Annotated in this window: 101 protein-coding genes, 1 tRNA gene and 1 pseudogene (2 of these 103 running past the window's edge); 68 read left to right on the top strand and 35 right to left on the bottom strand. The window is 71.1% G+C overall.

What is annotated here, in order from left to right; all coding sequences use genetic code 11:
- A protein-coding gene (locus ACQPWZ_RS08790; RefSeq protein WP_327684823.1) for a tetratricopeptide repeat protein crosses the window boundary here: on the top strand, positions 1-319 show its 3' portion. It extends 50 nt beyond the left edge of the window; 319 of the gene's 369 nt are visible here — the last part of the coding sequence; its start codon lies beyond the left edge, outside the window; its stop codon occupies positions 317-319.
- Between the two features lie 26 nt (positions 320-345).
- Here the strand turns inward: ACQPWZ_RS08790 and ACQPWZ_RS08785 are convergent, their stop codons facing one another.
- The gene (locus tag ACQPWZ_RS08785) at positions 346-603 is read right to left on the bottom strand and encodes a DUF6343 family protein (protein WP_433573789.1); all 258 of its coding nucleotides are present in this window, start codon (positions 601-603) and stop codon (positions 346-348) included.
- 293 nt (positions 604-896) lie between these two features.
- Between ACQPWZ_RS08785 and ACQPWZ_RS08780 the strand changes: the two genes are divergently transcribed.
- The 5 genes from ACQPWZ_RS08780 (at position 897) to ACQPWZ_RS08760 (ending at position 8,045) form a co-directional block, all read left to right on the top strand.
- The gene (locus ACQPWZ_RS08780; protein ID WP_433571047.1) at positions 897-1,811 is read left to right on the top strand and encodes an acyltransferase domain-containing protein; all 915 of its coding nucleotides are present in this window, start codon (positions 897-899) and stop codon (positions 1,809-1,811) included.
- Between the two features lie 137 nt (positions 1,812-1,948).
- A complete protein-coding gene (locus tag ACQPWZ_RS08775; protein ID WP_433571046.1) occupies positions 1,949-2,398 on the top strand; it encodes a DoxX family protein in 450 nt (149 codons plus the stop codon).
- Positions 2,399-2,626: 228 nt separating this feature from the next.
- Positions 2,627-3,733, top strand: coding sequence for an SPFH domain-containing protein (locus tag ACQPWZ_RS08770; protein WP_433571045.1), 1,107 nt, complete (start codon positions 2,627-2,629; stop codon positions 3,731-3,733).
- Positions 3,734-3,858: 125 nt separating this feature from the next.
- Positions 3,859-6,777, top strand: a complete 2,919-nt coding sequence (locus ACQPWZ_RS08765; RefSeq protein WP_433571044.1) for an SNF2-related protein — start codon at positions 3,859-3,861, stop codon at positions 6,775-6,777.
- Positions 6,774-8,045, top strand: a complete 1,272-nt coding sequence (locus ACQPWZ_RS08760) for an SWIM zinc finger family protein (protein ID WP_433571043.1) — start codon at positions 6,774-6,776, stop codon at positions 8,043-8,045. The genes ACQPWZ_RS08765 and ACQPWZ_RS08760 overlap by 4 nt, the downstream gene beginning before the upstream one ends.
- A 109-nt stretch (positions 8,046-8,154) precedes the next feature.
- Here ACQPWZ_RS08760 and helR read toward each other — a convergent pair whose 3' ends face one another.
- Positions 8,155-10,293 carry an RNA polymerase recycling motor ATPase HelR gene (helR, locus tag ACQPWZ_RS08755; protein ID WP_433571042.1) on the bottom strand — a complete coding sequence of 713 codons (2,139 nt, stop codon included), beginning with the start codon at positions 10,291-10,293 and terminating at the stop codon, positions 8,155-8,157.
- A 346-nt stretch (positions 10,294-10,639) separates the two neighbouring features.
- Between helR and ACQPWZ_RS08750 the strand changes: the two genes are divergently transcribed.
- Positions 10,640-11,824 carry a cytochrome P450 family protein gene (locus ACQPWZ_RS08750; protein ID WP_433571041.1) on the top strand — a complete coding sequence of 395 codons (1,185 nt, stop codon included), beginning with the start codon at positions 10,640-10,642 and terminating at the stop codon, positions 11,822-11,824.
- Positions 11,825-11,907: 83 nt separating this feature from the next.
- Here the strand turns inward: ACQPWZ_RS08750 and ACQPWZ_RS08745 are convergent, their stop codons facing one another.
- Positions 11,908-12,429, bottom strand: a complete 522-nt coding sequence (locus ACQPWZ_RS08745; protein ID WP_433571040.1) for a DUF3574 domain-containing protein — start codon at positions 12,427-12,429, stop codon at positions 11,908-11,910.
- Positions 12,430-12,626: 197 nt separating this feature from the next.
- Between ACQPWZ_RS08745 and ACQPWZ_RS08740 the strand changes: the two genes are divergently transcribed.
- Positions 12,627-13,964 carry an amidohydrolase gene (locus ACQPWZ_RS08740; protein WP_383236814.1) on the top strand — a complete coding sequence of 446 codons (1,338 nt, stop codon included), beginning with the start codon at positions 12,627-12,629 and terminating at the stop codon, positions 13,962-13,964.
- Positions 13,965-14,134: 170 nt separating this feature from the next.
- Positions 14,135-14,779: a chaplin gene (locus ACQPWZ_RS08735; protein WP_433571039.1), complete on the top strand. Its 645-nt coding sequence runs from the start codon at positions 14,135-14,137 to the stop codon at positions 14,777-14,779.
- A gap of 19 nt (positions 14,780-14,798) precedes the next feature.
- Here ACQPWZ_RS08735 and ACQPWZ_RS08730 read toward each other — a convergent pair.
- Positions 14,799-15,456: pseudogene (locus tag ACQPWZ_RS08730) on the bottom strand (DUF2293 domain-containing protein).
- 35 nt (positions 15,457-15,491) lie between these two features.
- Here ACQPWZ_RS08730 and ACQPWZ_RS08725 point away from each other — a divergent pair.
- The 3 genes from ACQPWZ_RS08725 to ACQPWZ_RS08715 all read left to right on the top strand — a co-directional run bounded on the left by ACQPWZ_RS08725 (position 15,492) and on the right by ACQPWZ_RS08715 (position 18,485).
- Positions 15,492-16,451, top strand: a complete 960-nt coding sequence (locus tag ACQPWZ_RS08725; RefSeq protein ID WP_433571038.1) for a D-2-hydroxyacid dehydrogenase family protein — start codon at positions 15,492-15,494, stop codon at positions 16,449-16,451.
- Between the two features lie 138 nt (positions 16,452-16,589).
- Positions 16,590-17,321, top strand: coding sequence for a hypothetical protein (locus tag ACQPWZ_RS08720; RefSeq protein ID WP_340472493.1), 732 nt, complete (start codon positions 16,590-16,592; stop codon positions 17,319-17,321).
- A 525-nt stretch (positions 17,322-17,846) separates the two neighbouring features.
- A complete protein-coding gene (locus ACQPWZ_RS08715) occupies positions 17,847-18,485 on the top strand; it encodes a uridine kinase (RefSeq protein WP_433571037.1) in 639 nt (212 codons plus the stop codon).
- Here the strand turns inward: ACQPWZ_RS08715 and ACQPWZ_RS08710 are convergent.
- From ACQPWZ_RS08710 to ACQPWZ_RS08690, 5 genes are all read right to left on the bottom strand, one after another.
- Positions 18,458-19,372: a carbohydrate kinase family protein gene (locus tag ACQPWZ_RS08710; protein WP_433571036.1), complete on the bottom strand. Its 915-nt coding sequence runs from the start codon at positions 19,370-19,372 to the stop codon at positions 18,458-18,460. The two genes, ACQPWZ_RS08715 and ACQPWZ_RS08710, sit on opposite strands and share 28 nt — an antisense overlap.
- A 35-nt stretch (positions 19,373-19,407) precedes the next feature.
- On the bottom strand, positions 19,408-20,310 hold the full coding sequence (locus ACQPWZ_RS08705) for a pseudouridine-5'-phosphate glycosidase (RefSeq protein ID WP_433571035.1): 903 nt from the start codon (positions 20,308-20,310) through the stop codon (positions 19,408-19,410).
- A 104-nt stretch (positions 20,311-20,414) separates the two neighbouring features.
- Positions 20,415-21,638, bottom strand: coding sequence for an MFS transporter (locus ACQPWZ_RS08700; protein WP_340477790.1), 1,224 nt, complete (start codon positions 21,636-21,638; stop codon positions 20,415-20,417).
- A gap of 171 nt (positions 21,639-21,809) precedes the next feature.
- Positions 21,810-22,340, bottom strand: a complete 531-nt coding sequence (locus ACQPWZ_RS08695; protein WP_340472490.1) for a methylated-DNA--[protein]-cysteine S-methyltransferase — start codon at positions 22,338-22,340, stop codon at positions 21,810-21,812.
- A 57-nt stretch (positions 22,341-22,397) separates the two neighbouring features.
- Entirely contained in the window at positions 22,398-23,288 is an 891-nt protein-coding gene (locus tag ACQPWZ_RS08690; protein ID WP_433571034.1) for a glycerophosphodiester phosphodiesterase, read from the bottom strand.
- A 260-nt stretch (positions 23,289-23,548) separates the two neighbouring features.
- Here ACQPWZ_RS08690 and ACQPWZ_RS08685 point away from each other — a divergent pair, with 260 nt between their 5' ends.
- From ACQPWZ_RS08685 to ACQPWZ_RS08665, 5 genes are all read left to right on the top strand, one after another.
- Positions 23,549-24,418 (top strand): MHYT domain-containing protein, encoded by an 870-nt coding sequence (locus ACQPWZ_RS08685; RefSeq protein WP_433573788.1) that lies wholly within the window; start codon positions 23,549-23,551, stop codon positions 24,416-24,418.
- Between the two features lie 107 nt (positions 24,419-24,525).
- A complete protein-coding gene (uvrB, locus tag ACQPWZ_RS08680) occupies positions 24,526-26,646 on the top strand; it encodes an excinuclease ABC subunit UvrB (protein WP_433571033.1) in 2,121 nt (706 codons plus the stop codon).
- Positions 26,647-26,825: 179 nt separating this feature from the next.
- Complete coding sequence (locus ACQPWZ_RS08675) at positions 26,826-27,404, top strand: TerD family protein (RefSeq protein ID WP_096629140.1); 579 nt, start codon at positions 26,826-26,828, stop codon at positions 27,402-27,404.
- A 106-nt stretch (positions 27,405-27,510) separates the two neighbouring features.
- Positions 27,511-29,466 carry a TerD family protein gene (locus ACQPWZ_RS08670; protein WP_433571032.1) on the top strand — a complete coding sequence of 652 codons (1,956 nt, stop codon included), beginning with the start codon at positions 27,511-27,513 and terminating at the stop codon, positions 29,464-29,466.
- Positions 29,467-29,689: 223 nt separating this feature from the next.
- Positions 29,690-30,697, top strand: a complete 1,008-nt coding sequence (locus ACQPWZ_RS08665) for a TerC/Alx family metal homeostasis membrane protein (RefSeq protein ID WP_433571031.1) — start codon at positions 29,690-29,692, stop codon at positions 30,695-30,697.
- 80 nt (positions 30,698-30,777) lie between these two features.
- Here ACQPWZ_RS08665 and ACQPWZ_RS08660 read toward each other — a convergent pair whose 3' ends face one another.
- The 3 genes from ACQPWZ_RS08660 to ACQPWZ_RS08650 form a co-directional block, all read right to left on the bottom strand.
- Positions 30,778-31,824, bottom strand: coding sequence for a S66 family peptidase (locus tag ACQPWZ_RS08660; protein ID WP_433571030.1), 1,047 nt, complete (start codon positions 31,822-31,824; stop codon positions 30,778-30,780).
- A gap of 147 nt (positions 31,825-31,971) precedes the next feature.
- Positions 31,972-32,628, bottom strand: a complete 657-nt coding sequence (locus tag ACQPWZ_RS08655; protein ID WP_327684844.1) for an MBL fold metallo-hydrolase — start codon at positions 32,626-32,628, stop codon at positions 31,972-31,974.
- Between the two features lie 10 nt (positions 32,629-32,638).
- Positions 32,639-33,331 carry a maleylpyruvate isomerase family mycothiol-dependent enzyme gene (locus ACQPWZ_RS08650; protein WP_356699389.1) on the bottom strand — a complete coding sequence of 231 codons (693 nt, stop codon included), beginning with the start codon at positions 33,329-33,331 and terminating at the stop codon, positions 32,639-32,641.
- 196 nt (positions 33,332-33,527) lie between these two features.
- On the opposite strand from ACQPWZ_RS08650, the gene uvrA reads away from it, so the two are divergent.
- A complete protein-coding gene (gene uvrA, locus ACQPWZ_RS08645) occupies positions 33,528-36,563 on the top strand; it encodes an excinuclease ABC subunit UvrA (RefSeq protein ID WP_340472482.1) in 3,036 nt (1,011 codons plus the stop codon).
- 112 nt (positions 36,564-36,675) lie between these two features.
- Here the strand turns inward: uvrA and ACQPWZ_RS08640 are convergent, their stop codons facing one another.
- A complete protein-coding gene (locus ACQPWZ_RS08640; RefSeq protein ID WP_433571029.1) occupies positions 36,676-37,578 on the bottom strand; it encodes a carbohydrate kinase family protein in 903 nt (300 codons plus the stop codon).
- 126 nt (positions 37,579-37,704) lie between these two features.
- Here ACQPWZ_RS08640 and ACQPWZ_RS08635 point away from each other — a divergent pair, with 126 nt between their 5' ends.
- The gene (locus ACQPWZ_RS08635; protein ID WP_433571028.1) at positions 37,705-38,136 is read left to right on the top strand and encodes a Rieske (2Fe-2S) protein; all 432 of its coding nucleotides are present in this window, start codon (positions 37,705-37,707) and stop codon (positions 38,134-38,136) included.
- Positions 38,137-38,185: 49 nt separating this feature from the next.
- Here the strand turns inward: ACQPWZ_RS08635 and ACQPWZ_RS08630 are convergent, their stop codons facing one another.
- Positions 38,186-39,127 (bottom strand): hypothetical protein, encoded by a 942-nt coding sequence (locus ACQPWZ_RS08630; RefSeq protein WP_340472479.1) that lies wholly within the window; start codon positions 39,125-39,127, stop codon positions 38,186-38,188.
- A 403-nt stretch (positions 39,128-39,530) separates the two neighbouring features.
- Here ACQPWZ_RS08630 and uvrC point away from each other — a divergent pair, with 403 nt between their 5' ends.
- The 14 genes from uvrC (at position 39,531) to ACQPWZ_RS08560 (ending at position 56,968) form a co-directional block, all read left to right on the top strand.
- Entirely contained in the window at positions 39,531-41,504 is a 1,974-nt protein-coding gene (gene uvrC, locus ACQPWZ_RS08625; protein ID WP_433571027.1) for an excinuclease ABC subunit UvrC, read from the top strand.
- Positions 41,501-42,436 carry an RNase adapter RapZ gene (gene rapZ, locus ACQPWZ_RS08620; protein WP_313947011.1) on the top strand — a complete coding sequence of 312 codons (936 nt, stop codon included), beginning with the start codon at positions 41,501-41,503 and terminating at the stop codon, positions 42,434-42,436. Before uvrC ends, rapZ begins: the two co-directional genes overlap by 4 nt.
- Positions 42,433-43,497 carry a gluconeogenesis factor YvcK family protein gene (locus ACQPWZ_RS08615; protein ID WP_340472477.1) on the top strand — a complete coding sequence of 355 codons (1,065 nt, stop codon included), beginning with the start codon at positions 42,433-42,435 and terminating at the stop codon, positions 43,495-43,497. Before rapZ ends, ACQPWZ_RS08615 begins: the two co-directional genes overlap by 4 nt.
- Complete coding sequence (gene whiA / locus ACQPWZ_RS08610) at positions 43,488-44,477, top strand: DNA-binding protein WhiA (protein ID WP_313947013.1); 990 nt, start codon at positions 43,488-43,490, stop codon at positions 44,475-44,477. The genes ACQPWZ_RS08615 and whiA overlap by 10 nt, the downstream gene beginning before the upstream one ends.
- 163 nt (positions 44,478-44,640) lie before the next feature.
- Positions 44,641-47,586, top strand: coding sequence for a M14 family zinc carboxypeptidase (locus ACQPWZ_RS08605; protein ID WP_433571026.1), 2,946 nt, complete (start codon positions 44,641-44,643; stop codon positions 47,584-47,586).
- A 203-nt stretch (positions 47,587-47,789) separates the two neighbouring features.
- Entirely contained in the window at positions 47,790-48,800 is a 1,011-nt protein-coding gene (gap, locus tag ACQPWZ_RS08600) for a type I glyceraldehyde-3-phosphate dehydrogenase (protein ID WP_433571025.1), read from the top strand.
- A gap of 112 nt (positions 48,801-48,912) precedes the next feature.
- Entirely contained in the window at positions 48,913-50,124 is a 1,212-nt protein-coding gene (locus tag ACQPWZ_RS08595) for a phosphoglycerate kinase (protein ID WP_383239965.1), read from the top strand.
- Positions 50,125-50,131: 7 nt separating this feature from the next.
- Positions 50,132-50,908 carry a triose-phosphate isomerase gene (tpiA, locus tag ACQPWZ_RS08590; RefSeq protein ID WP_340472474.1) on the top strand — a complete coding sequence of 259 codons (777 nt, stop codon included), beginning with the start codon at positions 50,132-50,134 and terminating at the stop codon, positions 50,906-50,908.
- Between the two features lie 119 nt (positions 50,909-51,027).
- Positions 51,028-51,258 carry a preprotein translocase subunit SecG gene (gene secG / locus ACQPWZ_RS08585; protein WP_313949056.1) on the top strand — a complete coding sequence of 77 codons (231 nt, stop codon included), beginning with the start codon at positions 51,028-51,030 and terminating at the stop codon, positions 51,256-51,258.
- A gap of 134 nt (positions 51,259-51,392) precedes the next feature.
- A complete protein-coding gene (locus ACQPWZ_RS08580) occupies positions 51,393-51,728 on the top strand; it encodes an RNA polymerase-binding protein RbpA (RefSeq protein ID WP_003957010.1) in 336 nt (111 codons plus the stop codon).
- A 125-nt stretch (positions 51,729-51,853) separates the two neighbouring features.
- Complete coding sequence (locus tag ACQPWZ_RS08575) at positions 51,854-53,065, top strand: MFS transporter (RefSeq protein ID WP_433571024.1); 1,212 nt, start codon at positions 51,854-51,856, stop codon at positions 53,063-53,065.
- Positions 53,066-53,122: 57 nt separating this feature from the next.
- Positions 53,123-54,775: a glucose-6-phosphate isomerase gene (gene pgi, locus ACQPWZ_RS08570; protein ID WP_433573787.1), complete on the top strand. Its 1,653-nt coding sequence runs from the start codon at positions 53,123-53,125 to the stop codon at positions 54,773-54,775.
- Positions 54,776-54,779: 4 nt separating this feature from the next.
- Positions 54,780-55,283, top strand: a complete 504-nt coding sequence (locus ACQPWZ_RS08565; protein ID WP_433571023.1) for a PH domain-containing protein — start codon at positions 54,780-54,782, stop codon at positions 55,281-55,283.
- 182 nt (positions 55,284-55,465) lie between these two features.
- Entirely contained in the window at positions 55,466-56,968 is a 1,503-nt protein-coding gene (locus ACQPWZ_RS08560; protein ID WP_433573786.1) for a PH domain-containing protein, read from the top strand.
- Between the two features lie 135 nt (positions 56,969-57,103).
- Here the strand turns inward: ACQPWZ_RS08560 and pgl are convergent, their stop codons facing one another.
- The 5 genes from pgl to tkt are packed head-to-tail and all read right to left on the bottom strand — an operon-like array spanning position 57,104 to position 63,659.
- Entirely contained in the window at positions 57,104-57,886 is a 783-nt protein-coding gene (gene pgl, locus ACQPWZ_RS08555; RefSeq protein WP_433571022.1) for a 6-phosphogluconolactonase, read from the bottom strand.
- On the bottom strand, positions 57,883-58,884 hold the full coding sequence (opcA, locus tag ACQPWZ_RS08550) for a glucose-6-phosphate dehydrogenase assembly protein OpcA (protein WP_383239950.1): 1,002 nt from the start codon (positions 58,882-58,884) through the stop codon (positions 57,883-57,885). Before opcA ends, pgl begins: the two co-directional genes overlap by 4 nt.
- Positions 58,881-60,413 carry a glucose-6-phosphate dehydrogenase gene (gene zwf / locus ACQPWZ_RS08545; RefSeq protein ID WP_340472470.1) on the bottom strand — a complete coding sequence of 511 codons (1,533 nt, stop codon included), beginning with the start codon at positions 60,411-60,413 and terminating at the stop codon, positions 58,881-58,883. Before zwf ends, opcA begins: the two co-directional genes overlap by 4 nt.
- Positions 60,414-60,418: 5 nt before the next feature.
- On the bottom strand, positions 60,419-61,537 hold the full coding sequence (gene tal / locus ACQPWZ_RS08540; protein ID WP_340472469.1) for a transaldolase: 1,119 nt from the start codon (positions 61,535-61,537) through the stop codon (positions 60,419-60,421).
- 34 nt (positions 61,538-61,571) lie between these two features.
- Complete coding sequence (gene tkt, locus ACQPWZ_RS08535; protein ID WP_433571021.1) at positions 61,572-63,659, bottom strand: transketolase; 2,088 nt, start codon at positions 63,657-63,659, stop codon at positions 61,572-61,574.
- Positions 63,660-64,000: 341 nt separating this feature from the next.
- Here tkt and ACQPWZ_RS08530 point away from each other — a divergent pair, with 341 nt between their 5' ends.
- The 3 genes from ACQPWZ_RS08530 (at position 64,001) to ACQPWZ_RS08520 (ending at position 66,588) form a co-directional block, all read left to right on the top strand.
- Entirely contained in the window at positions 64,001-64,975 is a 975-nt protein-coding gene (locus tag ACQPWZ_RS08530) for a heme o synthase (RefSeq protein ID WP_383235522.1), read from the top strand.
- A 126-nt stretch (positions 64,976-65,101) separates the two neighbouring features.
- Entirely contained in the window at positions 65,102-65,434 is a 333-nt protein-coding gene (locus ACQPWZ_RS08525) for a hypothetical protein (RefSeq protein WP_340472466.1), read from the top strand.
- A 65-nt stretch (positions 65,435-65,499) separates the two neighbouring features.
- Positions 65,500-66,588, top strand: a complete 1,089-nt coding sequence (locus tag ACQPWZ_RS08520; RefSeq protein WP_340472465.1) for an amidohydrolase family protein — start codon at positions 65,500-65,502, stop codon at positions 66,586-66,588.
- Between the two features lie 62 nt (positions 66,589-66,650).
- On the opposite strand, the gene ACQPWZ_RS08515 is transcribed toward ACQPWZ_RS08520, so the two are convergent.
- The 4 genes from ACQPWZ_RS08515 to ACQPWZ_RS08500 form a co-directional block, all read right to left on the bottom strand.
- Positions 66,651-67,619, bottom strand: a complete 969-nt coding sequence (locus tag ACQPWZ_RS08515) for a COX15/CtaA family protein (protein ID WP_340472464.1) — start codon at positions 67,617-67,619, stop codon at positions 66,651-66,653.
- A gap of 172 nt (positions 67,620-67,791) precedes the next feature.
- Positions 67,792-68,994 (bottom strand): hypothetical protein, encoded by a 1,203-nt coding sequence (locus ACQPWZ_RS08510; RefSeq protein ID WP_433571020.1) that lies wholly within the window; start codon positions 68,992-68,994, stop codon positions 67,792-67,794.
- A 98-nt stretch (positions 68,995-69,092) separates the two neighbouring features.
- Positions 69,093-69,860: an ABC transporter permease gene (locus ACQPWZ_RS08505; RefSeq protein ID WP_433571019.1), complete on the bottom strand. Its 768-nt coding sequence runs from the start codon at positions 69,858-69,860 to the stop codon at positions 69,093-69,095.
- The gene (locus ACQPWZ_RS08500; RefSeq protein ID WP_433571018.1) at positions 69,860-70,783 is read right to left on the bottom strand and encodes an ABC transporter ATP-binding protein; all 924 of its coding nucleotides are present in this window, start codon (positions 70,781-70,783) and stop codon (positions 69,860-69,862) included. The genes ACQPWZ_RS08505 and ACQPWZ_RS08500 overlap by 1 nt, the downstream gene beginning before the upstream one ends.
- 314 nt (positions 70,784-71,097) lie before the next feature.
- Between ACQPWZ_RS08500 and ACQPWZ_RS08495 the strand changes: the two genes are divergently transcribed.
- From ACQPWZ_RS08495 to dapD, 12 genes are all read left to right on the top strand, one after another.
- Positions 71,098-71,844 (top strand): helix-turn-helix transcriptional regulator, encoded by a 747-nt coding sequence (locus ACQPWZ_RS08495; RefSeq protein ID WP_340472459.1) that lies wholly within the window; start codon positions 71,098-71,100, stop codon positions 71,842-71,844.
- Positions 71,841-73,262 (top strand): Fe-S cluster assembly protein SufB, encoded by a 1,422-nt coding sequence (gene sufB, locus ACQPWZ_RS08490; RefSeq protein WP_327684869.1) that lies wholly within the window; start codon positions 71,841-71,843, stop codon positions 73,260-73,262. The genes ACQPWZ_RS08495 and sufB overlap by 4 nt, the downstream gene beginning before the upstream one ends.
- A gap of 68 nt (positions 73,263-73,330) precedes the next feature.
- Positions 73,331-74,512 carry a Fe-S cluster assembly protein SufD gene (gene sufD / locus ACQPWZ_RS08485; protein WP_340472458.1) on the top strand — a complete coding sequence of 394 codons (1,182 nt, stop codon included), beginning with the start codon at positions 73,331-73,333 and terminating at the stop codon, positions 74,510-74,512.
- Entirely contained in the window at positions 74,512-74,829 is a 318-nt protein-coding gene (locus ACQPWZ_RS08480; protein WP_313947035.1) for a bifunctional 3-phenylpropionate/cinnamic acid dioxygenase ferredoxin subunit, read from the top strand. Before sufD ends, ACQPWZ_RS08480 begins: the two co-directional genes overlap by 1 nt.
- A gap of 7 nt (positions 74,830-74,836) precedes the next feature.
- A complete protein-coding gene (gene sufC, locus ACQPWZ_RS08475) occupies positions 74,837-75,601 on the top strand; it encodes a Fe-S cluster assembly ATPase SufC (protein WP_327684871.1) in 765 nt (254 codons plus the stop codon).
- Positions 75,598-76,854, top strand: a complete 1,257-nt coding sequence (locus ACQPWZ_RS08470; protein WP_340472457.1) for a cysteine desulfurase — start codon at positions 75,598-75,600, stop codon at positions 76,852-76,854. The genes sufC and ACQPWZ_RS08470 overlap by 4 nt, the downstream gene beginning before the upstream one ends.
- 11 nt (positions 76,855-76,865) lie before the next feature.
- A complete protein-coding gene (sufU, locus tag ACQPWZ_RS08465) occupies positions 76,866-77,330 on the top strand; it encodes a Fe-S cluster assembly sulfur transfer protein SufU (protein WP_313947038.1) in 465 nt (154 codons plus the stop codon).
- Positions 77,327-77,665: a metal-sulfur cluster assembly factor gene (locus ACQPWZ_RS08460; RefSeq protein WP_313947039.1), complete on the top strand. Its 339-nt coding sequence runs from the start codon at positions 77,327-77,329 to the stop codon at positions 77,663-77,665. Before sufU ends, ACQPWZ_RS08460 begins: the two co-directional genes overlap by 4 nt.
- Before the next feature lie 70 nt (positions 77,666-77,735).
- Positions 77,736-78,113: a DMT family transporter gene (locus ACQPWZ_RS08455; RefSeq protein ID WP_433573785.1), complete on the top strand. Its 378-nt coding sequence runs from the start codon at positions 77,736-77,738 to the stop codon at positions 78,111-78,113.
- Positions 78,113-78,649 (top strand): TetR/AcrR family transcriptional regulator, encoded by a 537-nt coding sequence (locus tag ACQPWZ_RS08450; protein WP_340472455.1) that lies wholly within the window; start codon positions 78,113-78,115, stop codon positions 78,647-78,649. The genes ACQPWZ_RS08455 and ACQPWZ_RS08450 overlap by 1 nt, the downstream gene beginning before the upstream one ends.
- Before the next feature lie 144 nt (positions 78,650-78,793).
- A complete protein-coding gene (locus ACQPWZ_RS08445) occupies positions 78,794-79,951 on the top strand; it encodes an MFS transporter (protein ID WP_340472454.1) in 1,158 nt (385 codons plus the stop codon).
- A gap of 43 nt (positions 79,952-79,994) precedes the next feature.
- Positions 79,995-80,984, top strand: coding sequence for a 2,3,4,5-tetrahydropyridine-2,6-dicarboxylate N-succinyltransferase (gene dapD / locus ACQPWZ_RS08440; RefSeq protein WP_340472453.1), 990 nt, complete (start codon positions 79,995-79,997; stop codon positions 80,982-80,984).
- 20 nt (positions 80,985-81,004) lie between these two features.
- Here the strand turns inward: dapD and dapA are convergent, their stop codons facing one another.
- The gene (gene dapA / locus ACQPWZ_RS08435; RefSeq protein WP_433571017.1) at positions 81,005-81,892 is read right to left on the bottom strand and encodes a 4-hydroxy-tetrahydrodipicolinate synthase; all 888 of its coding nucleotides are present in this window, start codon (positions 81,890-81,892) and stop codon (positions 81,005-81,007) included.
- A gap of 139 nt (positions 81,893-82,031) precedes the next feature.
- Here dapA and ACQPWZ_RS08430 point away from each other — a divergent pair, with 139 nt between their 5' ends.
- The gene (locus ACQPWZ_RS08430; RefSeq protein WP_433571016.1) at positions 82,032-82,727 is read left to right on the top strand and encodes a DUF4232 domain-containing protein; all 696 of its coding nucleotides are present in this window, start codon (positions 82,032-82,034) and stop codon (positions 82,725-82,727) included.
- 77 nt (positions 82,728-82,804) lie between these two features.
- The gene (locus ACQPWZ_RS08425) at positions 82,805-83,518 is read left to right on the top strand and encodes an antibiotic biosynthesis monooxygenase (protein ID WP_433571015.1); all 714 of its coding nucleotides are present in this window, start codon (positions 82,805-82,807) and stop codon (positions 83,516-83,518) included.
- Between the two features lie 63 nt (positions 83,519-83,581).
- Here the strand turns inward: ACQPWZ_RS08425 and ACQPWZ_RS08420 are convergent, their stop codons facing one another.
- On the bottom strand, positions 83,582-85,420 hold the full coding sequence (locus tag ACQPWZ_RS08420) for an endonuclease/exonuclease/phosphatase family protein (RefSeq protein ID WP_433571014.1): 1,839 nt from the start codon (positions 85,418-85,420) through the stop codon (positions 83,582-83,584).
- Positions 85,421-85,726: 306 nt separating this feature from the next.
- Here ACQPWZ_RS08420 and ACQPWZ_RS08415 point away from each other — a divergent pair, with 306 nt between their 5' ends.
- Positions 85,727-87,181 carry a hypothetical protein gene (locus ACQPWZ_RS08415; RefSeq protein WP_433571013.1) on the top strand — a complete coding sequence of 485 codons (1,455 nt, stop codon included), beginning with the start codon at positions 85,727-85,729 and terminating at the stop codon, positions 87,179-87,181.
- Positions 87,182-87,278: 97 nt separating this feature from the next.
- Here the strand turns inward: ACQPWZ_RS08415 and ACQPWZ_RS08410 are convergent, their stop codons facing one another.
- Complete coding sequence (locus ACQPWZ_RS08410) at positions 87,279-88,046, bottom strand: SDR family NAD(P)-dependent oxidoreductase (protein WP_340472447.1); 768 nt, start codon at positions 88,044-88,046, stop codon at positions 87,279-87,281.
- A 156-nt stretch (positions 88,047-88,202) separates the two neighbouring features.
- Here ACQPWZ_RS08410 and ACQPWZ_RS08405 point away from each other — a divergent pair.
- The 5 genes from ACQPWZ_RS08405 (at position 88,203) to ACQPWZ_RS08385 (ending at position 92,159) form a co-directional block, all read left to right on the top strand.
- Positions 88,203-88,278 (top strand) — tRNA-Asn (locus ACQPWZ_RS08405).
- A gap of 237 nt (positions 88,279-88,515) precedes the next feature.
- Positions 88,516-90,102 carry a TROVE domain-containing protein gene (locus ACQPWZ_RS08400; RefSeq protein WP_433571012.1) on the top strand — a complete coding sequence of 529 codons (1,587 nt, stop codon included), beginning with the start codon at positions 88,516-88,518 and terminating at the stop codon, positions 90,100-90,102.
- Between the two features lie 45 nt (positions 90,103-90,147).
- Positions 90,148-90,867, top strand: a complete 720-nt coding sequence (locus ACQPWZ_RS08395) for a GntR family transcriptional regulator (protein WP_433571011.1) — start codon at positions 90,148-90,150, stop codon at positions 90,865-90,867.
- Between the two features lie 16 nt (positions 90,868-90,883).
- A complete protein-coding gene (locus tag ACQPWZ_RS08390) occupies positions 90,884-91,900 on the top strand; it encodes a 1-aminocyclopropane-1-carboxylate deaminase (RefSeq protein WP_433571010.1) in 1,017 nt (338 codons plus the stop codon).
- Between the two features lie 28 nt (positions 91,901-91,928).
- Positions 91,929-92,159, top strand: coding sequence for a hypothetical protein (locus tag ACQPWZ_RS08385; protein ID WP_313947053.1), 231 nt, complete (start codon positions 91,929-91,931; stop codon positions 92,157-92,159).
- Positions 92,160-92,217: 58 nt separating this feature from the next.
- Here ACQPWZ_RS08385 and ACQPWZ_RS08380 read toward each other — a convergent pair whose 3' ends face one another.
- From ACQPWZ_RS08380 to ACQPWZ_RS08370, 3 genes are all read right to left on the bottom strand, one after another.
- Positions 92,218-93,432: a TerD family protein gene (locus tag ACQPWZ_RS08380; RefSeq protein WP_340472443.1), complete on the bottom strand. Its 1,215-nt coding sequence runs from the start codon at positions 93,430-93,432 to the stop codon at positions 92,218-92,220.
- 45 nt (positions 93,433-93,477) lie between these two features.
- Entirely contained in the window at positions 93,478-93,696 is a 219-nt protein-coding gene (locus ACQPWZ_RS08375) for a hypothetical protein (protein ID WP_327684886.1), read from the bottom strand.
- Between the two features lie 78 nt (positions 93,697-93,774).
- Positions 93,775-94,599 carry an NAD-dependent epimerase/dehydratase family protein gene (locus tag ACQPWZ_RS08370; protein WP_433571009.1) on the bottom strand — a complete coding sequence of 275 codons (825 nt, stop codon included), beginning with the start codon at positions 94,597-94,599 and terminating at the stop codon, positions 93,775-93,777.
- 240 nt (positions 94,600-94,839) lie between these two features.
- Here ACQPWZ_RS08370 and ACQPWZ_RS08365 point away from each other — a divergent pair, with 240 nt between their 5' ends.
- Both ACQPWZ_RS08365 and ACQPWZ_RS08360 read left to right on the top strand, forming a co-directional pair.
- Positions 94,840-95,784, top strand: a complete 945-nt coding sequence (locus ACQPWZ_RS08365) for a 5-dehydro-4-deoxyglucarate dehydratase (protein ID WP_340472441.1) — start codon at positions 94,840-94,842, stop codon at positions 95,782-95,784.
- Positions 95,781-96,944 (top strand): hypothetical protein, encoded by a 1,164-nt coding sequence (locus ACQPWZ_RS08360; RefSeq protein WP_433571008.1) that lies wholly within the window; start codon positions 95,781-95,783, stop codon positions 96,942-96,944. Before ACQPWZ_RS08365 ends, ACQPWZ_RS08360 begins: the two co-directional genes overlap by 4 nt.
- 15 nt (positions 96,945-96,959) lie before the next feature.
- Here the strand turns inward: ACQPWZ_RS08360 and ACQPWZ_RS08355 are convergent, their stop codons facing one another.
- A complete protein-coding gene (locus ACQPWZ_RS08355) occupies positions 96,960-98,165 on the bottom strand; it encodes an MFS transporter (RefSeq protein ID WP_433571007.1) in 1,206 nt (401 codons plus the stop codon).
- 208 nt (positions 98,166-98,373) lie between these two features.
- Here ACQPWZ_RS08355 and ACQPWZ_RS08350 point away from each other — a divergent pair, with 208 nt between their 5' ends.
- The 6 genes from ACQPWZ_RS08350 (at position 98,374) to ACQPWZ_RS08325 (ending at position 105,200) form a co-directional block, all read left to right on the top strand.
- Entirely contained in the window at positions 98,374-99,048 is a 675-nt protein-coding gene (locus ACQPWZ_RS08350; RefSeq protein ID WP_433571006.1) for a GntR family transcriptional regulator, read from the top strand.
- 16 nt (positions 99,049-99,064) lie between these two features.
- Positions 99,065-99,976 (top strand): dihydrodipicolinate synthase family protein, encoded by a 912-nt coding sequence (locus ACQPWZ_RS08345; RefSeq protein WP_433571005.1) that lies wholly within the window; start codon positions 99,065-99,067, stop codon positions 99,974-99,976.
- Positions 99,973-101,697: an L-arabinonate dehydratase gene (araD, locus tag ACQPWZ_RS08340; protein ID WP_433571004.1), complete on the top strand. Its 1,725-nt coding sequence runs from the start codon at positions 99,973-99,975 to the stop codon at positions 101,695-101,697. Before ACQPWZ_RS08345 ends, araD begins: the two co-directional genes overlap by 4 nt.
- 68 nt (positions 101,698-101,765) lie before the next feature.
- A complete protein-coding gene (locus tag ACQPWZ_RS08335) occupies positions 101,766-103,094 on the top strand; it encodes a S28 family serine protease (protein WP_433571003.1) in 1,329 nt (442 codons plus the stop codon).
- Positions 103,095-103,164: 70 nt separating this feature from the next.
- Positions 103,165-104,571 (top strand): NCS2 family permease, encoded by a 1,407-nt coding sequence (locus ACQPWZ_RS08330; protein ID WP_433571002.1) that lies wholly within the window; start codon positions 103,165-103,167, stop codon positions 104,569-104,571.
- A 116-nt stretch (positions 104,572-104,687) separates the two neighbouring features.
- Positions 104,688-105,200: an RICIN domain-containing protein gene (locus ACQPWZ_RS08325; protein ID WP_433571001.1), complete on the top strand. Its 513-nt coding sequence runs from the start codon at positions 104,688-104,690 to the stop codon at positions 105,198-105,200.
- A 65-nt stretch (positions 105,201-105,265) separates the two neighbouring features.
- Here the strand turns inward: ACQPWZ_RS08325 and ACQPWZ_RS08320 are convergent, their stop codons facing one another.
- The 5 genes from ACQPWZ_RS08320 to ACQPWZ_RS08300 all read right to left on the bottom strand — a co-directional run bounded on the left by ACQPWZ_RS08320 (position 105,266) and on the right by ACQPWZ_RS08300 (position 110,647).
- Complete coding sequence (locus ACQPWZ_RS08320; RefSeq protein WP_340472432.1) at positions 105,266-106,714, bottom strand: peptidoglycan D,D-transpeptidase FtsI family protein; 1,449 nt, start codon at positions 106,712-106,714, stop codon at positions 105,266-105,268.
- A 103-nt stretch (positions 106,715-106,817) separates the two neighbouring features.
- Positions 106,818-107,435: a response regulator gene (locus ACQPWZ_RS08315; RefSeq protein WP_433573784.1), complete on the bottom strand. Its 618-nt coding sequence runs from the start codon at positions 107,433-107,435 to the stop codon at positions 106,818-106,820.
- A gap of 35 nt (positions 107,436-107,470) precedes the next feature.
- Positions 107,471-108,742, bottom strand: coding sequence for a sensor histidine kinase (locus ACQPWZ_RS08310; RefSeq protein ID WP_433571000.1), 1,272 nt, complete (start codon positions 108,740-108,742; stop codon positions 107,471-107,473).
- Entirely contained in the window at positions 108,739-109,719 is a 981-nt protein-coding gene (locus tag ACQPWZ_RS08305) for a hypothetical protein (protein WP_433570999.1), read from the bottom strand. Before ACQPWZ_RS08305 ends, ACQPWZ_RS08310 begins: the two co-directional genes overlap by 4 nt.
- Positions 109,720-109,876: 157 nt before the next feature.
- Entirely contained in the window at positions 109,877-110,647 is a 771-nt protein-coding gene (locus ACQPWZ_RS08300; protein ID WP_313947072.1) for an IclR family transcriptional regulator, read from the bottom strand.
- A 129-nt stretch (positions 110,648-110,776) separates the two neighbouring features.
- Between ACQPWZ_RS08300 and ACQPWZ_RS08295 the strand changes: the two genes are divergently transcribed.
- The 4 genes from ACQPWZ_RS08295 to ACQPWZ_RS08280 all read left to right on the top strand — a co-directional run.
- Positions 110,777-112,315 carry an aldehyde dehydrogenase (NADP(+)) gene (locus tag ACQPWZ_RS08295; protein WP_356699489.1) on the top strand — a complete coding sequence of 513 codons (1,539 nt, stop codon included), beginning with the start codon at positions 110,777-110,779 and terminating at the stop codon, positions 112,313-112,315.
- 4 nt (positions 112,316-112,319) lie between these two features.
- On the top strand, positions 112,320-112,934 hold the full coding sequence (locus ACQPWZ_RS08290) for a DUF1349 domain-containing protein (RefSeq protein WP_313947074.1): 615 nt from the start codon (positions 112,320-112,322) through the stop codon (positions 112,932-112,934).
- A gap of 44 nt (positions 112,935-112,978) precedes the next feature.
- A complete protein-coding gene (locus ACQPWZ_RS08285; RefSeq protein ID WP_433570998.1) occupies positions 112,979-113,455 on the top strand; it encodes an N-acetyltransferase family protein in 477 nt (158 codons plus the stop codon).
- A 72-nt stretch (positions 113,456-113,527) separates the two neighbouring features.
- Positions 113,528-113,541, top strand: partial view of a DsbA family oxidoreductase gene (locus ACQPWZ_RS08280; RefSeq protein WP_433570997.1) — the 5' end (the start) only. It continues 703 nt past the right edge of the window; the window shows 14 of its 717 coding nt (coding positions 1-14); its start codon is at positions 113,528-113,530; its stop codon lies off the right edge, out of view.

The raw sequence follows: 113,541 nt of genomic DNA, 5'->3' as shown, positions 1-113,541 counted from the left end.
GCAGTTGCTCGCCGCCAGGGATCCGCGTGGAGCCCTGAAGCTGCTGGACTCGGTGATCGCAGCCCACCCCGAGAACACGGCGGCCCGCCTGCTGCGCGCCCGCGCCTTCTTCGCCGCCGCCCAACTGCGCCCTGCCGAGCTCGAGTTCGAGCTGGTCCTGGAGCGCGAACCGGACAACGCCTTCGCCCACTTCGCCCTGGCCCGCACCTTCGAGCGTGCCGGCCGCCCCGAACAGGCCATGCGCCACTTCCGCCTGGCCGCGGCGCTGGACCCGAAGCCGGAGTATCTGCGGGCGGCCCGCTTCGACGCGGACGCGTGACCGTCCGCCTGTCGACTCCGCGGCGGTCAGCCGCGGTCCGGTTCGTACGGGGGGACGTCGCGGCCCGGCTGGTAGTGCGGGCCCTGACGGATGTGGCGTACGACCAGGACCAGATCCACCATCACGATCACCAGCAGTGCTCCGCACGCCGCCGCCCAGCCGGGGCGGGAGGCGAGAGCGAAAGCGACCGTCCCGCCGGCCGTCCAGAGCAGGCCCCACACACTCAGCCAGAGCCGCATCCGCAGGGGACTGCGCGCAGTCGTCGGTTCACTCCCGGTACGCATAGCCATCCCCTCTCCCCTTCCAGCATGCACCCACGGCGATCCGCCGGATACGACGGCGAGGGCCGTCCGGCTGCCCGCATCCTGGGACATACGGACCTCCTGAGGGGCACCTGCAGCAGGAGAGGCACTGACGTCCCGAGACGTGCGGACGTCCCGAGACGTACGGACGTTCCGGGACGTACGGACGTTCCGGGACCTGCGGACGTCACGAGGCGTGCGGACGTCCTGAAAGGTGCGGATCCGGGGTCGCCCGGGCCCGTGCGCACGACCGACCAGAGGGGGAGGAGTCGCCGGTGACAGGCGCTCTGGTGGAACTGCCGGCGGCGGAGGAGCTGGCGGGCGAACTGCTGGACCTGGCCGTCCCGCACGAGGACATCAACGAACTGCTCGCCCTGCGCGGCCGTATGACGAGCGACCCCGGCCTGTGGCGGATGCTGGAGGCGGGTGTCCGGGACATGGTCGACGGCATGGGGAGGTTCGACGGTGGCGGAGAGTTGCCACGGCCCGAGGACTCCGGCCCGCTCGGCCGTTGCTTTCCCGTTTACGTGTTCGTCGCGACCCTGCCGTACATCCGGGCCTATCACCGCAAACGCTCCGTCCCGGAGGCCGTCTCCCGGCACACCCTCGCCGACCTCGGCCGCCAGATGGCCATCCACCGCAGGAGGCACGGCATCGGGGGGCTGCCGATACCGGGCTGGCTCGGGCTGCACTTCCGCGGTGAGCTCTACCAGTTGGGGCGGCTGCAGTTCGAACGCAGCCGGCTCGGCCGGCGTACCGGTGAGGCGGTGCGCGCGGCCGGACTGCCCCTCGGACCCGGTGACCCGGTTCTCGGCCTGCACATCCCCGACTTCCTCGGGCCGCTCACGCCCGCGGCCTGCGACCGCTCGCTCGCTCTCGCCAGGGACTTCTTTCCGCGGCACTTCCCCGAGGAGACGTACCGGGTCGCCGACTGCCACTCGTGGCTGCTCGATCCGCAGCTCGCCGACTGCCTGCCGCAGGACTCGCACATCCGGCGCTTCCAGGACCGCTTCCGGACGGCGTACGAGGAGAAGGAGGCCGACGACAGCGGGCCGGTCGGCTTCGTGTTCGGCGATCCCGACCTGGCGGCCGCCGATCTGCCCCGCCGCACCACGCTGGAGCGTGCGATCGGCGATCATCTGCGGGCGGGCCGCCACTGGTACGGCGGACACGGCTGGTTCGAGCTGTGAGCAAGGGGCGCGTTCCGGCCGCGAGTTGAAGAAATCTGAACAGATCTGAAAAGAGGGCCCCGCGAGCGATGAGTTCGCGGGGCCTGCCCGGTCTACCTCCCGAAAGCACCGCAGAGCCTGTACCGGAGGAGACCATCATGTCCGCGACGACCGCTGCCACCACCACGAACACCGCCGCCGGCACCGCGAACGGAACGCGACTGAGCCGCCGCGCGAACATCGCCACGCTCACGCTCCAGATCGTCCTCGCCCTCTTCATGGCCGTCCCGAGCGCGGGCCCCAAGCTCGTCGGTCACTCCTCCGCGGCGGAGTCCTTCGACAAGATCGGGTTCGGCGACTGGTTCATGTACGTCACGGGCGGCCTGGAACTGGCCGGCGCGATCGCCCTGGTCATCCCCATCCTGTCCGGGGTGTCCGCCATGGCGTTCATGGGCCTGATGATCGGCGCGTTCATCACCCAGGTGACCGTGTTCGACGGTCGGTACGCGATCACCCCCGTCATCCTGTTCTTCGTCTTCGCCGGCATCGCCTGGGCGCGCCGCCACAACACGGCGGAGCTGGTCGCGCTGATCCGCAAGCGCATCTGACGGCGCCGGGCGTCCGCGCTCCGCCGGTCTAGATCTCCACCGCAGTCAGGAAGGGCCGTACCCGCCGAGGGTGCGGTCCTCCTGCGTTCCGGGGCCTGCGTCGGCGTGCGTGCCGTACCGGGGCGTCCGCCGGTGTGTGGCGGAGGAGGTGCCTGACGCTCGACCGGCGGAGCATTTCGGGCATACCGTGGTAGTGGACATCCGGCTCGGACGGTAGGGGGTGCCCTGATGGTCGAGGAGCTGGTGATTGCGGGCGTGTCGGTCGCGTCGGCAGCCGTGGTGTACACGGTGGCCGCCGCGCGGGTGGTCAAGCAGTACGAGCGGGGTGTGGTCTTCCGTCTCGGCCGTCTTCGTGGAATCGAGCGTGGTCCGGGATTCACCATGATCATTCCCGGAGTCGACCGGCTCCGTAAGGTCAATATGCAGATCGTGACGATGCCGGTGCCCTCGCAGGACGGCATCACCCGGGACAATGTGACGGTCCGGGTCGACGCGGTGATCTACTTCAAGGTGATCGACCCGTCCGACGCGGTGGTGCAGGTCGAGGACTACCGGTTCGCGGTCTCGCAGATGGCGCAGACATCGCTGCGCTCGATCATCGGCAAGAGCGATCTCGACGACCTTCTGTCGAACCGGGAGAAGCTGAACCAGGGGCTGGAGCTGATGATCGACAGCCCGGCGATGGGCTGGGGTGTGCAGATCGACCGGGTGGAGATCAAGGACGTGTCGCTGCCCGAGGCGATGAAGCGGTCGATGGCGCGGCAGGCGGAGGCCGATCGTGAGCGCCGCGCGCGGGTGATCAACGCGGACGCGGAGCTCCAGGCCTCGAAGAAGCTCGCCGAGGCGGCGGGCGAGATGTCGAAGCAGCCGGCGGCGCTGCAACTGCGGCTGCTCCAGACCGTGGTGGCGGTCGCCGCGGAGAAGAACTCCACGCTGGTGCTGCCCTTCCCGGTGGAACTGCTGCGCTTCCTCGAACGCGCCCAGCAGCCGGCGCCGGTGGCCCAGACGAGCGCTGCGGCACAGCCCGAACCGGGTCAACAGACGGTGGCTCCACCGGCGCCGGGACCGGCGGTGGAGGGCGCGGCAGTGGAGACGGTGTCCGAGCCGGAGCCGGAGCCGGAGCCGGAGCCGGAGTCGGAGCCGGTGCGGGTGTCCGAACCGGAGCCGGAATCGCCTGCCGCTCCGGAGGCCGGACCCCAGGCGGTACCGGAGCCCGGGCCGGGGGAGTCATCCGCCGACCCGACCGCCGGGGACGCGGCAGGCAGCGAGCCGGACGGCGTCACGCAGAACGCCGAGGGCCCGCCCTCCGTACGTCCGCTGCCGCCGGCTGCCTGATCGCCGCGGCCGGACCTGTCCGGCCCTGCGGACCTGCACCGCCGTCGGCAGTCATTGTCAGACCCCGCCCGTAAGGTCGTAGATCCAGTACTCCACTGCACGACCGACGGGTGGGAGGTGACCCGATGACGTCCGAGACGACGCCTGCGTTGCACGGCTGTGCCGCCGTGTTCCTTCCGGCAGCGCTCCCGCGCGAGGGCCGGGTCGCCTTCTGGGACCCGGACGGCGACCGGCTGCGTGACGCGGCCGCCGAGATCACCGTCGTCGGCCCCGGACCGGGCCCCGGACCCGGGCCTCGTCCTGACGTCCCGCACGGCCCGGACCTCCCGGACGGGCGCGTGGCGGTGCGTACCGTGCCCGCCGTGCTGCTGTCCGTCGCCGAGGCCGTACCGCTGCTGGCGCAGGCTCGCCATCGTCCCGGTGCGCATCCCGCCACCGCCTGCTGGGGTGCGGCCGCGCTGCACGCCCTGCATCTGGTGGCGCGCGGCCGGCTGCTGCCGGGGCTGACCCCGACCGAGCACGACGCCTGGCGCGCGGGGCCGCTGGACGCGGACGACATCGCCCAGCTGCGCGCCATCGCCGCCGCCATGCCGTACGAGGCACACGCCGTCCCCGTGCCCGGCCCGCAGCCCGTGGATCTGCCCGAACCGGAGACCCTGGTGCGGGCCTTCTTCGACGCGGTGGCCGACGCCTTTCCCCGTTCCCCCGCCGCGGCCTTCGCGGCGGGAGCGCCGTTCGCGGCCGAGGAGCCCCAGCATCTGCCGGGGGCGCGGGAATGGGCCGCGGAGGCAGCGGCGGGCATGGACGCCGGTGTGCGGGTGTCCCTGCGGCTGGACCTGTCGGCCTTCGAACTCTTCGACATCGCGGACGCGCAGGAGGACGCCGAGCGCAGTGCGGGCGCGGCTCTCGTGCAGGTGCACAGCCTTGCCGACCCGACGCTCGTCATCGGCGCGGCCCGGCTGTGGGCGGGCGACGGCGACCAGCACTTCGGCCCCCGTGCCCGGATCGACGCGGTGCTCGCGCTGCGCCGTGCCGCCCGGGTCTGGCCGCCGCTCGCCGGACTGCTGGAGCGGGACGTCCCGGACGTGCTGCCGCTCGCCGAGAGCGAGTTGTACGACCTGCTCGGACCGGGTGCGGCACGGCTCGCCGCCGCGGGCGTCGCCGTCCACTGGCCTCGGGACCTCGTGCGCTCCCTGTCGGCCGCCGCCGTCGTACGGCCCGCGCCGGGTTCGGCGACGGACGGCACCCCCTTCTTCGACAGTGAGGAACTGCTCGCGTTCAACTGGCAGTTGGCCCTCGACGGCGATCCGCTGACCGAGAAGGAGATGGACGCGCTGGCCGAGTCGCACCGCCCGGTCGTGCGGCTGCGGGACCAGTTCGTCGTGGTCGACCCGGACCTGGTGCGCAAGGCGCGGAAGCGGGAACTGGGGCTGCTCCAGCCCGTCGATGCGCTGGCCGTGGCACTGACCGGCACCGCGGACGTCGACGGCGAGACGGTGGAGGCGGTGCCCACCGGCGCCCTGGCGGCCCTGCGTGACCGGCTCACGGCCGGCGCCGCACCGGTCCCGCCCCCCGAGGGACTCACCGCCACCCTGCGCGACTACCAACTGCGCGGTCTGGCCTGGCTGGACCTGATGACCTCGCTCGGTCTCGGCGGCTGCCTCGCCGACGACATGGGCCTCGGCAAGACGGTCACGCTGATCGCGCTCCATCTGCGGCGTGAGCGTTCCGCCCCGACGCTCGTGGTCTGCCCCGCATCGCTCCTCGGGAACTGGCAGCGGGAGATCGCCCGGTTCGCCCCCGGCGTGCCGGTCCGCCGCTTCCACGGCGCAGACCGGACCCTCCCGGAATCCGGCGGCGGCTTCGTCCTCACGACCTACGGCACGATGCGCAGCAGCGCGGAACACCTGGCCGGACACACCTGGGGCATGGTGGTCGCCGACGAGGCCCAGCACGTCAAGAACCCCTTCTCCGCCACGGCGAAAGCCCTGCGCACCATCCCGTCACCCGCCAGGGTCGCGCTGACCGGCACCCCGGTGGAGAACAACCTCTCGGAGCTGTGGGCGCTGCTGGACTGGACGACGCCCGGACTCCTCGGCCCACTCAAGGCGTTCCGCTCCCGGCACGCGCGCATCGTCGAGCACGGCGAGGACGAGGAAGCCGTCGAGCGGCTCTCGCGGCTGGTGCGGCCCTTCCTGCTGCGGCGCAAGAAGTCCGATCCCGGCATCGTGCCCGAACTGCCGCCCAAGACCGAGTCCGACCACCCCGTGGCGCTCACCCGCGAGCAGGCGTCGCTGTACGAAGCGGTCGTCCGGGAGACGATGGCCGCGATCGAGGGCGCCGAGGGCATCGCGCGCCGCGGTCTGGTGATGAAGCTCCTCACCGACCTCAAACAGATCTGCAACCACCCGGCGCAGTTCCTCAAGGAACGCGCACCCAAGGAGCAGCGCGGCGCCCCGGGCGACCACGTGCGGCGCGGCGGCGCGCCGGGCGCGGGCGCCGTGCGGCTGGCCGGCCGCTCCGGCAAACTCGCCCTGCTGGACGAGCTGTTGGAGACGATCCTGTCCGAGGACGGCTCGGTGCTGGTCTTCACGCAGTACGTCGCGATGGCCCGGCTGCTCGCCGACCATCTCGCCGCGCGGGCGATCCCGACCCAGCTCCTTCACGGAGGGACGCCGGTGGCGGAGCGCGAGCGCATGGTGGACCGCTTCCAGTCCGGCGGCGCACCCGTGTTCATCCTGTCGCTGAAGGCGGCCGGCACCGGACTGAACCTGACGCGCGCCGGCCATGTCATCCACTACGACCGCTGGTGGAACCCGGCGGTCGAGGAGCAGGCGACCGACCGGGCCTACCGCATCGGCCAGACCCAGCCGGTCCAGGTCCACCGGCTGATCGCGGAAGGCACCGTGGAGGACAGGATCGCCGACATGCTCGCCGCCAAACGGGCCCTGGCGGACGCGGTCCTCGGCTCGGGCGAGGCCGCCCTGACCGAGCTGACCGACCGGGAGCTGGCCGACCTCGTCTCCCTGCGGAGGCCCTCATGACCCCGCGCAACCGCTCCACGGGACCCGCCCGCCACGACGACCGCCGGCGCACATTCCCCGCGCTCCAGCCCCTGACGGGTGAGGACTTCGCCGCAAGCTGGTGGGGGAACGCCTGGGTGGACGCGCTGGAGGACACCGCCCTGGACCGGGCCAGGCTGGTCAGGGGCCGGGCGTATGCGAGCCGCGGCCACGTCGACGCGATCACGGTGACCCCCGGCCGTGTCATGGCGTACGTCCACGGCAGCAGACCCCGCCCGTACCGCACGGAGATCCGTCTGCGGACGCTCACCGACGACGACTGGGACGACTTCCTCGCGGCCGCGGCCTCCCGGCCCGACCACATCGCGGCCCTGCTCGACAAGGATGTTCCGCACGCGCTGGCGGAGGTGGCGGACCTGCTGCCGACGCCGGGCGATCTGATCCCCGACTGCTCCTGCCCGGACGACGGTTACCCCTGCAAGCACGCCGCCGCGCTCTGCTACCAGACGGCACGGCTGCTCGACGAGGACCCCTTCGTCCTGTTCCTCATGCGCGGCCTGGGCGAGAGGGAGATCCTCGCCGCCCTCGCGCACCGCAACGCCACCCGGTCCGCCGCCGAGCGGAGCACCGCCGCGACGGCCGCACCCGTGCCGACGGTCCCGGCCCGCGAAGCCGTCGCGGCTCGTACGCTCCCGGTCCTGCCGCCGCCGTTCCCCGTGCCCCTCCATCCGGGGCGTCCGCCGGCGTACCCCGAAGGACCCGGCGCAGCCGGGCGCGGGCTCGACTCGCTCGCCCTCGATCTGCTCGCCACCGAGGCTGCCGCCCGGGCGCACACGATCCTCGCCACCGGCACCGACCCCATCGCCGGACTCACCATCTGGCAGGACGCGATCCGGCTGGCCGCCGCTCACCCGGGCTCGGGGCTGACCGCGTCCACCCGCGCGCTGTACCGGGACCTCGCCGCCGCCACCGGTCGTACGCCCATCGATCTGGCACGGGCGGTGGCCGCCTGGAGGCAGGGCGGCCGGGCGGCCCTCGATGTGCTGGAGAAACCGTGGGACCCGCCCGCCGGTCCCTTCGACCGCGCCCGGCCCGCGCTCGCCGCCGCCGACTTCCCGCACTTCCGTCCCTGGCGCAATCACCTCTCGACGAGCTCGCTCCAGCTGCGCTTCGGCCGCGACGGCCTCTGGTACGGCTACGAGTCCGACACGGACCGCGAGGACTGGTGGCCCCGCGGCACGCCCGACGCCGACCCGGTGGGCGCGCTCACCGCCCTGCTGGGCAGATGACGGCCGCCGGTGCCGTACGGGGCGGCCCGGTTGACGGACCCGCGCCGGCCGGACCGGCTCGCTGACCGGCCCGGGGCGTACGGCATGGGGGCGTACGGGCGGACCCGTGTCAGGAGCTCGTGAGGATCACGAGCTGCTGCGTCGCCCGGGTCATCGCGACATAGCGGTCGACCGCCCCCTCGATGCCCCGGCCGTACGCCTCCGGGTCGACGAGGACGACCAGGTCGAACTCGAGGCCCTTCGACAGCTCCGGGGTCAGCGACCGGACGCGGGACGTCGCCCGGAACGTGGGATCGCCGATGACGCAGGCGATTCCGTCGTCATGGGCGGCGAGCCAGGTGTCGAGGACCGCGTTCAGATCCGCAGCCGATCCGTGCAGGACGGGGACGCCGCTGCTGCGGATGGAGGTCGGCACATTGGCGTCCGGCAGAGCGGCCCGGATGACCGGCTCGGCCTCCGTCATGATCTCTTCCGGCGTCCGGTAGTTGATGCTCAGGGAGGCCTGGGTGATCCGGTCGAGCCCGATCCGTTCGAGCCGTTCCTGCCACGACTCGGTGAAGCCGTGCCGGGCCTGGGCGCGGTCGCCGACGATGGTGAAGCTCCGGGACGGGCACCGGAGCAGCAGCATCTGCCACTCCGCGTCGGTGAGTTCTTGGGCCTCGTCGACGACGACGTGCGCGAACGGGCCGGCGAGCAGGTCCGGTTCGGCGCCCGGCAGTCCGCTCTCGTCGATCAGGGTGTCCTGGAGATCCTTCCCGTGCAGCATCCCCATCGCGCCCTGGCTCTCGTCGATCTCGGTGTCCCGCAGCAGGATGTCGATGACGTCGGCCCGGCGCTCTCGTTCGGCGGCGACGGCGGCCTCGTGCCGGCGTGTGCGCCGTGCCGTCTCCGGGTCGCCGAGCCGCTGCCGGGCCGCGTCCAGGAGCGGCAGGTCGGACACCGTCCAGGCCTGGGCGTCCTCGCGCTGGAGCGTGCGCACCTCGTCGCGGTCGAGCCAGGGAGCGCACATCCGCAGATAGGCGGGCACCGACCACAGGTCCCCGACGAGGTCGGCCGCTTCGAGCAGCGGCCACGCGCGGTCGAAGGCCGTCAGCAGCTCCCGGTTCTGCCGCAGCGACTTGCGGAGCAGGTCGTCGGGGGCGTCGCCGTCGTGGTTGTCCACCAGGATTGTGACCAGTTCCTCCCAGATCTGGTCGCGCGCCTCGTTGTGCGGAGTACCGGGCGCCGACTCGAACGCGGATGCCCAGTCGTCGGCGCTCAGCCGGATGTCGGACCAGTGGGTCGTGACGGTCATCCCCGTCGTGGGCGGCTCCTCGTAGAACCTGACGGCCGACTCGATCGCCTTCACCAGGTTCGCGGACGACTTGAGACGGGCCACCTCCGGATCGGCCTCGGCCGCCGCCGTGGCGCCCTCGGTGACGAGGTCCCGCAGGGTGCAGGTCTGCACGCCCTCCTCGCCGAGGCTGGGGAGCACGTCGGCGACATACCCCAGATAGGGCTGGTGCGGACCGACGAACAGGACGCCGCCGCGGCGGTGACCGAGACGAGGATCGGAGTAGAGGAGGTAGGCGGAGCGGTGGAGCGCGACGACGGTCTTTCCCGTCCCCGGACCGCCGTCGACGACGAGAGCGCCGCGGGAGCCTGCGCGGATGATGGCGTCCTGGTCGGCCTGGATGGTGCCGAGCACGTCCCGCATACGCGTCGACCGGTTGCTGCCGAGGCTCGCGATGAAGGCGGACTGGTCGTCCAGGGCGGCGTGCCCGACGAACCCGTCCGGGGTGAACACCTCGTCCCAGTAGTCGCTGATCCGGCCGCGGGTCCAGCGGTACCGGCGGCGGCTCGCCAGACCCATCGGGTTCGCGTGGGTGGCTCCGAAGAAGGGTTCGGCGGCGGGGGAGCGCCAGTCGAGCAGCAGACGGCGGCCCTCGCTGTCGGTGAGGCCGAGCCGTCCGACGTACAGGGGCTCATCGCCGTCCTCGGTGACCATGTGCCCGAGGCACAGGTCCAGGCCGAAGCGGCGCAGCGCGCGGAGGCGTGCGGTCAGGCGGTGCACCTCGATGTCCCGGTCCATGGCCTGCCGGCCGATGCCGCCGGGTGTCCGGCGCTCCGCGTCGAGCCGGTCGGACAGCTCGGCGATCGACTCGTCGAGGCACCGCGCGATGGCCGCGAAGTGCTGCTCGTCGTCCGAGATCAGCGCCGGGTCGTTCTTGGAGGAGAGACGGTCAGGAAGGTCGAACGCACTACGCATTCAGTGGCACCCATTTCCGCAGGATCTGGCATCGGCGGACGATTCTGCGGTACGACGGGGGCCTTGCCGCAAGCCCCCCGGTGCGCTATAAGTTAAGAGTGGCAAGGAGTGGGTGTACTCCTTGCCTTCCGTCATCTTCGGCGACGGACACGTCGACGGACGGCTCATGACCGTCCGAGCAGTGGTCCGAGCGGTGGTCCGAGCAGCGCGCCCCTGCGGTGTCACGCCGGACCCTGCCGACCGTACGTCTCGCGACGCATCCCGGGTACGTCCTGCCCCACACGCGGCAGGAGTACGGCCCGCAACCCCCGACGATCCGTCAGAACGCCTTGTCTAGGCTGGCGTCATGACCATGGACGATCCGGCGAGCGAGCTGCTGACCGACCCCTACGCCGTCTACGCCCGCCTGCGGGAGACCGCCCCCGTACAACGGATCACCGGGCCCGACGGCTCGCCCGCCTGGATCGTCACGCGCTACGAGGACGTACGGCAGGCACTCGCCGATCCCCGGCTCTCCCTCGACAAGCGGCATGCCCTGCCCGGCAGTTACCGGGGCTTCGCCCTGCCGCCCGCCCTGGACGCGAACCTGCTCAACATGGATCCGCCGGACCACACACGCATCCGGCGCTTCGTGACCCAGGCGTTCACCGCGCGCCGGATCGAGGAACTGCGCACCCCGGTCCGGCGCATCGCCGACGACCTGCTCGACGCCGTCGCCCCGCACGGCCGGGCGGACCTGGTCGCCGCCTACGCCGCTCCGCTGCCGATCGCCGTCATCTGCGAACTCCTCGGAGTCCCGCCGCACTCCCGCCGCGACTTCCGCGACTGGACCGACGCCCTGGTGGCCCCCGACCCCGCACAGCCCGGCCGGGCCAAAGAAGCCATCGGCAGCATGCTCGGCTTCTTCCACGAACTGCTCGCCCACAAGCGCGCCGAACCGGCGGACGACCTGCTCTCCGCGCTGATCGCCGTACGGGAGGCGGGTGAAGACCGGCTCAGCGAGGACGAGTTGATGTCGCTCGCCTTTCTCATCCTCTTCGCCGGCTACGAGAACACCGTCCAGCTGATCGGCAACGCGACACTCGCCCTGCTCCGGCACCCTGCCCAACTCGCGGCGCTGCGGGCCGATCCGACGCGGATCGGCCCCGCCGTCGAGGAACTCGCCCGGTACGACGGCCCGGCGCTGCTGGCCATCCGCCGCTTCCCGGTCGAGGAGGTGACCATCGGCGGGGTGACCGTTCCGGCGGGCGAGACCGTACTGCTGTCGCTGGCGTCCGCCGACCGCGACCCCGCCCGCTTCCCGGAGCCGGACCGGCTCGACCTGAGCCGTGACACCGCGGGGCATCTCGCGCTCGGCCACGGCATCCACTACTGCCTCGGAGCACCGCTCGCCCGCCTCGAAACCGGCGTCGCGCTCAGCGCGCTGCTGGAGCGTTTCCCCCGGCTGGCGCTCGACACCGCCGAGAGCGAGCTGCGCCGGCGGCCGTCCCCCCGTGCCCGGGGGCTCATCGCACTGCCCGTCCGCTTCTGAGGGTTCCGAGGTTTCTGATGCGGAGGGTTCTGCGGGCTCTGAGGGCTCTGAGGGTTATGCGGGAAGGCCTTCCGGGGGCGGGTTCAGAAGTCGGCGAGGGTCGGCTCGTCGAGGCGGGCCACCGACTCCTGTCCGTACGCGGCCCGGTACGCCTCGCGGATCCGCTCGATCAGTGGCCCGCGGGCACGGGCCTGCGACGCCGGGTACAGCAGGGTCAGCTCGTACGAACGCTCCTTCTCGATGGTGCCGTTGGCATCACGCCACTGCCCGCGGCCGTCCTGGACGGTCAGGCCGTCCGGGAAGCCCGGGGTGACGCTGCGGTCGACGAAGGCCATGAACTGTTCGTCGGTGACATCGGGCCCGCCGTCGGGACGCTCCGTGCCGAAGAAGAGCCGGGTCTCGACGTAGGCACTCCCGGCCGCCGCGGCCGGTACCTCCGTCGCCGCGGCGGGTACCTCCGTCACCGTGCCCGGTACTGCCGTCACCGCCGCCGCCTTCGGCTCCGGGCCGTCGAGCGCTGCGGTGGCGGAGGGTGCCGCCAGGGTCAGCACGGCGGTGACGGCACCGGCGGCGGCCAGCAGTGAGCGCTGCTTCGGGGTGGGCACTGGGTGGATCCTTCCGTCCGGCGTCCGCACGGCGGTCTGCCGGGCGCGCCCTCACTGTGGCAAGGTCCGTGCCGGTGTGCCCGGCAGGCCGCGCAGGTCGGCCGGACACCACCCGCACGGGGACGCCTGCCGTTTGGAAGGCGCCTCCCGGGCACAGAGGTCAGCGGCCGGAGGCCGGAAGCCGGAGGGAGAACCGGATGGTTGATCTTGTCATCGACGGGTGCACCGCCCTGGTGCACGACGACAGCGGGCAGATCCACTTCGCGGAGGACGCCGCCGTGGTGGTGCGCGGGGGAGTGATCGACGCCGTCACCTCCACGCGCGAGGCCGCCTCGATCGAGGCCGTGGAGCGGATCGACGGGCGCGGGCAGCTGGCGATGCCCGGCCTGATCAACTGCCACACCCACTCACCCATGGTCGCCCTGCGGGGGATCGCCGAGGACATGCCCGTCGAGGAGTGGTTCAACGACTGGATCTGGCCGATCGAGTCCAACCTCACCGACCGCGTCGTCGAACTCGGCGCGAGGCTGGCGTGCGCCGAGATGATCCGCGGCGGGGTGACCACCTTCGCCGATCACTACTTCTCGATGGACCGGGTGGCGGCCGCGGTGGCCGACAGCGGACTGCGGGCCAATCTCGGCTTGGCCTTCTTCTCCAGCCAGGGTGCCGAAGGACGCGAGCGCTCCCTGGACTTCGCGCTGCGGATGCGGGGCGCGGCGGACGGCCGGATCACCACCTCGCTCGCGCCGCACGCGCCGTACACCGTGGACGACGACGATCTCGTGGCCACCGCCGCTCTCGCACGCCGGCACGGGCTGCTCGTCCACCTCCACGCCGCCGAGAACCGGGCACAGACCGACAACAGCCTGGAGCGGTACGGCCGTACGCCCATCGGTGTGCTCCAGCGCACGGGGCTGCTCGACGTGGACGTTCTCATCGCTCACGGGACCGGGATCACCACGAAGGACCTGGACGTCCTGCGGGAGGGCACGGGACGCATCGGGGTCGCCAGCGCGCCGAAGGGGTACCTCAAGTTCGCATGGGACACCACGCCCGTCCGCGGTCTGGTGGCCGCCGGTGTCGCCGTCGGACTCGCGACGGACGGGGCCGCGTCGAACAACACCCTGGACGTGTGGGAGAGCATGGCGCTGACCGCCCTCGTGCAGAAGTCGGCGGAGAACGACCCCGCCTGGCTCACCTCCCGGCAGGCACTCGGCCACGCCACCACACAGAGCGCCCGGGCCGTCGGGCTCGGGGACGAGATCGGCTCGCTGGCACCCGGTCGCCGGGCGGATGTGATCCTCGTCGACCTCAGCGGGCCGCACACCCAGCCGTTGCACGATGTGGCCGCGGCCCTGGTGCATTCCGCGCGCTCCGCCGACGTCACCACCACGGTCGTCGACGGCCGGATCCTCATGCGGGACCGCCGGCTGCTCACCCTCGACGTGCCGGAGATCGTCGCCGAACTGAACGCGGAACTGCCCGCGTTGACCGAGCGGCGAAAGGGCAAGCGGATCCAGGACTACGACGGCTAGGTGAGGTGTCAGGCACGGCAGAGACAGCGATACCGCTTACCCCGCCCAGTTCGAAATGCCGCCCACTCGATGGAGTGAATGGCATGGGCGACGTAACCCGAATGGCGTCAGGGCGTCGTTGTTCCCGGTGCGGGCGACTGCCCGCGAACTTCTCCGGAAGGCAGGGAACCATGAGGCACCTTCACCGAAAGGGTCTGGCCACCGTGATGCTCACGGGTGGCGCGCTCGCGCTGACGGGACACGCGCACGCCGACGCCGGGGCGGACGGTGCCGCGGCCGGTTCGCCCGGTGTGCTGGCCGGCAACACGGTGCAGCTTCCGGTGCACGTCCCGGTCAATGTGTGCGGCAACACGATCAACGTCGTCGGGCTGCTCAACCCGGCCGTCGGCAACTCCTGCGAGAACACCTCGCAGGACGACGGCCGGCACGCCGGACACGGCTCGAAGGGAGCCACCGCCGAGGGCGGCAGAAAGGATTCCCCGGGCGTCCTGTCCGGCAACGGCATTCAGCTTCCGGTCGATGTGCCGGTCAACGTCACCGGGAACTCCGTGAACGTGGTGGGTATCGGCAACGCCTCCGTGGGCAACTCCTCGTCCAACAACCCCGGGCAGCCGCCCGCCCAGCCGCGCCCCGTCACCCCGCCCAGGCCCGCCCCGCCCAAGCCGGTCGAACGCGCCGCCGCACCGGTACCCGAGACGGACGTCGAGCTCGCGCAGACCGGCTCCGGACCGATCGGCTACGCGGTGCCCACGAGCGCCGCGCTGCTGCTCGGCGGCGCGATGCTCTACCGGCGCGCACGCCGCGGCGGGGCCTGAGACCACCCCGCTCCGACGCCTACCGGCCGGGGGGCTGCCGCCAGGACGCCAGCACCGTCTCGATCGCGGCGGACACCCGTGCCCGTGCCTCCTTGCGGGCGGTTCCGGCGGTCAGCAACGCGTCGTACCCGGTGTCGATGCCGTACGGAGGCCCGCACCGCGGCCGTCACCGCGCCTGTCTCCAGGGACCGGCCCGCGGCGGTGCGGCCCACCCGGCCGCTGCCGCGTGCCGCGGAGTGTCTGGCGATGTCCTGCGCGCGGGCGGGCGGACAGCGGGGGAACAACCGCAGGATCTCGGCGGCCAGTTCGGCCGTGAAGCGTACGTCCTCGCCGGCACGGCGGGCCGCGTCCCGCTCCCGGCGGCGTGCCCGGGCCTCCGCGTCCGCGAGGCAGGCCGACTCGGCACGGGCCAGTGCCGCTTCCTCGACGAGCAGGCCCTGCCGCTCGTACCGTCTGCGACGGCGGTTGAAGCGGACCACGACCGCGGAGAGCGAACTCGCCTCGCGGGCGCGGCGGGTGAGTGCCGCGGATCCCCGCGGCAGGTAGACCAGGTGCGCGAGATCCGCGCAGACCAGGCAGAGCGGCGCGTTGAACTCCCGGATGTGCATGGTCAGCGGCCCCTGACGGCACTCCGCACAGTGCCGTCCCTTCCGTGGTTCGATCACCACCACGTCCATGTCCGCACCGTACCCACCGGGTACGCTCCGCTCCCATGACGCTGCACTGTGCCGTGCTCGACGACTACCAGACGGTCGCGCTCTCCCTGGCCGACTGGTCGGCCGTCGCGGGCGACGTCGAGGTCCGTTCCCACGCCCGCCATCTGGCCACCGAGGACGAGGTCGCTCAGGCCGTCGGCGACTGCGAGATCCTCGTCGCGATGCGCGAACGGACCCCTTTCACCGCCTCGTTGTTCGCCCGCCTGCCCCGGCTGCGGCTGCTGATCACCTCCGGCATGCGCAACGCGTCCATCGACCTGGAAGCAGCCGCCCGGCACGGCGTCACCGTCTGCGGCACCGCCAGCAGCTCCGAGCCTCCCGCCGAACTCACCTGGGCGCTGATCCTCGGTCTCGCCCGCCATGTCGTCGAGGAGAACGTGGCCCTGCGCGGCAACGGGCCCTGGCAGTCGACCGTCGGCGCCGACCTGCACGGCCGCCGGCTCGCCCTCCTCGGGCTGGGAAAGATCGGCGTCAAGGTCGCCCGCGTGGGACAGGCCTTCGGCATGGACGTCATGGCCTGGAGCGAGAATCTCACCGACGAACGGGCCGCGGAGCACGGCGTCGTCCGCGCGGCCTCGCTCGACGAACTCCTCGAAGCAGGCGACTTCGTCTCCGTCCATCTCCAGCTCGGCGACCGCACCCGCGGGCTGATCGGGGAGAGCGAGCTGCGGCGCATGCGGACCACGGCGTATCTCGTCAACACCTCACGCGCGGCGATCGTCGACCAGTCCGCGCTGGTGCGGGCGCTGCACGAGGGCTGGATCGCCGGAGCGGGATCGGACGTGTTCGCGGCCGAGCCGCTGCCGGCCGACGATCCGCTGCGTGACGCACCGAACTTCCTCGGCCTGCCGCACCTCGGCTATGTCACCCGGCGCAACTACGAGGGCTACTTCAACCAGGCGGTCGAGGACATCGCGGCGTATCTCGCGGGCAGCCCGGTGCGCCGGCTCACCTGACACCCGGCGCCGTCGCGCCGATGAACTCCGAGAGCGTTTCGCGTGCCTGCTCGGAGCGCTCCGCCCGGTAAGTGCCTGCTCCCGGTGGCTCCGAATAAGGGTTCGAGCGCGTCGGAGGGTCTTGGTAACGTGATCGACGTGGCGAAACTCAATCAGATCATCGCAGTGGAGAAGGGCGTCAAGTCCAAGACGCACCAGGACCTGACGGCTGCCCACCACGGGCTCCAGAAGCCCGCGTTGCTCGCCGGCATCTCGCGTACGTACCAGCCCAAGGACGAAGAGGGCGAGCAGCTTCCTCCCGAGTCGACGCGGGTCCAGGTCAAGGCCGAGGACGTGCTGCGCGACACGGCGAAGACGCTGACGCGGCTGTTCGACGTGACCGCCACCAAGGACTGGGCGAACTGCACCGCGCGCGCCGATGTGACGGTGGACGGGCGGGCGTTGGTGAGCGATGTGCCGGTGGCGTACCTCCTGTTCCTGGAGAAGCAGCTGACGGACATCAACACCTTCGTGCGCAAGCTGCCGGTGCTGGACGCGTCGGAGTCATGGACGCAGGACCCGTCGACGGACGCGTGGAAGACCGAGGCAGTCCGCACGCTGCGGACCAAGAAGGTTCCCCGCAACCATGTGAAGGCCGAGGCGACCGAGAAGCACCCGGCCCAGGTCGAGGTGTACTACGAGGACATCCCGGTCGGTTACTGGACGACGGTGAAGTTCTCCGGCGCTCTGCCGGCCCGGCGGGTGAACGAACTGCTGGAGCGCGTCGAGAAGTTGCAGCAGGCCGTGAAGTTCGCGCGCGAGGAGGCCAACGGCGCGGAGGTCACCGACGAGCGCGTGGGTGACGCGGTGTTCGGCTACCTGTTCGGGTAGCCTTCAAGACTCCCCGTCCGCTGCTGAGCGGGCGGGGTGCGCGAGGAGCGCAAGCTGAAACTGAAGTTTGTCGTGAACGAGGCGGTTCCAGTGGAGGTTCGAATCCTCCCCGCGGCATGTCACGCGCCGCGGTAGCCCAAGCCTGGCAGAGGCAGCCGCCGTCAATCTCAGACTATTGCTCCAGATTCAGTATTCGCCGCCGATCGCCGGATCGACCGGGCCCGGGCCCAGTACGCCGAGATGCCGGTTCAAGTCCGGCCCGCACAGCTCGATGTGCGGTGGTCCAAAGGCAGGACGCGACGACATCATGACTGACCGGGGTCCTCAAGTGTGCCGGCGTGCCACATGGGCGGCATCACAGGGCTCGGGGGCCGGCTACGCCTCCGGGCCCGCTCCTTTTTCGGCCCGACCCGCGTACGTCGGGCACCGCCACCGCCCTCCGGTCGGGCACCGCCACCGCCCACAGTCGGGCAGCGCACCCCCTCCTTCGGGCATCGCCACCGTGTCCGCCGCATCATGGGACCCGTGCGACTCGAAGCGATCACCTGGGAGCGGCTGACCGAGGCCGTGGCGGACACGGTCACCGCGGTCAAGGCCGAGGACGGCAGCCCGTGGCTGCGCGTCGCCGTGGACGGCGCCGGCGGGGCGCCCGGCGGGGAGTTCGCCCGGCGCGTCGAGGACGCGCTGCGGCTGCGCGGCCGGAGCGCTCTCGTCGTCGGGACCCAGGGCTTCCTGCGACCCGCGTCGCTGCGCCTGGAGTACGGGCGCCAGGACCCCGACTCGTACTACAGCGGCTGGTTCGACACCGGCGCCCTGTGGCGGGAGGTCTTCGGGCCGCTGGAGGCCGGGGGCAGCGGGCTCGTCCTGCCCGATCTGTGGGACCCGGCGACCGACCGGGCGACCCGCAGTCCGCGTGTCCGACTCCCGCCCGGGGGAGTGCTGTTGCTGCATGGTCCCTTTCTGCTCGGCCACTGGTTCCCGTTCGACCTGACCGTCCACCTCCAGCTGTCGCCCGGTGCGCTGCGGAGGCGGACACCGGAGAGCGAACAGTGGACCCTGCCCGCCTTCCAGCGGTACGAGGACGAGGTGGGGCCCGCCGGGGCCGCCGATGTGCTGGTCCGTGTCGACGACCCGCGTCATCCCGCGTGGGGCGGGACGGGCTGAGCCGGCCGGCCGCCGATCAGCGTCACCGCCTCCGCGCCGGCCCGGCAGCCCTCGGCCGCCGCACTCGCCGGGTCCGCCCCGGCGAGCCGCGCCGCCAGGAACGCCCCCGTGAAGGCGTCGCCCGCGCCCGTCGAGTCGACCGCAGTGGCCCGGGGCGCCGGAACGCGGGCCGTGACCGCACCGGACTCGGCCACCAGCGCGCCCCCGGCGCCCAGAGTGACGACGGTCAGCGGAACCCGGCGGCTGAGCCGTGCCGCCGCGTCCGCCGGATCGGTCAGACCGGTGAGAAGGCACGCCTCGTCCGTATTGGGGACGAGGACGTCCACGTCGTCGAGTTCCGCCAGCACCTCCGGTGCGCCGGCACCACGGATGAAGCCCGCCGAGGCCGGGTCCAGGCTCACCGGGACGCCCCGGGCACGCGCCGAGGCCATGGCGAGACGCGCGAGCTCTCGGCTGACCTCGGCGAAGAGCAGATAGCCGGAGATGTGCAGATGCCCGACGCCGTCCAGCAGCGACGGCCACCAGTCGGCGGGTGAGATGCGCAGCACCGCGCCGCTGTCGGTGAGGAACGTCCGCTCCGCGCTCGCGTCGACCAGCGCGATGACTGTGGCGGTCGGCGCCCCGTCGTCGGGGACGAGCAGCGGGCGGACCCCGGCGGACCGCAGCCGTTCCTCGTGCCAGCCGGCCTCCGCGCGGCCGACCCGGCCGAGGAGACGTACGTCGGCGCAGCCCCGGCGCGCTGCCCAGCAGGCCACGTTCGCTCCGGCGCCGCCGGGCAGGATGAGGATCTCGGCCGCCGTGTCCGTGCCATGGGTGAGCGCAGCCGTATGACGTGCGACGACATCGGTGACGACATCCCCGATGACGAGCAGCGCGCCCGCGGGCACGGCTCCCCCTTCGAACGGAGCGGGAAGCTCCGCCCTCACAGGGCCGCCGCGATCCGCGCCGCCAGCCGCACATTCCCGCGCACCGCCGCGATGTTGGCCTCCAGCGACGCGCCTTCCGTCCGCTGCATCAGGAACTCCAGCAGGAACGGTGTCACCGCCTGACCCACGATGCCCCGCTCCGTGCACTCGTCCAGCGCCTCGCGGAGCACGCGGTCGTGCAGCGCCGGATCCAGCTGGTCCGACTCCGCGACCGGATGGGCGACGATCAGCGCCGACTCCGGCCCGCCGAGCGCTTCCCGGGCGCGGATCACCTCGGCGACCTCACCGGGGGAGTGGACCGTCCAGTCGACCGGCTCCCCGGAGGAGGTGAGATAGAAGCCGGGGAAACGATCCGTCCCGTATCCGAGGATCCCGACTCCCAGGGTCTCCAGCCGTTGCAGCGTCGCGGGAACGTCGAGCACCGACTTCACGCCCGCGCACACCACCGCGATCGGCGTCTGGGCCAGCACCCGCAGATCCGCGGACTCGTCCTGGGAGTGCGTCCACTCGCGGTGCACCCCGCCGAGCCCGCCCGTCGCGAAGACCCGGATACCGGCCCGCGCGGCCAGAAAGGCCGTCGCCGACACCGTCGTCGCTCCCGAGGCTCCCGAGGCCAGCGCCGGTGCGAGGTCCCGGTGCCCGAGCTTGCGCACGTCGTCGTCTCCGGCGATGCGGTCCAACTGCCGCTTGTCCAGGCCGATGTGGACCCGTCCGTCCAGGACGGCGATCGTGGCGGGGACGGCCCCCTCGGCCCGTACGAGCCCTTCCAGCTCCTCGGCGACGGCCAGATTGCGCGGACGCGGCAGCCCGTGCGCGATGATCGTCGACTCCAGGGCCACGACGGGCCGGTGGGCGGCGAGTGCTTCCCGTACTTCATCGGTCATCTCGGTGAGCTGCATGTCCCATCCCTGGCACAGCGGCGGGCCGCCCAAACCCCGGAGCCCTCGTCCCGGACCTGGAGCCATGGACGGGACCCCGACCGGAAGTCCCGGGCCCGGGTGCGTCAGCGGATCGACCTGCGGATCGTCAGGGCCGCCATCGGGAGCAGCAGACAGGCTCCGACCAGGTTCAGCCAGCCGTAGCTCGCCTGGGCGACGATCAGGCCGGCCGCCGCGCCGCCGAGCCCGGCGGTGGCGCTCATCGCCAGGTCGGAGAGGCCCTGGGCGGCGGCCCGGGCCGGCTGCGGCACCGAGTCGGTCAGCAGCGCAGAACCGGAGACCACGCCCGCCGACCAGCCGAGTCCCAGCAGGAAGAGCCCCACGGCGGTCTGGACGTGGCTCGCCCCCGCTGTGCCGGCGAGCAGCGCGGCCACCGACATCAGTCCGACGGCGAGTCCGATCACCGCGAGCCGGCCGACCCGGTCCGCCAGCCAGCCCATCACCGGCGAGAACGCGTACATGCCCGCGATATGGCCGCTGATGACGAGCCCGATCAGTTCTATGCCGGCGCCGTGGTGGCTGAGCGCCACGGGTGTCATCGACATGATCGACACCATGGCCGTGTGCGAGAGCGCGACGGTCACCAGCGCGAGCCGGGCCATGGGGGAGTCGCGCACGGCCTGCACCCCGGCACGCAGGGAGCGGCCCTCGGGGGACCGGTCGGCGGGCGACAGCGCACGGGCGGTCAGCAGCGGGTCGGGCCGCAGCAGCACCAGGACCATGACGGCCGATATCAGGAACACCCCGGCGGCCCAGACGAACGGACCGGCCGTGGCCGGTATGCCGGCACCGGCGACGCTACGCCCCGCGGGCGCCGCGATGTTGGGGCCGAGGACCGCACCGATCGTGGTCGCCCACACCACATTCGAGATGGCCCGGCCACGCCGCTCGGGCACGGCCAGATCCGCGGCGGCGAACCGCGCCTGGAGATTGGCCGACGAGGAGGCGCCGAACGCGGCCATGCCCACCAGCAGCACCACGAAGTTGTCCATGACGGCGCCGAGCACGACGACTCCCGCGCCGAGAGCGCCGATCAGATACGCGAGGACCAGCCCCGGCCGCCGTCCCCTGGCCGTCATCAGCGCGGCCAGCGGCACGGACATCAGCGCCGTCCCTGCGACGGTCGCGGTCGGCGCGAGCCCGGCCAGCGCCTCGGTGCCGCTCACCTGCTGCGCCAGCACGACGGCGAGCGCGATGCCGGTGGCGACTCCGAGCCCGCCGAGGATCTGACTGGCGACGAGCACGGCGGTGATACGCCGCCGCACAGCCGCCAGCTCGGTCTCTGACATCGGGGCGACGGCCGGAGCCTTGTCGAGCGAGGTCACGACGCGTACGCCGTTCCACCGCCGGGACAGAGGGAGGGTGCGTCAGCGCGGAGAGTCACTGGCGCAGTCTGGCAGCTCGCACGGCAGTGCGAAACCGCATTCGCGCCCCGGCGCGCACGGCCGGATCCGCCCGCCTCAGAACAGCGGCTCCGGCAGAACCCCCTCCAGGGCCAGCAGCTTCCGCTTCGTCTCCAGACCGCCACCGAAGCCCCCCAGCTTGCCGTCGGTCTCCACCACGCGGTGGCAGGGCACCACCACCGGCAGCGGATTGGACCCCATGGCCGCCCCCACGGCCTGGGCGGCTCCCGGCTGGCCCACCCGGGACGCCAGGTCGCCGTAGCCGACGACCGTGCCGAAGGGGACGCCGGCGGCGAGCTCGCGCAGCACCTCACGGTTGAAGCCGCCCGACAGCGACCAGTCGAGCGGCAGTGTGAACTCCCGCAGGCCGCCCGCGAAGTACTCCGTCAACTGGCGCACCGGCTCCGCCAGTCTGCCGGTCGCGTCCTCGACCGGCTCGGCGCCCAGGCGCCCGGCCAGCTGCCCGAGCGCCCGGTCGCGTATGCCCGCGTCCGCGTGGAAGACGACGCTCACCAGGCCCTGCTCGGTCGCGGCGACCAGCAGGGGCCCGATGTCCGTGTTCACGACGGTCCACTCGAAGCTCTTCATGCGGACCACCGTACGACCGGGCACTGACAGTGCCCTCCGGCTGCGGCGCGGAGTGGCTCAGCCCACCGCGTCCGCCACCACGTCGGGCTTGTTGGTGATGATGCCGTCGACGCCGTACCCGGCGACCCGTTCCGCGTTCGCAGCGTCGTCCACGGTCCAGGTGTTCACCTGGAGCCGCTTGCCGTGCGCGCCCTTGAGCCGGTGGACCGCGGTCACGTAGTCGGCGGTGAGGGTGCTGTACGTCGGGTTGATCTGGTCGGTGAACGCCGCGTACGACGGCAGATCGGTGACCGCGGGCGTGCCCAGGAAACCGGTGGTGACGTCGGGGCGCTGCCGGTGCACCTCCCGCACACTGGCCGCGCCGAAGCTCTGGATCACGAGGCGGCAGCGGACGTGCCCGCGGTCGAGCCATCCCTCCTGGCGCAGCACGCGCAGGGTGTCCTTCTCGATGCCGGGGTAGAGCTCGGGCTTCTTGATCTCGAGCAGCAGCTTCTGGCCGTTGTCCTCGACGCGGTTCAGGTACTGCTTCAGGGTCGGCACCCGGGCGCCCGACCACTTCGGGCCGAACCAGCTGCCCGCGTCCAGCGTGGCGATCTCGGCGGCCGTGAAGTCCTTGACCTTCCAGGGCGACCGTGCGGGGAACCGCTGCTCGACGTCCGTGGTGCGGGCCAGCGAGTCGTCGTGGACCACCACGAGTTCGCCGTCCTTGGTGCGCTGGACGTCGTTCTCGACCCAGGCGAAGCCCATGCCGGCGGCGAGGTCCACGGCCGCGAGGGTGTTCTCCGGGGCGTACGCGGAAGCACCTCGGTGGGCGAAGACGATCGGTTCGCCGTGCCGGCTCGCGGTGTCGGCGGGGCTCGGGTCGGCGGCGGCCGCCGAAGGGGACAGCAGGGCCGCGCCGACTCCCAGGACGGCGGCGGCAGTTGCGGCGACGGGACGTGCGTACACCTTGACTCCTCACGGTGTCGGTCACGGACGGGCCGAGAGTGACACCCGCCGGTCAACGCGGAACAGGCGAAGTATGGCCAGAACGTGAACGGATCCACCCAGAACACATCGCGTGTCCGCTCGTGTGTCGACAAATCTCCGCACACCTGTTTGCCAACCGTGGCCGGAGTCATACCCTCGGCCCCTGACGGGACGTTCCCTCAGGATCGCGGGGGATGCAGGATCGCAGAATCACGCCGGGAGCGAAGGGCGTCAGAGGTATGCAGGGAACAGTCGACGGCTTCAGCTACGGACTCGTCACGCCCGTGGCCGCTTTTGTGATGGCGTGGCTGGGCGGTGCCCTCGGGCTCCGCTGCACAGCACGGTCCGTCCGCAACAGGAAGTCGTTCAAGGCCGGCTGGCTGGCACTGGGCGCGACCGCGATCGGCTCCGGCATCTGGAGCATGCATTTCATCGCGATGATGGGCTTCAGCGTGGACGAGGCGCCGATCGCCTACGACCGGCCGGTCGTCTTCGCCGGCCTCGGCGTCGCCGTCCTCATGACCGGCATCGGGATCTTCCTCGTCGGCTACCGCGGAGCCACGCCGATGGCCCTGATGACCGGCGGCACGATCACCGGCCTCGGCATCGCCTCCATGCACTACCTCGGCATGGCGGGGATGCGGCTCCAGGGGGCTCTGGCGTACGACACCGTGACCGTCGCCGCATCCGTGGTGATCGCCGTCGCCGCGGCCACGATCGCCCTGTGGGCGGCGGTCTCCGTCCACGGCCTCCTGGCCGGTCTCGGCGCCGGCCTGGTCATGGGCGTGGCCGTGAGCGGCATGCACTACACCGGCATGGCGGCCGTCAGCGTCCATCTGCACGGAGTCGCGGGCGCCGCGGGCACGGGCGACGACCCCGCCGCGCTGCTCCTTCCCATGCTGATCGGCCCCGTGGTCTTCCTCGTGCTGGCGGGGGTGGTCGTGATGTTCGACCCGCTCCTGATGCTGGGAGAGCCCGACCGGCAGGCGCCCGGCAGCATGGACCTGCGCCCCGGGGTGCCGGCCCAGCGCACGGGGAGCCCGTCCGGGTACCGGTCGCCCGGCTGGGCGGTCGAGAGGGGCGAGCGGCACCGGTCCGACAGCTGGTGACCCGAGGCGGCCACCGCGGCGAATCCCGGGGCCGTCGTCCGGAGCCGGCCTGATCCACACGACGGACCCGAGCCCGGTTGTCAGTGGGGGGTCGTACCGTTGGATCCATGCGGCCCGTTTCCAAGATCGAACGTACGGTGGCGCCCTTCGAGGTCGTCAGTCCCTTTCAGCCCAGTGGCGACCAGCCCGCGGCCATCGCCGACCTGGAGCGCCGTATCCGCGCAGGTGAGGACGATGTCGTGCTGCTCGGCGCGACCGGCACCGGCAAGTCGGCGACGACCGCCTGGATGATCGAGAAGCTCCAGCGCCCCACCCTGGTGATGGCGCCGAACAAGACGCTGGCCGCCCAGCTGGCGAACGAGTTCCGCGAGCTCCTGCCGAACAACGCCGTCGAGTACTTCGTCTCGTACTACGACTACTACCAGCCCGAGGCCTACGTCCCGCAGTCGGACACCTACATCGAGAAGGACTCCTCGATCAACGAAGAGGTCGAGCGGCTGCGCCATTCCGCGACCAATTCGCTGCTCACCCGGCGTGACGTGATCGTCGTCGCCTCCGTCTCGTGCATCTACGGCCTCGGCACCCCGCAGGAGTACGTCGACCGCATGGTGCAGCTCAAGGTCGGCGACGAGATCGACCGCGACCAGCTGCTGCGCCGTTTCGTCGACATCCAGTACACGCGCAACGACGCGGCGTTCCAGCGCGGCACCTTCCGCGTCCGCGGCGACACCATCGAGATCTTCCCGGTCTACGAGGAGCTCGCGGTCCGCATCGAGATGTTCGGCGACGAGATCGAGGCGCTCTCCACCCTCCACCCGCTCACGGGCGAGATCATCAGCGAGGACCAGTCGCTCTACGTGTTCCCGGCGACCCACTACGTCGCGGGCCCCGAGCGTATGGAGAAGGCGGTCAACGGCATCGAGGCGGAGCTGGAGCAGCGGCTGGCCGAGCTGGACAAGCAGGGCAAGCTCCTGGAGTCGCAGCGGCTGCGGATGCGCACCACCTACGACCTCGAGATGATGCGCCAGATCGGCTCCTGCTCGGGCATCGAGAACTACTCGATGCACTTCGACGACCGCGGACCCGGCTCGCCGCCCAACACCCTCCTCGACTACTTCCCTGAGGACTTCCTCCTCGTCATCGACGAGTCGCACGTCACCGTTCCGCAGATCGGCGCGATGTACGAGGGCGACGCGTCCCGCAAGCGGACGCTGGTCGACCACGGCTTCCGGTTGCCCTCCGCGCTCGACAACCGCCCGCTGAAGTGGGAGGAGTTCAAGAAGCGGACCGGCCAGACCGTGTATCTGTCGGCGACCCCCGGTGCGTACGAACTCTCCCGCGGCGACGGATTCGTGGAGCAGATCATCCGCCCCACCGGACTCGTCGACCCGGAGGTCGTCGTCAAGCCGACCGAGGGCCAGATCGACGACCTGGTGCACGAGATCCGGCTGCGCACGGAGAAGAACGAACGAGTCCTCGTCACCACCCTCACCAAGAAGATGGCCGAGGACCTCACCGACTACTTCCTCGAACTGGGCATCCAGGTCCGCTATCTGCACAGCGACGTCGACACCCTGCGCCGCGTCGAGCTGCTGCGCGAGCTGCGCGCCGGTGAGTACGACGTGCTGGTCGGCATCAACCTCCTGCGGGAGGGCCTCGACCTCCCCGAGGTGTCCCTGGTGGCGATCCTCGACGCCGACAAGGAAGGCTTCCTGCGCTCCGGCACCTCGCTGATCCAGACCATCGGCCGCGCGGCGCGCAACGTCTCCGGCCAGGTCCACATGTACGCGGACAAGGTCACCCCGGCGATGGAGAAGGCCATCGAGGAGACCAACCGCCGCCGGGAGAAGCAGATCGCGTACAACACGGAGCGGGGCATCGACCCTCAGCCGCTGCGCAAGAAGATCAACGACATCGTCGCCACCATCGCGCGCGAGGAGGTCGACACCGAGCAGTTGCTCGGCACCGGCTACCGGCAGGCGAAGGCGGAGAAGCCGGGCAAGGGCGCCAAGGCCCCCGTCCCCGCGCTCGGCGGCAAGGCGGGCAGGAAGGGCGAGGTGCTGAGCGACCGGCCCGCCGCCGAACTGGCCGGAATCATCGAGGAGATGACCGACCGGATGCGAGCGGCCGCCGCGGACCTGCAGTTCGAGGTGGCGGCCCGGCTGCGCGACGAGGTCGGCGAGTTGAAGAAGGAGCTCCGTCAGATGAAGGAGGCGGGTGTGGCCTGAGTCCGTCCGACGGGCGGGTCACCACGCCGCTCACCAGGTGTGCGGCAGCCCCCGCGCACCTGGTGTGTTGCAAGACCGACACAAAATCGAGCCATTTGTGCTGCACCGTTGACGCAACTGCGTAGGGTGCTGGGAAGCCGCGCGTTGGGCGGCGGAATTCAGGGAGAAGGGGACAGCGCGTGACGGTCAACATGACCAAGGGTCAGGCCATCAGCCTGCAGAAGAGCGACGGGGGCACCCTCACGGCTGTACGGATGGGGCTCGGCTGGCAGGCGGCGCCCCGGCGCGGTCTGTTCGGCTCGCGCACCAGGGAGATCGATCTGGATGCCTCGGCGGTGCTGTTCGCCGACAAGCAGCCGGTGGACGTGGTCTTCTTCCGTCACCTGGTCAGCGACGACGGTTCGGTGAAGCACACCGGTGACAACCTGGTCGGCGGGGCGGGTTCGGGCGGCGACGACGAGGCGATCCTCGTCGATCTTCAGCGAGTGCCGGTCCACATCGACCAGATCGTCTTCACGGTGAACTCCTTCACCGGCCAGACGTTCCAGGAGGTGCAGAACGCCTTCTGCCGCATCGTCGACGAGACGAACGGCCAGGAGCTCGCCCGCTACACGCTCGACGGCGGTGGCCAGTACACCGCCCAGATCATGGCGAAGGTGCACCGCGCGGGCTCGGGCTGGCAGATGACTGCCCTCGGCAACCCCGCCAACGGCCGCACCTTCCAGGACCTGATGCCGTCGATCCTGCCGCACCTGTAAGCACGGCTCGCACGGACGACGCAGCTCCCGGAGGCATGAGGCCGCCGGGAGCTGCACCGATTGGCACCACCGCGCAGCACCGACCACAGCACGAGGGGACAAGGCGATGACGGCCGAGCTGGTCCGGGGGCAGAACCATCCATTGCCCGACGCCCGCCTGGAGATACGGGTGTCGGCCGGACACCCGGTCGTGGCCTGCGCGACCTGCGCCGACGAGCGGGGTGCCGTCCGGGACGACTGGATCGCCCACCCCGGAGCGCCCACCGTCCACGGCGTCGAGGTGCCCCGCCAGGCCACCGAGTCGCCCCGCTTCGCCGTCGATCTGTCGGCGGTGCCGGCGGCCGTCCACCGGCTCAACATCCTGCTCGCGCTCCCCGAAGGCACCGGCGGCCCGGCCCAGTTCGGCGCCACGGCCGCCCCGTTCCTCGCCGTCGTCGCCGAGGACGGCAGCGAGGTGGCCAGCTTCACCATCACCGGACTGGACACCGAGACGGCGCTCGTCGCCGTCGAGGTCTACCGCCGCCAGGGCGCCTGGAAGGTGCGCGCCATGGGCCAGGGGTACGCGGGCGGGCTCGCCCAGCTCCTCGGCGACCAGGGACTCGCGACGGCCCGTGAGACGGCCGCCGAGATCCAGGCCACGGCCGCCCCGCGCACACCGCGGACCGCGCCCGCGCCACTGAACACCCGCGGCGCCGACGGCGCCTACGGCCGCCCGGCCTCCGGCCAGACCTCCGCGGTGGACCCGACGGTCGCGGACGGCCTCGGCGCCGGCGGCGGACAGGCCCCGGCACCGGCCGAACCCCAGCAGCCCACCACACCCGACGCCCCGCCGGGATCCGGCGGCCCCATCGACTACGCGCACCCGCGCCGCCGCTCGGCCCCGCCCCCGCCGCCCCCGACCGCGCCGGCCGCCGAGCCCGGACAGCCCGCCCGGCCCGTCGCCGGCGACGCCACCGGCTGGTCCATGGAGGAGCGGCTCTACAACCAGATCTGGGGGATGTTCGAGGACCTGGCCCGCGCGGTCGCCGCCTACCGCAGCGCGGTCGAGTTCGCCGAGAACCGCCTCGACCAGGAACTGGACCGGGCCCTGTCCGACCCGCGCAGCCGTATCGGCGGTGCCGGGGACACCGCCCGTGCGGCGGCCCGCGCCAAGTGCGAGGAGCTGACGGCCCAGGCGCGCCAGGCGCTCGACCGGGACCTGGCCCAGCTGTCGGCCGAGTCCGACGTCGTCGAGCCGGCCCTGCCGCCGGCCTTCGCGCGCTGGGACAACCCGGTCTGGCACGCCTACCAGGTGCCCATGGAGATCCCGATGGCCCTGCGCCTCGGTGATCTCCAGCTGCCCGAGACGCCGGAGCTGCGCATCCCGTTCCTGATCAGGCTGCCGCTGGAGCGCGGCCTGTGGGTGGACAGCGGACGCACCGGCTCCGAGGCCGCGATGATGCTGGACGAGGGCCAGCTGCGGAAGCTCGCCGTGGACTGCGCGGTCTCGCACGCGGCCCGGCTGCTCGGCGTCTATCCGCCCGGTGAGTTCACCGTCCATGTCATCGACCCGGCCCGTACGGCAGCGGCATCGCTCGCCCCGCTGGTCGAGTCGGGCGCGCTCGCGGGCCCGCCCGCGACCGGCGCGCAGGGTGTGAGCGACACGCTCGCCAAGCTCACCCAGCGGGTGGACCTGGTGACGATGGCGGTGCGCGGAGGCGCGGCCGATGCCCTCCCGCCCGACCTGGACACCGGCGAGCAGCTGCTGATCGTCAACGACTTCCCGCACGGCTTCGACGACCGGGCCGTCACCCAGTTGCGCTACCTCGCCGACGAGGGTCCGGCGGTCGGTGTGCACCTGATGATGGTCGCGGACCGCGAGGACGCGAGCGCCTACGGACCGGTGCTGGACCCGTTGTGGCGCTCCCTCCTGCGGATCACGCCCGTGCCGGACGACCACCTCGCCGACCCCTGGGTCCGGCACGCCTGGACGTACCAGCCGCTGACGGTCCCGCCGGGCAGCGCGGTGCTGCGTCAGGTGCTGGACGCGGTGACCGCCGCCCGCCGCAACTGGGGCCGCTGACCTGCTGATTTGAACCGTCCTTTACCCCGCGCTTTACCTTTCCTTGGGGATTCCTGTACTCTCCTTTTGAACGGAGGGGAGTACTCCCGACTGCGGCGTGCCCGTCAATACGGACCGATTCACAGGTCCCGGGGCGCCGGCCGGAGCGGCAAGGACCGCTCGGGTGGAGGAGACCTCCGGCAGCGACGACGCTGATCAGTAGCCGTACGAAGCCGGAGGCGCAGTGGACGTTTCATTGAACATCTGGTTGCTGACCATTCTTGGTCTGTCAGCCCTCATCGCGGTGGACTTCTTCATCGGGCGCAAGCCCCATGACGTGTCCATCAAGGAAGCCGGAATCTGGACGGTCGTCTGGATCGTCCTGGCCGCGCTGTTCGGCCTCGGCCTGCTGATGGCCGGCGAGAGTCAGGCGTCCGGCGAGTTCTTCGCGGGCTTCATCACCGAGAAATCGCTCAGCGTCGACAACCTCTTCGTCTTCGTCCTGATCATGGCGAAGTTCTCGGTGCCCTCACACCTCCAGCAGCGGGTGCTGCTCATCGGTGTGCTGATCGCCCTGGTGCTGCGAGCGATCTTCATCGCCGCCGGTGCCGCGATCATCGCCAGCTTCTCCTGGGTCTTCTACATCTTCGGTGCGTTCCTGATCTACACCGCCTGGAAGCTCATCCAGGAGGCGCGGGCCGACGACGAGGACGAGGAGTTCGAGGAGAACCGCCTCCTGAAGTCCATCGAGAAGAAGTTCGGCGTCGCCGACAAGTACCACGGCACGAAGCTCTTCATCCGCAACAACGGCAAGCGCGTCCTGACCCCCCTGATGGTGGTCATGCTGGCCATCGGCACCACGGACGTGCTGTTCGCGCTGGACTCGATCCCGGCGATCTTCGGCCTCACCCAGGACCCGTACATCGTCTTCGCCGCCAACGCCTTCGCCCTGATGGGTCTGCGGCAGCTGTACTTCCTGATCGGCGGACTGCTCAGGAAGCTGGTCCACCTCAGCTACGGCCTGTCGGTGATCCTCGGCTTCATCGGCGTGAAACTGGTGTTGCACGCACTGCACGAGAGCGGGGTGCATGTCCCCGAGATCTCGATCCCGGTCTCGCTGGCGGTCATCTGCGGCGTGCTGATCATCACTACGATCACCAGCCTCATCGCCTCCAAGAGGCAGTCCGAGCGTGAGGCGGCCCAGACGCCGGAGTCGCCGGAGTCGCCGGAGAAGGACAGCATCGAGGCCTGACGGACCTCATGAACGGTGGGCGGGGACAGCGGCTGCTGTCCCCGCCCACCGGCGTTCCGGCGGTCCCGGCCTTCGCTGAGTCAGTACGTCACCGTGATACGACGTGCGGGCCCGTCCACCCGCACCAGCCCGCCGTAGGGAACGATCAACTGCGGATCGGTGTGTCCGAGGTCGACGTCGAAGACGGCCATCACGTCCGGCGCGTACACCGCCAGGGCTCGCAGCACCGCCTCGCGCTGGTCGCGCGCGTACCGGGCCCGTTCCGCGTGGTCGCCGGGCCGGTCGAAGGACCAGGTCTTGGCCCGGCCCATCAGCAGCGCGTCGAAGCGCTCCAGCAGCCCCCGCTCGCCCATGGCGCGCAGGATCCGGAACACCTCCTCGGCCGACGGCAGTTCCTCGTCGGTCTCCAGGAGCAGCACTCCGCCGTCGTACGCCGAGAGGTCCTGACTGATCTCGCGGTCCGCCATCAACAGCCAGGACAGCACCGAGAGATTTCCGCCCCACGAACGCCCCTCGACGACGCGCTCGGGTCCGTGCCACAGCCAGCCGTCGCCCGGATCCGTCTCCGGCTCGGCCTCGAACGTCGCCGGGTCCGCCCAGTCGCGGTCGACGACCCGGAACCGGTCGGCGGCGCGGAGTTCGTAGGGACCCGAGGTGAACAGGGCGGCCCGCAGGGAGTCGGCGGTCAGGGGCGCCATGGCTCCCGGGCGGCCGAGCTCGACCATCACGCTGCCGCCGTGGTAGCTGACGATGCCGGTGTTCCAGAGGTAGCAGTGCAGGGCCGTGTTGTCGCTGTAGCCGAAGAACGGCTTCGGGTTCGCGCGGATCAACTCCCGGTCCAGATACGGCAGCACGGTGATCTGGTCGTCTCCGCCGATGCTCGCGATGACGGCCGTGACGCCGGGATCCGCGAAGGCGGCATGGATGTCGCGGGCCCGCTCCCGCGGCGACGAGCCCATCCGGCGGGTCGTCGGATACTCGACCGGGACGAGCCCGAAGTCCTCACGGAGCCGGGCGAGACCGAGCTCGAACGGCAGCGGCAGCAGTCCCGGAAGCCCGCTGGACGGCGAGAGGACCGCGACCCGGTCGCCGGGACGGGGCTTGGGAGGGTGGACGGGCTGCGTCATGGCCGGAGGCTAACCGTGCGCCGCCGCCGGGCGACAACGGTTTCTCCCCGGCGGACCGTCCGCACGCGGGCCCACACGCACATCAGACCGGATGCGAACCCGTCCCCGGCGCCGCCCGGGCGCCGGGACTCCCGTACAGCCGCGCGGTCACCAGCCGCGCCGGCGCCACTCCGCCAGGTGCGGCCGCTCGTCGCCGAGCGTCGTGTCCTTGCCGTGACCCGGGTACACCCACGTCTCGTCCGGCAGCTGACCGAAGAGTTTCTCCTCGACACCGTCGATCAGGCTCTGGAACGCCACCGGGTCCTTGCGGGTGTTGCCCACGCCGCCGGGGAAGAGGCAGTCGCCGGTGAAGATGTGCGGGTGGCCGTGCGGGTCGTCGTAGACCAGGACGATCGACCCCGGGGTGTGGCCCACCAGATGCCGGGCTGTCAGCTCGACCCGGCCGACGCGGATGACGTCGCCGTCCTCGACCTGCACGTCCGTGGCGACGGGAATGCCCTCGGCGTCGAAGCGCCCCGCGTAGGTGCGCGCACCCGTCGCCCCGACCACATCGGCGAGTGCCTGCCAGTGGTCGCCGTGGCGGTGCGTGGTGACCACCGAGGCGATGGAGTCGTCGCCGATCAGCCGGAGCAGCGTCTCCGGCTCGTTCGCCGCGTCGATCAGCAACTGCTCGTCCGTGGCGCGGCAGCGCAGCAGAAAGGCGTTGTTGTCCATCGGACCGACGGCGACCTTGGAGATCATCAGGTCCGTCAGTTCGTGAACGTCCGCAGCGCCGCCGACCTTCACCACTCCGCTGTACGTCATGGAGATCAGCCTATAGCGGGGGCAGCGCGGGCAGCAGGGCTCCCGCGGTGTCCAGGGCGGCCCCGTCCCGGCGGCCGGCGAGCCAGCCCACGAGCGCGGCCGCGGGGCCGGAGACGGTGACCGGGGCGCCGTCGGTACCGCCGGTGTGCCACTCGCCGCCGGAGCCGTCCGTCGCGGCGATCCGGGTCGGGGGCACGTCCGGCCGGCCGGAGAACCGCTGCGCGAGGAAGTCGATCTCCCGGGCGGTGAACTCCTGGGGCAGATCCTCCAGCTCGTAGCCCACGCCGAGGTCCACATGGTGCAGTTCGACCTCGACGAGCCGCCGGAAGGGGACCCGGGCGGCGGCGTCGGTGACGCCGTTGCGCAGCTGGACCGTGCGCCGCCAGTCCGCGGGGAGCGCGCCCACGGCCTCCAGGCGGGCCGCGCTGTCGCGCAGGTCGGCGAGCTGCACGTCCAGCGGACGCCGCGCGTCCCGCTCGATGTCGGCCTCGCGCGCCTCGGCGCTCGCGTACATCGGCCGGCCCTCGAGAATATTTACGATCGCGTCGGCGTTACGGGATACATGAGCAAGGACATGTCCGCGGCTCCAGCCCGGTAGCCGTGACGGACCGGCGAGGACGGCGTTGTCCATGGAGTCGACTGCGCTGAGCAGCCGCTCGGTGGCTTCACGTACAGATGCCAGGTCGCGCAGGGGATCGATCATGAGGCCGACGATAGCCCCGCCACACGTTCGGGTGAAGGTGGCAGAGCGCGGTCTGAAATCGAATGCACGTGCTATAGCCTGGTCCGAGGCATCCTTGCTTGTCTGGCATTCATCGATCTGGCGCCCTCCGTAGGCTGGAACAGTCTGGGACGGGGGCCGGTGCCCCCGCTTCTCTGAAGAAAGGTGCGGACCCGGCGTGGCCGACCGTCTCATCGTTCGTGGCGCTCGCGAGCACAATCTCAAGAACGTTTCGCTCGACCTCCCCCGTGACTCCCTCATCGTCTTCACGGGGCTCTCCGGGTCGGGCAAGTCCTCGCTCGCCTTCGACACGATCTTCGCCGAGGGCCAGCGCCGGTACGTGGAATCCCTGTCGTCGTACGCCCGCCAGTTCCTCGGTCAGATGGACAAGCCGGACGTCGACTTCATCGAGGGCCTCTCCCCGGCCGTCTCCATCGACCAGAAGTCGACCTCGCGCAACCCGCGCTCGACGGTCGGCACCATCACCGAGGTCTACGACTACCTCCGCCTGCTGTTCGCGCGGATCGGCAAGCCGCACTGTCCCGAGTGCGGCCGGCCCATCACGCGCCAGTCGCCGCAGGCCATCGTCGACAGGGTGCTCGAGCTTCCCGAGGGCAGCCGCTTCCAGGTGCTCTCGCCGCTGGTGCGCGAGCGCAAGGGCGAGTTCGTCGACCTCTTCTCCGATCTCCAGACCAAGGGATACAGCCGGGCCCGGGTCGACGGGCAGACGATCCAGCTCGCCGAGCCGCCGACGCTGAAGAAGCAGGAGAAGCACACCATCGAGGTGGTCATCGACCGCCTCACGGTCAAGGACAGCGCCAAGCGCCGGCTGACCGACTCCGTGGAGACCGCGCTCGGCCTCTCCGGCGGCATGGTCGTGCTCGACTTCGTCGACCTCCCGGAGGACGACCCCGAGCGTGAGCGGATGTACTCGGAGCATCTGTACTGCCCGTACGACGACCTGTCCTTCGAGGAGCTCGAGCCCCGCTCGTTCTCCTTCAACTCCCCCTTCGGCGCCTGCCCCGACTGCACCGGCATCGGCACGCGCATGGAGGTCGACCCCGAGCTGATCGTCCCGGACGAGGAGAAGTCCCTCGACGAGGGGGCGATCCACCCCTGGTCGCACGGCCACACCAAGGAGTACTTCGGCCGGCTGATCGGCGGGCTCGCCCAGGCGCTCGGGTTCACCACCGACATGCCCTGGGGCGGCCTGCCGCAGCGTGCCAAGAAGGCACTGCTCTACGGCCACAAGACCCAGGTCGAGGTCCGCTACCGCAACAGGTACGGCAGGGAGCGCGCGTACACCACGCCCGCGTTCGAAGGCGCGGTGCAGTTCGTCAAGCGGCGGCACCAGGAGGCCGAGAGCGACTCCAGCAGGGAGCGCTTCGAGGGCTACATGCGCGAAGTCCCCTGTCCCACCTGCCAGGGCACCCGGCTGAAGCCGATCGTCCTCGCGGTGACGGTGATGGAGAAGTCCATCGCCGACGTCTCCGCGATGTCGATCAGCGAGTGCGCCGAGTTCCTCGGCCGTCTGACGCTGAACGCCCGGGACAAGAAGATCGCCGAGCGCGTGCTCAAGGAGGTCAACGAGCGGCTGAGGTTCCTGGTCGACGTCGGTCTGGACTACCTCTCGCTGAACCGCGCGGCCGGCACTCTCTCCGGCGGCGAGGCCCAGCGCATCCGGCTCGCCACCCAGATCGGCTCCGGACTCGTCGGCGTGCTGTACGTCCTGGACGAGCCGTCCATCGGTCTGCACCAGCGCGACAACCACCGGCTCATCGAGACGCTCGTCCGGCTCCGTGACATGGGCAACACCCTCATCGTCGTCGAGCACGACGAGGACACCATCAAGGTGGCCGACTGGGTCGTCGACATCGGTCCGGGCGCCGGCGAGCACGGCGGCAAGGTCGTGCACTCGGGCTCGCTCAAGGATCTGCTCACCAACAAGGCGTCGATCACCGGTCAGTACCTCGCCGGGAAGCGGTCCATCCCGACCCCCGACATCCGCCGGCCCATGGACCCGGGACGGCAGCTCACCGTCCACGGCGCCCGTGAGAACAACCTGCGGGACATCGACGTCTCCTTCCCGCTCGGTGTCCTGACCGCCGTCACCGGTGTCTCCGGCTCCGGCAAGTCGACCCTGGTCAACGACATCCTCTACACGCACCTGGCGCGTGAGCTGAACGGCGCCAAGTCGGTGCCCGGACGGCACACCCGCGTCGACGGCGACGACCTCGTCGACAAGGTCGTGCATGTCGACCAGTCGCCCATCGGCCGCACCCCGCGGTCGAACCCGGCGACGTACACCGGTGTCTTCGACCATGTCCGCAGGCTCTTCGCCGAGACGATGGAGGCCAAGGTCCGGGGCTATCTCCCCGGCCGGTTCTCCTTCAACGTCAAGGGCGGCCGCTGCGAGAACTGCTCGGGCGACGGCACCATCAAGATCGAGATGAACTTCCTTCCGGACGTGTACGTCCCGTGCGAGGTCTGCCACGGGGCGCGCTACAACCGGGAGACCCTGGAGGTCCACTACAAGGGCAAGTCCATCGCAGAGGTGCTGGACATGCCGATCGAGGAGGCCCTGGACTTCTTCGAGGCCGTCCCGACGATCTCCCGTCATCTGCGCACGCTCAACGAGGTCGGTCTCGGTTACGTCCGCCTCGGCCAGTCCGCGCCGACGCTCTCCGGCGGTGAGGCCCAGCGGGTGAAGCTGGCGTCCGAGCTCCAGAAGCGCTCGACCGGCAGCACGGTGTACGTGCTCGACGAGCCGACGACCGGTCTGCACTTCGAGGACATCAGCAAGCTGATCAACGTGCTGTCCGGGCTGGTCGACAAGGGCAACACGGTCATCGTCATCGAGCACAACCTCGATGTGATCAAGACAGCGGACTGGGTCGTCGACATGGGACCGGAGGGCGGCAGCGGCGGCGGCCTCGTCATCGCGGAGGGCACTCCGGAGCAGATCGCCGGGGTCCCGACCAGCCACACCGGCAAGTTCCTGCGGGACATCCTGGACACGGAGCGGATCAGCGACGCGGTGGTGCCGCAGGCGCGGTCGGGCACCAGGAAGGCCGCGGCGAAGAAGCCCGCGACCACGGCCGCCGCGAATTCGGTCGCCACCGTGAAGGCACCCGTCGCCAAGAACACCGCGAAGAAGGCGGTGGCCAAGAAGACGGCGGCGAAGAAGACGGCGGCCCGCGCCCGCAAGGCCTGAGCACCGTAGGCGTCATCGGTCTCCCCCCGAGCCCATCGGGGGGAGACCGATGTCGTTCGGCCCGCGTCCGGGCCCGCTGGACCGCTCTGCCACCGGCCCGCCGGACGGCTCGTCAGTCGTCCTGGCGCAGTTCCCAGGCGTAGGGAGGCTCCGCCCCCGTACGGGAGCAGGTCACCGCCGCCGCTCGTGCCGCGAAGTCCAGCACCTCACGCCAGCCCTCCGCGTCCAGCCGGGCCATGCCGTCGGCCGACAGGGCGTCCCGGGCCGCGAGGCCGTGGAGCAGGGCCGCGTTCACCGTGTCGCCCGCGCCGATGGTGTCGGCGACGCGCACCTGTGTCGCGGGCACGGAGACCTCCGTCCCGGTCCGCGTCCGTACGCTCATGCCCTCGTCGCCCCGCGTCAGGACCACCGCCGCCGGGCCCTCGGGCACACCGCCCAGCCAGCGGGCGTCGTCCTCCGAGAGCTTCAGCAGCGACACCGACGGCAGCCAGCCCGCGAACCGCGCTCGGTAGGCGTCCGCGTCCGGGATCAGCCCCGGTCTGATGTTCGGATCGAGCAGCGTGAACAGCCCGCGCTCCGCCTCCCGCCGCAGCAGCGCCTCGTACGCGCTCGCGCCCGGCTCCAGTACCAGCGAGCACGTGCCGAAGGCCACCGCCCGTGCCGTGTCCGGCAGCCGGGGCGGCAGTTCGAACAGCCGGTCTGCGCTGCCCTCGGCGTAGAAGCCGTAGCCGGCGGAGCCGTCCGCGCCGAGGGACGCGACCGCCAGCGTCGTCGGCTCCGGGCCGCGCGCCACCAGCCCGGTGTCGACGCCCGCGTCCCGCAGCCCGGTCAGCAGCGCCTCCCCGAAGCCGTCCGTGGACATCCGGGAGCAGAAGGCGGCGCGCGCGCCGAGCCGCCCCAGCGCCACGGCGGTGTTGTACGGTCCGCCGCCCAGGCGTGGCAGCAGCGTCGGCAGGGGCTCGCCGTCCCCGTGCGGGACCAGGTCGATCAGGGATTCACCGGCGACGACGATCACGGCCCAGAACGTAACTCATAACCGCGGCCCCGGGGAGGCATCCCGCTCGCGGGGCCGCAGGAACACGCCGGTATTGTCGGGTCTGTCGCAGGCCCTGCGACCGATGCTCTGACCTGTGGAGTCTGCATGTCCGGCCACCCCTCAGCCGCCCGCCGCACCGTGCTGAAAGGCGCCGCCCTCGCCGGGGCCGCCGGCCTCGGGGTCGCCGCCTGCTCCACCGAGTCCAAGCTCGGCCATGCGGAGAACCCCACACCGACCCAGCCCGTCGACCTCGGCGCGGCCGACGCCGTCCCGGTCGGTGGCGCCAAGCTCTACCGCGAGCAACGCCTGATCGTGAGCAGCCCGTCCGCGGGCCAGTACCGGGCGTTCAGCGCCCAGTGCACACACGCCGGCTGCGTCCTCGACAAGGTCGAAGGCACCGTGGGCAACTGCCCGTGCCACGGCAGCCGCTTCGACGTGACCACCGGCAAGGCGCTCCAGGGCCCGGCGACCGTGCCGCTGCCCGAGGTGCCGGTCACGGCGCAGGGCGGAAAGCTCGTCGCGGGGCCGAGCGCGTAAGGCGTCCGGTTTCCCCGGCCACCGGCCGGGGACGACGACCGGCCCGGGCTCACTCCCAGTCCCAGTCGATCCCGAGAATCCCGGGCCGCACACCCTGCTCGACCAGATGCACCGTACGGTGCCTGCCGCTGAGCGTCAGAGCCGTCCGGGCGCCCCGTGGAGCACCCGTGGTGGCCTGGGCGAACCGGCGGCACCGGGCCGGCAGGGCCCCCTCGTCGAACCGCACCTGAAGGACGTACTGCCCGCCCGCGAAGGTGAAGCCGCGGACGTACTCGCTGCTGGGGCCGCCGGTGCCGTCCTCGAAGCCGTAGCCGAAGAGATAGGTCTCACCCGCCCGCAGCCGGGCGTCGAAGAGCAGTTCCGCGACGGTGATCCCGGTCTCGCGATGCCAGCGGACCCGGCCCGTACGGCAGTTCTCCAGCGCGCTCACCCGGACCAGCGCCGGGTCGCAGCCGGGGTCCCCGTGGTGGATGGCCAGATAGCGGTCGACGCCGTCGCGGTGGGCGCGGACGACATGTTGTGAATCGCGGCCCACCAGTTCCCGCCCGGCCCCGATCCGCACGCGCTCGTGGTGTCCCACGGTGTGCAGCCCGGTGTCCGTCGGCGTCTCCATGTCGGTGAGCAGCCGCTCCACGACGCCGGACACCTCGGCCAGGGAGCGGTAGGAGCGTCCGGCGGGACGCTCGACGTCGAGGCCCGCCCCGCGCTCGCCGACACCGAGCAGCCGGGTCAGTGAGTTGCCGGGCAGCTCCAGCACCTCCTCCAGCGCGCGGACCGCCCGCAGCGACTCCGGACGCTGCGGCCGGCGGGCGCCCTGCTGCCAGTAACTGAGGCTGGTCACCCCGACCTTGATGCCGCGATGGGCGAGATGGTGCTGCACCCGCTGGAGCGGCAGTCCGCGCACCGCGAGCGCGGCCCGCAGCGCCAGATGGAACGGCCCGGTGTGCAGCACCTGTGCCAGATCGGCGGTATCGAGGTCGGGGCGACCCATGGAACCTCCAGCGGCTTCGGGGGTACGGCTGCGCGGCCTGCGACGGCCCGGGTGAACGGTCAGGACGGAAGCGGGGGCGCTGTGAGTGGGCGGTCCGGCCGTCCGGCCGGGGCGGGGGAGGTGTTCACATCCCGGTTGCGGCGTTCACAGCCCCGTGTCCACCGCATTGAAGCGGGTTGACCTGCCCGCGACAAGGATTCCTGCACAACCGCGGCGCCCGGACGCGCTCTGTCCCCCGACGCGCACTCGCCGTGGCGGGCTGCTCTCGTACGGCGGGCCGGAGACCGTCCCCGGCCGAGCCGCACCGGACGCCGTCGCGGCACCTTGGGACCGGCTGGAGCCGACTGCTCCACGCCCGCCCGCGCGCCCCGCGCTGTCACCCCCCGCCAGTAGGGTGGTCGGCATGGCAGACCCCTCCAGCTACCGTCCCAAGCCGGGAGAGATCCCCGACTCGCCGGGGGTCTACCGGTTCCGCGACGATCACCGCCGGGTGATCTACGTGGGGAAGGCGAAAAGCCTCCGCCAGCGCCTCGCCAGCTACTTCCAGGACCTGGCCAATCTGCACCCGCGCACGGCGACGATGGTCACCACAGCGGCCTCCGTCGAGTGGACCGTCGTCTCCACCGAGGTCGAGGCGCTCCAGCTGGAGTACTCCTGGATCAAGGAGTACGACCCGCGGTTCAACGTCAAGTACCGGGACGACAAGAGCTATCCCTACCTCGCCGTCACCCTGAACGAGGAGTTCCCGCGCGTCCAGGTGATGCGCGGCGCCAAGCGCAAGGGCGTGCGGTACTTCGGTCCGTACGGCCACGCCTGGGCGATCCGCGAGACCGTCGACCTGATGCTGCGCGTCTTCCCCGTGCGCACCTGCTCCGCCGGGGTCTTCAAGAACCATCAGCAAAAGGGCCGGCCCTGTCTGCTCGGCTACATCGGCAAGTGCTCCGCGCCCTGCGTCGGCCGGGTCTCACCCGAGGAGCACCGCGAACTGGCCGACGAGTTCTGCGACTTCATGGCCGGCCGCACCGGCACGTACATCCGCCGCCTGGAGCGGCAGATGACGGATGCGGCCGAGGAGATGGAGTACGAGCGGGCGGCCCGGCTGCGGGACGACATAGGGGCTCTCCGGCGCGCCCTGGAGAAGAACGCCGTCGTGCTCGCGGACGCCACCGACGCCGATGTGATCGCGGTCGCCGAGGACGAGCTGGAAGCGGCCGTGCAGATCTTCCACGTCCGCGGCGGCCGGGTGCGCGGTCAGCGCGGCTGGGTCACCGACAAGGTCGAGGCCGTCGACACCGCCGGGCTCGTCGAGCACGCGCTCCAGCAGCTGTACGGCGAGGAGAGCGGCGATGCGGTGCCCAAGGAGGTCCTCGTCCCCGCCCTTCCCGACGACTCGGACGCGGTCAGTCAGTGGCTCGGCCAGCGCCGGGGGTCGAACGTCTCCCTGCGCATCCCCCAGCGCGGGGACAAGAAGGACCTGATGGCGACGGTCCAGCGCAATGCACTCCAGGCGCTGGGCCTGCACAAGACGAAGCGCGCCAGCGACCTCACGACGCGCTCGCGCGCGCTGGAGGAGATCGCGGAGGCCCTCGGGCTGGACTCGGCGCCGCTGCGGATCGAGTGCTTCGACATCTCCCACCTCCAGGGCGAGGACGTCGTGGCCTCCATGGTGGTCTTCGAGGACGGCCTGGCACGCAAGAGCGAGTACCGCCGCTTCCAGATCAAGACCTTCGAGGGCCAGGACGACGTCCGGTCCATGCACGAGGTGATCAGCCGGCGCTTCCGCCGCTATCTCGCGGAGAAGGACAGGACCGGCGAGTGGATCGGCGAGGACGCGCCGGCCGAGGACGACGGGAAGCCCAAGCGGTTCGCGTACCCGCCGCAGCTCGTCGTCGTCGACGGCGGAAAGCCGCAGGTGGCCGCGGCCCAGCGCGCGCTCGACGAGCTGGGCATCGACGACGTCGCGGTCTGTGGACTGGCCAAGCGGCTGGAAGAGGTCTGGCTGCCGCGTGAGGACGACCCGGTGATCCTGCCGCGCTCCAGCGAGGGCCTGTACCTCCTCCAGCGCGTCCGGGACACCGCCCACGACTTCGCCATCCGCTACCAGCGCTCCAAGCGGACCAAGCGCATCAGGACCAGCCCGCTGGACGCGGTGCACGGTCTGGGCGATACCCGCAAACAGGCGCTGATCAAGCATTTCGGGTCGGTCAAGCGGCTGCGGCAGGCGACAATCGAGCAGATCTGCGAGGTTCCCGGCATGGGCCGCAAGACGGCGGAATCCGTGGTGGTGGCCCTTGCCCAGGCGGCTCCGGCCGTCCCTGCCGTGAATACGGCAACAGGAGAGATCATGGAAGAGAACGACGGGGGCGGTACGACATGACCGAGCACGACGGAGACGGAGCAGACGTGAGTACGGGCACCACGATCGAGCCCGGCGGTGCCGCGGACGCGGCCATCCCCGAGCTGGTGATCATCTCCGGTATGTCCGGCGCCGGGCGCAGCACGGCGGCCAAGTGTCTGGAGGACCTCGGCTGGTTCGTCGTCGACAACCTCCCACCCGCCCTGATCCCCACCATGGTGGAGCTCGGGGCCCGCTCGCAGGGCAACGTGGCCCGGATCGCGGTCGTCGTCGACGTCCGCGGCCGGCGGTTCTTCGACAACCTCCGCGAGTCCCTCGCCGACCTCGATTCCAAGCAGGTCACGCGCCGGATCGTGTTCCTGGAGTCCTCCGACGACGCCCTGGTCCGCCGCTTCGAGTCGGTCCGCAGGCCGCACCCCCTCCAGGGCGACGGCAGGATCGTCGACGGCATCGCGGCCGAGCGCGATCTGCTGCGTGAGCTGCGCGGCGACGCCGACCTGGTGATCGACACCTCCAGCCTGAACGTGCACGAGCTGCGGGCCAAGATGGACGCCCAGTTCGCCGGCGACGAGGAGCCCGAGCTGCGGGCCACCGTCATGTCGTTCGGCTTCAAGTACGGGCTGCCGGTGGACGCGGACCTCGTGGTCGACATGCGGTTCCTGCCGAACCCGCACTGGGTCCCGGAGCTCCGCCCCTTCACCGGCCTGAACGAAGAGGTGTCGAACTACGTCTTCAACCAGCCCGGCGCCAAGGAGTTCCTCGACCGCTACACCGAGCTGCTCCAGCTGATCGCCGCCGGCTACCGCCGTGAGGGCAAGCGGTACGTGACCATCGCCGTCGGCTGCACGGGCGGCAAGCACCGCTCCGTCGCCACGTCCGAGAAGCTCGCCGCCCGGCTCTCCTCCGCGGGCGTCGAGACGGTCGTCGTCCACCGTGACATGGGGCGCGAGTGAGCGGACAGGCCATCCGTCTGCGTCGGCTGCGCAGGACCGCGCACACGCTCGCGGGGCGGAACCGCGGCGCCCAGCCCAAGGTCGTCGCCCTCGGCGGCGGCATGGGCCTCTCCGCGTCGCTCACGGCCCTGCGCCGTATCACCGGCGACCTCACCGCGGTCGTCACCGTGGCCGACGACGGCGGCTCCAGCGGCCGGCTCCGGGAGGAGCTGGGCGTGCTGCCGCCCGGCGATCTGCGCAAGGCGCTGGCGGCCCTGTGCGGCGACGACGAATGGGGCCAGACCTGGGCCCGGGTGATCCAGCACCGCTTCCAGTCCAAGGGCGATCTGCACGAGCACGCGGTCGGCAATCTGCTGATGGTGGCGCTGTGGGAACAGCTCGGCGACCACGTCCAGGCACTCGACCTCGTCGGCAAGCTGCTCGGCGCGCACGGCCGGGTGCTCCCCATGTCCGCCGTGCCGCTGGAGCTCCAGGCTCTGGTCAAGGGCCACGATCCGGCGCGCCCGGACGACGTGGAGACGGTCCGGGGGCAGGCGACCGTGGCGCTCACGCCGGGAGAGGTGCAGTCCGTGCACCTCGTGCCGCACGACCCGCCGGCCGTCCCGGAGGCCGTCGCCGCCGTACGGGACGCCGACTGGGTGGTTCTCGGGCCCGGATCCTGGTTCTCGTCGGTGATTCCGCACCTCCTGGTGCCCGAACTGCTGGACGCGCTGGTCGAGACGAAGGCCCGCCGGGTCCTTTCCTTGAACCTCGCGCCCCAACCCGGCGAAACAGAAGGCTTCTCACCGCAGCGTCATTTGGAGGTTTTGGGACGACACGCGCCTAAACTCGCCCTCGACGTGGTGCTGGCCGACGAGGCCGCCGTGCCCGACCGAGAGTCCCTCGCCGATGCCGCAAAGAGCCTCGGCGCCGCGGTCGAGCTGGCCCCTGTGGCCCTCGCTGGGGGTACCGCCCAGGGCGGAGCCCCTGGGGGAGGCGTTCCGAAGCATGATCCGGAGCTGTTGGCCGCCGCGTACGACCGTATTTTTCGGATGCATGGAAGGATCGGCCCATGGCGATGACGGCAGCGGTGAAGGACGAAATCTCCCGGCTTCCCGTCACCCGGACCTGCTGCAGAAAGGCGGAGGTCTCGGCGATCCTGCGGTTCGCGGGCGGGCTGCACCTGGTGAGCGGCCGCATCGTGATCGAGGCGGAGCTGGACACCGGCATCGCCGCGCGCCGGCTGAAGCGGGACATCCTGGAGATCTTCGGACACAGCTCCGAGCTGATGGTGATGGCGCCCGGGGGACTGCGCCGCGGCTCGCGCTATGTCGTACGCGTGGTGGCGGGCGGCGACCAGCTCGCCCGCCAGACGGGGCTGGTCGACGGCCGCGGGAGGCCGATCCGGGGCCTGCCGCCGCAGGTCGTCTCCGGTGCCACCTGTGACGCCGAGGCCGCCTGGCGCGGGGCGTTCCTGGCGCACGGCTCGCTGACCGAGCCCGGCCGCTCCTCGTCGCTGGAGGTCACCTGCCCCGGCCCCGAGGCGGCGCTCGCGCTGGTCGGCGCGGCCCGTCGGCTCTCCATCGCCGCGAAGGCGCGGGAGGTACGTGGTGTGGACCGCGTCGTCGTCCGTGACGGTGATGCGATCGGCGCGCTGTTGACGCGTCTGGGTGCGCACGAGTCGGTGCTCGCGTGGGAGGAGCGGCGTATGCGGCGCGAGGTCCGCGCCACCGCCAACCGCCTCGCCAACTTCGACGACGCCAACCTCCGCCGCTCGGCCCGGGCGGCCGTCGCCGCGGGCGCCCGGGTGCAGCGCGCGCTGGAGATCCTCGGCGAGGAGGTGCCCGAGCACCTCGCCGCCGCCGGCCGGCTGCGCATGGAACACAAGCAGGCCTCCCTGGAGGAGCTGGGCGCGCTCGCCGACCCGCCGCTGACGAAGGACGCGGTCGCGGGCCGGATCCGCCGGCTGCTGGCGATGGCCGACAAGCGCGCACAGGACCTCGGCATCCCCGGCACCGAGTCCACCCTCTCCGAGGAACTGGCCGACGGTCTCGTCGGCTGACAGACCGCTTTCCCGCCTCTCCCGACGCTGCCGGTGCCCCCACGGGCACCGGCAGCTTCTGTTGTTCACTCGTGTGCCGGGCGCGGCCTTCTTGACATGGCCATGGGGTGTGATGAGTCTGGCGTCTGTTCACTTTCCTGGCAGACACCAGCAAGGGGGGCTTATGAGACGCAGAGCGAGATCGATCCTCGCCGCGGCTTCACTGCTGACCGCAACACTTGCGGCGGCTCCGATCGCCCGGGCCGAACCCGGCGGAGGGAACGGCGACGGGCTGTCCGTATGGCACGCGAAAGTCACCAAGGCCCAGGTTCCGCTGATCCTCGCGGCCGGCGCCGACGGACACGAACTGACGGAGCAGGTGCCCGACAAGGGCACGGCGACCGTCGAGCTCTATCTCACCAAGCGTCAGGCCGGTGAACTGCGCGAGCAGGGCGTCGGCATCACCGAACACACCGTCTCCCCGGCGGCGAGGAACCGGGTCGCCGCCGCCGGCGACGGCGTCTTCCGCCCGTACAGCGGCGAGAAGGGCCTCCAGCGCGAGATCCTCGCCACCGCGCAGGCCAACCCCGGCCTCACCAAGGTCATCAGCATCGGCAAGACGGTCAAGGGCCAGGACATCCTCGCCCTCAAGCTCAGCAAGGGCGCGGCGAAGTCGGCGGACGGCTCCAAGCCCGCGACGCTGTACATGTCCAACCAGCACGCGCGCGAGTGGATCACCCCGGAGATGACCCGTCGGCTGATGCACTACTACCTCGCCAACTACGGCAAGGACCCCCGCGTCACCAAGATCGTGAACAGCAGCGAGCTGTGGTTCGTGCTGTCCGCCAACCCCGACGGCTACGACTACTCCTTCACCGGCACCCAGCAGCGGCAGTGGCGCAAGAATCTCCGCGACAACAACGGCGACGGCGCGGTCAACACGGGCGACGGCGTCGACCTCAACCGGAACTTCACCTACAAGTGGGGCTACGACAACGAGGGTTCGTCCCCCGACCCGTTCGACGAGACCTTCCGGGGCACCGGCCCGGCCTCCGAGCCGGAGACCAAGGCCATCGACCGGTTCCAGAAGCGCATCGGCTTCTCCTACGGCATCAACTACCACTCCGCGGCCGAACTGCTGCTGTACGGAGTGGGCTGGCAGGTCGCCACACCGACTCCGGACGACGTCCTCTACCGGTCGCTCGCCGGCACACCCGAGAACTCGGCGATCCCCGGCTACCGTCCGCAGGTCTCCTCCGAGCTCTACACCACCAACGGTGAGGCCGACGGGCACGCGGCCAACGTCAACGGGATGATGATGTACACCCCGGAGATGTCGACCTGCGCCACCGTCTCCAGGATCGATCCCCAGGACCCCTGGAACGCGGCCGACTGCGCCTCCGTCTTCACCTTCCCCGACGACGAGAAGCTGATCCAGCAGGAGTTCGCCAAGAACGTCCCGTTCGCGCTCTCCGTCGCCGAGACGTCCCTGCACCCGGACCAGCCGTCCTCCTCGCTGGGTCTGAAGGCCGCGGACTTCACCCCCGACCCCTTCACCGTCTCCTACGCGCGCGGCGGCGACCAGGAGGTCTCCGTCGTGGCCCGCAAATCGGTGCGCGACAAGGAGCTCCGCTACCGCGTCAACGGCGGCCGGGTCCACGACCAGGCGCTGAAGCCCTGGAAGGGCGGCGAGACGTACGGCGGCGAGGACAACATCCTCTTCGACGAGTACCGCGCCAAGGTCCGGGACGGCGACGTCGGCGACACGGTCGAGGTCTGGTTCACCGGCGAGACCCGGGCCGGAAAGTCCACCGCGAGTGAGCACTTCACGTACCGGATCGCCGGGCGGCCGCGCGGCGACACGCTCGTGATCGCCGAGGAGGGCGGCACCGCCGCCGCGAAGAACACGACCGCGTACACCAAGGCACTCGCCGACAACGGCGAGCGCAGCGCGGTCTGGGACGTCGCCACCCAGGGCGTGCCGCACCGGCTCGGCGTGCTCGGCCACTTCGACACGGCCCTCTGGTACACCGGATCCGCCGCACCCTCCTGGCCCACCACCCAGGCCGTACGCGACTTCGTCAACGAGGGCGGCAAGCTCATCACCACCGGTGAACGGGCCGGCGGCAACGCCGACCTCGGCGGGGCGCTCAGCGACGACTTCGCGCAGTACTACCTCGGTGCGTCGGGACGGGCCTCGCTCGCCGGGGCGGCGGACTTCCTGGGCACGGGACGCCTCTCCGGCGCCAAGGGCGAACTCGGCGACGCGCCCGGCAACCCGCTGGACGCGGCGGGTGCGTACACGATCACCTCGGACAGCCTGCCGCCCGCGCAGTTCCCGCAGTTCCGCAGCGCGGCCGCGGGCGATTACCCGGGCGTGAAGATGCCGTTCTCGCCGTACGAGGGACAGTGGTACGCGGCGGCGAGCCACCGCAACTCCTCCTGGATGCGGCTGTCGCAGGCGGTCGATCTGACCGGCACCAGCGCCGCGGACAAGCCGGCGCTGAATCTGCGGATCAGCTTCAACACCGAACCCGGCTACGACAACGCCGTCGTCGAGGTCCACACGGTCGGCCAGGACGACTGGACCACACTGCCGGACGTGAACGGCGGCACGCGCACGACCGTGCCGACCCAGTGCGACCAGGGGTTCTACGTCAACCAGCACCCGTTCCTGCGGCACTACCTCACCGTCGGCTCCGGCGGCTGCACGGCGACCGGCACCAGCGGCGCGTGGCACTCGTTCACCGGTGCCTCCGACGGCTGGAAGGCCGCCGCGTTCGATCTGAGCGCCTACGCGGGCAAGCAGATCGAGGTCTCCGTCTCGTACATCACCGACCCCAGTGACGGCGGCCGCGGCATCTTCGTCGACGACACCAGGCTGGTCACCGGCGCCGGGCAGGGCGCCGAGGGATTCGAGACCTCGCTCGGGCCGTGGACGACGGGTCCGGCGCCGGAGGGCAGCCCGGCGCTGCGCGGGACCTGGGAGCGCAGCCAGGACCTGTTCCCGTCGGCGGCGGCGGTCACCACGCGGGACACCGTGCTGATCGGATTCGGTCTGGAACACGTCCCCGGCGCGAGCGACCGCAAGAAGATCGTCGGTCGCGCTCTCGGCGCGCTCGGGCACTGACCCCGGGTGACGGAGACCGCGGCTCCGGCCGCGGTTCCGGCGGCCCGTGCACCCTACTGAGGGGTACGGGCCGCCGTCGCCACACAGGGGCCCTTCCGATGTCACTCCGCGGCCTCCAGAGAGGTAGGGTCGGAGGCGGTCGGGGACATCCCATACAACTCGCCGGCGTCGAAAACCGGCGTACCTAACGAGGAGATCGGTTCGTGACGATCCGCGTAGGCATCAACGGCTTTGGCCGCATCGGTCGTAACTACTTCCGCGCGCTGCTGGAGCAGGGTGCAGACATCGAGATCGTGGCTGTCAACGACCTGGGTGACACTGCGACCACGGCCCACTTGCTGAAGTACGACACGATCCTGGGCCGCCTCAAGGCCGAGGTGACCCACACCGCCGACACCATCACGGTCGACGGCCAGACGATCAAGGTGCTCTCCGAGCGCAACCCCGCCGACATCCCGTGGGGCGAGCTGGGCGTCGACATCGTCGTCGAGTCGACCGGCATCTTCACGAAGAAGGCGGACGCCGCGAAGCACATCGCGGGCGGCGCCAAGAAGGTCCTCATCTCGGCTCCGGCCAAGGACGAGGACATCACCATCGTGATGGGCGTCAATCAGGACAAGTACGACGCGGACAAGCACCACGTCATCTCCAACGCCTCCTGCACCACCAACTGTGTGGCGCCGATGGCCAAGGTTCTCGACGAGAACTTCGGCATCGTCAAGGGCCTGATGACCACGGTCCACGCGTACACCAACGACCAGCGCATCCTGGACTTCCCGCACTCGGACCTGCGTCGCGCCCGCGCCGCCGCCGAGAACATCATTCCGACCACGACGGGTGCCGCGAAGGCCACCGCTCTGGTTCTTCCGCAGCTCAAGGGCAAGCTCGACGGCATCGCGATGCGCGTGCCGGTCCCGACCGGTTCGGCCACCGACCTGGTCGTGACGCTGCAGCGCGAGGTCACCAAGGACGAGGTCAACGCCGCGTTCAAGAAGGCGTCCGACGACGGCGACCTCAAGGGCTTCCTGACCTACACCGAGGACCCGATCGTCTCCTCGGACATCGTCGGCGACCCGGCCTCCTGCACCTTCGACTCCTCCCTGACCATGGTCCAGGAGGGCAACACGGTGAAGATCCTCGGCTGGTACGACAACGAGTGGGGCTACTCCAACCGCCTCGTGGACCTCACGGTCTTCGTCGGCGGCCGGCTCTGACAGGTCCGACCGGCAACGAGAGCACCCCGATGTGAGCGACAGGGCTCGGGCACGCGCAATGTGGCGCGGTTCGAGCCCTGTCGCACGTCCCGCCGTCCCAGGAGTTCTGACCATGAAGACGATCGACCAGCTTCTTGCAGAAGGGGTCACGGGTCAGCGCGTTTTCGTCCGCGCCGACCTGAACGTGCCGCTCGACGGCACGACCATCACCGACGACGGCCGTATCCGGGCCGTCCAGCCGACCGTCGCCAAGCTCGCCGAGGCAGGCGCCCGCGTCGTCGTCGCCTCCCACCTCGGCCGCCCCAAGGGTGCCCCGGACCCGGCCTTCTCGCTGGCCCCCGCGGCCGCCCGGCTCGGTGAACTGCTCGGCACCGACGTCGCCTTCGCGACCGACACCGTCGGCGAGTCGGCCCGCTCCGTCGTCGCCGCCCTGGCGGACGGTCAGGTCGCGGTGATCGAGAACCTCCGCTTCAACCCCGGTGAGACGAGCAAGGACGATGCCGAGCGCGGCGCCTTCGCCGACGAGCTCGCCGCCCTGGCCGATGTGTACGTCGGCGACGGTTTCGGCGCCGTGCACCGCAAGCACGCCTCCGTGTACGACCTGCCGGCCCGCCTGCCGCACGCGGCCGGCCAGTTGATCGCCACCGAGGTCGGCGTCCTCAAGAAGCTCACGCAGGACGTGGCACGCCCGTACGTCGTCGTGCTCGGCGGCGCCAAGGTCTCCGACAAGCTCGGTGTCATCGACCATCTGCTGGAGAAGGCCGACCGCATCCTCATCGGCGGCGGCATGGCGTACACCTTCCTCAAGGCCCAGGGCCACGAGGTCGGCATCTCGCTGCTCCAGGAGGACCAGATCCCGGCGGTCAAGGAGTACCTGACGCGCGCCGAGGCGAAGGGCGTGGAGTTCGTGCTCCCCGTCGACGTCCTGGTCGCCCCGGAATTCCCGGACCTCAAGACCAAGGCCCCGGCCCATCCCACCGTCGTCGCCGCGGACGCGATCCCGGCCGACGAGGAGGGTCTGGACATCGGTCCCGAGACCCGCAAGCTGTACGCATCGAAGCTCGCCGACGCGGCCACCGTTTTCTGGAACGGTCCGATGGGCGTCTTCGAGCACCCCGACTACGCCGAGGGCACCAAGGCCGTCGCCCAGGCGCTCGTCGAGTCCCCGGCCTTCAGCGTGGTCGGCGGCGGGGACTCCGCCGCGGCCGTGCGGATCCTGGGCTTCGACGAGAAGGCATTCGGCCACATCTCGACCGGTGGCGGCGCAAGCCTCGAGTACCTCGAGGGCAAGACGCTTCCCGGCCTCGCCGCACTGGAGGACTGATCCACTCATGACCACCCGTACCCCGCTGATGGCGGGCAACTGGAAGATGAACCTCAACCACCTCGAGGCCATCGCCCACGTCCAGAAGCTCGCCTTCGCGCTGTCCGACAAGGACTACGACGCCGTGGAGGTGTCGGTCCTGCCGCCCTTCACCGACCTGCGGTCCGTCCAGACCCTGGTCGACGGTGACAAGCTGAAGATCAAGTACGGCGCCCAGGACCTCTCGGCGCACGACTTTGGCGCGTACACCGGCGAGATCTCGGGCCTGATGCTGGCCAAGCTGAAGTGCACCTATGTCGCGGTTGGCCACTCCGAGCGCCGGCAGTACCACGCCGAGACGGACGAGATCTGCAACGCCAAGGTGAAGGCCGCCTTCCGGCACGGTCTGACCCCGATCCTCTGCGTCGGCGAGGGCCTGGACGTCCGCAAGGCCGGCCAGCAGGTCGAGTACACGCTGAACCAGCTCGAAGGCGGTCTGAAGGACGTCCCGGCCGAGCAGGCCGAGTCCATCGTGATCGCGTACGAGCCGGTGTGGGCCATCGGAACCGGTGAGGTCGCCACCCCGGAGGACGCCCAGGAGGTCTGCGGGGCGATCCGCGGGCGGCTGGCCGAGCTGTACTCGCAGGAGCTGGCCGACCAGGTACGCATCCAGTACGGCGGCTCCGTGAAGTCCGGAAACGTCGCCGCGATCATGGCGCAGCCCGATGTGGACGGCGCTCTGGTCGGTGGCGCCGCGCTGGACGCCGACGAGTTCGTCAAGATCGTCCGGTTCCGCGACCAGTGAGTATGCGGTAGCGCGGATCCGTCGTACCCTTGCGGGGGCCTGAGGCTGTGGAGCCCGGGCCCCCGCTCGTCCGTAGATGTCCCGAGAGAATTGCCAGGAAGTAGGGTCCAGCCGTGGTTATGGGGTTCTCGATCGCCCTGATCGCTTTCAGCCTGCTGCTGATGCTGCTCGTGCTGATGCACAAGGGAAAGGGCGGCGGCCTCTCCGACATGTTCGGCGGCGGTATGCAGTCGTCCGTCGGTGGCTCCTCGGTCGCCGAGCGCAACCTCGACCGCATCACCGTGGTGGTCGGTCTGCTGTGGTTCGCGTGCATTGTCGTACTTGGTCTGCTGATGAAGCTGGACAGCTGACCCGCGCCTTCCGCGTCCCGGGCTGGGGTGTAACTCCCACCACTGGACGAGCGTTGGGCCTTACGTAGACTGGGGCACCGCGGCGCAGCCGCTGTGAGAGGCTGTGCAGCACCATCACGCAGGGAGTTACGACCGTGGCAAGTGGCAACGCGATCCGGGGAAGCCGGGTCGGAGCGGGGCCGATGGGCGAGGCCGAGCGTGGCGAGTCCGCGCCACGCCTGCGCATCTCCTTCTGGTGCTCGAACGGGCACGAGACGCAGCCGAGCTTCGCCAGCGACGCACAGGTCCCTGACACTTGGGACTGCCCGCGCTGCGGGTTCCCGGCCGGTCAGGACCGGGACAATCCGCCGGACCCGCCGCGGACCGAGCCGTACAAGACGCACCTCGCGTATGTACGCGAGCGGCGCAGCGACGCGGACGGCGAGGCGATCCTCGCCGAAGCGCTTGCCAAACTGCGGGGCGAGATCTAGAACTTGCGTCCGGCCGGACACCTCACGGTGCCCGGCCGGTCTGCTTTTCCCGCCCCTTCTCGTCGGCCACCGACTGTCAGTGGCACCCCGTAGCGTTCCGGATCACGGGACGGGAAGGGGATGTTGTGACGACGACCGAAGCGGTGGCGGCGCGGAGCGTCTCCTGGCGCGGGGGATTCGGACGGCTGTGGACGGCCGCCGTCGTCTCGAAGTTCGGCGACGCACTGCGACTTGCCGCCATGCCGCTGCTCGCCGCCTCGCTGACCGACGATCCGCTGCTGATCGCCTCGGTGACCGCCTGCGGATATCTGCCCTGGCTGCTCTTCGGGCTGCTGGGCGGCGCGGTCGCCGACCGGGTGGACCAGCAGCGGGCCATGTGGGCCGTGGACCTGCTGCGCGGCCTGCTGATGGCGGGCTTCGCCCTGGCGGTCCGGCAGGGACTCGCATCGATCGCCCTGCTGCTGGCGCTCGCCTTCGCCCTCACCACCCTCCAGACGCTCTTCGACAACGCCGCGACCGCTCTGCTGCCGGCCCTGGTCCCCGAGGGCGCGCTCGCCGGGGCCAACGCCCGGCTGATGACCGCACAGCAGATCGTCGGAGCCTTTCTGGCCGCGCCCGTGGTGCCGGTGCTCCTCCTCGCCGGCGCGGCCGTGCCGTACGCGGCGGACGCCGTCACCTATCTCGTGGCCGCGGCCCTGATCGCCTCCCTGCGCCTGCGGGCGCCGGAGCGGGCGCCGAGGCCCGCCGGAAGCACCCTGCGGGCAGAGATCGGGGAAGGGCTGTGCCGGTTGTGGAGCGACCCGGCGCTGCGCCGCCTGTGCGTGGCCACCACCCTCTGCAACATAGGCATGGGCGCGCTCATCGCCACCCTCGTCGTCCATGTCACCGGCTGGCTGGACGCGGGGAGCGGGGCGTACGCGGCGGTGCTGACCGCCGTGGGCGCGGGCAGCGTGACGGGTGGGCTGGTGGCCCGCCGGCTCGCGGAGCGCGTCGGACGCATCCGCAGCGTGTTCATCGCCGGGACCGTGCAGGCCGGTTGTCTGCTGATCACCGGGACGGTCCGCGAGTTGTGGGTGACGGTCGCCGCGATGGCGGTCTTCGGCGTGATGAGCATGGTGTGGAACGTCAATCAGGCGACGCTGGTGCAGGAGCGCAGCCCGGCGGACATGCTCGGCCGGATCAGCTCCGCGTTCCGCACCCTCGGCGTCGCCGGAGCCCCGCTCGGCGCGCTCGCCGGCGGCGCGGCGGCTGCCGCCTGGGGAGGCAACGCTCCGGCACTGCTCGCGGCGGCGCTGTTCGTGCCTGCTGTCGCCTTGCTGGCCGGTCTGATCAACTAGGTTGGAAAGGCAGCGGGGCATGCAGGCAGGTACAAGAGAAGTGGGCTGATGTCCAGAATGAACGCAGACGGCCGTACCAGGCTCAACAAGACGCCCGAATGGGCTGCTCTCGGCAAGCACCGCGAGCAGTTCGGACAGACGCAGCTGCGGGAGCTGTTCGCGGCCGACGCGCAGCGCGGCAGCAGGTACACCCTGCAAGTCGGCAACCTCCACCTCGACTACTCCAAGCACCTGGTGACCGACGAGACGCTGACGCTGCTGCGTGAGCTGGCGGCGGCGACCGACGTCACCGGGCTGCGGGACGAGATGTTCCGCGGCGAAAAGATCAACACCACCGAGGACCGCGCCGTCCTGCACACGGCACTGCGGGCCCCGCGGGACGCCGTCATCGAGGTCGACGGCGAGAACGTGGTGCCGGCCGTGCACGCGGTGCTCGACACGATGGCCGCGTTCGCGGACCGGATCCGCTCGGGCGAGTGGACCGGTCACACCGGCAAGCGCATCAAGAACGTCGTGAACATCGGCATCGGCGGATCCGACCTCGGCCCCGCCATGGCGTACGAGGCGCTGCGCGCCTACACCGCCCGCGATCTGACGTTCCATTTCGTCTCCAACGTCGACGGCGCCGATCTGCACGAGGCCGTCCGTGAGCTGGACGCGTCCGAGACGCTGTTCATCATCGCGTCCAAGACCTTCACCACGATCGAGACCATCACCAACGGCACCTCCGCGCGCGACTGGCTGCTCACCGAGCTGAAGGCCGGTCAGGAAGCGGTGGCCAAGCACTTCGTGGCCCTGTCGACCAACGCCGAGAAGGTCTCCGACTTCGGCATCGACACGGCCAACATGTTCGAGTTCTGGGACTGGGTCGGCGGGCGCTACTCGTTCGACTCCGCCATCGGCCTCTCGCTGATGATCGCGATCGGCCCGGACCGCTTCCGCGAGATGCTCGACGGGTTCCACCTTGTCGACGAGCACTTCCGGACGGCCCCCGCGGAGTCCAACGCGCCGATGCTGCTCGGCCTGCTGGGGGTCTGGTACGGCGACTTCTTCGACGCCCAGTCGCACGCGGTACTGCCGTACTCCCACTATCTGAGCAAGTTCACCGCCTATCTCCAGCAGCTGGACATGGAGTCCAACGGCAAGTCGGTGGACCGCGAGGGCAACCGGGTGGAGTGGCAGACCGGTCCGGTGGTGTGGGGCACGCCCGGCACCAACGGACAGCACGCCTACTACCAGTTGATCCACCAGGGGACGAAGCTCATCCCGGCGGACTTCATCGGCTTCGCCAACCCGGTCGACGACCTGCTGCCCGGTCTCGTCGCCCAGCACGACCTGCTGATGGCCAACTTCTTCGCGCAGACGCAGGCGCTCGCCTTCGGCAAGACGCCCGACGAGGTGCGGGCGGAGGGCGTGCCCGAGGAGCTGGTGCCGCACAAGACGTTCCCCGGCAACCGCCCCACGACCACGATCCTCGCCGACGAGCTCACCCCGTCGGTCCTCGGCCAGCTGATCGCGCTGTACGAGCACAAGGTGTTCGTCCAGGGAGCGATCTGGAACATCGACTCCTTCGACCAGTGGGGCGTCGAGCTGGGCAAGGTTCTCGCGAAGAGGATCGAGCCGGTGCTCACGGAGGGCACGGGCGGCGGGGATCTGGACGGCTCGACCGCCGCGCTGGTGGCCACCTACCGCTCCCTGCGCGGTCGTTGAGCCGATGGCCGCCGGGGAGGGGACGGTTCGGCTGAGGCCGCCGAACAACACGCTCAATGACCGGGTCGTCGGCTGGTGGCGGGTGCAGTGGCTGCTGCTGACGGGCGTCCCGGTCGTGGTGCTTGCCGTGCTGGGCGCCTTGATCGGGCCCGCCCGGACCTGGCTGCTGGCCGTCGCCGGAGGACTGGCGGTGCTCGGACTGCTGTGCACCGCCTTCTTCCCGTCCTGGTGGTTCCGGGGCCACCGGTGGGAGGTCACGGACGAGGCGGTCTACGTCCGCAGCGGTGCCTTCTGGCAGGAGTGGCGGATCGCGCCGATGTCCCGGATCCAGACCGTGGACACCCTGCGCGGGCCCCTCGAACGCGCCTTCCGGCTGGCGACGGTCATCGTCACCACGGCCTCCTCCAAGGGTGCGATCAAGATCGAGGGGCTCGACCACGAGGTCGCGGCCGAACTCGCCGAGCAGCTCACGCACATCACCCAGGCGACGCCCGGGGACGCGACGTGAGCACCGCGGAGGAGCCGGCCGCGGGGGAGGCCGCTCTGCCCGGCGCGGCGGCGTACGGCGCCGGCGCGGGCGGGCAGACGGCGGGCCGGCAGACGGCCGGCGAGAGCACCGCGGACGGGCAGGCGTCAGGCGAGGAGTGGCGCCGGCTCGACAAGCGGGCCCTGGTGGTGAGGGCCGCGGTGATGTCCGGTGTCGCGGGAGGCATCTGCCTGCCCGTCCTGCTGGGGCTCTCCGGCGGGGACTGGCTCCGCGGAGAGGCCCGCAGCGCCACCGGCATAGCCCTGCTGCTGCTCGGCGGGGTCCTGCTGGTGCTCGCCGGGGCGGGCGCGGAGTATCTGCGCTGGCGCAAGACCCGCTACCGGATAGGCACCGAGCGCGCCGAACTGCGCACCGGAGTACTGCTGGTCAAACGGCGCTCGCTGGCCCGGGAACGGATCCGCAGCGTCGACCTGACGGCCAACCCCCTGCTGCGGATCCTCGACCTGGTGAAGGTGCGCATCGGCACCGGCGAGCACACCGGCGGTGAGTCGACGCTGGAGCTCAACCCCGTCACCAAGGCGGAGGGCGAGCGGCTGCGCCGGGAACTCCTCGGCCGCACCGCCACTGCCGCACCCGGCGAACACCGCGAAGGGCAGCTCGCGTCCGTCGACCTGGCGTGGATCCGCTACGCGCCGGTGTCCTTCGTCGCCCCGCTGCTCGGCGGCGCGGCGGCCGGCGGTGTGATGCAGGTCAGCGAGTGGTTCGGGGCGCAGGGCGAGGTCATCGACTGGGTGGGCGAGCGCTTCTCGCACACCTCCGTCCTCATGATGATCGTGGTGCTGCTGCTGGCGGCCGTCGCCGCCGGCGTCGTCGGCTCGCTCGGCCTGTGGATCGAGATGTGGTGGAACTACCGGCTGGAGCGCGAGCCCGGCGGCACCCTGCGGGTGCGCCGCGGACTGTTCACCGCGCGCTCGATCTCCATGGAGGAGCGCCGGCTGCGCGGGGTCGAGCTGGTCGAACCGCTCGGCGTACGGCTGTTCGGCGCGGCCCGGGTGGACGCGGTCGCCACCGGTATCGCCCACGACGAGCAGGACAAGCACGCCGACCTCAAGGTGCTGCTGCCACCGGTGCCCCGGGCGGTGGCGGACGACGTGGCCGGTCAGGTCCTGCGGGAGGCGCGGACCCCGACGGACGCCCCGCTCACCGCCCACCCACGGGCGGCACGCACCCGCAGACTGCGCTGGGCGCTAGCGACCGCGGTCCTTCCGCTCGCCCTGCTCGCCGCGCTGGGCCTGTGGTTCAGCGATGTCCTGCTGTACATCGCGGCGGGCTGCGCGGTCCTCGCGCTCCCGGCGGCGGTGCTCCTCGCCCTCGACGCCTACCGCAGCCTGGGCCACGGGATCAGCGGCGGCTATATCGTCGCCCGCTCGGGCACGGTCCGGCGGGCGACGGTCGCGTTGCAGCGCGGGGGAGTCATCGGCTGGGTGGTGAAACAGTCCGTGTTCCAGCGGCGGGCCGGGGTGCTGACCCTCACCGCGACGACGGCCGCCGGAGCGGGCGCCTACGCGGTCCTCGACGCCGACGCGAGCGAGGGGCTCGGCTTCGCGGCGGACGCCGTCCCGGGGCTGCTGGAACCGTTCCTGCTGCGGGACGGGGACGCGCGGGCAGGCGACGCCCCGGACGGCGGCGCGACCATCCCCGGATGACGGCTCCCGGTCGTGCACCGTGGGCCCCACACCCGCACCCGCCCCCCTACGCCGACCGCCGCCGGCCCGGAGGAACGGGGCCGGCGGCGGTTCGGAACAGAAGGCTCCGCAGAGCCCGTCACCTCAGGGGCGATGTCAGGGCGACGCCGGCGGGTACAGATCGCGCGGCAGCTCCGAGGCCGCCGCTCCGTCCAGCAGCCACAGTGTCCTGCTGCGGCCGTACGCACCGGCCGCGGGCGCCTGAACCTCGCCCGCGCCCGACAGAGCGATCTGCACCGCCTTGGCCTTGTCCTCGCCGGCCGCCAGCAGCCACACCTCACGGGCCGCCCGGATCGCCGGGAGGGTGAGCGTGATGCGGGTCGGCGGCGGCTTCGGCGCACCGTGCACGCCCACCACCGTGCGTTCCGTCTCCCGCACCGCCGGATGCTCCGGGAAGAGCGAGGCGACATGGGTGTCGGGGCCGACGCCCAGCATCAGGACGTCGAACCGGGGGACCGGACCGTGGTCCTCCGGACCCGCCGCGGCGGCGAGCGTGGTGGCGTACGCGGCGGCCGCGGCCTCCACGTCGCTGCCGTACGCGCCGTCCGACGGGGCCATCGCATGCACGCGGGCCGGATCCACAGGAACCCTGTCCAGCAGGGCCGCGTGGGCCTGCGTGACATTGCGCTCCGGGTCGCCGTCGGGGAGGAACCGCTCGTCCCCCCACCACAGGTCCAGCCGCCCCCAGTCGATCGCGTCGCGGGCCGGCGAGGTCCCGAGGGCGGCCAGCAGCGCATTGCCGTTGCGACCGCCTGTCAGGACCACCGACGCGGAACCGCGCGCGGCCTGGGCGTCCACGATCTTCGTGATCAGCCGGGCCGCCGCGGCCTGCGCCATCAGCTCCTTGTCGCGGTGGACGACGAGCTGCGGCGCACTCACTTCGCTGCCGCCTTCTTCGCGGGAGCCTTCTTCGCCGGGGTGGCCCCGGACTTCTCGGCCGCGATGTCCCCGCCGTCCGAGAGCCGGTGCACACCGAACCGCAGCGCCGAGGCGTAGATCTCGTCGGGGTCCAGCCGGCGAAGCTCCTCCGCGATCAGCTCGGCGGTCTCGCGCCGCTTCAGGGCCACCGCGCGATCCGGCTGCCCCTTGATGGACAGGGTGGCAAGCGAGCCGTCGGCGCGGTCCAGCACGACCGGACCGCAGGAGGTCTCCAGCCGTACGGCCGTGAGCCCGGGGCCCGCCGATCCGGAGCGCTTGACCGGTACCTTCAGCCGGTCCGCCAGCCACATGGCGAGCAGCTCGCAGCTCGGGTTGAACTCCTCGCCCTCCACCTCGACCGCGGTGACGTCGCAGGCCACCTGGTCCAGAGCGGCGGCCAGCATCGAGCGCCAGGGGGTGATCCTGGCCCAGGACAGGTCGGTGTCGCCGGGGGTGTAGGCGGCGGCGCGCGCCACGAGCTCCTTCACGGGCTCCTCGGCCGCGTAGGAGTCCGTGACCCGTCGCTGTGCGAGCGCGCCGAGCGGCTCCTTGGCCGGGTCGAGCGGCGCGTTCACCGGCCACCAGACGACGACCGGGGCGTCGGGCAGCAGGAGCGGCAGCACCACGGACTGGGCGTGGTCGATGACCTCGCCGTACAGCCGCAGGACCACTGTCTCGCCGGTGCCGGCGTCCGTGCCCACCCGCACCTCGGCGTCCAGGCGTGCCTTCGCCCGGTCGCGCGGGGAGCGCGAGACCCGCTTGATGACGACGAGCTTGCGCGAGGGGTGCTCGCGCGATGCCTCGCTGGCCGCCTTCAGCGCGTCGTAGGCGTTCTCCTCGTCGGTGACGATGACGAGGGTGAGGACCATGCCGACGGCCGGTGTGCCGATCGCCCGGCGTGCCTGCACCAGTGCTTTGTTGATCTTGCCTGATGTGGTGTCCGTGAGGTCGATCTTCATGGCCGACGCCAGCTCCGTCCGTCTCGTGCGAGCATTTCGTCCGCCTCGTCCGGCCCCCAGGTCCCAGCCTGGTACTGAGCGGGCTTGCCGTGCTTGGCCCAGTACTCCGTGACGGGGTCGAGGATCATCCAGGAGCGCTCGACCTCCTCGACCCTCGGGAAGAGGTTGGAGTCGCCGAGCAGCACGTCGAGGAGGAGGCGTTCGTACGCCTCGGGGCTGGACTCGGTGAAGGACTCGCCGTAGGCGAAGTCCATCGAGACGTCCCGTACCTCCATCGAGGTGCCCGGCACCTTCGAGCCGAACCGCAGGGTCACGCCCTCGTCCGGCTGGACGCGGATGACCAGGGCGTTCTGGCCCAGCTCCTCCGTCGCCGTGTGGTCGAAGGGCGAGTGCGGGGCGCGCTGGAAGACGACGGCGATCTCGGTGACACGCCGGCCGAGCCGCTTGCCTGTCCGCAGGTAGAACGGCACGCCGGCCCAGCGGCGGTTGTCGATCTCGAGCTTGACCGCCGCGTAGGTGTCGGTCTTCGACTTGGAGTCGATCCCGTCTTCCTGGAGGTAGCCGACGACCTTCTCGCCGCCCTGCCAGCCCTCCGCGTACTGCCCGCGGACCGTACCGGTGCCGAGGTCCTTGGGCAGCTTCACCGCGCCCAGCACCTTGGTCTTCTCGGCGGCCAGGGCGTCCGCCTCGAAGGAGGCGGGCTCCTCCATCGCGGTCAGCGCGAGGAGTTGGAGGAGGTGGTTCTGGATGACGTCACGGGCTGCGCCGATGCCGTCGTAGTAGCCGGCGCGGCCGCCGATGCCGATGTCCTCGGCCATGGTGATCTGCACATGGTCGACGTACGACCGGTTCCAGATCGGCTCGAAGAGCGTGTTGGCGAAGCGCAGGGCCAGGATGTTCTGGACCGTCTCCTTGCCGAGGTAGTGGTCGATCCGGAAGACCTCGTTGGCCGGGAAGACCTCGTGCACCACCTGGTTGAGCTCCTTGGCGGAGACCAGGTCGTGGCCGAACGGCTTCTCGATGACGGCGCGGCGCCAGGAGCCCTCCTTCTGGTCGGCGAGCCCGTGCTTCTTGAGCTGCTGGACGACCTTGGGGAAGAACTTCGGCGGGACGGACAGATAGAAGGCGAAGTTGCCGCCGGTGCCCTGCTTCTTGTCCAGGTCCTCTATGGTCGCCTTCAGCTGCTCGAAGGCGTCGTCGTCGTCGAAGTCGCCCTGGACGAAGCGCATCCCCTGGATGAGCTGCTGCCAGACCTCCTCACGGAAGGGGGTGCGGGCGTGCGCCTTGACGGCGTCGTGCACCTCCTGGGCGAAGTCCTCGTCGTGCCACTCGCGCCGGGCGAACCCGACGAGGGAGAAGCCCGGCGGGAGCAGTCCCCGGTTGGCCAGGTCGTAGACGGCGGGCATCAGCTTTTTACGGGACAAATCGCCCGTGACACCGAAAATGACCAGGCCCGACGGCCCCGCGATACGCGGGAGCCGTCGGTCTGCGGGGTCACGAAGCGGATTGGCTTCGTACGTACCGGACAAGGTGGTCAGCCCTCCGAAGGGGCGAGGCGCTTGAGTTCGGCCTCGGTCGACTTGAGCAGGTCGTTCCAGGACGCCTCGAACTTCTCGACGCCCTCGTCCTCGAGCAGCTGCACGACGTCGTCGTACTTGATGCCGAGCTTCTCGACAGCCTCGATGTCGGCGCGCGCGTCGTCGTAGGTGCCGCGCACCGTGTCACCGGTGATCTGGCCGTGGTCGGCCACGGCCTCCATGGTCGCCTCCGGCATGGTGTTCACCGTGCCCGGCGCGACCAGCTCGTCGACGTACAGCGTGTCCTTGTACGCCTTGTCCTTGACGCCGGTCGAGGCCCACAGCGGACGCTGCTTGTTGGCCTGCGCCTTGTCGAGCGCGGCCCAGCGGTCGGAGGAGAAGACCTCCTCGAACGCCTCGTAGGCCAGCCGCGCGTTGGCCAGGGCGGCCTTGCCGCGCGCCTGCTCGGCCTCCGGGGTGCCCAGCGCGTCCAGCCGCTTGTCGATCTCGGTGTCCACCCGGGACACGAAGAACGACGCCACCGAATGGATCTTCGACAGGTCGAGTCCGCGCTCCTTGGCCTGCTCCAGGCCGGAGATGTACGCGTCCATGACCTCGCGGTAGCGCTCCAGCGAGAAGATCAGCGTCACATTGACGCTGATGCCGCGGCCGATGGTCTCGGTGATCGCCGGCAGGCCCGCCTTGGTGGCCGGGATCTTGATGAGCGTGTTGGGCCGGTCCACCAGCCAGGCGAGCTGCCTGGCCTCGGCGACGGTGGCCCGGGTGTTGTGCGCCAGGCGCGGGTCGACCTCGATGGAGACCCGGCCGTCCTGGCCCTGCGTCGCGTCGTAGACCGGACGCAGGATGTCGGCGGCGTCACGGACGTCGGCCGTCGTGATCATGCGCAGGGCTTCCTCGACGGTCACCTTGCGGGCCGCGAGGTCGGCGAGCTGCTGGTCGTAGCCGTCGCCCTGCGAGATCGCCTTCTGGAAGATCGACGGGTTGGTGGTGACGCCCACCACGTGCTGCTGGTCGATCAGTTCGGCGAGATTGCCGGACGTGATCCGCTTGCGTGACAGGTCGTCGAGCCAGATCGCGACGCCTTCGTCGGAGAGGCGCTTGAGTGCGTCTGTCATGAGAGTTGCATCTCCTACTTGTCGTGTACCGGCGTCAGCGTGCGGCGGCTTCGAGAGATTCCCGCGCGGCCCTGGCGACATTGTCGGCAGTGAAGCCGAACTCGCGGAAGAGAACCTTGCCGTCCGCCGAAGCGCCGAAGTGCTCCAGCGAAACGATGCGGCCGGCATCACCGACGAAGCGGTGCCAGGTGAGTCCGATACCGGCCTCGACCGCCACCCGTGCCCGTACGGCGGGCGGCAGCACCGAGTCCCGGTACGCCTGGTCCTGCTCCTCGAACCACTCGACCGACGGCATCGAGACCACCCGGGTCGGGATGCCCGCGGCCTGGAGCTGCTCGCGCGCCCCGACGGCCAGCTGGACCTCGGAGCCGGTGCCGATCAGGACGACCTGGGGCTCGCCGCCCTCGGCGTCGAAGAGGACGTAACCGCCGCGCGCGGCATCCTCGTTGCGCTCGTAGGTCGGCACACCCTGCCGGGTCAGTGCCAGACCGTGCGGGGCGCCCTTGCCGAACTCCTTGGTCCAGCGGCGCATGATCTCGCGCCACGCGATCGCGGTCTCGTTGGCGTCCGCCGGACGGACGACATTCAGACCGGGGATGGCGCGCAGCGACGCCAGGTGCTCGACCGGCTGGTGCGTCGGGCCGTCCTCGCCGAGACCGATCGAGTCGTGCGTCCACACGTAGGTGACCGGCAGGTGCATCAGGGCCGACAGCCGCACCGCGTTGCGCATGTAGTCGGAGAACACCAGGAAGGTGCCGCCGTACACACGGGTGTTGCCGTGCAGCGTGATGCCGTTCATGACGGCGGCCATCGCGTGCTCACGGATGCCGAAGTGGATCGTGCGGCCGTACGGGTCGGCGCCCGGCAGCGGGTTGCCCACGGGCAGGAACGACGACGTCTTGTCGATCGTCGTGTTGTTCGAGCCCGCCAGGTCCGCGGAACCGCCCCACAGCTCGGGGACGACCGCGCCCAGCGCCTGAAGGATCTTGCCGGAGGCCGCGCGGGTGGCGACACCCTTGCCGGTCTCGAAGTCGGGGAGCTTCTCCTCCCAGCCGGCGGGCAGCTCGGTCGAGCGGATCCGGTCGAACTCCGCGGCACGCTCCGGATTCGCGGTGCGCCATGCGGCGAAGGTCTTCTCCCACTCGCCACGGGCCTCACGGCCGCGGTCGAGCGCCCCGCGGGTGTGGGCGATGACCTCGTCGGAGACCTCGAAGCTCTTCTCCGGGTCGAAGCCGAGGACGCGCTTGGTGGCCGCGACCTCATCGTCGCCGAGCGCCGAGCCGTGCGCGGCCTCGGTGTTCTGTGCGTGCGGGGCCGGCCAGGCGATGATCGAGCGCGCCGCGATGAAGGAGGGACGCTCGGTCTCGGCCTTGGCGGCCTGGAGGGCCCGGTAGAGGCCGGCCGGGTCGAGGTCGCCGCTCGGCAGCTGCTCGACGCGCTGGACGTGCCAGCCGTACGCCTCGTAGCGCTTGAGGGTGTCCTCGGAGACGGCCGTCTCCGTGTCGCCCTCGATGGAGATGTGGTTGTCGTCCCACAGCAGCACCAGGTTGCCCAGCTTCTGGTGCCCGGCCAGCGAGGACGCCTCCGAGGAGATGCCCTCCTGGAGGCAGCCGTCACCGGCGATGGCCCAGATGGTGTGGTCGAACGGGGAGGTGCCGGGGGCGGCGTCCGGGTCGAACAGACCGCGCTCGTAGCGGGCGGCCATGGCCATGCCCACCGCGTTGGCGACACCCTGGCCGAGCGGGCCGGTCGTCGTCTCGACGCCGGGGGTGTGTCCGTACTCCGGGTGTCCGGGGGTCCTCGAACCCCAGGTCCTGAAGGCCTTGAGGTCGTCGAGTTCCAGGCCGTAACCGGCCAGGTAGAGCTGGATGTAGAGGGTCAGCGACGAGTGACCGGCGGACAGGACGAACCGGTCACGGCCGGTCCAGTCCGGGTCGGCCGGGTCGTGCTGCATCAGCTTCTGGAACAGGACGTACGCGGCGGGCGCGAGGCTCATGGCCGTACCGGGGTGGCCGTTGCCGACCTTCTGTACGGAATCCATGGCCAGGACGCGGACGGTATCGACGGCCCGCTGGTCCAGATCGGTCCACTCGAGGTCTGTGGTGGTCGGCTTGGTGCTCACCCTGAGTCAGGGCTCCTCTCCACATGTCGTATCCCGGTGACGACGGAAGCACCGGGCGTTGTCGAGCCTACCCCCGGAACAACGCGCACCTTTTCGAGTGCATGCCTTTCACAAAATCGGACACAGCCAGGGTGCAGCCCCCGGGACGACTTCGCCTCCCGGCGGCCTGCTCGACGCGCTTCGACGACCTATACGCACAGGCCCGGGTCGCTGCTCAACACGACGCCACCCCCGTGCGGGACGACGTATGGGCAACGTCTAGAGTGGCGTGGTACGCGCAAGTCTTTACCGGGCCCTTTCTCCTTGCCCGGGCTTGCAAGGAGTCTCTGTCAGGGGTGTGCGTGACGGCCGTCGAATCCCGTCCAGCGGGTGGTGGCACCGCCCATGCCGTCGAGACCGCGGGGGAGTTCCGCAGGAACCGCGGTCACCGGCCGTTCGGGGCCCGGGTCAAGGCCTTCGTGGCGTTGACCAAGCCACGGATCATTGAACTGCTGCTGATCACCACGGTGCCGGTGATGTTCCTGGCCGCTCAGGACGTGCCCGACCTGTGGCTGGTGCTCACCACCTGTGTCGGCGGCTATCTCTCCGCGGGTGGCGCGAACGCGCTCAACATGTACATCGACCGCGACATCGACGCCCTGATGGACCGTACGTCGCAGCGGCCCCTGGTGACCGGCATGGTGTCGCCGCGCGAGGGACTGGTCTTCGGGCTCACCCTCACGGTGGTCTCCACCCTCTGGTTCGGACTGCTCGTCAACTGGCTGTCAGCGGCGCTCTCGCTCGGCGCGCTCCTCTTCTACGTCATCGTCTACACGATGATCCTGAAGCGGCGCACCGCGCAGAACATCGTGTGGGGCGGCATCGCCGGCTGCATGCCGGTCCTGATCGGCTGGTCCGCCGTCACCAACTCGGTGTCCTGGGCCGCGCTCATCCTCTTCCTCGTCATCTTCTTCTGGACGCCGCCGCACTACTGGCCGCTGTCGATGAAGGTGAAGGAGGACTATGCGCGCGTGGGTGTGCCGATGCTCCCGGTCGTCGCCTCCAACAAGGTGGTGGCCCGCCAGATCGTCCTCTACAGCTGGGTGATGGTCGCGGTCTCCCTGCTGCTCACCCCGCTCGGCTACACCGGATGGTTCTACACGGTGGTGGCGCTGGCGGCCGGCGGCTGGTGGCTGTGGGAGGCACACGCGCTCCAGTCACGGGCCAAGGCCGAGGTGATGGGCGGCAAGCTCAAGGAGATGCGGCTCTTCCACTGGTCCATCACCTATGTCTCGCTGCTGTTCGTGGCGGTCGCGGTGGACCCCTTCCTGCGCTAGACCCCTTCCTGCGCCGGAGCATTTCCTGCGCAGGACCCCTTTCTTCCTGTGTCGGCCCCCTGCCGTGGCCCATGCCACGTGCACCCGCCGTGGCCGGTGCCGACTACCCGCGAGTAGCATCGCCCCATGGCAGACACGCAGCAGGCAGACAGCCAGGTGGAGCGCAAGGCGGCCCGGATCGCCAAGCAGATCGGCGCCTTCGCCAAGGCGCACGGCGGCGCCGACGGGACCATCGAGTACCTCGGCCAGGCGGGCACCCGGATCGTGCTCATCGGCGAGGACGGCGAATGGGGCGACCTCGTGGCGCCGAACCACGCGATCGCGGCCGCCGCCGCCGAGAAGGCCGGCCTCACCCTCCACGACTCCTTCGACGGTGAGCTGGCCGCCAAGGTCCGCACAGGGCCGTACGAGTGGAGCCGTATGGCGGGCATCCAGGTCGGCGGTCCTTCCAACGGCTGAGCAACACCTCGCCGGGGTGTCACCCGTTAGGACTGTGGAAACACGGTCCACGACTGGGAGCCCGGATGATCGACACCCCGACCCTCGTGGACCAGTACTGCCACGGGGTGCTCCGCACCGAGCTCGGTCTCGGCACCTTCGAGGCGCATCTGGGCCGCACCGCAGGACCGCCCGCGCCGGGCACGACCTTCTTCGACACCCAGACGGGGTTCGCCGTCCGGCGCTGGTGCCCACCCCTGCTGGGGCTCGAACCGCACTGCCCGCCTGCCCGCTATCTCGCCCGGCGCCGTGAGCTCGGGGTGCTGGAGGCGGGCAGACGGCTGCTGAGAGGCAGCGGCATCTCCACCTATCTGGTGGACACCGGACTGCCGGGGGATCTCACCGGGCCGCCGGAGATTGCCGCCGCCGGCGCGGCCGAGGCCCGCGAGATCGTACGGCTCGAACTCCTCGCCGAACAGGTCGCCGACACCTCGGGCACCGTCGAGGGCTTCCTCGCCAACCTCGCCGAAGCCGTCCACGGCGCCGCCGCGTCCGCCGTGGCCTTCACCTCTGTCGCCGCCGTGTGCCACGGGCTCGCCCTCGCGCCGGAGCCTCCGGGCCCCGGCGAGGTGCGCGGGGCGGTCGGGCGCTGGCTGGCCGCGCGCCAGGTCGGCGGCACACTCACCGACCCCGTCCTCGTGCGGCACGTGCTGTGGATCGCCGTCGCCTCCGGGCTGCCGCTCCAGCTCCATGTGGGTGTGGAGGACCCGATGCTGCTGGCGAGTTTCGCCGCCGCGACCGCGGGGCTCGGAACCGACCTCGTGCTGCTGCACGGCTATCCGTACCACCGCCACGCGGCCCATCTGGCGAGTGTCTTCCCCCATGTGTACGCGGACCTCGGACCGGCGCTCGTGCACACGGGCGCCCGGGCGGCCGCCGTACTGGCGGAGATCCTGGAGCTCGCGCCGTTCGGCAAGCTGCTGTTCTCCAGCGGCGCGCGGGGGCTGCCCGAGCTGCATGTGGTGGGCGCCAGGATCTTCAGGGAGTCGCTGGCGCGGGTGCTCGGCGACTGGGTCGGCGACGGTGCGTGGTCCCGGACCGACGCCCAGCGGGTGGCGACGATGATCTCTTCGGCCAACGCCCGCCGTGTCTACGGGCTGCTGGACGCGGTGTGATCAGCAGGCCCCGACCTGAGAAGCAGGTGGTGAGTCCGTAGAAGCCGGCGGTGAGTCCGTGCTCAGGCGCGGGACAGCGCCACGTCGCCCTGGGCCGGGATCTCCGCCGTCGGCTGCGGACGCTCCCGCAGGCTGAGCGCGAGGCGCACTACCGCGATCCACATCAGCGCGGACCCGAGCATGTGCGCCGCGACCAGGGCCTCGGGGACCTGGGTGAAGTACTGGACGTAGCCGATGACGCCCTGTGCCAGGAGCACCAGCAGCAGGTCGCGGGCGCGGGCCCGGGTGTCGTCGGGGGCGTCCACGACCCGCAGCACCAGCCACATGGCGAGCGCCAGCGCGCAGACCACCCAGGCCGCGATCGCGTGGACGTGTGCGGCGTCCACCCAGTCCCACGGCATGCGCGGGACGTCGCTGCTGTCACCGGCGTGCTTGCCGGAACCGGTCACCGAGGTGCCCAGCGCGATCAGCAGTGCGGAGGTGACGACGATGGCCCAGGACAGCCTGCGGACCGGGCGCGGGACCCGCGGACGCGGTGCGGTGTCGCCCTCGCCGGCCCGGTGCCAGGTGATCACCGCGACGGTGAGCAGTGCGTTGGCGGCCAGGAAGTGCCCCGCCACGGTCCACGGGTTGAGGCCCGCCCACACCGTGATGCCGCCCAGCACCGCGTTGCTCGCCACGATCCAGAACTGTGCCCACCCGAGCCGGGTCAGCCCGCGGCGCCGCGGCTTCGTGGAGCGCGCCGCGATGATGGCCCAGCCGACCGCGGCCGACAGGACGTAGGTCAGCATCCGGTTGCCGAACTCGATCGCGCCGTGCAGGCCCTGCTCGGGTGTGGCGAAGAGGCTGTCGTCCGTGCACTTGGGCCAGGTGTCGCAGCCGAGACCGGAGCCGGTCAGGCGGACCGCGCCACCCGTGACGATGATGACCACGCTCATGACGACGGCGGAGAGCGCGGCGCGCCGGAGAGTCCTGGGGGTGGGCGTCCAGCGTCGGGCGATGAGGGCGAGGGGGGTTTGCACGGGCACCATGGTAGGCGGGGCCTTGTGCATGCATTCACGAGGGTCGGCCTCGCGTGCCGGAACGAGCGGATATGGGCGTGCACGTGCAGAGGGGGCTGCTGGTTCCGCGTGCGCCGGACGGCAGGCGCGTCGGGTCGCGGGGGCGCCGGGTGTCAGGACGCCGGCAGCGGGTGCGGGGGTGTCAGGGCGCGTCCGCAGGAGGTCCGGCGCCTGCCTCGGGCCGGGCCGCCTCCAGGTCCGGGGCGCCCCGCGCTCCCGTCCCCGGTGCCCGGTCCGGCTCCGGGCCGTACGTCCGGCGGAAGCGCGACCCGTCGAGGTGGTCCTCCTCCTCCCACCACACGGCGATCCGCCACGACGCCGCCGGGCCCGGACGCGCGGGGGAGTGCAGGAACGCATCGGTCAGCTCCTGGCCCACGGCCGCCGCACTGCGGTCGGTCACCGCGTCCATGCCCCGCCACGGGTACTCCATCGGGACCCAGGGCCCGCCCTCCGCGCCGCGGATGTCGAACCGCCACACCGCTCGCCACGACCGGGCCCGCAGCATCCGGCGTACCTCGGCGGGGTCCAGGTCCAGCCCCTCGGCGATGGTGTCCGGTTCGGCGCCCTCGATACGGGCGGCCACCACCGCCAGCGGGTGCAGCCGGCCGGGCAGCAGGTCCTCGGACCGCAGCCGCGTCAGGCCGCCCTTGAACGGGCAGCGCCGCAACCGCCGCTCCAGCTGGTCCCCCAGATGCTCCAGCGTCGCCGCCTGCAGACTCTCCCGCACCTGCGCACCCGACCACAGCTCGTGGTACTCCCGCTCCGCCCGCACGGCCCAGGCCGCGGCCTCCACCGGATCGCCGAGCTCCTCCAGCCGGTCGCCGAGGAAGGCATGGGCCTGGGCCAGGCCCTCCCGGTTCTGCGGGTCCGACAGATCGAGGCTCTCCCAGACCTTGATCGCGCGGTGGACGGCCGCGAGAGCGGCGATGCCGTCCGCGCGGGCCTCGACCGGAGGCCGGTCGCCGACCGGCTGGAAGGCGTAGCGCGGCAGCCCCAGTTCGTCGCTGAGGGGTTCGGCGAGATAGACGGCCTGGCTGATCAGGGCCCTGGCGTACCAGCGGGCGTGCTCCGGGTCGTGCACGGCAGGCTCGGCACACGTCCGTACGGCCTCGTGCACGGCGATCAGCGCGTCCGCGCGGCGGCCGGTGTCGAAGTGGTGCCGGGCCAGATCTCCGTAGCGCAGACTCAGCCGGGCGGTGAGCGGGAGATCGTGTGCGGCGTGCGGGGTGAGGGCGGCGATCAGCTCGATCAGCATCCGCTCACGTTCGTCCGGCGACACCCCGGCTCTGCCGGATCTGACCTTCGTCCACTCCGCGTCGAGTCGGAGTGCGGCAGTCCGTTCCATCGAGGCCTCCCACGCGCTGATCTTCGCAGCCATACTGGCGCGTGGGTCAGTACCTACGGAAGACGCGGGTCACTTCCGGCACCGGGGAAAGCGGCGCGTCACTCCCAGCGGAACCAGCGGGCCGCCGCGCCGAGCCCGAGCACCGACCAGACGGCGAGGATGCCCAGATCGCCCCACGGCAGCGACGCGCCGTGCTGGAGCACATCGCGCAGCCCGTCGGAGAGAGCCGAGATCGGCAGCAGGGCGAGCACCGACTCGACGCCGTCGGGGAACCGGTCCAGCGGCACGATCACCCCGCCGCCCACCAGCAGCAGCAGGAAGACCAGATTCGCGGCGGCGAGGGTCGCCTCGGCCCGCAGGGTTCCGGCCATCAGCAGTCCGAGGCCCGAGAAGGCGACGGTGCCGAGGACGAGCAGCAGCAGGACGGAGAGGGGGTCCCCCTGCGGGGACCAGCCGAGGGCGAAGGCGATCACCGTCAGCAGGGCGACCTGGAGAACCTCGGTGGCGAGGACGGAGAGCGTCTTGGCGCTCAGCAGGGCCCAGCGGGGCAGCGGCGAGGCGCCGAGCCGCTTGAGCACTCCGTAGCGCCGCTCGAAGCCGGTGGCGATGGCCTGGCCGGTGAAGGCGGTGGACATCACGGCGAGCGCGAGCACACCGGGGGCGAGGAAGTCGACGGGCTCACCCGCGCCGGTGTCGATGATGCCGACGGTCGAGAACAGCACCAGCACGAGCGAGGGGATGACCACGGTGAGCAGCAGCTGTTCGCCGTTGCGCAGCAGCATCTTCGTCTCGAACGCGGCCTGCGCCCCGATCATCCGGACCAGCGGCGCGGCACCCGGCCGCGGTGCGTATGTACCGGCGCTCATCAGCGCAGCTCCTTGCCGGTCAGCTCCAGGAAGACATCCTCGAGGGTGTGGCGCTCGACCGAGATGCCGTCCGGCATCACCCCGTGCTGGGCGCACCAGGACGTGACGGTCGCCAGCAGCTGCGGGTCGACCTGGCCGGTTATCCGGTACGCGCCGGGCGTCAGCTCGACCGCCTCGGTGCCGTCGGGCAGCGCCTTCAGCAGCGAGCCGACGTCGAGGCCGGGCCGGCCGGTGAAGCGCAGGGTGTTCTCGGCCCCGCCCCGGCACAACTGCTCGGGACTGCCCTGGGCGATGATCCGGCCCGCGTCGACGATCGCGACATTGTCGGCGAGGGCCTCGGCCTCGTCCATGAAGTGGGTGGTCAGCACGGTGGAGACGCCGTCGGCGCGCAGTTCGCGCACCAGGTCCCACGTGGAGCGCCGGGCCTGCGGGTCGAGGCCCGCGGTCGGCTCGTCGAGGAAGAGCAGCTCGGGGCGGCCGACGACGGCCATCGCCAGCGCAAGCCGCTGCTGCTGTCCGCCCGAGAGGCGCCGGTAGGACGTACGGCCGCAGCTGCCGAGGCCGAGCCGCTCGATCAGGGCGTCCACGTCGAGCGGGTGGGCGTGCAGCTTCGCCATGTGGCGCAGCATCTCCTCGGCGCGTGCGCCGGAGTAGACCCCGCCGGACTGGAGCATCACGCCGATCCGGGGGCGCAGGTCCGCGGCGTCGGCGATCGGGTCGAGCCCGAGGACCCGGACCGTGCCGCCGTCGGGGCGGCGGTAGCCCTCGCACGTCTCGATGGTGGTGGTCTTGCCGGCACCGTTGGGGCCGAGGACAGCGGTCACCAAGCCCTGGGGGACCTCGAGATCGAGGCCGTCCACGGCCGTCCTGGATCCGTACCGCTTGACCAGGCCCCGGATCTGGACGGCGGGCTCGCTTCGCATGCCGGAAGTCTAGGCGGGCCGTGGGGCGGCTCGGGGAGCGGGTCCGAAGACGTACCGGATCGAGCCGGGCATCGCCTGACCCGGGTACCTCCGTCTGCGTTTCCTGACCGATTCCGGCGTAACTTTCGCTGAATACGATCAAGGTCGACCAGTGCTTTTCCGAGGCGCCGAATTCCGGAGAACGACCAGCTCAGAGCGGGTCCGGGCGCTCCCGGACGGGTGTTTTCGTTAGGTAACCCTTAGTGACGCAGCGCACCGGTCCGGCGACCGGACGGCGGTTGTCACCTCCGGAGGAATTACGCAACAATGGTGTTGTGAAAAACGTCGGCGAGGCTCCGCAGGAGGAACTCACGACCGGTGTGCGCTCGGATCACTCGACGCGCAACCGGGTCGCGCGGTCCGTGCTGGACCACGGCCCGTCCACCGTGGCCGACCTCGCCTCACGCCTCGGACTCACCCAGGCAGCCGTACGCCGCCACCTCGACACGCTCGTCGCCGACAATGTCGTCGAGCCCCGGGAACAGCGCATCTACGGCGCGCGCACCCGCGGCAGGCCCGCCAAGGTGTTCGCCCTGACCGACTGCGGCCGGGACGCCTTCGACCAGTCGTACGACGCACTGGCCGTGGACGCCCTCCGCTGGATCGAGCGGTCCGCGGGCGGCGGAGCGGCGGGAGAGGCGGCCGTCGCCGCTTTCGCCCGGGACCGTATCGAGGCCCAGGCGGAGACCTACCGCAAGGCCCTCGAGGCGGCCGCCCCGGAGCAGCGCACGGAAGCACTGGCCAAGGCGCTGAGTGCCGACGGGTACGCTGCTGCGGCGCGTAGCGCCCCCAATGCCCAGGCGGGGGAGCAGCTCTGCCAGCATCACTGCCCGGTCGCCCACGCCGCCGAGCGGTACCCACAGCTGTGCGAGGCGGAGACGGAATTCTTCTCCCGCCTGCTCGGCACGCATGTGCAGCGCCTGGCCACCATCGCCCACGGCGACGGTGTGTGCACGACGTTCATTCCCAAGACCACACCATCATCAGCATCTGCAAGCACGGCCGGGAGGAACCCCGCATGACTCTCCCCACGGAGACTGCCCACCCCGAACTCGAGGGCCTGGGTACGTACGAATTCGGCTGGGCCGACTCCGACGCGGCAGGTGCCGCGGCCAAGCGCGGCCTCTCCGAGGCGGTCGTCCGCGACATCTCGGAGAAGAAGAACGAGCCGGAGTGGATGCTGAAGCTGCGGCTCAAGGGTCTGCGCCTGTTCGACAAGAAGCCGATGCCGAGCTGGGGCTCCGACCTGTCGGGTATCGACTTCGACAACATCAAGTACTTCGTGCGCTCCACGGAGAAGCAGGCGGCGTCCTGGGAGGAGCTGCCCGAGGACATCAAGAACACGTACGACAAGCTCGGCATCCCGGAGGCGGAGAAGCAGCGCCTCGTCGCCGGTGTCGCGGCCCAGTACGAGTCCGAGGTCGTCTACCACCAGATCCGTGAGGACCTGGAGGAGCAGGGCGTCATCTTCCTCGACACGGACACCGCGCTGAAGGAGCACCCCGAGCTCTTCCAGGAGTACTTCGGCACGGTCATCCCGGTCGGCGACAACAAGTTCGCGTCGCTGAACTCCGCCGTCTGGTCCGGTGGCTCGTTCATCTACGTGCCCAAGGGTGTCCAGGTCGACATCCCGCTCCAGGCCTACTTCCGTATCAACACGGAGAACATGGGCCAGTTCGAGCGGACGCTGATCATCGTCGACGAGGACGCCTACGTCCACTACGTCGAGGGCTGCACCGCGCCGATCTACTCCTCGGACTCGCTGCACAGCGCCGTGGTCGAGATCATCGTCAAGAAGGGCGGCCGCTGCCGCTACACGACGATCCAGAACTGGTCGAACAACGTCTACAACCTGGTCACCAAGCGGGCCGTGGCCTACGAGGGCGCGACCATGGAGTGGGTCGACGGCAACATCGGCTCCAAGGTGACCATGAAGTACCCGGCGGTCTACCTGATGGGCGAGCACGCCAAGGGCGAGACCCTGTCCATCGCCTTCGCGGGCGAGGGCCAGCACCAGGACGCCGGCGCCAAGATGGTCCACATGGCTCCGAACACCTCCTCCAACATCGTTTCCAAGTCGGTGGCGCGAGGCGGCGGCCGTACCTCCTACCGCGGTCTGATCGAGATCGGCGAGGGTGCGCCGGGCGCGAAGTCCAACGTGCTCTGTGACGCGCTGCTGGTCGACACGATCTCCCGCTCGGACACCTACCCCTACGTGGACGTCCGCGAGGACGACGTGTCCATGGGCCACGAGGCGACCGTCTCCAAGGTCTCCGAGGACCAGCTCTTCTACCTGATGAGCCGTGGCATGACGGAGTTCGAGGCGATGGCGATGATCGTGCGCGGCTTCGTCGAGCCGATCGCCAAGGAGCTCCCCATGGAGTACGCGCTGGAGCTCAACCGGCTGATCGAGCTGCAGATGGAGGGCTCGGTCGGTTAGTCCCGGTCCGCCCTTCCAGCAGCGACTGATTTCTTACGCAGAGGCAGAGAGAGAGCACCCCGACAGCCATGGCTGAGGCTCAGAACATTCCGGTGGGGTCCACCACCGCCGGTTCGATCGCGGTGGCCGCCGAGTCCACCGTCGCCACTCGTATGAGTGCGCCCCCCTCGTTCGACGTGGCGGACTTCCCGGTCCCGCACGGCCGTGAGGAGGAGTGGCGCTTCACTCCACTGGAGCGGCTGGCCGGTCTGCACGACGGCACCGCCGTCGCGACGGGCGGCGCCGTCACCGTCGAGATCGACGCGCCCGAGGGCGTCATCGTCGAGACCGTCGGCCGTGACGACGCCCGCCTCGGCCGCGCCGGCACCCCGGTGGACCGGGTCGCCGCCCAGGCGTACTCCTCCTTCGAGAAGGCCTCGGTCGTCACGGTCCCCAAGGACACGGTGCTCACCGAGCCCGTCCGGATCGCCGTGCACGGCGAGGGCGGTACCACCTTCGGCCACCAGCTCATCGAGCTCGGCGCGTTCGCCGAGGCCGTCGTGGTCATCGACCACACCGGTGACGCGGTCATCGCCGCCAACGTGGACTTCGTGGTGGGCGACGGCGCCAAGCTCACCGTCGTCTCCGTGCAGGACTGGGACGACAAGGCCGTCCACGTCGCCCAGCACAATGCGCTGGTCGGCCGCGACGCCTCGTTCAAGTCCGTCGTGGTGACCTTCGGCGGCGACGTCGTCCGGCTCCACCCGCGGGTCTCCTACGCGGGCACCGGCGGCGAGGCCGAGCTCTTCGGTCTGTACTTCACCGACAAGGGCCAGCACCAGGAGCACCGTCTCCTGGTCGACCACAACACCCCGCACTGCAAGTCCAACGCGGTCTACAAGGGCGCGCTCCAGGGCGACGAGGCGCACGCGGTGTGGATCGGTGACGTGCTCATCCAGGCCGCGGCCGAGGGCACCGACACCTACGAGATGAACCGCAACCTCGTCCTCACGGACGGCGCGCGGGTCGACTCGGTGCCGAACCTGGAGATCGAGACCGGCGAGATCGTCGGCGCCGGCCACGCCTCCGCCACCGGCCGCTTCGACGACGAGCAGCTCTTCTACCTCCAGGCCCGCGGCATCCCCGCCGATGAGGCCCGCCGACTGGTGGTCCGCGGCTTCTTCGCCGAACTGGTCCAGCAGATCGGTCTCCCGGACGTCGAGGAGCGGCTGCTCGCCAAGATCGACGCGGAGCTGGAGGCGTCGGTCTGATGTCCTTCGTCAAGGCCTGTGCGCTGAGCGAGCTGGAGGAGGACACCCCCAAAAGGGTGGAACTCGACGGCACGCCCGTCTCGCTCGTCCACACCGAGGGCGAGGTGTTCGCGATCAACGACATCTGCTCGCACGCGAACGTCTCGCTGTCCGAGGGCGAGGTGGAGGACTGCCAGATCGAGTGCTGGCTGCACGGCTCGAGCTTCGACCTCCGCACCGGCAAGCCGTCCGGACTGCCCGCGACGCGCCCCGTCCCCGTATACCCCGTCAAGATCGAAGGGGACGATGTGCTCGTCTCCGTCACCCAGGAGTCCTGAGTCACCCATGGCAACGCTTGAAATCCGCGACCTGCACGTTTCCGTCGAGGCCGAGAACGGCCCCCGGGAGATCCTCAAGGGCGTCGACCTGACCGTGAAGCAGGGCGAGACGCACGCCATCATGGGCCCCAACGGCTCCGGCAAGTCGACCCTCGCCTACTCCATCGCGGGCCACCCCAAGTACACGATCACCAGTGGCACCGTGACCCTGGACGGCGAAGACGTCCTGGAGATGTCCGTCGACGAGCGCGCCCGCGCCGGCATGTTCCTCGCCATGCAGTACCCGGTCGAGGTCCCCGGCGTCTCGGTCTCCAACTTCCTGCGCACCTCCGCCACCGCGATCCGCGGCGAGGCACCCAAGCTGCGTACCTGGGTGAAGGAGGTCAAGACCGCCATGGAGCAGCTCCACATGGACCCGGCGTTCGCCGAGCGCAACGTCAACGAGGGCTTCTCCGGCGGTGAGAAGAAGCGCCACGAGATCCTTCAGCTGGAGCTCCTCAAGCCGAAGATCGCGATCCTCGACGAGACGGACTCCGGTCTGGACGTCGACGCGCTGCGCACCGTCTCCGAGGGCGTCAACCGCGTCCGCGAGACCGGTGAGGTCGGCACCCTGCTGATCACCCACTACACGCGCATCCTGCGCTACATCAAGCCCGACTTCGTCCACGTCTTCGCGAACGGGCGCATCGCCGAGTCCGGCGGCGCCGAGCTCGCCGACAAGCTCGAGTCCGAGGGCTACGAGGCATACACGAAGGGTGGCGTATCCGCGTGACACAGCTGCCGGGCCTCCTCGACACCGAGGCGATCCGCAAGGACTTCGCGATCCTCGACCGGGTGCTCCACGACGACAAGAAGCTCGTGTACCTGGACAACGCGGCGACCTCGCAGACGCCGCGCCAGGTGCTGGACGCCGTCACCGAGTACTACGAGCGTCACAACGCCAACGTCCACCGCGGTGTGCACGTCCTCGCAGAGGAGGCCACGGCGCTGTACGAGGGCGCACGTGACAAGGTCGCGTCCTTCATCAACGCTCCGAGCCGCGACGAGGTGATCTTCACCAAGAACGCCTCGGAGTCGCTCAACCTCGTGGCCAACATGCTCGGCTGGGCCGACGAGCCCTACCGGGTGGACCACGAGACCGAGATAGTCATCACGGAGATGGAGCACCACTCCAACATCGTTCCGTGGCAGCTGCTCTCGCAGCGCACCGGCGCGAAGCTGAAGTGGTTCGGCCTCACCGACGACGGCCGTCTCGACCTGTCCAACATCGACGAGCTCATCAACGAGAAGACGAAGATCGTCTCCTTCGTGCTGGTCTCCAACATCATGGGCACCATCAACCCGGTCGACGCGATCGTCCGCCGTGCGCAGGAGGTCGGCGCGCTGGTGCTGATCGACGCCTCGCAGGCCGTGCCGCACATGCCGGTCGACGTCCAGGCGCTCGGCGCGGACTTCGTGGCCTTCACCGGCCACAAGATGTGCGGGCCGACCGGTATCGGCGTGCTGTGGGGCCGGCAGGAGCTGCTCGAGGACCTGCCGCCGTTCCTCGGCGGCGGCGAGATGATCGAGACGGTGTCGATGCACTCGTCGACGTACGCTCCCGCGCCGCACAAGTTCGAGGCCGGTACGCCTCCGATCGCCCAGGCCGTCGGTCTCGGCGCGGCGGTGGACTACCTGAACGCCATCGGCATGGAGAACGTCGCCGCTCACGAGCACGCGATCACCGAGTACGCGGTGAAGCGGCTCCAGGAGGTGCCCGGTCTGCGGATCATCGGCCCGGTGACGGCCGAGGACCGCGGTGCCGCGATCTCCTTCACGCTCGGTGACATCCACCCGCACGACGTCGGCCAGGTCCTGGACGAGCTGGGCATCGCCGTCCGTGTCGGCCACCACTGCGCCCGCCCGGTCTGCCTGCGGTACGGAATTCCTGCGACCACGCGAGCGTCGTTCTATCTGTACTCCACGCCCGGCGAGGTCGATGCCCTCGTCGACGGGCTGGAGCACGTCCGTAACTTCTTCGGATGAGGGATTGACGCGTGAAGCTGGATTCGATGTACCAGGAAGTCATCCTGGACCACTACAAGCACCCGCACGGGCGTGGTCTGCGGGACGGCGACGCCGAGGTGCACCACGTCAACCCGACGTGCGGTGACGAGATCACGCTGCGCGTGAAGTACGACGGCGACCGCATCGAGGACGTGAGCTACGAGGGCCAGGGCTGTTCCATCAGCCAGGCCAGCGCCTCCGTGCTCAACGACCTGCTGGTCGGCAAGGACCTCGCGGACGCGCAGAAGATCCAGGCGACCTTCCTGGAGCTGATGCAGTCCAAGGGCCAGATCGAGCCCGACGACGCGATGGAGGAGGTGCTGGAGGACGCGGTCGCGTTCGCCGGTGTCTCCAAGTACCCGGCCCGGGTGAAGTGCGCGCTGCTGAGCTGGATGGCTTGGAAGGACGCGACCGCACAGGCGCTGGGTGAGAGCCCCGAGAGGAAGACGGCATGACGGAGAACGCAGGGGCGGCGCTGAAGCCGGCCTCCGAGGAAGAAGTCCGCGAGGCGCTGTACGACGTCGTCGACCCCGAGCTGGGCATCGACGTGGTCAACCTCGGTCTGATCTACGGCATCCACATCGACGACTCCAACATCGCGACGCTGGACATGACGCTGACGTCGGCGGCCTGCCCGCTGACCGATGTGATCGAGGACCAGGCGAAGTCGGCGACGGACGGTCTCGTCAACGAGCTGAAGATCAACTGGGTCTGGATGCCGCCGTGGGGCCCGGACAAGATCACGGACGACGGGCGCGAGCAGCTGCGCGCGCTGGGGTTCAACGTCTGATCCGTCCCCACCCCGCACGACACAAGCGGCCGTGACCGCCGGGCCATCCGGTGGACACGGTCGCTTCGTCATGTGTGCACCCGCGCTTTGTGTACGGTCGTACGCAACGTTGTGTACGCTTGTACGCATGGGATACGGACTGCTCGCCGCGGCCATCGTGGCGGAGGTGGCCGGCACCACGGCCATGAAGTACAGCGACGGCTTCACCAAGCTGTGGCCCTCGGTGTTGACCATCGTCGGCTATGTGATCGCCTTCTCTCTGCTCGCCCAGACCCTCAAGACCATGTCCGTGGGCACCGCCTACGCGATCTGGGCGGGCATCGGGACCGCGGCGGTTGCCGCCATCGGCATGATCTTCCTGGGGGAGTCGACCAGCCTGGTGAAGATCGGCGGCATCCTGCTGGTGATCGCCGGAGTGGTGGTGCTCAATCTGGGCGGGGCGCACTGATGCCCCGCCGGTACGACCCCGAGCGCCGGCAGCGCATCATCGACGCCGCGATCCGGGTGGTCGGGCGCCGCGGGATCGCCGGGCTCAGCCATCGCACGGTGGCGGCCGAGGCCGATGTGCCGCTCGGCTCGACGACGTACCACTTCGCCTCGCTGGATGAGCTGCTGGTCGCCGCGCTGCGGCAGGCCAACGAGGGCTTCGGCGCGGCGGTGCGCGACAGCCGGGCGCTCGCCGACCCGGACGCCGATCTCGCCACCGAACTCGCCCGGCTGATGGGGGAGTGGCTCTCGGGGGAGCGCACCGGGGTGGAGCTGGAGTACGAGCTCTATCTGGCGGCCCTGCGCAGGCCCGCGCTGCGGCCGGTGGCGGCCGAGTGGACCGACTCGGTCGCCGAGATCCTGGCCCGCAGGACCGATCCCGTCACGGCCCGCGCCCTCATCGCGCTGATGGACGGCGTCTGTCTCCAGGTGCTCCTCACCGACGCGCCGTACGACGCGGAGTACGCGCGTGATGTGCTGGCCCGCGTCATCGGCTGAACAGCCGTCGTCGGAACGGCCGTCGTCGGAACAGCGGTCGTCGGAACGGCCGTCGTCCGAACACCGCCGCGGGCAAAGCCCGTTGACCTTGCTCCCGCCCGCTGAGATAGTCAGTTCCCGATAGAGACTTACTCGGGGGGCGATGTGAACATGCTGCGGAACGTGCCACGGACCGTGCGACTGCTCGCCTTCGGGGCGTTCTTCAACTCCGCCGTCAGCTTCACCTTCGTCTATCTCTTCCTGTATCTGACCGGTCCTCGCGGTCTCACCGTCGCCGAGGCGGGCGTGATCAGCGGAATCGGGGGCGCCGGGCTCGTCGCCGGCAACTTCACCGGCGGATGGTTCGGCGACCGCCACGGTCATCGCCGGGCCCTCCTCGCCGGCGCGACGGTCGCCGGCGTGGTGCTCGTCGCCCTGCCGGTGCTTCCGATCCCCGTGCTCTGTGCCGCCCTGCCGCTCGCCGAGTACGCCACCGGCGTCGTCCGGGCCGCGAGCGCCGCGCTCGTCGCCGTCTCCGTCCCCGAGGGCTCGCGCCGTCAGGGCTTCGCCGTGATGCGCTTCGCGGGCAACGCCGGCTTCACCCTCGGGCCGCCGCTCGGCGCACTGCTCGCCACCACCGTCTCCTACGACTGGCTCTTCGTCGCCGACGGTGTCGGGACGCTCGCGTTCGCCGGATACGCCTCGCGCGTGCTCCCGGCCCGCGCGGCCGTGCACGCCAAGCCCGTACGCGACCCCGACGCCCCCGGCGTCCTGCGCGAACTGCGCGCGCGGCCCGCCGTGCTGGTGCTGCTCCTCGCGATCGGCTGCGTCGATCTCGTCTACCGGCAGCAGTACTCGACGCTGCCCCTCTCGCTCGCCGACCACGGCCTGGACACCCAGGTCTACGGCTGGCTCCTCGCCGTCAACGGCGGTGTCATCCTGTGCCTCGAACTCCCCGTCGCACACGCCCTGCGCAGACGCGCCCCGCTCCCTGTCATCGGCACCGGACTGCTGCTCGTCGGGCTCGGCTACGCCTTTCTGATACCCGGCGCGGGACTCCTCTTCGCGATCACCATGATGCTGTCGCTGACCGCCGGGGAGATCCTCTACAAGACCACCGCCACCGCCTATGTGGCCGACGAGGCCCCCGCCCACGCGCAGGGCAGGTTCCAGAGTCTGTACGCCGGCGCCTCCATCAGCGGGCAGGTACTGGCCCCGCCGATCGGCGGTCTGCTCTACTCCGCCGCACCCGGTCTGCTGTGGCCGGCGTGCGCGGTGCTCGCCGGAGCCGCGGGGCTCGCGGTCCTCGCGACCGGGACGTGAGACCGGTTCGCCCGGCGGGCGCCGCGCCGGTTAGGTTTTCCCCATGACCGACACCACTGCTCCTCGCACCACCGGCGCCGTCGCCGCCGGGCTCGCCACCATCGCGGCCGACGGCACCGTCCTCGACACCTGGTTCCCCGCCCCCGCGCTCACCGCCGAGCCGGGTCCCGCCGGCACCGAGCGGCTCACCGCCGAGCGGGCCGTCGAACTGCTCGGCGAAGGAGCCGCGAAGGCCGTCGGCGCCGATGCCCGCCGCGGTGTCGAGGTCGTCGCCGTCCGCACGGTCATCTCCTCGCTCGACGAGAAGCCGCTCGACGCGCACGACGCCTACCTCCGCCTCCACCTGCTGAGCCACCGGCTGGTCAAGCCGCACGGCCAGAGCCTGGACGGACTCTTCGGCCTGCTCGCCAACGTCGCCTGGACCTCGCTCGGTCCGGTCGCCGTCGACGCGCTGGAGACGGTACGGCTCAACGCCCGTGCCGAAGGACTGCATCTTCAGGTGACCAGCGTCGACAAGTTCCCGCGGATGACGGACTACGTCGCCCCCAAGGGCGTCCGTATCGCCGACGCCGACCGGGTCCGCCTCGGTGCGCACCTCGCCGAGGGCACCACCGTGATGCACGAGGGCTTCGTCAACTTCAACGCCGGCACGCTGGGCACCTCCATGGTCGAGGGCCGGATCTCCGCGGGCGTCGTCGTGGGCGACGGCTCCGACATCGGCGGCGGCGCCTCCACGATGGGCACGCTCTCGGGCGGCGGCAATGTCATCATCTCCGTCGGCGAGCGCTGCCTCGTCGGTGCCGAGGCCGGTGTGGGCATCGCGCTCGGCGACGAGTGCGTGGTCGAGGCCGGTCTGTACGTCACGGCGGGCACCCGGATCACCATGCCCGACGGCCAGATCGTCAAGGCCCGTGAACTCTCCGGTGCCTCCAACATCCTCTTCCGCCGCAACTCGGTCACCGGCGCCGTCGAGGCCCGGCCGAACAATGCGGTCTGGGGCGGCCTCAACGAGGTCCTGCACAGCCACAACTAGGGTCTGTCGGGGCTTCGGCCTCACGCATTACCGAGGGCGGCGAGCAGTTCGCCGTACGCCCTGCGCAGCCCGTCGGTCGCCTCGCGGCCGGCGGGCTGCAGCGGTTCCCGGACGGGGCCCGCGTCCAGCAGCGCCTTCGCCGTCACCGTGCCCGGCAGCCCGGCGGCCATCATCAACTCCGTGAGCGGCAGCAGAAGGTGGTTCAGGCGGGCGGCCCGGGCCGTGTCACCCCGGTCGAAGGCGTCGAGCACCTCGCGCAGCGGCCCCGGGACGACGTTGGCGACCGTACTGACGAAGCCCGCCCCGCCGACCGCGTACAGCGGCAGATTCAGCTCCTCGCACCCGGAGTAGTACGCGAGCGAGGTCCGCGCGATCACCTTGGTGGAACCGAGCAGGTCGTACGCGCAGTCCTTCACCGCCACGATCCGCGGATGGTCCGCGAGCCGCAGCATCGTCTCCACCTCGATCCGGGTGCCCGTGCGGCCCGGGATGTCGTAGAGCATCACCGGGACGCCGACGGCGTCCGCGACCCGGCGGAAGTGCGCCTCCAGGGCCGCCTGCGGTGGGCGGCTGTAGTACGGGGTCACCACCAGGATCCCGTCGGCGCCCGCCGCTTCGGCGGCCCGCGCCTGTTCCACCGTGTGCCGGGTGTCCGCGCTGCCGGTGCCTGCCACGACCGGCACCCCCTCGCCCACCGCCGCGCGTACCGCCCGGACCAGGGCAGTCTTCTCGGCGTCCGTCGTGGTGGGGGACTCGCCGGTGGTTCCGCTGAGGACCAGCCCGTCGCAGCCCTCGGCCACCAGGTGGGCGGCATGGCGTGCGGCGGCGTCCAGGTCGGGCTCGCCGGTGGCCGTGAACGGAGTGATCATCGCGCAGAGCGCCCGGCCGAAAGGGTGCGGTGTGGTCATCCCGGCAGTCTCGGCCCGCGAGACCGTGAAGGTCTACTTAGATCTTCTTGGGGTGAGGGGCAAGTAGAGCTGAACAGTTGGCCGGCGCCCTTCTGACATGATCGCCACCAGGGACATGTCACAGGGGAGGGGACCCGGCATGACAGGCAGGGCACGACAAAGCGGTGCGGTGCCGGCAGCGGCGCTCGCGGCGGTGGCCGCACTCGTACTCGCGGGATGCGCAGAGGCGTCGGGCGGTGTGGGCGAGAGCGGTGCGAGCACGTCGCCCGACTCGCGGTGGAAGGTGCACGCCGACAAGCTCACCGGGACGCCCGCTCCGTACACCGGTCCGCCCTCGATCGCGCCGGGGCCGCGCACTCCGAACGACGGTGAGCAGCCGCCGGGGCCCACGCAGGCGGCCTGCCCCGACACGGGAGTTGCCGTCGTCACGGGTGTCGTGGACGCCGCGATGGGGCGGCGGGCCACCACGATCCGGCTGACGAACTGCGGAAAGAAGCCGTACCGCGTCGAGGGCTATCCGCAGATCGGCGCCCTCGACAAGGACCGCGATGCGCTGAAGCTGAAGGTCACGCACGGCGCGTACGCGTACACGGACTCCAGCAGGGACCAGGGACCTCGGCCCCTCACCCTGGCGCCCGGCAAGAGCGCCGTGTCGGTCCTGAACTGGAACAACAGGGTGACCTCGTTCGACGCCGTCCGGCCGGGGGCGTACCTGGTGGTCGCGCCCGTCCGCGGTGAGAAGGCGCAGACCGTGCCGTTCTTCCTCGACATCGGTACCTCGGCCGAGCTGGACGTCACCGCCTGGGCGCTCCCGCGGGAGGAATCGGGCAGTTGACCTCGACCAAGGTTGATGTTTCAGGCTGGTGATGAGCGGCGCACCGCAGGGGCGCGCCGGGCCGAGGGGACATCACCATGACCGTGACCGTGCAGCCGGACGCCAGGCCCGATCTCACCCGCCCGGGTGTCGGCGTCGTCAAGGCGTCGACCTGGGACGTCGGCACCCCCGAGCGGCAGCGGGCCACCATCGACGCCATCGCCACGGCCTGGCGGAGCAGGGACTGGCCGGACACCGGACTGCTCTCGTACACCGTCCACCGGGGCGAGGACGGCCGCACACTGCTGCACTACTCGCAGTGGACCGGCGAGGACGCCTACCAGGAGTTCGTCCGGACCCTGCGGGACGACCGGAACGCGGAGATCGACGCGGCGGTGCCCGGCATCGAACGGCTCGGGCTGCACTCCTACGAGCTCTACCGCAGCGCCTCGCTCGGCGGGGACGACCGGCGGGTGCCGGGCTGCGTGGTGATCGTCGATGTCGAGTTCGACGGCCCCGACGCCGAACGCGGGCGGGACTGGGTGGACACCGTCTTCGTGGCGCTGGACAGCGAACCGCACCCCCACCCCGGCGGGATCGCCGGTCACTTCCACATCGGTACGGACGGTACGCGGGTGCTGAACTACGCCGAGTGGGAGAGCGCCGACGCGCACCGCGAGGCACTGGGCGCGCCGGGCGGCGGCATCGGCTCGCCCACCGGGCCCTGGGAGAAGGTCCGCACCTACCCCGGTGTGACCGGCGGCGGCGTGAACCGCTACGTGCCCGCGCTGAGTCTCGGCGCGGGCACGTAGCGGCAATGGTGCGGGCTCTCACGGGACCGACGGATCAGCGGTCCACGTGATCACGGGACCACGTCACGGCCGGAAGCGCAGCACCTGCGGATCGTGGTCGCTGTTCTGGTCCGCGAACTCCGCGTTGATGTGCACGCTGTCGTACTCGAAGTCGTCGATCGAGGGGCTGGTCAGGATCTGGTCGAGCACCTGGCTGTTGCCCTGGTAGACGTAGGAGTAACGCTCCGGCCTGGGCAGGGACTTGATCGCCGGGTAGAGCGCGCCGCCGTCGGTGAGCGCCTTCGTCGTCGCCGAGAACTCGAAGTCGTTGATGTCGCCGAGCACCAGGACGTCGGCGCGGCGGTCGGCCTTGAGGATCTGCTTGACGAAGGTGTTCACGGCCTGCGCCTGCTGGAGCCGCTTGACCTCGGAGGAACGGTTCGGCGGCTGCCGGTGGGCGGTGAGGGCCTCGTCGCCGCCCTTCGAGCCGAAGTGGTTGGCGATCACGAAGACCGTACGGCCGCGGAAGGTGAACTCACCGGCGAGCGGCTTGCGGCTGGCCTCCCAGGCGGTGTTCGCGGGGTCGACGCGGCCGGGGGACAGCGTCAGGGCCGCCCGTCCGCGCTCCTCGACGACGCCGGTCGCGGTGGTGGCGTCGCCGCCTGCGCGGTCGGTGAAGGAGACCCGCTCGGGGTTGAAGAGGAAGACCTGACGGATGTTGCCGCCGGGCTCGCCGCCGTCCTTGTTGTTCTCCGGGTCCACGCTGCGCCACTCGTACGCCGGACCGCCGGCCGCGGCGATCGCGTCCGTGAACTTCTTGACCGTCTGGTCGGCGGCGACCGTGCCGTCGTTCTTCGCGCCGTTGTTGTCCTGGATCTCCTCCAGGGCGAGGATGTCGGGCGAGGACAGGTTCTCCACGACGGCCTTCGCCAGCGCGTCGAACTTCTCCTGCGGGTCGGACGGGTCGAGGTTCTCCACGTTGTACGTGGCGACGGCGAGCTCGCCCCGGCGCTGCGGGCGGGTCTCCTCGGCCTCCAGGCCACGGTCGACGACCGTGCCGAGCGTGCGGGCGGTCAGTGTGTAGCCGCCGAACTGGTTGAAGTCCAGGGGCCCTTCGGTCCGTCCGGCGAGCACGTCGCCGACGTTCGCCTTGGGGAAGGGCTGCTCGGCCGTGGGCGTCAGCGACTGGATCTGGAGCCGGCCGGCGTTCTGCGAGGTGTACGAGCCGTAGCGGGCACCGCCGGACGTGGTGGGGTTCTCGAACGGCTTGACCGTCACCCACAGCTCGGCGAACGCGTCGGTCGCACCGACGACGCGGGAGGTGCCGACGCGGACGTTGGTGCCCTCGAGGGACTCGTAGTAGTCGAGGGCGTACGTGCGAGGCTTCAGCGGCAGGGAGTTGATGCTGCCGCCGTCGGCCGGGTCGCCGGCCGGGGTGTACGCCGTGGGCACGGAGCGGCCGGCGATGGTGACCGGGGCCGGCAGCGGGTTGCCGGCGGAGACGACCGTGATCGTCGGCTTGGAGATCTGCGTCAGCGACTGGTTGCCGGAGGAGGTGCCGCCCGGGACGAACTCGCCCACGGTGCCGGAGACCAGCACCGAGTCGCCGGCCTTGACGGTCGGGGTGGCGCCCGTGAAGACGAAGATGCCCTCGCTCGTGGCGGGGTTCTTGTCGGCCTGCGGGTCCTGGAACCAGAAGCCGCGCGACGAGCCGTAGGTCCGTACGCCCGTGACGATGCCGGCGACCTCGGTGACCTGCTGCCCGACGAGCGGGGATATCCGGGTGGAGCCCTGAATGTCATGGATCCGGGTCTCGGACTCGGCGGCTGCCGAGGCGGTGGATCCGTCCAGCAGACCGGCGGCCAGCGCGGAGGCGACGACGGCCGCGACGGCGGCCGTTCTCGGTACGACTGAGGAAGGCATCGAGGAACTCCGGAATCGAGGGTGAGGGGTGATTCGTTGCTGCACTTCTGTTCTACGCGCGTCAATCTCTTTGCTGAGCAGGCCACTTGTCAAGAGTCGCCGGGTGTACGGCGGTCGGCGGACGGATGAACGCCCTCATGGGAGCGTTCCCGCGGTCCCCGTCTGTCCCGTGCACACTGCCGGAGCGCGGCGAAACCCGGTGAAATACGTCTACGCTGGGGGCGGCCCCGGGCCCTCGCCCCTGCCTCTTCGGGCATGCGGCGGTCACCCCAGCCCGGACCCGTACGCCCCGAGGAGAAGCAGCAGATGCCCGAAGACCGCCCCACCCTGCCGCCTGTACGGCTGCACTCGGAAGCGGAGCTGGCGCGGGACGCGCTGGCCACCCCGCTGCTGACCAGGGCCGTGAAGCTCGCCCGTTGGGCGGGGCCCGACACCCGGGTGGGTGCGGGCGGCGAGCTGGTCGAGGAGCAACTGGCCGCAGCGGCGGCGGAACTGGGCCTGGACGCCGAGGACGACGGGCCCGCGTACGCGAGCGAGGCCTGGCGTACCGCTGTCGACACCGGTCTGGTGGACGTCGAGGACCCGGAGGACGACGAGGCCGAGTACGGCACCGCCACCGCCGGGGAGAACCTGGCGCTGATCACCTCCGGCGGACCGCAGGACGTCCTCGCGATCTGGCTCGACGCGCTGGAGGCCGTGCACGCCGACGCGATCGCCCCGCTGCTGGACGACCTGGCCGACGCGATCGGCGACGACGGCGAGATCGACTACGAGGCACTGGACTGGGACCCGGACGCGGAGGCCGAGTTCCTCGACGGTGTGCTCGGCAACCTCTATCTGCTGACCGTCACCGATGGCGGCGCGGGTGACGAGCCGGTGCCGCTGCCGGCGCTCGCCGCATCGATGATCGTGCCGGACGACATGGGCGAGCCGACCGACGATGTGCTGGAGCAGGTCTCGGTGGCGATGATGCGGCTGGACGACCAGTTCCGGCTGCTGGAGCCGGTCGGTCTGGTGGAGTACCGGCCGGTGGACGAGGCGCTCATGGCCGAGGTCACGGACGACGCCGAGGCTCCGTCCGCGGTCGACGAGTCGGACGTCTCGCGGTACGGCCTGGTCAAGCTGACCCCTCTCGGTCTCTACGGCATCCGTATGCGGATGCTGGAGGGCGGCGTCGACGCGCCGGCCGTGGGAGACCTCGCGGACAAGGGCGCCGACGTCCTGCTCGACGGTCTCGCGCACTACCCCGTGCGGGCCGCCCGTGCGGAGACCGAACAGTGGCTGGCCCGGCGCGAGCCCGCCGTCGCCGCGCACGAACTGCTCGGCGCGGCCCGGGGCGTCGACCAGGGTGCGCCGCTGCGCCGGCTGCACTGTCAGCAGGCGCTCACCCTGGTCGGCGCACAGGCCGAGTCCGAGGTGCGCGCGGTCCTCGACGACGCCGAACTGGGCGGCCTGGCGCGGGTCTGGCTGGCCGAGCGCGGCGCCTTTGACGTGCCCGCACCGCCCGAGTCGATGATCTTCTGGCTCGCCATCGACACGATCGCGGCGCAGCTCGACGCGGACGGTGAACTGGAGGAGCTGCAGGGCCTGGTGGAGGGTCTCGCCGGTCAGCACAGCGGCTTCTTCGACGCGGCCTGGCGGGTGGACCACCCGGCGACGGCGGACGTCCTGGAGGCGATGGGCCGTCTGCACCCGGACAAGAAGGTGGCCAAGGACGCGCGCAAGGCGGCGTTCAAGGCCCGCTCCAAGCCGGTGGCCTGAGCGCTCGCCCGGGAAAGCGGCCGGGGCGCGCAAGACAGCGGGGCGGGCGCGCCGGCAGTGACGGGGGCGCGCACCCGCCCCGGCCGCCCGCGCCGTGTCAGGTCCGCAGATGCGACGCCCCGTTGAGGTCGAGCACCGCGCCCGACGACCACTCCGCCGCCGGGGACGCCAGCCACAGCACCGCCGCGGCGATCTCCTCGGCCGACGCCACCCGGCCGAACGGGCTCTGCGCGCGGATCGCGTCACCCTCCGCGCCGCTCAGCCGGCCCGCCACCCGCTCCGTCTCGAAGAAGCCGGGCGCCACCGACGCAACGGCGATGCCGTAGGGGGCGAGGGACACCGCGAGAGACTGGCCGAGCGCGTGGACGGCCGCCTTGGTCGCCCCGTACGCGGGATGGTCCGGTTCGCCGCGGAACGCCCCGCGCGAGCCGATGTTGACGATCCGCCCGCCGGTACCCGCCTCGATCATCCCGCGGGCCGCCAGATGGCTCAGGTTCGCCGTCGCCAGGAGGTTGACGGACACATGCTGCTGCCAGACGGCCGTCCAGCGCTCGTACGGCGTCGAGGGGAGCGGATGCGCCTCGTTGACGGCCGCGTTGTTGACGAGCACATCGATGCCGCCGAGCTCCTCCGCGGCCCGTACGGCGACCGACCGCGCGCCCTCCGGGTCCGACAGATCGCCGCCGAGCAGCACATGCCCGGTGCCGGGGAGGGAGTCGAGCGTCAGCCGCGCCTCCTGCTCGCGTGAGCCGTAGTGCACGGCGACCCGGTCGCCGTTGGTGGCGAAAGCCTGCGCGACGGCGCGGCCGAGGCCCCGGGAGGCACCGCTGACGAGAACGCGCCTGCCGGTTGCGGGAAAAGTCATGGAGCGGACGGCCTTTCGGAGTCGGGAGGGTGACGGGTGCCCTGTGTACGCCAGGGGAAGCGCGGGCCGTCGACCGGCCCTGCCGAATACCTTCCCTCATCGGCAGGGCATGCGAAAAACCCTTCGCGCGGCCGCATGCCCGCCTCCTAGAGTGATGCCTGTCCAGGTGCGAAGGCAGGACCTACTTCCACTGTTAATGGGGCGGTCGCGGGTTCGAGTCCCGCCATCGGCTTTCCCGCCGGTGTAGCTCAGACGGCAGAGCACCTTGTCGGTTCCGCCGGCTTCGATCTCTGGACACATGCTTATGCACCTCCCGGTGCGCAGGCTGCGGCTACTTCCTTTCCTGAAATCACGCCGCCGCCACCTTTGATCTCGGGAGGCCGGCATGCGGGGGGTCATCAAAATGCGCGGAGAGCGTTTTCCGCATTCCCGGATGCCGCCCTTCCCCGTTGAATTCGGGGGAATTCACATGGCACGTTTCAATGTGCGCGGCGCGAAGGCGCCGGCCACCTCGCCCGTCCGCTCGACCGGCCGTACCCTCCGTACGCATCAGGGCGGCAAGGGCGTCGAACGCGACGCGCGTTCCGAGCTCTTCCTGCTCGCCGTGGCCAACTTCGTCTCCCAGCAGACCTTCTACGAGTCGGGCGAGGACCGCGACAGCCGTTTCGCGCAGCTCGTGCACAAGCTCGCCGTCGAGGACCCGGAGTGGACCGCGGGCCTGCTCGGCTGGCTGCGCGGCGAGGGCAATCTGCGTACCGCCTCGATCGTCGGCGCCGCCGAATACGTCAAGGCACGCCTCGACGCGTCCGCGACGGACGGCCCGTCGAACCGTCAGGTCGTCGCCTCCGTCCTGCGCCGTCCCGACGAGCCGGGCGAACTGCTCGGCTACTGGACCTCGCGGTACGGCCGGAACGTGCCCAAGCCCGTCAAGCGCGGCATCGCCGACGCGGTCGCCCGCCTGTGGAACGGCAAGGCCCTGCTGAAGTACGACACCGCCGCCAAGGGCTACCGCTTCGGCGACATCCTCAACCTCGTGCACGCGTCGCCGGACCCGGCCAAGCCGTGGCAGGGCGAGCTGTTTCGCTACGCGCTCGACCGCCGGCACAACCCGGACACCGCCGAGCCGCCCGCCTCGAACCGCACGCTCGTCGCGCACCGGACGCTGATGGCCACCCCCGTCGCCGAGCGGCGCGCGGTCGTCACCGCGCCCGACGGCGCCGCCCGCCTCGCCGAGGCGGGCATGACCTGGGAGGCGCTCGCGGGCTGGCTCCAGGGTCCGATGGACGCGGCGGCCTGGGAGGCCGTCATTCCGTCGATGGGACCGATGGCGCTGATCCGCAACCTGCGCAACTTCGACGAGGCGGGTGTCCGCGACGAGGTCGCCGAGCGGGTCGCCGCCGAGATCTCGGACCCCGAAGTGGTCGCGCGGTCGCGGCAGTTCCCCTTCCGCTACCTCGCGGCGTACCAGCACGCTCCGTCGCTGCGCTGGTCGTACGCGCTGGAGAAGGCGCTCGGCCACTCGCTGGCGAACGTGCCGTCGCTGCCGGGCCGGACACTCGTCCTGGTCGACCGCTCCGGCTCCATGTGGGCACGTCTGTCGGAGCGTTCCGAGCTCAACCGGGCGGACGCCGCTGCCGTGTTCGGCGCGGCCGTGGCCATGCGGGCGGCCCACGCGGACCTGGTGGAGTTCGGCACGACCAGCTCCCCGGTGAGGTACCGCCGGGGCGAGTCGGTGCTGAAGGTGCTCGGCCGCTTCGGCGACCTGGGCGGCACGGACACGACACGGGCCGTACGGGCGCACTACGAGGGCCACGACCGGGTGCTGATCGTCACCGACGAGCAGGCCGCGTACAGCCACTACGGCGACCCGGCCGGGCAGGTCCCGGCGCAGGTGCCGGTCTACACCTGGAACCTGGCGGGGTACCGGGCAGGCCACGCGCCCTCGGGCGGTCCCGGCCGGCACACCTTCGGCGGACTGACCGACGCGGCGTTCCGGATGGTGCCGCTGCTGGAGCGCGGTCACAGTGCCGACTGGCCATGGGTCCGGACCCCCTGAAGGGCCGTTGTGCTCCTGGAGACTGACATCTAACATGTCAGTCTTATGGGAGCACTACGGCCCGTCGGGCGGACCTTGCTGCGGGACACCGCGTACGCGGCCATCCGTGACGCCATCGTGTGCGGCGAGCTGCCGCCCGGGGAGCCGGTGCGCGACGCCGATCTCGCGGGTCGGCTCGGCCTGTCCCGGGCACCGGTCCGTGACGCCCTCGCCCGGCTCGCCGAGGAAGGACTCGTCGAGACCAAGCCGCAGAGCTATACGCGGGTGACCCGGCTCGACCCGCGGGCCGTGCGCGAGGCCGCCGTGGTGGTGCGGGCGATGCACGAACTCGCCGCGCGGACCGGAGTGCCCCTCCTCGGGCCGGACGGCGTCACGGCCCTGCGTGAGGCCAACGACCGCTTTGTCCGCGCCACCCGCACCGGCGAGGTCGGCGAGGCGCTGCGGGCCGACGACGACCTGCACGGCGTACTCGTCCGGGCCTGCGGCAACCGCGCGGTCGCAGCGACGATCGCGCGCTTCACACCGCTGCTGCGGCGGCTGGAGTGGCGCCGGTTCGCCGAGGCGGGCGCGCTGGAGTCGGTGGCCCGGCACGAGCGGCTGATCGATGCCTGCGCCGCGGGGGACGCGGACGAGGCGGCCCGGATCACCGCGACGATCTGGCACTCCCTCGAAGACCTCGCCGACGACCCGGACGGCGCAGCCCCGGTCCCTGCAGAACAGGCCGCCCCGGCGCCGGCCGGCGGCGGACAGGACGACGTCCCCTGACCCGAAGGAGCTGACCATGTCGATCTCGTCGTACGAGCGCCATCCGCTGCTGTTCGGCCCCTCCCCGGTGCACCGCCTCGAACGGCTCACCCGCCATATCGGCGGAGCCGAACTGTGGGCCAAGCGCGAGGACTGCAATTCGCCCCTCGCCTACGGCGGCAACAAGACCCGCAAACTGGAGTACCTCGTCGCCGACGCGCTCGCCCGGGGATGCGACACGCTCGTGTCGATCGGCGGCGTCCAGTCCAACCACACCCGCCAGGTCGCGGCCGTCGCCGCCCGCACCGGTCTCGCCTGCGTGCTGGTGCAGGAGAGCTGGGTGGAGTGGCCGGACGCGGTCTACGACAAGGTCGGGAACATCCTCATCAGCCGGCTCGCGGGCGCGGACGTCCGTCTGGTGCGCGCCGGGTTCGGGATCGGCGTCAAGGAGAGCTTCGAGCAGGCGCTCCGCGAGGTCGAGGAGGCCGGCGGCCGTCCCTACGCCATCCCCGCAGGCGCCTCCGACCACCCGCTCGGCGGACTCGGCTTCGCGAACTGGGCGTACGAGGTCGCCGAACAGGAGAGGGAGCTGGACGTCTTCTTCGACACGATCGTGGTCTGCTCGGTCACCGGCAGCACCCAGGCCGGCATGATCGCCGGATTCGCCGCGCTCGAAGAGGCGGGCGGGCGTCCGCGCCGGATCCTCGGGATCGACGCCTCGGCGGCCCCGGAGCGCACCCGCGAACAGATCGGCCGTATCGCCCGGAACACCGCCTCACTCGTGGGGGTGGAGCGGGAGCTGCGCGACGAGGAGATCGAACTCGACGAGCGCTACCACGCGGGCACCTATGGCATCCCCGACGAGGCGACGCTGGAGGCCATGCGACTCGCGGCCCGGACGGAAGGAATGGTGACGGACCCGGTGTACGAGGGTAAATCGATGGCAGGGCTCATCGACCTGGTCGAACGGGGAGAAATCGGGCCCCGGGCTGTCGTGCTTTATGCCCATCTGGGCGGGCAGCCGGCGCTCAATGCCTACAGCGCGTTGTTCTGATGCGGCCCGAGGGGCCATACTCACGGTAATGACCAAGTCAGCCGGATCCCGGCGCCATCTGCCCTCCAGTCCCTTCAACAGAACGGCCCCGGCAGCCCCGCCGATCGAGCAGTACGAAGTGGGTGACCGGGTCTCGCACGACCAGTTCGGCCTCGGCAGAGTCATCGCAGTCGAGGGTGACAACGCTGCTGTGCTCGTCGATTTCTCCGGTCGCAAGGGAAGAATTCCGAGCCCTTACTCCAAGCTGGCCAAGCTCTGAGCCCCACCGCGGCCGGGCCCGACGTCGATGCGAACGACGGAGGGCCCGGCTGCTGCGGTTACAGGGCCTGAGCGGCGGGCTTCACCATGCCGCGCACGGTCCGGGACTTCACGAAGTCCCCGATGGCGGTCATCTCCCACTCGCCGGAGAACTGCTTGATCAGCTTCGCCATCATCACGCCGGTCTGCGGCTCCGCGCCGGTGAGGTCGAAGCGCACCAGCTCTTCGCCCGACGCCGCGTCGATCAGCCGGCAGTAGGCCTTGGCGACCTCGGTGAACTTCTGGCCCGAGAAGGAGTTCACCGTGAAGACCAGGCCGGTGGCGTCCGCCGGCAGCCTGCCGAGGTCCACGACGATCACCTCGTCGTCGCCGGCGCCCTCGCCCGTCAGATTGTCGCCGGAGTGCTTGATCGCGCCGTTCAGGATGGTCAGCTTGCCGAAGTAGCAGCTGTCCAGGTGGTTGCGGTTGGGGCCGTACGCGATGACGGAGGCATCGAGGTCGATGTCCTTGCCGCGGAAGGCGGGCTCCCAGCCGAGACCCATCTTGACCTGGGACAGCAGCGGACGGCCGCCCTTGACCAGGGACACCGTCTGGTTCTTCTGGAGACTGACGCGGCCCTTGTCGAGGTTGATCTTCCCGGCGCCGGGGGCGGGAGCCGCCGGGGGAGCGGCGGGGGCCGGAGGGGCCTGGGCGATCCGCGGGTCGGGCGCGGCGGGTGCGACCGGGGCGGGCTGCGCTGCGGGGGCCGCCGGTGCGGGTGCCGCTGCGGGCTCCTCGTCGACCGAGACGCCGAAGTCGGTGGCGATGCCCGCCAGTCCGTTGGCGTACCCCTGGCCGACCGCACGGGCCTTCCAGGCGCCGTTGCGCAGATAGATCTCCACGATGACGAGCGCGGTCTCGGAGCCGAGCTGCGGCGGGGTGAAGGTGGCGAGCGCACTGCCGTCGTCGGCGTTGCGGATGGTGGCGGTCGGCTCGATGCCCTGGAAGGTCTGTCCGGCGGCGTCGGGGCTCGCCGTCACGACGATCTTCTCGATGCCGGGCGGGACGGCGGCCGTGTCCACGATGATCGCGTCCGGGGCGGTGCCGCCGCCGGAGCGGTGACTCACACCGGGGCCCGCCGGCTGGTTGTAGAAGATGAAGTCGTCATCGGAGCGCACCTTGCCGTCGCCGGTGAGCAGCAGGCCCGAAACGTCGAGCCGCACCGGGGCGGCGACGTCCACCGCCACGCGAGCGGCGGAGAGAGGGATGTTCGAGCCGGGGGTCATAGCTGTCATGCCAGGGGTAACGAGCGAGGGCGCTTTACCGTTCCCTTACTGTTCTCACCGGTTGCGGGGGTGATTTCTGGCCGCCCGTTCGTTCCCGAACTTGTACGCGCCGGTCCAGCGGGCCATCACCAGCTGCGCGTCACCGGACTCCACCTCCGCCAGGAACTTCTCGGCGCGCGGACCGCGCAGGGTGCCCGCCGGCCGGCCGCGGTGAGTGATGACCACGCTGCCGTCGCCGCGCTGTTCGTACGTGAATCCGAAAGGTCTCGCCATGGCCGACATCCTGGCCGGTGAGTGGCGCCGGTGGCACGCGAATATCCGTCGGCCGGAAACCGGTCGGCCCGGGGCCGGTCAGTACGGCCACTGGGGCGGGTCGGTGACGAAGTGGCCCCCCAGGTACGCGTGGTCCGGGTTGTCCGGGTCCAGTTCGCCCTGTTCGGCGACGAGCTTCTCCGCGTACTGCTCCGAGTCGTCCTGCGGGTCGTACCCGAGCGCGCGTGCCGTCGAGAGGTCCCACCACAGCCGGGTGTTGGCGGACGAGCCGTAGACCACGGCGTGGCCGACCTCCTCGGCGGTCAGGGCGGCGTGGAAGAGGCGTGCGCCGTCGCCGGGGCTCATCCACACCGAGAGCATCCGTACCGACGTGGGCTCCATGAAGCAGGAGCCGATGCGCACCGAGACACTCTCCACGCCGTGCCGGTCCCAGTAGAGCTGGGCCAGGTCCTCGCCGAAGCACTTGGACAGGCCGTAGTACGTGTCCGGCCGGCGGGGTGTGTCGATCGGGATGAGCGCGGACGGCGCGATCGGGGCCTCGCCCCGCGGGCGCGGAGTGAAGCCGACGGCGTGGTTGCTGGAGGCGAAGACCACGCGCCGGACGCCCTCTTCCCGGGCTGCCTCGTAGAGGTTGTACGTGCCCTCGATGTTGGCGCGCAGGATCTTCTCGAAGGGGGCTTCCAGCGAGATGCCCGCCAGATGGATGATCGCGTCGACGCCGCGGACCGCCTCCCGCAACGCCTCCTTGTCGGCCAGGTCGGCGGTGACGGCCTCCGGCTCCCCCTCGATCGGGGTGGCGTCGAAGAGCCTGAGCTCGTAGCCGTACGCGGGAAGCAGTCCCCGCATCAGCGTGCCGAGGCCGCCTGCTGCGCCGGTGAGCAGGACGATGCGGGGAGCGGGCATGGATGGTTCTCCTTGAAATGCTCAGGTCCGTAGACGGCATTCACATGCATGGACAAGCTAGGGAGTCGGCGGGGCACCGTCAAGTGTGGCCCGGACGGTCCGGCTCCGCCTCTGAGTTGCGGTTTTCCGTCTTGACCTGCCCGGCCCGGCTGCCCTAGCGTGACGGCGTTCAGAGATATGGACGTCGATCAGAATTGTGCACGAGTCGCGGAGGCTCGGTGCACGGCCCAGGGAGCGCCCGTGACCACAGCCCCGCTCGCCGCCCGGCTCACCCGGGTCCAAGGACCGCTGTTCTTCCCCGTCACCCCGTACGGACCCGACGGCTCCGTCGATCTCGACACCCTCCGGGCCCATGTGCGCGCCGGCATCGACGCCGGCGCGGCCGCGGTGTTCGCCTGCTGCGGTACGGGCGAGTTCCACGCCCTCACCCGCGAGGAGTTCGGACAGTGCGTCGCCGCGGCGGTGGACGAGACCGCGGGCGCGGTGCCCGTCGTCGCCGGAGCGGGCTACGGCACCGCCCTCGCCGTCCAGTACGCGCGGACCGCCGAAGAGGCGGGCGCCGACGGACTGCTCGCCATGCCTCCCTACCTCGTCGTCGCCGACCAGGCCGGACTGCTGCGGCACTACACCGAGCTGGCCGCGGCGACCTCCCTCGACGTCATCGTCTACCAGCGCGACAACGCCCTCTTCACCCCCGAGACCGTCGTCCGGCTCGCCACGACCGACGGGATCATCGGCCTCAAGGACGGCTACGGCGACCTCGACCTGATGCAGCGGATCGTCAGCGCCGTCCGCCGGGACGCCCCCGAGCGGGAGTTCCTCTACTTCAACGGGCTGCCCACCGCCGAACTCACCGGCCTCGCCTACCGCGGCATCGGCATCTCCCTCTACTCCTCGGCCGTCTTCGCCTTCGCCCCCGACATCGCCATCGCCTTCCACCGCGCGCTGGCGTCCGGCGACGACAAGACCGTGGGCCGGCTGCTCGACGGCTTCTACGTGCCCCTGGTCGAACTGCGCAACCTGGGCCGGGGCTACGCCGTCTCGCTCGTGAAGGCGGGCGTGCGGCTCGAAGGGCTCGACGTCGGCGAGGTGCGCCCGCCGCTCAGCGAGCCGGCCGAGGTCCACGTCAAGGCGCTGGCCGCTTTGATCGAACGCGGCCGGGCGCTGCTGGAGGAGCTCGCGTGAAGACCTCCGTCTTCCTCTACCCCTGGGACGTCGTCGGGGACCCGGACGCCGCGGCCCGTATCGCCGGCCTCGGTGTCCAGCAGGTCACCCTCGCCGCCGCCTACCACTCCACCCGCGCGCTGACCCCCCGCCACCCACGGCACCGCATCGTCACCGCCGAACACGCCTCCGTGCTCTACGCGATGGACGAGGAACGGTGGGCGGGACGCGAGCTGCGGCCGTACGCCCCCGGAGCCTGGGCGTCCGCAGACGCGTACGGGGAGGCGGCGGCCGCCCTCGCCGACGCCGGCCTCGAGGTGCACAGCTGGGTGGTCCTCGCCCACAACTCCCGTCTGGGCGCGGACCGTCCGGACACCTCCGTCGTCAACGCGTACGGCGACCGCTATCCCTGGGCGCCCTGCATCGCGCGGCCCGCCGTCCGGGAACTGGTCGTGCATCTCGCGGCCGAGGCGGCGGCGAGGCCCGGCGCGCGCGGCACCGAGCTGGAGTCCTGCGGCTGGTACGGCCTCGCCCATCTGCACGCCCACGACAAGATCGCCGGCGTGGGTCTCGGTGACGCGTCCCAGTATCTGATGTCCCTGTGCTTCTGCTCCGCCTGCGGCGAGGGATACCGGCAGCTCGGCCTGGAACCCTCCGTGCTGGCGGCCGCCGTACGGGGGGCGCTGGAGCCGGTCTGGGCGGGGGAGGCGCCGGGGGACGCGAGCATCGACAAGCTTCTGGGCGCCGAACTCGCCGCGGCGACACTCGACTTCAGGACCCGCACCGCACGGACGCTCCAGGAGGAGACGGTCGCCGCGGTGCGGGCCGCGGCCCCCGACGGTTTCCAGGTGCTGCTGCACGCCGACCCCGTGTCGTACCACTGCGGGGCCAACGCGGGCGTCGACCCGGCGCACATCCTGTCCGTCGCGGACGGTGTGGTGGTGCCGTGCACCGGTGGCGCGCAGCTGCTGACGCCGTTCGCGGACCGCCGCGGGAACGCGGACGTACTGGCCGCCAATCTCACCGTGGTCGGCGGGATGGGCGGCAGCCCGGGCAAGCTGGCCGAGGACGCGGCGCGGGCCGCGGAACGCGGAGCGACGGAACTGCGGCTGTATCACGCGGGGCTGGCGTCGGACGCGGACCTGGAGCTGGTCGCGGAAGCGCTGTCACGGGTGGGCTGAGCCTCCCGCAGGGCCTCAAACGCCGGACGGGACAGGCGCGCCCCGCCGCCCTCGCAGTGCCAGGGCCAGCACCAGTCCCGCCGCGCCCGTCACCGGCAGCAGCACCCGCACGTCGGCCACCGCGACCAGCCCCGCACCCGCCGCGAGCGCCACCGCGTTCGGGGCGAAGACCAGCGTGTTCGCGGTGGCGGCCGTGCGGCCGAGGAGCGCGTGCGGCGTCTTTCGCTGCACCGCCGTCAGCGCCGCGACCAGGACGCACGGCAGCCCCAGACCGATCGCCGCGCTGCACCCCAGTGCCACCGCGTCGAACGGCAGCGAACGCAGCGCCACCGCCGCGGCGAACAGCGCGGTGCCGGCCGCGGCGTACGTCCGCTCCCGCATCCTCCGCAGCAGCGGGCCGGCGAGAAGTCCACTGATCACCGACCCGGCGCCCTGCACCGCGTACAGCACACCGACATACGCGGGGGAGCGGCCGAGCACATCGTCGGTCACGGCGAAGATCAGCGCGCCGTTCAGGCCCGCCAGCAGCATGACCGTGCCACCGCCCAGCACCAGGGGGCGCAGCACCGGCGAGTGCCACAGATACCTCACACCCTCGGCGGTCTCCGAGCGCCACGTGCCCGCCGCCGGGCGGGCCGGCCGTTCCTCCGGTACCCGCAGGGTCATGAAGATGCCGGCGGCCAGCGCGAACGAGAGCGCGTCCAGCACGGCCACCGAGGCGCCGCCGAACCGGGCGAAGAGGCCCGCCCCGGCGAGCGGCGCGATCAGTTTCATGCCCTCGTTCGCCGTCATCCGCAGCCCGTTGAAGTCGCCGAGCAGTCTGCCGTCCACCACCGTCGCGACCAGTCCCGCCTCCGCCGCGTCGTGCACGACGGTGCTCATCCCGTAGACGACGAGGACGGCGAACAGGATCCACACCCGCGCCGCCGAGTCCACCGCCGCCAAGGGCAGCAGGAGCAGGGACATCGCGAGGTTGGTACGGATCAGCAGCGGCCGGCGGCGCACCCGGTCCGCGACCGTCCCCAGCAGCGGCCCGGCCAGCACCGGAGCCCACATCGCGAACGTCGTCAGCGCCGCCAGACTGTCCGACCCGGTCAGCGACTTGACCCAGATCCCGGACACCAGCCACATCGCGGACGAGCCGAAGCCCGACACGACCACCCCGGCCAGATACAGCCCCGCATTGCGGTCCCGCAGCACCGCACCCGTCCGCCGGCCCACACCCCACCCGCCTCTCCCGATCACGTCGTGCGAGCCAGCGTGACGGCTGAGGAGGCCGCGGCGGATCGGGCAGGTGACCTACATCCTGTCGTGCGGCCGGACCCTGCCGGCCGTCGTCGCGGGTCTTGACGCGCGACGCCGTGGGCGGACAAGCTCGCAGCGTCGTACGTCGTATCTCATATATGACCCAGCAGAACGCGAGCCGTCGATGTCCTTTGCTCCGGCCTCCATCCCCTCCCGCACCCAGTACGTGCTCGACACCGTCAAGCACGCGATCCTCACCGGCCGGCTGCGGCCCGGGCAGGCGCTCGTCGAGAGCGAACTGGCCGCGCAGTTCGGGGTGTCGAAGACACCGGTGCGCGAGGCGCTCAAGACGCTCGCCGGCACCGGCCTGGTGGTGATGAGCCAGTACAGGGGCGTCACCGTGCGCACGGTGGACACCGCCATGGCGCACGAGGTGTACGACGTGCGGCTGCTGCTCGAACCGGAGGCGGTCCGCCGGTCGGTCCGCCGCTCGGCCCCTCTGGATGCCGCGGGCGAGGCGCTGGCGAAGGCCGACGCCTCCTCCGACGGCGCGGAACGTTCCCTGGCCAACCGGGAGTTCCACCGTGCCCTGTATCTCCCCTGCGGCAATCCGATGCTGGTCCGGATGCTCGACGACGTACGCGACCAGGCCGCGCTCGTCTCGGCCGTCGCCTGGGCCGCCGACCCGTCGTGGGAGCGGGAGGCGGCCGAGCACCGGGAGATCCTGCGGCTCGCGGTGGCCGGTGACGCGGAGGGTGCGGCCCACGCCCTGTACGACCACATCGCCGCCTTCCTCCGCCGCGCCTTTCCCCAGCAGGGCTCCGCCGAGCCCCGCTCCCCCGAGGAGGACCACCGATGACCGAGGAGGACCACCGATGACCGAGGAACGCCACACCGCCCTGCGCGCCGCGCTCGCCGATGTCGTGGCCATCCCCGTGACCCCGTTCGCCGAGGACGGCACGGTCGACGAGAAGGCCCAACGCGCCCTGCTGCGCAGGATGCTCGACGCCGGTGTCACCACGCTCACGCCCAACGGCAACACCGGAGAGTTCTACGCCCTGACCCCCGACGAGCGCCGCCGGGCCGTCGCCGTGACCGTCGAGGAGGCGGACGGGACCGCCACGGTCGTCGCCGGCGTCGGACACGAGGTGCCGGCCGCCGTCGCGGCCGCCCGGCACGCGGCGGACGCCGGGGCCGAGCTGGTGATGGTGCACCAGCCGGTCCACCCGTACGTCTCGCAGGACGGCTGGATCGACTACCACCGCGCGATCGCCGACGCCGTACCCGAGCTCGGGGTCGTCCCGTACATCCGTAACGCCCACCTCACCGGTGGCACGCTGGCCGAGCTGGGACGGCTGTGCCCCAATGTCGTCGGCGTGAAGTACGCGGTCCACGACGCCGCCGCCTTCGCGGCCTTCGCCCGTGACGCCGGCCTGGACCGGTTCGTCTGGGTCGCCGGGCTCGCCGAGCTCTACGCACCCTCCTACTGGGCCGGCGGCGCCACCGGCTTCACCTCCGGGCTCGTCAACGTCGCGCCGGAGATCTCCCTCGCCCTGCGGGACGCCCTGCGCGAAGGCCGGTACGCGGACGCCATGGACATCTGGGAGCGGATCAGGCCCTTCGAGGAACTGCGCGCGGCCCACCAGTCGGCGGACAACGTCAGCGTCGTCAAGGAGGCGCTCACCGCGCTCGGCCTGTGCCGCCGTGACGTGCGTCCGCCCAGCCGCGTCCTGGCCGGGGAGCAGCGTGCCGTGGTCGCGGATCTCGTCCGGGGCCGGTTCGTATGACCGGCCGGAGTCCCGAACAGCTGCGCAGCCACCAGTGGTACGGCACGGAGGGGCTGCGCTCGTTCAGCCACCGCGCCCGTACCCGCCAGCTCGGCTATCTCCCCGAGGAACACCTCGGCAAGCCGGTGATCGCGGTCCTCAACACCTGGTCCGACATCAACCCCTGCCACGTCCATCTGCGCGACCGCGCCCAGGCCGTCAAGCGCGGCGTCTGGCAGGCCGGCGGCTTCCCGCTCGAATTCCCGGTCTCCACGCTCTCCGAGACCTTCCAGAAGCCCACGCCCATGCTCTACCGCAATCTGCTGGCGATGGAGACGGAGGAGCTGCTGCGCTCCTATCCCGTCGACGGCGCGGTGCTGATGGGCGGCTGCGACAAGTCCACGCCCGCCCTGCTGATGGGCGCGGCCAGCGCCGACCTGCCCGCCGTCTTCGTCCCCGCCGGGCCCATGCTCCCGGGCCACTGGCGCAACGAAGTGCTCGGCTCCGGCACGGACATGTGGAAATACTGGGACGACAGGCGCGCCGGACTGATCGGCGACGCCGAACTCGCGGAGCTGGAGAACGGTCTGGCCCGTTCGCCCGGCACCTGTATGACCATGGGCACCGCCTCCACGCTGACCGCCGCCGCCGAGGCCCTCGGCGTGACCGTCCCCGGCGCCTCGTCCGTCCCTGCCGTCGACTCCGGGCACGAGCGGATGGCCGCCGCGTCCGGCCGCCGGATCGTCGACCTCGTACGCCAGGACCTGAAGCTGTCGCGCATCCTCACCCGCGAGGCCTACGAGGACGCCGTCGCCACCGTGCTCGCGCTCGGCGGCTCCACCAACGCCGTCATCCATCTGATCGCGATGGCCGGCCGCTCCGGTGTCGCGCTCACGCTCGACGACTTCGACCGCATCGCCCGCACGGTGCCGGTGCTGGCGAACGTCCGGCCCGGCGGCCGGTATCTGATGGAGGACTTCCACTTCGCGGGCGGACTCCCCGCCTTCCTCAGCCGGCTCACCGACGTCCTGCATCTGGACCGGCCCACCGTCGGCCACTCCACCCTGCGCGAACAGCTCGCCGGGGCGCTCGTCCACAACCCCGACGTCATCCGCCCGCGGGACAACCCGCTGGCCGGCGAGGGCGGGGTCGCGGTGCTGCGCGGCAACCTGTGCCCCGACGGCGCCGTCATCAAGCACATCGCCGCCGATCCCCGGCTGCTCAAGCACACCGGCCCCGCCGTCGTCTTCCCCGACTACCGGACCATGCAGCGCACCATCGACGACCCGGCCCTCGGCATCACCGCCGACCATGTGCTCGTACTCCAGGGCGCGGGCCCCCGAGGCGGCCCCGGCATGCCCGAGTACGGCATGCTGCCGCTGCCCGGCCATCTGCTCCGGCAGGGCGTACGCGACATGGTCCGGATCTCCGACGCCCGGATGAGCGGCACGAGTTACGGCACCTGCGTCCTCCACATCGCCCCCGAGTCGCACATCGGGGGCCCGCTGGCCCTGGTCCGCAGCGGCGACCCGATCACCCTGGACGTCGCGGCCCGGACACTGCGTCTGGAGGTGCCGGACGCGGAGCTCGCCGAGCGGCGGGCCGCCTGGACACCACCGCCCGAGCGGTACGAACGGGGGTACGGCGCGCTCTACGGCGAGCAGATCACACAGGCCGACACCGGCTGCGACTTCGCCTTCCTCGCCCGCCCGGGCAGGAACCCGGACCCGTACGCGGGTTGAGCCGCGGGCCCGGCGGACGTCCGTCGTACGATGCGGCCTGCCCGTCGTCGTACTCAAGGGGTACCGCGTTGCGTTCCACGAGGCTCGCCGCACTGCTGGGCGCCGTACTGACCCTGGTCACGGCGCAGTTCACCGGGGAGGCGAGCGCGCGGGCGGACTCCGACGGCATCCGCGGGCAGCTGGAACGCATCCCCGGCATGACGGTCGTCGCGGTGGGCGAGAAGCAGGGCCACCCGCACTACGCGCTCACCTACGCCCAGCCCGTCGATCACCGCCGGCCCCAGCGGGGCAGCTTCACCCAGCGGCTCACGCTCTGGCACAAGGCGACCGACCGGCCCACGGTCCTGCACACCGGCGGCTACACCCTGGCCTCCGGCACCGCGCAGGTCACCCAGGTGCTCGACGCCAATGAGGTGTCCGTGGAACACCGCTACTTCGGCCCCTCCCGGCCCGCGGGCGCGGCCGGGGACGACTGGTCCGAGCTCACCGTCTGGCAGGAGGCGAGCGACGAGCACCGGGTGACGCAGGCGCTGCGCGTCATCGAACGCGGCCGGTGGCTGGGCACCGGAGCGAGCAAGGGCGGTATGACGGCGGCCTACCACGAGCGGTACTACCCCGGCGATCTCGACGCCGTCGTCGCCTTCGTCGCACCGAACGACGCCGACAACGCGGACGACAGCGCCTACGACCGCTTCTTCGCGACCGTCGGCACGGCCGAGTGCCGCCGGGCACTCGACGCCGTGCAGCGCGAGATGCTGGTCCGGCGCGAGCGGCTGCTGCCGATGTTCGAGGCGGAGGCCCGGGAGAACGGCGACACCTTCGAGGAGACCCTCGGCACCACGGACCGTGCCTACGAGTTCGCCGTGCTCGACCAGGTCTGGAACTTCTGGCAGGGCGGCAGCGCCGAGGACTGCCCGGACGTCCCCGACGCGCGGACCGCAGCCGACGACGAGCTCTACGGCTGGTCGAAGAAGCACGGCCTGCACGTCTACAAGGACGAGAACCTCGGGACGAACGGCTCGGGCCCCTACTACCGGCAGGCCGCCACCCAACTGGGCTGGGCGGACCTGGCGTTCGGGCATCTGCGCGGTGTCCGCCGCCACCCCGGGCTCTACCGGCCCGACTCGGTGCTGCCGGCCGCGATGCGCGGCGCGTACGACAACGGGCCCATGGCGGACGTGGACCGGTGGGTGCGGACCAGCGGCCGGCGGATGATGTTCGTCTACGGCGAGAACGACCCCTGGAGCGCGGAGCAGTTCACACCGAGCCGTCACGACTCGTACCGCTACGTGGCTCCCGGCACCAACCACACGGCCCAGCTCACGGATCTGCCCGCCGACCAGGAGGCCGCCGCGGTCGCGACGATCCGGCGGTGGGCGGACGTTACACACCGTTGACCTGAAAACGCTCGCCCGAGGGGCACAATCCCAGCTGTCTTCACCGGCCGGACCGTCCCCGAGGAGAGCCATGTCCGCACAGGTCGACCAGTACTTCCGCATCAGCGCACGGGGCTCGACCTATGCGCGGGAGATTCGTGGCGGCTTCGCCACGTTCTTCACGATGGCCTACATCCTCGTGCTCAACCCGATCATTCTCGGCAGCGCCGAGGACAAGTTCGGCCACCAGCTCTCCGCCGCCGAACTGGCCACCTCCACCGCGCTGGTGGCGGCCGTGATGACCGCGATCATGGGCCTCGGCGGGAATCTCCCGCTCGCCGTCGCCGCCGGACTCGGGCTCAACGCCGTCGTCGCCTTCCAGATAGCCCCGCTGATGAGCTGGCCCGACGCGATGGGTCTCGTGGTGCTCGAAGGCATCCTCATCTGCGTCCTGGTCGTCACCGGACTGCGCGAGGCGATCATGCACGCCATCCCCTCGTCGCTGAAGCAGGCGATCAGCGTGGGCATCGGGCTCTTCATCGCCTTCATCGGATTCGTCGACGCCGGATTCGTCACCCGCATCCCCGGTGACGAGGGCACGGTGCCGGTGCAGCTCGGTGGCAGCGGTCAGCTCTCCGGCTGGCCCGTGCTCGTCTTCTGCATCGGGGTGCTGCTCACCGTCGCGCTGATGGCGCGCAAGGTGAAGGGCGCGATCCTCATCTCCATCGTCGTGACGACCGTCGTCGCGATCGTCATCAACGAACTCGCCACCGTCGACCGCCTCGCCTGGGGCCTGACCGTCCCGGCCGTGCCCGACGACGTCGTGGCCGCGCCCGACTTCGGACTCGTCGGCGCCTTCAGCCTCTTCGGCGCGTTCGAGCAGATCGGCATCGTCACGCTGGTGCTGCTGGTCTTCACCCTGATCCTCAGCGACTTCTTCGACACCATGGGCACGGTCGTCGGCATCTCCAGCGAGGCGGGCCTGCTGGACGAGGACGGCAAGGTCCCGAACCTCGGCCGGGTCCTGCTGATCGACGGCGCCGCGGCGGCGGCCGGCGGAGCCGCGTCCGCCTCCTCCAACACCTCGTACATCGAGTCGGCCGCCGGCGTGGGCGAGGGCGCCCGTACCGGTCTCGCCTCCGTGGTCACCGGCGCCCTCTTCGGCCTCGCGCTCTTCCTCACCCCGCTGCTGACCGTCGTCCCCGCTCAGGCGGCCGCCCCGGCGCTGGTCGCCGTCGGCTTCCTGCTGATGGCCCAGGTGCGGCACATCGACTGGGAGCGGTACGAGATCGCCATCCCCGCGTTCCTGACGATCGCGGTCATGCCGTTCACGTACTCCATCACCAACGGCATCGGCGCGGGCTTCATCGCGTACGTCGTCATCAAGGCGGTGCTCGGCAAGGCACGTGAGGTGCACTGGCTGCTGTGGGGCACGGCGGCGCTGTTCTCGGTGTACTTCGCCATCGACCCGATCGAGCAACTCCTCGGAGTTTCCTGAGCTTTGGCCGGGGTCGATCGCGGCGCGTGTGCCGTCGTCCGACGCGCAGTTATCATTCGATCTTGACCAACTGCCGTGCCCTGGGGGACACGGCTGTCTATTTTGGGGGAAACATGATGGCAAGGATCACGTCGAGCAAGACGTTCAGACGCACGATGGCGGTGGCCACCGCCAGCCTGGCGCTGATCGGCGGCAGCCTCGTGATGGGGCAGCCGGCCTCCGCGGACACGTTCAGCGCACGGCTCATGAACTCCGCCACCCGGCTCTGCATGGACGGCAGCGGTGCCGCCGGGCCCGGTGCCGCTGTGATCCAGTGGGAGTGCAACGGAGGCTCGAACCAGCACTGGTACACGAGCACCGACTCCCGGGGGCGGCAGACGATCGTCAACTCCGCGAGCGGCCTGTGCCTGGACCGGCACGATGACACCCGCCTGGGCGCCAAGCTGATCCTGTGGCACTGCAACAGCACATGGAACCAGGTGTTCAGCGGAGGCGGATACGGAAATCCCCTCGTCAACACCCCCTCCGGCCACGTGATCGACGTTCCGGGTGGCACCGGAGTCTGGGGCACGCAGCTCATCATGTGGGAGCGCAACGGGGGTGCGAACCAGGGCTGGTGGCGCGTCTAGGCCGATCACCCTGCTGATCACCAAGGCCGCCGGCGATGGCCGGCGGCCCTGGGCCGGGGGTACCCCTACTGCAGCGCCGCCTTCATCATCTTCTGCGCGATCGGTGCCGCCAGGCCGTTGCCGCTGACCTCCGAGCGGGCCGCGCCCGAGTCCTCGATCAGGACGGCCACCGCGACCTCCTTCCCGCTGTCGGAGCTCTTGGCGTACGACGTGAACCACGCGTACGGCGTCTTGCTGTTGTTCTCACCGTGCTGCGCCGTGCCCGTCTTGCCGCCGACCTCGGCGCCGTCGATCCGTGCGTTGGTGCCGGTGCCCTCGTCCACGACGGTGACCATCGCGCTGCGCAGCTCCTCGGCCACCGACTCCGAGACGATCCGCTCCGACGAGCCGTCCTCGTACGAGTCCAGGGTGTTGCCGTCGCCGTCCACGGTCTTCGAGACCAGGTGCGGGGACTCCATCACCCCGCCGTTGGCGATCGCGGCCGAGACCATGGCCATCTGCAGCGGGGTCGCCGTCACGTCGAACTGGCCGATGCCCGACAGCGCCGTCTGCGCCTTGTCCATGCCGCTCGGGTAGACGCTCGGATAGGCCCGCACCGGGACGTCCTGCTCCTTGTCGTTGAAGCCGAACTTCTCCGCCGTCTCCCGGACCTTGTCCTGGCCCAGGTCCGCGGCCAGTTTGGCGAAGACGTTGTTGCAGGAGTACTGGAGCGCCGTGCGGAGGGTGGCGTTCTCGCAGGGTGCGGAGGCGTTCTCGTTCTTCAGGACCGTCGTCGTACCGGGGAGGGTGTACGGGTCGGGGCTCTCGGTCTTCTCGTCCACCGAGCCGTACAGTCCGTCCTCCAGCGCGGCCGCGGCGACGACCAGCTTGAACGTCGAGCCGGGCGGCAGCGGCTGCCGCAGCGCCCGGTTGACCAGGGGCTTGTCCGGGTCGTCGAGCAGCTTCTTCCAGGCGGCCGAGTCCGACGTCCCGGAGATCGACGAGGGGTTGTACGAGGGCGTGCTCACCATGCCGAGGATGCTGCCCGTCTTCGGGTCGATCGCGACCGCCGCGCCCTTGGTGTCGCCGAGCGCCTCGGAGGCCGCCTTCTGCACCGCCGGATCGATCGTGGTCAGCACGTCGCCCGGCTTCTGCTGCTTACCGGTGAGCGCGTCCACGGGGTTCTTCAGCCGGGTGTCGGTGCCGTCGAGGATCTTGCTGTGGATGCCCTCGAGCTGGGTGGCTCCGTACGCCTGCGAGCTGTAGCCGGTGACGGCCGAGTACAGCGAGCCGTCGGTGTAGGTGCGTTTGTACGCCAGATCACTGCCGGCGGTCCGCTGGGAACCGGTGACCGGCGATCCGGCCACGATGATGTCGCCGAGCGGCTGCGCGTACTGCGCGATGATCTTCCGTCGGTTGTGGTCGTTGTCCGCGAGTGCCTTCGCCTCGTACGCCTGCACCCAGGTGACCCGCACCAGCAGGGCGAGCACCAGCAGCAGACTGAAGGCGGCGGCGTTCCTGATCGTCTTGTTCATCCCATGCAAGGGACGAGCGGAACGGGGCGGGGCGTTCCCCTGTGCCCCCTTTTCTCAGGATTTACTCATCTCCCCGGAGGTGAGCTCCTCCCGGTGCCGATCCTCAGCGCGGCGAGACGAACCCCGACTCGTACGCCGCGATCACCGCCTGGGTGCGGTCCCGCGTCCCCGTCTTCGCCAGCACGGAGGCCACATGCGTCTTCGTCGTCGCCGGTCCCACTCCCATCCGCCCGGCGATCTCCGCGTTCGTCAGCCCCGTCGCCATCAGCCGCAGCACCTCGGCCTCCCGATCGGTGAGCCGCGCCGCCCACGGCGGGGGAGCGGCGGTCCTCTGCCGGGCGTACTCGGCCGCGAGCGAGCGCACTGCGGCCGGGAAGAGGAGCGAGTCGCTGCGGGCGACCAGCCGCACCGCCTGCACCAGCTCCTCCGCCCTGGCCCGCTTGAGCAGAAAGCCCGCGGCGCCGGCGCGCAGCGCGTCGTACACATAGGAGTCGTTCTCGAACGTCGTCACCACGACGATCCGCGGCGGATTCGCGAGGGTGGCGAGGATCTGCTCGGTCGCCCTGATGCCGTCGATCTCCGGCATCCGCACATCCATCAGCACCACGTCGGGCCGCAGCTCACGCACCACCGACACCGCCTCGGCGCCGGTCGCCGCCTCGCCGACCACCTCCAGACCGGGCTCGGCGTCCAGAATGACCCGCAGCGCGGTGCGGACCATGCGCTCGTCGTCCGCGAGGACGACCCGCACCGCGCTCACCGGGCACCGCCCAGCGGCAGCCGGGCGTGCAGCCGCCACACGTCGCCGCGTGGTCCGGCGTGGGCGTCCCCGCCCAGCAGCGCGGCACGCTCGGCGATGCCGCGCACACCACGGCCGCCTCCCGGGCGCACCGTCGCGGCCCTGGAGGGCAGCGGGTTCTCCATCGTGATCTCCAACTCCTCGCCGCGCACGGCGATCCACAGGGACACCGGGCGCGCCCCGGCATGGCGCAGGGCGTTGCTGAGCCCTTCCTGGACGATCCGGTACGCCTCGCGGGAGACGGGCGGGGGCACGGCGGCCCGGTCGCCCTCCGCGGTCAGCGACACGGGCACCCCGCTGCGGGACATCAGCCCGTCCAGAGCGTCGAGTGCGGGACCGGTGGCCACGGTGCCCTCGTCGGCCTCGTCACCCTCACTCCTGCGCAACAGGCCGAGGACGGAGTCGAGTTCGCCGACCGTACGCCGGGTGGTCTCCTCGATCGCGGCCAGCGCCTCGCGGACGAACTCCACATCGGTGTCCAGGACCTTGCGCGCCGCGCCGGCCTGCAAGGTCACCGCGCTGAGCGCATGGCCCACGGAGTCGTGCAGTTCGCGGGCGAGACGGTTGCGCTCGGCCAGCTCGGTGGCCCGGCGTTCGGCGGCGGCGAGCCGGTCGGCGGGGGTGGGGCCGAGGAGTACGGGCGCCTGGCGGGCCAGCAGTGCGCCGGCCGCCGCGACGCAGGCCGCGAGCGCCACGAGCATCGCGATCCCGGCGAACGGGAACAGGGTGAGCTGCCAGGCGGGATAGTCCGGCGCCCGGAACCACTCCCGCACCGCGCCGGAGAGCGGCAGCAGCATCAGCGTCACCGCGAACGGCGGCAGCGCCAGCGAGGCCCCGCTGATCAGACCCCCGAGCCCGATGTGGAGCGTGAACCAGGCCGAGGTCCGTCCCCGCGCCGCCCGCGAGTGCGCCGGTCCGTCCGCGAGCAACTGCCCCGGCACCCCGCACAGCGCCCTCGCCGCCGCCACCGACAGCGGCCTGGCGGGCGGGAACAGCGCGGTCAGCGCGGCGACCGGCAGCGCGACCGCGTACGCCCCGAACTGATGGGGCAGCGAGCCGGTGAACGCGTTGTCGGAGCCGACGATCGGGCCGATCACCACGGTGCCGACGAGCCAGTACGGCATCAACAGCGCGCCGCCCAGGACGAGATGCAGCCAGCGCAGCCTGGCCCGGGACCCGAACAGCGCCCTGGTCCAGGCCCGGAGCAGGCCGGTCGCACGCTCGGTCACGCGCCGCGCCGCCTCAGTTGGGAGACGACGGCGCCGATGAGGAGGACGCCCGCGATCATCTCGACAGCGTAGGTCAGAGGGAGCAGACCGGTGGAGCGGTTGAACCGGTCGTCCTGCGGCATCAGCGAGGCGAGCAGCAGCCAGCCGCCCCAGGCGGCGAGAGCGCCGGAGCCGACCCAGGCCACCCCGAGCGGAACCTTCACCGGCAACGAGGACGCGCGATGGCGGCCGAAGGCGAGGAGAAGGGCCCCGGCCACGGCGGTCAGGACGAAGGCGAGGCGCACGCCCTCCAGCACGTGGAAGTCCGTGGCGCGCTCGTCGATCCGGCGGGCCGAGAGGCCGAGCGTGGCACCGCACATCCACAGCAGATGCATGACGGCCGGCAGCAGCGCGGCGAGCGCACCCGCAGCGGCGGCCGCCCTGGCGGAGGGCGCCGCCGGCAGGTCGCGCAGCCGGCCCTGCCACAGGACGGCCCAGCGACGGCGGGCGTAGCGGACGAAGAGTGCGCCGAGGGCGAGGCCCTGGAGGATGAAGCCGCCGTAGACGACGCCGAAGACCCAGTCGTCGAGGAACGGCTCGGCGGCGGTGTCGGCGGACGTCGTCCCGCCGAAGGCGGAGACGAGCAGCTGGAGCGGGAAGCCGGCCATGATCGGTGAGAGCAGCCCGGCGGCGACCCAGAGGGGGAAGGCGAGCAGCCACGTCCGCACCCGCAGTCCCCACGGCCGGGTGAGCAGCAGCGCGAGGACCACGACGGCCGAGTCCATCAGGACGGTGACGCCGTTGACGAGCCCCAGCGTGGCGCGGTTCCCCAGCAGAACGCTCCCCTCGGGTATGCCGATGGTGCTGCCCGCCATCCACGCGGTCTTCAGGGTGACGTACGGGACGCAGGCGACGATCGCCACGGCGCGCAGGACGGCGGGGGTGCGCGTGGGCCGTTCTGCGGCGGGAGGCGCGGGGGCGAGAGGTGTCCGGGTCATGGCTCCACGCTCCCGTGCCGTGACCGTGCGCACGTCGTGCGTGGTGAGGAACCGCCTCCGCCGCGCGGCGGAGGCGGGCCGTCGGCGTCGGGGCGGGAGCGGACCATCGACGTCGGGGCGGGCCGTCGGTGTCTGCGCGTCGAGGAGCGCCGGGTCGTCAGAGCCTGCGCGTCGCGAGCGTGAGGCGGTCGCGCGCGTCGAACAGCGCGTCCTTGATCATCTGCTCGTGCGCCGGGGTGAGCCGGGCCACCGGGACCGAGCAGCTGATCGCGTCACGGGCCGGTGTGCGGTAGGGGATCGCGATGCCGAAGCAGCGCAGCCCGAGGGTGTTCTCCTCGCGGTCCACGGCGTAGCCCTGCTCGCGGATGAGGTGCAGTTCCTCGATGAGCTTCTCGCGGTCGGTGAGGGTGTGCTCGGTCAGGGACGACAGGGTCTCCGGGAGCATCTTGCGCACCTGCTCGTCGCTGTGGGTGGCGAGCAGGGCCTTGCCCAGCGAGGTGGAGTGGGCCGGCAGCCTGCGGCCGACGCGGGTGAAGGGGCGCAGATAGTGCTGCGACTGCCGGGTGGCGAGGTAGACGACGTTCGTCCCGTCGAGGCGGGCGAGGTGGATGGTCTCGGTGGTGTCGTCGGAGAGCCGGTCCAGCGTCGGCCGGGCGGCGGCCACGACCTCGTCGCCGTCGATGTAGGAGGTGCCGACCAGCAGCGCGCGGACGCCGATGCCGTAGCGCGTGCCGGTGGCGTCGGTCTCCACCCAGCCGAGCTCGACCAGGGTGCGCAGCAGCATGTAGAGGCTGGACTTGGGGTAGCCGACGGCTTCCTGGACCGCGGCCAGGGAGTGCATGCCGGGGCGCCCGGCGAAGTACTCGAGCAGTTCCACCGTCCGCACCGCGGACTTGACCTGTGCCCCACCAGAATCCGCCGTCGACATTGCTCTCGCTCCTTCTTGACCGCGCAGAACGCCCGGAAATAGAGTCCCCACACATTCACCATCGGGAACGATGTTCAGAATACCGAACAACTCCTGGTGGGTGGCGAGAAGACCGGGAAGGAAGCCGCGGTGGCAGCAGCACCAGTCTGGAGTGTCGACCCCCGAACCGGGAACCCGCGGGAGCAGGTTGCGGTGGAGTCGACGGCCGAGGAGATCGACCGCGTGGTCCGTTCCGCCCACGCCGCCCGCCCCGCCCTCGCCGACCGGAGTGTACGCGCGCGTCTGCTCCGCACCGCCGCCGACCTGCTCGACGAGGCCCGCGAGCACGTCATCGAAGCGGCCGACGCCGAGACCGCGCTCGGCCCCACCCGCCTCACCGGTGAACTCGCACGCACCACAGCGCAGTTGCGGGCCTTCGCCGAGGTCGTCGATGAGGGTGCGTACCTCGACGTCCACATCGACCACGCGGACGCGAACCGCACGCCGCCGTGGCCCGACCTGCGCCGCTACAAGATCCCCCTCGGTGTCGTCGCCGTCTATTCCGCCAGCAACTTCCCGCTCGCCTTCTCCGTGCCCGGCGGCGACACCGCCAGCGCGCTCGCCGCGGGCTGCCCGGTCGTCGTCAAGGCCCACCCCGACCATCCGGCGACCGCCGAGCTGTGCGCGTCCGTACTGCGCAGGGCCGCGAAGCAGGTCGGTCTTCCCGAGGACGTGCTGAGCCTCGTGCACGGCTTCGAGGCGGGCGTCGAACTCGTGCGGCACCCGCTGGTCGCCGCGGCCGGCTTCACCGGTTCCGTACGCGGCGGACGTGCCCTCTTCGACGCCGCGGCCGCCCGCCCCGCCCCCATCCCCTTCCACGGCGAACTCGGCTCGCTCAACCCGGTGGTGATCACCGAGGAGGCCGCCGCCGAGCGCGCCGAGCAGATCGGCTCCGGACTCGCGGGCTCCATGACCCTCGGGGAGGGGCAGTTCTGCACCAAGCCCGGCTTCGTCCTGGCCCCGGCCGGCGACGCGGGCGACCGGATGCTCAAGTCGCTCACGGACGCGGTCAGCGAGACCGAGCCCGGCGTGATGCTCGACCACCGGATGCGCGGTGCCTTCGTCGAGGGCGTACGGGAACGGGCGGACCTGCCGTTCGTCGAGGCCCCGATCACCCCCGGGTCCGGCGGTGATCACACCGTCAGCGCCGGCTTCCTGTCCCTGCCGGCGCGGCTGCTCGCCGCCGACGGCCCGCACGATCTGCTCCTGGAGGAGTGCTTCGGCCCGGTCACCGTGGTCGCGCGGTACGAGTCGGACGACGAGATCACCGCCGTGCTCGGCCGCCTGCCCGGCAATCTCACCGCCACCCTGCACCTCTCGGCCGCCGAGGCCGCGGGGGAGGGCCGCGGGGCGGAGCTGCTCGCCGAACTCACCCCGCTCGCGGGCCGAGTGCTGGTGGACGGCTGGCCGACCGGTGTCGCGGTCGCCCCCGCCCAGCACCACGGCGGCCCCTACCCGGCGACCACCTCCACCTCCACCTCGGTCGGCGCCACCGCGATCGAGCGCTGGCTGCGGCCGGTCACCTACCAGACGACTCCGGAGGCGCTCCTTCCGCCGGAGTTGCGGGACGGTAACCCGCTCGGTCTGCCGCGTCGGGTGGACGGACGCCGCGAGACTCCCGCAAGCTGAGCGGGTGACCGACTCCATCGAGCTGCCCGAACTCCCCTTCCCCCTGCGCCCCTACGGTCCCGACGCCAACTGGTCGTACGAGAAAGGGGTGCTCACCGGCTGGGCGGGTGCCCGGCAGGATCGTTTCGTGCCCCCCGCGGGCGACTCGCTGGACCCCGCCTCCGACGCGCCGCGTCTGCTCGGCTCACCGGAGGGGGACTTCCAGCTGATCGCCCGCGTCACGGTCGGATTCGCCGCCGCCTTCGACGCCGGTGTGCTCTATCTGCACGTCGGTGAGCGGGAGTGGGCCAAGCTCTGTCTCGAACTCTCCCCGGACAGACCCACCATCTGCACGGTGGTGACCCGCGGCTACTCCGACGACGCCAACTCCTTCGAGGTGGACGGCGACAGCGTCTGGCTGCGCATCAGCCGTACGGGCAAGGCCTTCGCCTTCCACGCGTCGACGGACGGCAAGCGGTGGACCTTCGTCCGGATCTTCGCGCTCGGCACCGAGGAACAGGCCGGCGCCGCGCTCGTCGGTTTCCTCGCCCAATCGCCGGTCGGCGAGGGATGCGTGGTGACCTACGACGAGATCGAGTTCCGCGAGGGCTGGCCGGACGGGCTGCGAGACGGTTCCTGACCCGGCCCGCAACCGCGGGGCCGGCCGCGCGCGTCCCTCGCACCATGATCAGACCAGCCGTTCCCGCGGACCTCGACGCTGTCACCGCCCTGCACGCCGAGGCCCGTGCCACGTACTACCGCGGGCACATACCGGACGAGGCCTTCGACAGCCCCGCCGAGCACGCCCGCACCCGTGCGGGTTGGGCGGCGGCCATCGAGCGCGGTGCGGTGCTCTGCGCGGAGCAGGACGGGGCCCTCGCGGGCGTCGCGGCCTCCCGCGCGATCGACGGCGTCATGACGCTCACCCAGCTCCATGTCGCCCCCGCTCTCTGGCGTGCCGGTATCGGCACCGCGCTGCACCGGGCGTGCGTGGAGGGCTGGCGCGGCGCGGGCGTGGCCACCGCTCGGCTGGAGGTCTTCGAGCACAACCGGCGCGCCCGGGACTTCTACACCGCACACGGCTGGACACCCGACCCGGACGAGCCGCTCTCGGGCAACCATCTGGTGATGCGGCTCACCGTGCCGCACGCCGTGGAATGAGCCGGGCGCCGCGGGTGTTCACGTCGGAGCGGAGGTGGCCTCCGTACCGACCGGACCCTGGAGAGAATCAGCATGCGCGTCGAGAT

The sequence above is a fragment of the Streptomyces sp. CA-251247 genome, from assembly GCF_050952975.1.
GTDB lineage: Bacteria > Actinomycetota > Actinomycetes > Streptomycetales > Streptomycetaceae > Streptomyces > Streptomyces achmelvichensis.
Note: the sequence above shows the minus strand (reverse complement) of the source record. Positions and strands in the feature narration are given on the sequence as shown.

Excerpts from the sequence above, each read along its gene's own strand:
- ACQPWZ_RS08785 (WP_433573789.1), bottom strand. The coding sequence starts at position 603 with ATGCGTACCGGGAGTGAACCGACGACTGCGCGCAGTCCCCTGCGGATG.
- ACQPWZ_RS08775 (WP_433571046.1), top strand. The coding sequence starts at position 1,949 with ATGTCCGCGACGACCGCTGCCACCACCACGAACACCGCCGCCGGCACC.
- ACQPWZ_RS08770 (WP_433571045.1), top strand. The coding sequence starts at position 2,627 with ATGGTCGAGGAGCTGGTGATTGCGGGCGTGTCGGTCGCGTCGGCAGCC.
- ACQPWZ_RS08765 (WP_433571044.1), top strand. The coding sequence starts at position 3,859 with ATGACGTCCGAGACGACGCCTGCGTTGCACGGCTGTGCCGCCGTGTTC.
- ACQPWZ_RS08760 (WP_433571043.1), top strand. The coding sequence starts at position 6,774 with ATGACCCCGCGCAACCGCTCCACGGGACCCGCCCGCCACGACGACCGC.
- helR (WP_433571042.1), bottom strand. The coding sequence starts at position 10,293 with ATGCGTAGTGCGTTCGACCTTCCTGACCGTCTCTCCTCCAAGAACGAC.
- ACQPWZ_RS08750 (WP_433571041.1), top strand. The coding sequence starts at position 10,640 with ATGACCATGGACGATCCGGCGAGCGAGCTGCTGACCGACCCCTACGCC.
- ACQPWZ_RS08740 (WP_383236814.1), top strand. The coding sequence starts at position 12,627 with ATGGTTGATCTTGTCATCGACGGGTGCACCGCCCTGGTGCACGACGAC.
- ACQPWZ_RS08735 (WP_433571039.1), top strand. The coding sequence starts at position 14,135 with ATGAGGCACCTTCACCGAAAGGGTCTGGCCACCGTGATGCTCACGGGT.
- ACQPWZ_RS08725 (WP_433571038.1), top strand. The coding sequence starts at position 15,492 with ATGACGCTGCACTGTGCCGTGCTCGACGACTACCAGACGGTCGCGCTC.
- ACQPWZ_RS08705 (WP_433571035.1), bottom strand. The coding sequence starts at position 20,310 with ATGCAGCTCACCGAGATGACCGATGAAGTACGGGAAGCACTCGCCGCC.
- ACQPWZ_RS08700 (WP_340477790.1), bottom strand. The coding sequence starts at position 21,638 with ATGTCAGAGACCGAGCTGGCGGCTGTGCGGCGGCGTATCACCGCCGTG.
- ACQPWZ_RS08695 (WP_340472490.1), bottom strand. The coding sequence starts at position 22,340 with ATGAAGAGCTTCGAGTGGACCGTCGTGAACACGGACATCGGGCCCCTG.
- ACQPWZ_RS08685 (WP_433573788.1), top strand. The coding sequence starts at position 23,549 with ATGCAGGGAACAGTCGACGGCTTCAGCTACGGACTCGTCACGCCCGTG.
- uvrB (WP_433571033.1), top strand. The coding sequence starts at position 24,526 with ATGCGGCCCGTTTCCAAGATCGAACGTACGGTGGCGCCCTTCGAGGTC.
- ACQPWZ_RS08670 (WP_433571032.1), top strand. The coding sequence starts at position 27,511 with ATGACGGCCGAGCTGGTCCGGGGGCAGAACCATCCATTGCCCGACGCC.
- ACQPWZ_RS08660 (WP_433571030.1), bottom strand. The coding sequence starts at position 31,824 with ATGACGCAGCCCGTCCACCCTCCCAAGCCCCGTCCCGGCGACCGGGTC.
- ACQPWZ_RS08655 (WP_327684844.1), bottom strand. The coding sequence starts at position 32,628 with ATGACGTACAGCGGAGTGGTGAAGGTCGGCGGCGCTGCGGACGTTCAC.
- ACQPWZ_RS08650 (WP_356699389.1), bottom strand. The coding sequence starts at position 33,331 with ATGATCGATCCCCTGCGCGACCTGGCATCTGTACGTGAAGCCACCGAG.
- ACQPWZ_RS08635 (WP_433571028.1), top strand. The coding sequence starts at position 37,705 with ATGTCCGGCCACCCCTCAGCCGCCCGCCGCACCGTGCTGAAAGGCGCC.
- ACQPWZ_RS08630 (WP_340472479.1), bottom strand. The coding sequence starts at position 39,127 with ATGGGTCGCCCCGACCTCGATACCGCCGATCTGGCACAGGTGCTGCAC.
- uvrC (WP_433571027.1), top strand. The coding sequence starts at position 39,531 with ATGGCAGACCCCTCCAGCTACCGTCCCAAGCCGGGAGAGATCCCCGAC.
- rapZ (WP_313947011.1), top strand. The coding sequence starts at position 41,501 with ATGACCGAGCACGACGGAGACGGAGCAGACGTGAGTACGGGCACCACG.
- whiA (WP_313947013.1), top strand. The coding sequence starts at position 43,488 with ATGGCGATGACGGCAGCGGTGAAGGACGAAATCTCCCGGCTTCCCGTC.
- ACQPWZ_RS08605 (WP_433571026.1), top strand. The coding sequence starts at position 44,641 with ATGAGACGCAGAGCGAGATCGATCCTCGCCGCGGCTTCACTGCTGACC.
- ACQPWZ_RS08595 (WP_383239965.1), top strand. The coding sequence starts at position 48,913 with ATGAAGACGATCGACCAGCTTCTTGCAGAAGGGGTCACGGGTCAGCGC.
- tpiA (WP_340472474.1), top strand. The coding sequence starts at position 50,132 with ATGACCACCCGTACCCCGCTGATGGCGGGCAACTGGAAGATGAACCTC.
- secG (WP_313949056.1), top strand. The coding sequence starts at position 51,028 with ATGGGGTTCTCGATCGCCCTGATCGCTTTCAGCCTGCTGCTGATGCTG.
- pgi (WP_433573787.1), top strand. The coding sequence starts at position 53,123 with ATGAACGCAGACGGCCGTACCAGGCTCAACAAGACGCCCGAATGGGCT.
- ACQPWZ_RS08565 (WP_433571023.1), top strand. The coding sequence starts at position 54,780 with ATGGCCGCCGGGGAGGGGACGGTTCGGCTGAGGCCGCCGAACAACACG.
- ACQPWZ_RS08560 (WP_433573786.1), top strand. The coding sequence starts at position 55,466 with ATGTCCGGTGTCGCGGGAGGCATCTGCCTGCCCGTCCTGCTGGGGCTC.
- opcA (WP_383239950.1), bottom strand. The coding sequence starts at position 58,884 with ATGAAGATCGACCTCACGGACACCACATCAGGCAAGATCAACAAAGCA.
- tal (WP_340472469.1), bottom strand. The coding sequence starts at position 61,537 with ATGACAGACGCACTCAAGCGCCTCTCCGACGAAGGCGTCGCGATCTGG.
- ACQPWZ_RS08525 (WP_340472466.1), top strand. The coding sequence starts at position 65,102 with ATGGCAGACACGCAGCAGGCAGACAGCCAGGTGGAGCGCAAGGCGGCC.
- ACQPWZ_RS08520 (WP_340472465.1), top strand. The coding sequence starts at position 65,500 with ATGATCGACACCCCGACCCTCGTGGACCAGTACTGCCACGGGGTGCTC.
- ACQPWZ_RS08515 (WP_340472464.1), bottom strand. The coding sequence starts at position 67,619 with ATGGTGCCCGTGCAAACCCCCCTCGCCCTCATCGCCCGACGCTGGACG.
- ACQPWZ_RS08510 (WP_433571020.1), bottom strand. The coding sequence starts at position 68,994 with ATGGAACGGACTGCCGCACTCCGACTCGACGCGGAGTGGACGAAGGTC.
- ACQPWZ_RS08505 (WP_433571019.1), bottom strand. The coding sequence starts at position 69,860 with ATGAGCGCCGGTACATACGCACCGCGGCCGGGTGCCGCGCCGCTGGTC.
- ACQPWZ_RS08500 (WP_433571018.1), bottom strand. The coding sequence starts at position 70,783 with ATGCGAAGCGAGCCCGCCGTCCAGATCCGGGGCCTGGTCAAGCGGTAC.
- sufB (WP_327684869.1), top strand. The coding sequence starts at position 71,841 with ATGACTCTCCCCACGGAGACTGCCCACCCCGAACTCGAGGGCCTGGGT.
- sufD (WP_340472458.1), top strand. The coding sequence starts at position 73,331 with ATGGCTGAGGCTCAGAACATTCCGGTGGGGTCCACCACCGCCGGTTCG.
- ACQPWZ_RS08480 (WP_313947035.1), top strand. The coding sequence starts at position 74,512 with ATGTCCTTCGTCAAGGCCTGTGCGCTGAGCGAGCTGGAGGAGGACACC.
- sufC (WP_327684871.1), top strand. The coding sequence starts at position 74,837 with ATGGCAACGCTTGAAATCCGCGACCTGCACGTTTCCGTCGAGGCCGAG.
- ACQPWZ_RS08460 (WP_313947039.1), top strand. The coding sequence starts at position 77,327 with ATGACGGAGAACGCAGGGGCGGCGCTGAAGCCGGCCTCCGAGGAAGAA.
- ACQPWZ_RS08455 (WP_433573785.1), top strand. The coding sequence starts at position 77,736 with ATGTGTGCACCCGCGCTTTGTGTACGGTCGTACGCAACGTTGTGTACG.
- ACQPWZ_RS08450 (WP_340472455.1), top strand. The coding sequence starts at position 78,113 with ATGCCCCGCCGGTACGACCCCGAGCGCCGGCAGCGCATCATCGACGCC.
- dapD (WP_340472453.1), top strand. The coding sequence starts at position 79,995 with ATGACCGACACCACTGCTCCTCGCACCACCGGCGCCGTCGCCGCCGGG.
- dapA (WP_433571017.1), bottom strand. The coding sequence starts at position 81,892 with ATGACCACACCGCACCCTTTCGGCCGGGCGCTCTGCGCGATGATCACT.
- ACQPWZ_RS08430 (WP_433571016.1), top strand. The coding sequence starts at position 82,032 with ATGACAGGCAGGGCACGACAAAGCGGTGCGGTGCCGGCAGCGGCGCTC.
- ACQPWZ_RS08425 (WP_433571015.1), top strand. The coding sequence starts at position 82,805 with ATGACCGTGACCGTGCAGCCGGACGCCAGGCCCGATCTCACCCGCCCG.
- ACQPWZ_RS08420 (WP_433571014.1), bottom strand. The coding sequence starts at position 85,420 with ATGCCTTCCTCAGTCGTACCGAGAACGGCCGCCGTCGCGGCCGTCGTC.
- ACQPWZ_RS08415 (WP_433571013.1), top strand. The coding sequence starts at position 85,727 with ATGCCCGAAGACCGCCCCACCCTGCCGCCTGTACGGCTGCACTCGGAA.
- ACQPWZ_RS08410 (WP_340472447.1), bottom strand. The coding sequence starts at position 88,046 with ATGACTTTTCCCGCAACCGGCAGGCGCGTTCTCGTCAGCGGTGCCTCC.
- ACQPWZ_RS08400 (WP_433571012.1), top strand. The coding sequence starts at position 88,516 with ATGGCACGTTTCAATGTGCGCGGCGCGAAGGCGCCGGCCACCTCGCCC.
- ACQPWZ_RS08395 (WP_433571011.1), top strand. The coding sequence starts at position 90,148 with ATGGGAGCACTACGGCCCGTCGGGCGGACCTTGCTGCGGGACACCGCG.
- ACQPWZ_RS08390 (WP_433571010.1), top strand. The coding sequence starts at position 90,884 with ATGTCGATCTCGTCGTACGAGCGCCATCCGCTGCTGTTCGGCCCCTCC.
- ACQPWZ_RS08385 (WP_313947053.1), top strand. The coding sequence starts at position 91,929 with ATGACCAAGTCAGCCGGATCCCGGCGCCATCTGCCCTCCAGTCCCTTC.
- ACQPWZ_RS08380 (WP_340472443.1), bottom strand. The coding sequence starts at position 93,432 with ATGACAGCTATGACCCCCGGCTCGAACATCCCTCTCTCCGCCGCTCGC.
- ACQPWZ_RS08375 (WP_327684886.1), bottom strand. The coding sequence starts at position 93,696 with ATGGCGAGACCTTTCGGATTCACGTACGAACAGCGCGGCGACGGCAGC.
- ACQPWZ_RS08370 (WP_433571009.1), bottom strand. The coding sequence starts at position 94,599 with ATGCCCGCTCCCCGCATCGTCCTGCTCACCGGCGCAGCAGGCGGCCTC.
- ACQPWZ_RS08350 (WP_433571006.1), top strand. The coding sequence starts at position 98,374 with ATGTCCTTTGCTCCGGCCTCCATCCCCTCCCGCACCCAGTACGTGCTC.
- ACQPWZ_RS08345 (WP_433571005.1), top strand. The coding sequence starts at position 99,065 with ATGACCGAGGAACGCCACACCGCCCTGCGCGCCGCGCTCGCCGATGTC.
- araD (WP_433571004.1), top strand. The coding sequence starts at position 99,973 with ATGACCGGCCGGAGTCCCGAACAGCTGCGCAGCCACCAGTGGTACGGC.
- ACQPWZ_RS08330 (WP_433571002.1), top strand. The coding sequence starts at position 103,165 with ATGTCCGCACAGGTCGACCAGTACTTCCGCATCAGCGCACGGGGCTCG.
- ACQPWZ_RS08325 (WP_433571001.1), top strand. The coding sequence starts at position 104,688 with ATGGCAAGGATCACGTCGAGCAAGACGTTCAGACGCACGATGGCGGTG.
- ACQPWZ_RS08320 (WP_340472432.1), bottom strand. The coding sequence starts at position 106,714 with ATGAACAAGACGATCAGGAACGCCGCCGCCTTCAGTCTGCTGCTGGTG.
- ACQPWZ_RS08315 (WP_433573784.1), bottom strand. The coding sequence starts at position 107,435 with ATGGTCCGCACCGCGCTGCGGGTCATTCTGGACGCCGAGCCCGGTCTG.
- ACQPWZ_RS08305 (WP_433570999.1), bottom strand. The coding sequence starts at position 109,719 with ATGACCCGGACACCTCTCGCCCCCGCGCCTCCCGCCGCAGAACGGCCC.
- ACQPWZ_RS08300 (WP_313947072.1), bottom strand. The coding sequence starts at position 110,647 with ATGTCGACGGCGGATTCTGGTGGGGCACAGGTCAAGTCCGCGGTGCGG.
- ACQPWZ_RS08285 (WP_433570998.1), top strand. The coding sequence starts at position 112,979 with ATGATCAGACCAGCCGTTCCCGCGGACCTCGACGCTGTCACCGCCCTG.